The organism is Streptococcus oralis (assembly GCF_021497945.1).
GTDB classification, from domain to species: domain Bacteria; phylum Bacillota; class Bacilli; order Lactobacillales; family Streptococcaceae; genus Streptococcus; species Streptococcus oralis_BR.
In genome coordinates, this window is sequence record NZ_CP046524.1 from 319,808 (window position 1) to 405,000 (window position 85,193).

At 42.3% G+C, this 85,193-nt stretch carries 73 protein-coding genes, 2 tRNA genes, 2 rRNA genes and 2 pseudogenes (2 of these 79 running past the window's edge); 67 read left to right on the forward strand and 12 right to left on the reverse strand.

Annotated elements, in window-relative coordinates:
• Positions 1 to 4,775: the 5' portion of an SIALI-17 repeat-containing surface protein gene (locus GOM47_RS01675; protein WP_235080868.1), read on the reverse strand. The gene continues 349 nt to the left of window position 1, outside the view; only the first 4,775 of its 5,124 coding nucleotides appear in the window; it begins with the start codon at positions 4,773 to 4,775; its stop codon lies beyond the left edge, outside the window.
• A gap of 331 nt (positions 4,776 to 5,106) precedes the next feature.
• Here GOM47_RS01675 and GOM47_RS01680 point away from each other — a divergent pair, with 331 nt between their 5' ends.
• The 10 genes from GOM47_RS01680 to yidD all read left to right on the forward strand — a co-directional run bounded on the left by GOM47_RS01680 (position 5,107) and on the right by yidD (position 11,273).
• Positions 5,107 to 5,352 (forward strand): YneF family protein, encoded by a 246-nt coding sequence (locus GOM47_RS01680; protein WP_000364980.1) that lies wholly within the window; start codon positions 5,107 to 5,109, stop codon positions 5,350 to 5,352.
• 205 nt (positions 5,353 to 5,557) lie between these two features.
• The gene (gene racE, locus GOM47_RS01685; protein ID WP_000370363.1) at positions 5,558 to 6,352 is read left to right on the forward strand and encodes a glutamate racemase; all 795 of its coding nucleotides are present in this window, start codon (positions 5,558 to 5,560) and stop codon (positions 6,350 to 6,352) included.
• Positions 6,349 to 7,320, forward strand: a complete 972-nt coding sequence (locus GOM47_RS01690) for a nucleoside-triphosphate diphosphatase (protein ID WP_000182437.1) — start codon at positions 6,349 to 6,351, stop codon at positions 7,318 to 7,320. Before racE ends, GOM47_RS01690 begins: the two co-directional genes overlap by 4 nt.
• Positions 7,296 to 7,817, forward strand: coding sequence for a metallophosphoesterase (locus GOM47_RS01695; RefSeq protein WP_001118938.1), 522 nt, complete (start codon positions 7,296 to 7,298; stop codon positions 7,815 to 7,817). The genes GOM47_RS01690 and GOM47_RS01695 overlap by 25 nt, the downstream gene beginning before the upstream one ends.
• Positions 7,814 to 8,275, forward strand: a complete 462-nt coding sequence (cbpB, locus tag GOM47_RS01700; protein ID WP_000560696.1) for a cyclic-di-AMP-binding protein CbpB — start codon at positions 7,814 to 7,816, stop codon at positions 8,273 to 8,275. The genes GOM47_RS01695 and cbpB overlap by 4 nt, the downstream gene beginning before the upstream one ends.
• Positions 8,272 to 9,006, forward strand: coding sequence for a site-specific tyrosine recombinase XerD (gene xerD, locus GOM47_RS01705; protein WP_321159577.1), 735 nt, complete (start codon positions 8,272 to 8,274; stop codon positions 9,004 to 9,006). The genes cbpB and xerD overlap by 4 nt, the downstream gene beginning before the upstream one ends.
• Complete coding sequence (locus GOM47_RS01710; RefSeq protein ID WP_000351883.1) at positions 9,006 to 9,734, forward strand: segregation/condensation protein A; 729 nt, start codon at positions 9,006 to 9,008, stop codon at positions 9,732 to 9,734. Before xerD ends, GOM47_RS01710 begins: the two co-directional genes overlap by 1 nt.
• A gap of 18 nt (positions 9,735 to 9,752) precedes the next feature.
• Complete coding sequence (gene scpB, locus GOM47_RS01715) at positions 9,753 to 10,322, forward strand: SMC-Scp complex subunit ScpB (RefSeq protein ID WP_000105288.1); 570 nt, start codon at positions 9,753 to 9,755, stop codon at positions 10,320 to 10,322.
• Positions 10,309 to 11,031: a pseudouridine synthase gene (locus GOM47_RS01720; RefSeq protein WP_001222230.1), complete on the forward strand. Its 723-nt coding sequence runs from the start codon at positions 10,309 to 10,311 to the stop codon at positions 11,029 to 11,031. The genes scpB and GOM47_RS01720 overlap by 14 nt, the downstream gene beginning before the upstream one ends.
• Positions 11,031 to 11,273 carry a membrane protein insertion efficiency factor YidD gene (gene yidD, locus GOM47_RS01725; protein ID WP_050391058.1) on the forward strand — a complete coding sequence of 81 codons (243 nt, stop codon included), beginning with the start codon at positions 11,031 to 11,033 and terminating at the stop codon, positions 11,271 to 11,273. Before GOM47_RS01720 ends, yidD begins: the two co-directional genes overlap by 1 nt.
• A 30-nt stretch (positions 11,274 to 11,303) precedes the next feature.
• On the opposite strand, the gene GOM47_RS01730 is transcribed toward yidD, so the two are convergent.
• From GOM47_RS01730 to GOM47_RS01745, 4 genes are all read right to left on the reverse strand, one after another.
• Complete coding sequence (locus tag GOM47_RS01730; protein WP_235080870.1) at positions 11,304 to 12,275, reverse strand: siderophore ABC transporter substrate-binding protein; 972 nt, start codon at positions 12,273 to 12,275, stop codon at positions 11,304 to 11,306.
• A gap of 97 nt (positions 12,276 to 12,372) precedes the next feature.
• A complete protein-coding gene (locus tag GOM47_RS01735; protein WP_235080871.1) occupies positions 12,373 to 13,125 on the reverse strand; it encodes an ABC transporter ATP-binding protein in 753 nt (250 codons plus the stop codon).
• Complete coding sequence (locus tag GOM47_RS01740) at positions 13,122 to 14,078, reverse strand: iron chelate uptake ABC transporter family permease subunit (protein WP_235080872.1); 957 nt, start codon at positions 14,076 to 14,078, stop codon at positions 13,122 to 13,124. Before GOM47_RS01740 ends, GOM47_RS01735 begins: the two co-directional genes overlap by 4 nt.
• A complete protein-coding gene (locus GOM47_RS01745) occupies positions 14,068 to 15,027 on the reverse strand; it encodes an ABC transporter permease (RefSeq protein ID WP_235080873.1) in 960 nt (319 codons plus the stop codon). Before GOM47_RS01745 ends, GOM47_RS01740 begins: the two co-directional genes overlap by 11 nt.
• A 237-nt stretch (positions 15,028 to 15,264) precedes the next feature.
• Here GOM47_RS01745 and pepA point away from each other — a divergent pair, with 237 nt between their 5' ends.
• Both pepA and GOM47_RS01755 read left to right on the forward strand, forming a co-directional pair.
• Entirely contained in the window at positions 15,265 to 16,329 is a 1,065-nt protein-coding gene (pepA, locus tag GOM47_RS01750) for a glutamyl aminopeptidase (protein WP_235080874.1), read from the forward strand.
• 20 nt (positions 16,330 to 16,349) lie between these two features.
• A complete protein-coding gene (locus tag GOM47_RS01755) occupies positions 16,350 to 16,646 on the forward strand; it encodes a bacteriocin immunity protein (RefSeq protein WP_000840142.1) in 297 nt (98 codons plus the stop codon).
• A gap of 94 nt (positions 16,647 to 16,740) precedes the next feature.
• On the opposite strand, the gene GOM47_RS01760 is transcribed toward GOM47_RS01755, so the two are convergent.
• Positions 16,741 to 18,372 carry a Na/Pi cotransporter family protein gene (locus tag GOM47_RS01760; protein WP_235080875.1) on the reverse strand — a complete coding sequence of 544 codons (1,632 nt, stop codon included), beginning with the start codon at positions 18,370 to 18,372 and terminating at the stop codon, positions 16,741 to 16,743.
• A gap of 315 nt (positions 18,373 to 18,687) precedes the next feature.
• On the opposite strand from GOM47_RS01760, the gene GOM47_RS01765 reads away from it, so the two are divergent.
• The 6 genes from GOM47_RS01765 to GOM47_RS01790 all read left to right on the forward strand — a co-directional run bounded on the left by GOM47_RS01765 (position 18,688) and on the right by GOM47_RS01790 (position 32,685).
• Positions 18,688 to 23,412 (forward strand): endo-beta-N-acetylglucosaminidase, encoded by a 4,725-nt coding sequence (locus GOM47_RS01765; RefSeq protein ID WP_235080876.1) that lies wholly within the window; start codon positions 18,688 to 18,690, stop codon positions 23,410 to 23,412.
• A gap of 283 nt (positions 23,413 to 23,695) precedes the next feature.
• A complete protein-coding gene (locus GOM47_RS01770; protein ID WP_235080877.1) occupies positions 23,696 to 24,895 on the forward strand; it encodes a phosphoglycerate kinase in 1,200 nt (399 codons plus the stop codon).
• A 137-nt stretch (positions 24,896 to 25,032) separates the two neighbouring features.
• Entirely contained in the window at positions 25,033 to 25,560 is a 528-nt protein-coding gene (locus tag GOM47_RS01775) for an FUSC family protein (protein ID WP_235080878.1), read from the forward strand.
• Between the two features lie 76 nt (positions 25,561 to 25,636).
• Entirely contained in the window at positions 25,637 to 25,993 is a 357-nt protein-coding gene (gene glnR, locus GOM47_RS01780) for a transcriptional repressor GlnR (RefSeq protein ID WP_000664336.1), read from the forward strand.
• Positions 25,994 to 26,029: 36 nt separating this feature from the next.
• The gene (gene glnA / locus GOM47_RS01785; RefSeq protein WP_042902032.1) at positions 26,030 to 27,376 is read left to right on the forward strand and encodes a type I glutamate--ammonia ligase; all 1,347 of its coding nucleotides are present in this window, start codon (positions 26,030 to 26,032) and stop codon (positions 27,374 to 27,376) included.
• 590 nt (positions 27,377 to 27,966) lie between these two features.
• Positions 27,967 to 32,685: an LPXTG-anchored SHIRT domain periscope protein gene (locus tag GOM47_RS01790; protein WP_235080879.1), complete on the forward strand. Its 4,719-nt coding sequence runs from the start codon at positions 27,967 to 27,969 to the stop codon at positions 32,683 to 32,685.
• 4 nt (positions 32,686 to 32,689) lie between these two features.
• Here GOM47_RS01790 and GOM47_RS01795 read toward each other — a convergent pair.
• A pseudogene (locus GOM47_RS01795) lies at positions 32,690 to 34,210 on the reverse strand (IS1182 family transposase).
• A gap of 5 nt (positions 34,211 to 34,215) precedes the next feature.
• Here GOM47_RS01795 and GOM47_RS01800 point away from each other — a divergent pair.
• From GOM47_RS01800 to dnaJ, 12 genes and pseudogenes are all read left to right on the forward strand, one after another.
• Positions 34,216 to 34,418 (forward strand): annotated as a pseudogene (locus tag GOM47_RS01800) (hypothetical protein).
• 254 nt (positions 34,419 to 34,672) lie between these two features.
• On the forward strand, positions 34,673 to 35,284 hold the full coding sequence (locus tag GOM47_RS01805) for a TetR/AcrR family transcriptional regulator (RefSeq protein ID WP_235080880.1): 612 nt from the start codon (positions 34,673 to 34,675) through the stop codon (positions 35,282 to 35,284).
• Between the two features lie 18 nt (positions 35,285 to 35,302).
• The gene (locus tag GOM47_RS01810) at positions 35,303 to 37,069 is read left to right on the forward strand and encodes an ABC transporter ATP-binding protein (RefSeq protein ID WP_235080881.1); all 1,767 of its coding nucleotides are present in this window, start codon (positions 35,303 to 35,305) and stop codon (positions 37,067 to 37,069) included.
• Positions 37,062 to 38,807, forward strand: coding sequence for an ABC transporter ATP-binding protein (locus tag GOM47_RS01815; RefSeq protein WP_000932116.1), 1,746 nt, complete (start codon positions 37,062 to 37,064; stop codon positions 38,805 to 38,807). The genes GOM47_RS01810 and GOM47_RS01815 overlap by 8 nt, the downstream gene beginning before the upstream one ends.
• Positions 38,808 to 39,053: 246 nt before the next feature.
• Complete coding sequence (locus GOM47_RS01820; RefSeq protein WP_000422299.1) at positions 39,054 to 39,374, forward strand: PadR family transcriptional regulator; 321 nt, start codon at positions 39,054 to 39,056, stop codon at positions 39,372 to 39,374.
• Positions 39,374 to 39,949 (forward strand): DUF2812 domain-containing protein, encoded by a 576-nt coding sequence (locus GOM47_RS01825; protein WP_084874582.1) that lies wholly within the window; start codon positions 39,374 to 39,376, stop codon positions 39,947 to 39,949. The genes GOM47_RS01820 and GOM47_RS01825 overlap by 1 nt, the downstream gene beginning before the upstream one ends.
• Positions 39,950 to 39,983: 34 nt before the next feature.
• Positions 39,984 to 40,496 carry a DUF2812 domain-containing protein gene (locus GOM47_RS01830; RefSeq protein ID WP_235080882.1) on the forward strand — a complete coding sequence of 171 codons (513 nt, stop codon included), beginning with the start codon at positions 39,984 to 39,986 and terminating at the stop codon, positions 40,494 to 40,496.
• Between the two features lie 160 nt (positions 40,497 to 40,656).
• On the forward strand, positions 40,657 to 41,691 hold the full coding sequence (gene hrcA / locus GOM47_RS01835; protein ID WP_235080883.1) for a heat-inducible transcriptional repressor HrcA: 1,035 nt from the start codon (positions 40,657 to 40,659) through the stop codon (positions 41,689 to 41,691).
• A gap of 38 nt (positions 41,692 to 41,729) precedes the next feature.
• Positions 41,730 to 42,245, forward strand: coding sequence for a nucleotide exchange factor GrpE (gene grpE, locus GOM47_RS01840; protein WP_235080884.1), 516 nt, complete (start codon positions 41,730 to 41,732; stop codon positions 42,243 to 42,245).
• Between the two features lie 235 nt (positions 42,246 to 42,480).
• Positions 42,481 to 44,307, forward strand: a complete 1,827-nt coding sequence (gene dnaK, locus GOM47_RS01845; RefSeq protein ID WP_235080885.1) for a molecular chaperone DnaK — start codon at positions 42,481 to 42,483, stop codon at positions 44,305 to 44,307.
• A 215-nt stretch (positions 44,308 to 44,522) separates the two neighbouring features.
• Complete coding sequence (locus tag GOM47_RS01850) at positions 44,523 to 45,155, forward strand: DJ-1/PfpI family protein (protein WP_235080886.1); 633 nt, start codon at positions 44,523 to 44,525, stop codon at positions 45,153 to 45,155.
• Between the two features lie 159 nt (positions 45,156 to 45,314).
• A complete protein-coding gene (gene dnaJ / locus GOM47_RS01855) occupies positions 45,315 to 46,451 on the forward strand; it encodes a molecular chaperone DnaJ (protein WP_235080887.1) in 1,137 nt (378 codons plus the stop codon).
• An 81-nt stretch (positions 46,452 to 46,532) separates the two neighbouring features.
• Here the strand turns inward: dnaJ and GOM47_RS01860 are convergent, their stop codons facing one another.
• The 3 genes from GOM47_RS01860 to GOM47_RS01870 form a co-directional block, all read right to left on the reverse strand.
• Complete coding sequence (locus tag GOM47_RS01860) at positions 46,533 to 47,186, reverse strand: hypothetical protein (RefSeq protein ID WP_235080888.1); 654 nt, start codon at positions 47,184 to 47,186, stop codon at positions 46,533 to 46,535.
• Positions 47,187 to 47,255: 69 nt separating this feature from the next.
• Positions 47,256 to 47,534: a hypothetical protein gene (locus GOM47_RS01865; RefSeq protein WP_235080889.1), complete on the reverse strand. Its 279-nt coding sequence runs from the start codon at positions 47,532 to 47,534 to the stop codon at positions 47,256 to 47,258.
• Positions 47,535 to 47,543: 9 nt separating this feature from the next.
• A complete protein-coding gene (locus GOM47_RS01870; RefSeq protein WP_033679703.1) occupies positions 47,544 to 47,954 on the reverse strand; it encodes an HIT family protein in 411 nt (136 codons plus the stop codon).
• Positions 47,955 to 48,021: 67 nt separating this feature from the next.
• Here GOM47_RS01870 and GOM47_RS01875 point away from each other — a divergent pair, with 67 nt between their 5' ends.
• The 32 genes from GOM47_RS01875 to GOM47_RS02030 all read left to right on the forward strand — a co-directional run bounded on the left by GOM47_RS01875 (position 48,022) and on the right by GOM47_RS02030 (position 78,381).
• On the forward strand, positions 48,022 to 48,753 hold the full coding sequence (locus GOM47_RS01875) for an ABC transporter ATP-binding protein (RefSeq protein WP_235080890.1): 732 nt from the start codon (positions 48,022 to 48,024) through the stop codon (positions 48,751 to 48,753).
• The gene (locus tag GOM47_RS01880; RefSeq protein WP_235080891.1) at positions 48,750 to 49,799 is read left to right on the forward strand and encodes an ABC transporter permease; all 1,050 of its coding nucleotides are present in this window, start codon (positions 48,750 to 48,752) and stop codon (positions 49,797 to 49,799) included. Before GOM47_RS01875 ends, GOM47_RS01880 begins: the two co-directional genes overlap by 4 nt.
• A gap of 47 nt (positions 49,800 to 49,846) precedes the next feature.
• On the forward strand, positions 49,847 to 50,641 hold the full coding sequence (gene ccrZ / locus GOM47_RS01885; protein WP_235080892.1) for a cell cycle regulator CcrZ: 795 nt from the start codon (positions 49,847 to 49,849) through the stop codon (positions 50,639 to 50,641).
• Complete coding sequence (gene trmB, locus GOM47_RS01890; protein ID WP_235080893.1) at positions 50,638 to 51,273, forward strand: tRNA (guanosine(46)-N7)-methyltransferase TrmB; 636 nt, start codon at positions 50,638 to 50,640, stop codon at positions 51,271 to 51,273. The genes ccrZ and trmB overlap by 4 nt, the downstream gene beginning before the upstream one ends.
• Before the next feature lie 126 nt (positions 51,274 to 51,399).
• Entirely contained in the window at positions 51,400 to 51,879 is a 480-nt protein-coding gene (gene rimP, locus GOM47_RS01895; RefSeq protein WP_000338696.1) for a ribosome maturation factor RimP, read from the forward strand.
• 43 nt (positions 51,880 to 51,922) lie between these two features.
• Positions 51,923 to 53,059: a transcription termination factor NusA gene (gene nusA, locus GOM47_RS01900; protein WP_235080894.1), complete on the forward strand. Its 1,137-nt coding sequence runs from the start codon at positions 51,923 to 51,925 to the stop codon at positions 53,057 to 53,059.
• Between the two features lie 21 nt (positions 53,060 to 53,080).
• Positions 53,081 to 53,374, forward strand: a complete 294-nt coding sequence (gene rnpM, locus GOM47_RS01905; protein WP_000857553.1) for an RNase P modulator RnpM — start codon at positions 53,081 to 53,083, stop codon at positions 53,372 to 53,374.
• Positions 53,367 to 53,666, forward strand: a complete 300-nt coding sequence (locus GOM47_RS01910; protein ID WP_001041396.1) for a YlxQ-related RNA-binding protein — start codon at positions 53,367 to 53,369, stop codon at positions 53,664 to 53,666. The genes rnpM and GOM47_RS01910 overlap by 8 nt, the downstream gene beginning before the upstream one ends.
• A 16-nt stretch (positions 53,667 to 53,682) precedes the next feature.
• Positions 53,683 to 56,469 carry a translation initiation factor IF-2 gene (infB, locus tag GOM47_RS01915; RefSeq protein WP_235080895.1) on the forward strand — a complete coding sequence of 929 codons (2,787 nt, stop codon included), beginning with the start codon at positions 53,683 to 53,685 and terminating at the stop codon, positions 56,467 to 56,469.
• Positions 56,470 to 56,719: 250 nt separating this feature from the next.
• Positions 56,720 to 57,070, forward strand: a complete 351-nt coding sequence (gene rbfA, locus GOM47_RS01920) for a 30S ribosome-binding factor RbfA (RefSeq protein WP_001273601.1) — start codon at positions 56,720 to 56,722, stop codon at positions 57,068 to 57,070.
• A 215-nt stretch (positions 57,071 to 57,285) separates the two neighbouring features.
• A complete protein-coding gene (locus tag GOM47_RS01925) occupies positions 57,286 to 57,468 on the forward strand; it encodes a hypothetical protein (RefSeq protein WP_235080896.1) in 183 nt (60 codons plus the stop codon).
• A gap of 260 nt (positions 57,469 to 57,728) precedes the next feature.
• Complete coding sequence (locus GOM47_RS01930; protein ID WP_235080897.1) at positions 57,729 to 57,962, forward strand: DUF1858 domain-containing protein; 234 nt, start codon at positions 57,729 to 57,731, stop codon at positions 57,960 to 57,962.
• The gene (locus GOM47_RS01935; protein ID WP_235080898.1) at positions 57,962 to 59,296 is read left to right on the forward strand and encodes a DUF438 domain-containing protein; all 1,335 of its coding nucleotides are present in this window, start codon (positions 57,962 to 57,964) and stop codon (positions 59,294 to 59,296) included. Before GOM47_RS01930 ends, GOM47_RS01935 begins: the two co-directional genes overlap by 1 nt.
• A 9-nt stretch (positions 59,297 to 59,305) precedes the next feature.
• Entirely contained in the window at positions 59,306 to 59,560 is a 255-nt protein-coding gene (locus GOM47_RS01940) for a DUF1912 family protein (protein WP_000119707.1), read from the forward strand.
• 97 nt (positions 59,561 to 59,657) lie between these two features.
• A complete protein-coding gene (locus GOM47_RS01945; protein WP_000038709.1) occupies positions 59,658 to 60,053 on the forward strand; it encodes a helix-hairpin-helix domain-containing protein in 396 nt (131 codons plus the stop codon).
• Between the two features lie 278 nt (positions 60,054 to 60,331).
• Entirely contained in the window at positions 60,332 to 60,892 is a 561-nt protein-coding gene (locus GOM47_RS01950) for a GNAT family N-acetyltransferase (protein WP_235080899.1), read from the forward strand.
• Positions 60,892 to 62,217 carry an ABC transporter permease gene (locus tag GOM47_RS01955; protein ID WP_235080900.1) on the forward strand — a complete coding sequence of 442 codons (1,326 nt, stop codon included), beginning with the start codon at positions 60,892 to 60,894 and terminating at the stop codon, positions 62,215 to 62,217. Before GOM47_RS01950 ends, GOM47_RS01955 begins: the two co-directional genes overlap by 1 nt.
• Positions 62,218 to 62,243: 26 nt before the next feature.
• Positions 62,244 to 64,895 (forward strand): valine--tRNA ligase, encoded by a 2,652-nt coding sequence (locus tag GOM47_RS01960; protein ID WP_235080901.1) that lies wholly within the window; start codon positions 62,244 to 62,246, stop codon positions 64,893 to 64,895.
• Positions 64,896 to 65,036: 141 nt separating this feature from the next.
• Positions 65,037 to 66,275 (forward strand): hypothetical protein, encoded by a 1,239-nt coding sequence (locus GOM47_RS01965; protein ID WP_235080902.1) that lies wholly within the window; start codon positions 65,037 to 65,039, stop codon positions 66,273 to 66,275.
• Positions 66,276 to 66,285: 10 nt separating this feature from the next.
• Complete coding sequence (locus tag GOM47_RS01970) at positions 66,286 to 68,157, forward strand: AAA family ATPase (protein ID WP_235080903.1); 1,872 nt, start codon at positions 66,286 to 66,288, stop codon at positions 68,155 to 68,157.
• A gap of 4 nt (positions 68,158 to 68,161) precedes the next feature.
• A complete protein-coding gene (locus tag GOM47_RS01975) occupies positions 68,162 to 68,731 on the forward strand; it encodes a hypothetical protein (protein ID WP_235080904.1) in 570 nt (189 codons plus the stop codon).
• A 7-nt stretch (positions 68,732 to 68,738) separates the two neighbouring features.
• On the forward strand, positions 68,739 to 69,764 hold the full coding sequence (locus GOM47_RS01980) for a hypothetical protein (RefSeq protein ID WP_235080905.1): 1,026 nt from the start codon (positions 68,739 to 68,741) through the stop codon (positions 69,762 to 69,764).
• Positions 69,765 to 70,023: 259 nt separating this feature from the next.
• Complete coding sequence (gene rpoE, locus GOM47_RS01985; RefSeq protein ID WP_235080906.1) at positions 70,024 to 70,614, forward strand: DNA-directed RNA polymerase subunit delta; 591 nt, start codon at positions 70,024 to 70,026, stop codon at positions 70,612 to 70,614.
• A 328-nt stretch (positions 70,615 to 70,942) separates the two neighbouring features.
• On the forward strand, positions 70,943 to 72,550 hold the full coding sequence (locus GOM47_RS01990) for a CTP synthase (RefSeq protein WP_235080907.1): 1,608 nt from the start codon (positions 70,943 to 70,945) through the stop codon (positions 72,548 to 72,550).
• Between the two features lie 176 nt (positions 72,551 to 72,726).
• On the forward strand, positions 72,727 to 73,026 hold the full coding sequence (locus GOM47_RS01995) for a DUF4651 domain-containing protein (protein WP_084940480.1): 300 nt from the start codon (positions 72,727 to 72,729) through the stop codon (positions 73,024 to 73,026).
• A complete protein-coding gene (locus tag GOM47_RS02000; RefSeq protein WP_235080908.1) occupies positions 73,023 to 73,340 on the forward strand; it encodes a thioredoxin family protein in 318 nt (105 codons plus the stop codon). Before GOM47_RS01995 ends, GOM47_RS02000 begins: the two co-directional genes overlap by 4 nt.
• 15 nt (positions 73,341 to 73,355) lie before the next feature.
• On the forward strand, positions 73,356 to 73,982 hold the full coding sequence (gene ytpR / locus GOM47_RS02005; RefSeq protein WP_235080909.1) for a YtpR family tRNA-binding protein: 627 nt from the start codon (positions 73,356 to 73,358) through the stop codon (positions 73,980 to 73,982).
• Positions 73,983 to 74,024: 42 nt separating this feature from the next.
• Positions 74,025 to 74,786 (forward strand): SDR family NAD(P)-dependent oxidoreductase, encoded by a 762-nt coding sequence (locus GOM47_RS02010; protein ID WP_235080910.1) that lies wholly within the window; start codon positions 74,025 to 74,027, stop codon positions 74,784 to 74,786.
• Positions 74,787 to 74,862: 76 nt separating this feature from the next.
• A complete protein-coding gene (locus GOM47_RS02015; RefSeq protein WP_000282461.1) occupies positions 74,863 to 75,258 on the forward strand; it encodes a single-stranded DNA-binding protein in 396 nt (131 codons plus the stop codon).
• 308 nt (positions 75,259 to 75,566) lie between these two features.
• Positions 75,567 to 75,851, forward strand: coding sequence for a co-chaperone GroES (gene groES / locus GOM47_RS02020; protein ID WP_000917328.1), 285 nt, complete (start codon positions 75,567 to 75,569; stop codon positions 75,849 to 75,851).
• 15 nt (positions 75,852 to 75,866) lie between these two features.
• Complete coding sequence (gene groL, locus GOM47_RS02025; protein ID WP_235080911.1) at positions 75,867 to 77,489, forward strand: chaperonin GroEL; 1,623 nt, start codon at positions 75,867 to 75,869, stop codon at positions 77,487 to 77,489.
• A gap of 124 nt (positions 77,490 to 77,613) precedes the next feature.
• Positions 77,614 to 78,381 (forward strand): epoxyqueuosine reductase QueH, encoded by a 768-nt coding sequence (locus tag GOM47_RS02030; protein WP_007522745.1) that lies wholly within the window; start codon positions 77,614 to 77,616, stop codon positions 78,379 to 78,381.
• A gap of 70 nt (positions 78,382 to 78,451) precedes the next feature.
• Here the strand turns inward: GOM47_RS02030 and GOM47_RS02035 are convergent, their stop codons facing one another.
• Both GOM47_RS02035 and recX read right to left on the reverse strand, forming a co-directional pair.
• Complete coding sequence (locus tag GOM47_RS02035; RefSeq protein ID WP_000775318.1) at positions 78,452 to 78,985, reverse strand: DUF402 domain-containing protein; 534 nt, start codon at positions 78,983 to 78,985, stop codon at positions 78,452 to 78,454.
• 88 nt (positions 78,986 to 79,073) lie between these two features.
• Positions 79,074 to 79,850 (reverse strand): recombination regulator RecX, encoded by a 777-nt coding sequence (recX, locus tag GOM47_RS02040; RefSeq protein ID WP_235080912.1) that lies wholly within the window; start codon positions 79,848 to 79,850, stop codon positions 79,074 to 79,076.
• A 37-nt stretch (positions 79,851 to 79,887) separates the two neighbouring features.
• On the opposite strand from recX, the gene rlmD reads away from it, so the two are divergent.
• The 5 genes from rlmD to GOM47_RS02065 all read left to right on the forward strand — a co-directional run.
• The gene (gene rlmD, locus GOM47_RS02045) at positions 79,888 to 81,258 is read left to right on the forward strand and encodes a 23S rRNA (uracil(1939)-C(5))-methyltransferase RlmD (protein WP_235080913.1); all 1,371 of its coding nucleotides are present in this window, start codon (positions 79,888 to 79,890) and stop codon (positions 81,256 to 81,258) included.
• Between the two features lie 58 nt (positions 81,259 to 81,316).
• Positions 81,317 to 81,388 (forward strand) — tRNA-Glu (locus GOM47_RS02050).
• A 230-nt stretch (positions 81,389 to 81,618) separates the two neighbouring features.
• A 16S ribosomal RNA gene (locus tag GOM47_RS02055) occupies positions 81,619 to 83,167 on the forward strand.
• Between the two features lie 51 nt (positions 83,168 to 83,218).
• Positions 83,219 to 83,291 (forward strand) — tRNA-Ala (locus GOM47_RS02060).
• Between the two features lie 122 nt (positions 83,292 to 83,413).
• A 23S ribosomal RNA gene (locus tag GOM47_RS02065) occupies positions 83,414 to 85,193 on the forward strand; it runs 1,123 nt beyond the window's last position.
• The 16S and 23S rRNA genes sit together here with 2 tRNA genes alongside, the layout of an rRNA operon.

Consider the following 85,193-nt stretch of genomic DNA (forward strand, 5'->3'; position numbering starts at 1 on the left):
ATGTTTTCTACGCTAGCTGAAATAGGCAAGCGAACCAAGACAGAGCCTTTTGGCTGCAAGCTATGATTGGTTGGATTTTTCAGTTGTAGGTCGTAAGCATCATAGGTCTTGCCAAAGAGTTCCTGAGCTAGGACACGTCGGCTAGAAACGTGAGAAATTCCTTCTAAGTCGCTGGCTCCACCGATGAATTCTACTCCAGTCTCCTTATCTTTTAAGACTTGAACTGGATAGTCAGGAAGGCTAAGGCTTGGAGCGGCCTGATCTCCGCTAGTTCCGATAGGTTTAGTGTATTCAGGTTTTTCAACAGTAGGAGTTTCCTCTTGACCTGCTGTTCCGATAGGTTTGGTGTATTCAGGTTTTTCAACAGTAGGTGCTTCCTCTTGACCTGCTGTTCCGATAGGTTCGGTGTATTCAGGCTTTTCTACAGTAGGAGACTCTTCTTGCCCCGCCGTTCCGATAGGTTCGGTGTATTCAGGCTTTTCTACAGTGGGTGGCACTTCTTGCCCTGCAGTCCCGATAGGTTTAGTGTATTCAGGAATTTCAACAGTAGGAGCTGGTTCCTCTCCCTTGCTTGTAGTTGGCTGACTCTCGTCAACCTTTTTCTCATCCTTTTTAGTAAAGACGGCCACGATAGGGCTGCTTGTGGTATTTCCTTGAATGGTATAAGCTTCAATGGCATTTCCAGCTTTGCGATTGGTTTCGTCAGGGATTGGGATTTGAACTTGATTGTCTTGGATTGATAGGATAGTCTGATCCCCACTGGTAACCAGATGCGTTTCATCCACCTTACGCAAAACTAGAGGATCTTTGACTCCTGGGAAGGTCACTGCGATGGCTTCCCAATCTCCAGCTGGTAGGCTTAAGGAAATGGTTTTGTCATTTTCCTTAAGAGGCGCAATGCTCGGGCTATCTATACCAACAGCAGGAGCTTTGATGATATCAAAGGAGTCTAGAGAGATTTTCTTGCGACCTTCTGGCGAATCTGGATCAACTTGTAATGTCAGGGTATGCGGACCGTCAGTGAGATTTGTAAATTCGCCAATAAAAGCTCTCTTTTCAGTTGCACCTGAAGTGTAGAAGTCTAGACTTGGCATTTCTTTGCCATCTAGTGTAACACGTGCTCGTCCAAGAGCGAGGCTCTTTAAGCCAAAGATACGAATACCCGTCCCTGTAAAGGAAATAGTTGCCTGAGCTTCTGAAGCTGCACTAGAGTCGCTGTTGTTAATATCAGCGTATTTTTCCGTACCTCCGTAGAGTTCAGGGTCAGACCAGTCCTTAAACTGGGCACCATACTGGATGCGCGAATCGCGATCATCTATTTTTTCAATCGTATTGCCTGTTCCTGCTAGGATCTTGAAGTAGTCTAATGAAATTTTCGAGCGCTCACTACCACGTCCTTTGTGCTCACGTTTAACACTAAGAGTCAATGTGTGAGGTCCGTCAGATAGTCCTGCGAAGCGACCAATGAGACTACCTTTTTCAGTTGCTCCAGCAGTATGGAAGTCAAGCTCCCCGACTTCTTTGCCATCAATTTTAGCAGTGGCAAGACCTAGTTCAGACGATTTCAGTCCATAGATTTCGATACCAACGCCAGTGAAAGGAATGGTAGCAGTGAGATCTTCGTCTGTGTAGTCTCCTTTTGAAAGGTCAGCAAATTTCTCTGTTCCTCCAAATAATTCTGAGTCTGCCCAGTTTCCAAAGGCAGCTCCGTACTGGATGCGGCTATCTCGGTCGTCCATCAACTCGCTATAGGTTTCGACAGTGGCCTGTTCAGAAACTTGTGTGGAAACTTCGCCCAGCATAGCCTTGACAGTATAAGTATAGGCGAGTTGAGGATTTAGTGATCGGTCAATAAAGTGGGTTTGATTGGTTACAAATTCTCTGGTCGCAGAGGTTTGGCCAGTTTCGTCTTTCACTTGTCTTTGGATGACATAGTGGGTAGCGCCTTCTACTTGGTTGAAGGTAAGTTCGGCAGTGACTCCATTTTGTCGAACGGCTGTCAGACTGGTCACACGGCCAGGGAAATGTTCAAAGGTAATGACGTCACCTTTTTGCGTTGCAAGCTGGATACGATTATCTTTAAGGATCGTTGCCTTGACTGGTTTGCCATTGACCTTGATTTGGCTAGCTTCGATATTTGGATAATCTACAACCAGGTCTCCACCGACATTTGAAAGGAAGGACAAGCTTTGCAGGTTTTTATCTTTCCACTTCATGCTGACTTCAAAGTTACCACGGGCAACCAAGCCAGAAACTTGACCGTCTTTCCATGCATCTGGAAGGGCTGGCAATGGTGCAATATAGCCAGTGTGTGATTGGAGAAGCATTTCTGCCATCCCACTGGTCGCTCCAAAGTTTCCGTCGATTTGGAAAGGCGCGTGGGTATCCCAAAGGTTTTCTAGAGTTGAGTACTTGAGCTGTTCAGCGAGTAAGCGATGGGCACGGTTACCGTCCAGCAGACGAGCCCAGAGGTTGATTTTATTGGCCTTAGACCAACCAGTCCCCCCATCTCCACGGTGATTCAAGGTAGCACGCGCAGCCTCTAGGTATTCAGCCTGGTCCTTGCTAAAGAGCGTACCTGGGAAGAGACCAACTAGATGGGAAACGTGGCGGTGGTGATTTTCAATCCCTTCATTGGTGAATTGCGGACTGTCTTCTTCGTACCATTCTTTGATACGGCCCTCTTTATTGATGTGAAGTGGTTTAAGTTTGTCAAATTTAGCCTTGACCTCTGTGACTAAGTCTTTGTCGACATTCAGATGGTTGGCAACTTCCATGTAGTCGTGGAATAGCTGCCAGACTAGCGATTGGTCAAAGGTATTTCCGATGGTGATGGTACCGTGTTCTGGTGAGTAGGATGGAGAAGACACCCAACGGTCACTGGCCTGGTCATAGTGCAAGAAGGAGTTCCAGAACTTGGCAGTCTCTTTCAACATAGGATAGATCTTTTCTTTGAGATAGGTCTCATCCTTGGTGAATTTGTAGTAGTCATAGACATTCTGCATCATCCAAGCGTTGGCTGCTGGAGACCAACCCCAATAGTAATTCCAGCCTGGAGTAGTCCAGCCAAATGGTGTCGCCTGGGTGTGGACCAGCCAACCATTTTCTTGTCCGTCTTTGGATTCGATACCTGCGTATTCCTTGGCAGCGATACGGCCATAATAGCGCATGTCATCAATGTAATTGATCATTGGCTTGGCAGTTTCAGCAAGGTTGCTCATGTAAGCTGGCCAATAGTTCATTTGCAAATTGACATTGAGGTGGTAGTCAGCGTTCCAAGGTGGATTGTCTACAGCGTTCCAGACTCCTTGGAGGTTGGCAGGAAGAGCATCTGTCCGATCACGAGACGAACTGATGAGTAGATATCGGCCATATTGGAAGAAGAGTTCTTCCAATTTTTGCCCTTTTTCTGGGTTATAGCCTTGAAGGGCCTCTTTTGTCGTTTGAGTAGTCTTGGTTCCGCCTAGATTTAGTTTAACGCGGTTAAAGAGACTTTGATAGTCCTTGATATGGGCCTTTTTCAGTGTCTCGTAGTCTTTGGCCTTAGCTGCTTCGACAATCCCTTTAACTGTTTTTTCGAGGTCAATGTCTTTTCGATAGTTGGTTTTTGGATTCTGAGCAAAGTTAGTCTTGGCACTGAGATAGAGGGTCGCATAACTTGCGCCTGTAACGGTTAGAGTTTCGTCCTGAACAGTCACCTTTCCGTCCGTTTTAATTCCTAGATAGGATGCAAATTGAAGGCCGTTATCTTTGACAGTTCCCTTTAGAAGGATTCCGTTTGCATCTGTAGTGACATGACCATTCTTATAGTTAGAATATTCCCAAGAGTAGTTGCCATTAGCAAGCAAGTCTTCTGTCAAACTGTTCCAAAGGGTAAAGTCAAGTGTCTTGTTTCCTTTTTTGGTCAAGTAGGTCACAGTGATATCATCAGGATAACTGGAGAAGGTTTCGCGTTTGAAAGTCGTCCCATCTTGGGTGTAAGAAGTGGTCGTAGTGGCTTCAGTGATATCCAAACCACGATGATAATCTGTTACAGTATCTAACCCTTTCTTCTGGTTATTAAAGACCATGAAGATATCTCCAAAGGCTAGGTAACGTCCATACTGGGCGTTGTTTGGTCCAACTAGATTTTGTTCAGCGAGCTGTTTTGCTTTTTGGCGGTCGCCAGCTTCGAGGGCTTTACGTATCTCTGCTAAAACCTTGTAGCGATCCTTGTAGTTTCCTCCGTTATAGTCGGTGCTATCGGGTTGTGGCCCTCCTGACCAGAGGGTCTTTTCGTTGTACTGGATTCTCTCTTCCCCAATGAGTCCGAAAACCTTGGCTCCCATTTCTCCATTTCCGACAGGGAGGGCTTGTTTTTCCCATCCATCATAGGAGGGAGCTGTTGGTTGATCGTAGTTGAGTTGATAGTTTTCTTGTTTTGTCACAGGTTGGTCTGCTTTTTCAGGTTCCTTATTTTCTTTAGCTTCTACAATGGCTTCTTCACTAGCTTGACTATTTGTCGTCTGAGTCTCCTCAGCTGGCTTGTTTTCGGAAACTACTGGACTCTCGGCTAGAGACGGTTTTGTAGTTTCAGTAGCTTCAGCAGCTTTGGGTTCACTATCAGGCTTAGTGATAGCTTCGACAGAGGTTGGTTCAGTTTGCTTGACCTCAACACTGTCTGCAGCTACAGTATGGTTGACTAGAAAAACAGCCCCCAGTAAAACAGAAGCAGTCCCAACCGTCAGCTTGCGGATGCTATAGCGACAGGATTTCTCCCAAAAGTGTTTTTTCATAAAACCCTCCTTCGTTTATTAGAAACCGCTTACATTTTATAAAGCAGTTTCGTTTAATTTGTTTCTATTTATCTCCTCACCTCCCATTCTAATGGTCGTTTAGCATTTGTCAAGAGCTTTTTAGCAAGATACATATTTGTTGTTGTTTTTTCTTAAAATAGTAGAAGAAAGAGAGGAAAGGGTGGAATTATTCGTAATTTCATAGTTCAATCTGATTGTAAGACTAGCTTAGAATTGGCTTAACCCCCTCTTGAAAGCGTAAAACAAACTAGTCAGGAAAGTCACTTTATGGTATAATATAGAAGACTCAAAAAGAAACAGGAGAAAAAGAATGGATTTACTTTTAGCAATTATCTTGATTGTGCTAGCTTTTCTAGGAGGAGCTCTTGGAGGTATGTACTTGGTTCGTAAGCAAATTGAAAAAGAATTTGCGGACAACCCACGTTTGAATGCTGAGGCAGTTCGTGCTCTCTTGAGCGCAAATGGTCAAAAACCAAGCGAAGCCAAGGTACAACAAGTTTACCACCAAATCATCCGCCAACAAAAAGCAGCCCTTGCTAACAATAAAAAGAAATAAATAGGAAAAGTCTGGGATGAAAGTTCCAGACTTCTCACTATGTTCAATAGTTCTCAATGATAAGACTTTTTCCTTGCATTCTATTGATATTTGATTATGATTAAGAGAGAGGAAGTTGACATTTTATCAAGCTGTCTATCCGATCGTTCAGGACAAGGAATCATGATGAACTATCAATCAGAAAAAAGACTAGAAAGAAGACTGTATGGATAATCGACCAATTGGTTTTTTGGATTCGGGTGTCGGGGGCTTGACTGTTGTTCGTGAGCTCATGCGCCAGCTTCCCCATGAAGAAATCGTCTATATTGGAGATTCGGCACGGGCACCCTATGGTCCCCGCCCTGCTGAGCAAATTCGTGAATATACTTGGCAGTTGGTCAACTTTCTCTTGACCAAGGATGTCAAGATGATTGTCATTGCTTGTAATACTGCGACTGCGGTCGTCTGGGAAGAAATCAAGGCCAAACTAGACATTCCCGTTCTAGGTGTGATTTTGCCAGGAGCTTCGGCAGCTATCAAGTCCAGTCAAGGTGGGAAAATCGGGGTGATTGGAACTCCCATGACGGTACAATCAGACATCTACCGTCAGAAAATCCATGATTTGGATCCAGACTTACAGGTGGAAAGTTTGGCCTGTCCCAAGTTTGCCCCCTTGGTTGAATCTGGTGCCTTATCAACTAGTGTAACCAAGAAAGTGGTTTATGAAACCCTGCGTCCCTTGGTCGGCAAGGTGGATAGCTTGATTCTGGGTTGTACCCATTACCCGCTCCTTCGCCCCATCATCCAAAATGTCATGGGACCAGATGTAAAACTCATCGATAGTGGGGCAGAGTGTGTACGGGATATCTCGGTTTTACTGAACTATTTTGAAATCAATCGTAGCCGAGATGCGGGGCCTCTTCAACATCGTTTTTACACAACAGCCAGTAGCCAAAGTTTTGCCCAGATTGGGGAAGAATGGCTGGAAAAAGAGATTCATGTGGAGCATGTAACATTATGACAAATAAAATTTATGAATACAAGGATGACCAGGACTGGTATGTCGGTGTCTGGGATGTCTATGGAGGCATCTATAGCCTTATCAAAGATTCTCTCGAGCTTGATTTTATGGATTTAGCGCGGATTTTTCGTGACGAGGAAAATGGCTTTCCGATTACGATAACGGTGATGCGCTGGTCTTCTAACTTCCGTCTGCTCTCCTTTATCGTTGAGATTTTAAATGCTGAAGCAGGCCGCAATCTAGAAGTCATCCAACGTCAGGGTGCCCTGCTCTTGATTGAAAATGGACAGCTTTTGCATGTCGAATTGCCTAAAGAAGGAGTTGAAGTGGAAACCTTCTTTGAAACTAGCAAGGTCAGAGAAACTCTGCTCATTGCGACTCGTAACGAAGGAAAGACCAAGGAATTCCGAGCTATCTTTGACAAGTTAGGCTACGATGTGGAAAATCTCAATGACTATCCAGATTTGCCTGAAGTAGCTGAAACAGGTATGACCTTTGAAGAAAATGCCCGCCTCAAAGCAGAAACCATTTCCCAATTAACAGGCAAGATGGTGCTAGCAGATGACTCAGGTCTCAAAGTCGATGTCCTCGGCGGTTTGCCAGGAGTCTGGTCAGCCCGTTTTGCAGGTGTGGGAGCAACCGACCGTGAAAACAATGCCAAACTCTTGCACGAATTGGCCATGGTCTTTGAACTCAAGGACCGTTCGGCTCAATTCCACACAACCCTAGTCGTAGCTAGTCCAAACAAGGAAAGCTTGGTGGTTGAAGCTGACTGGCCAGGTTATATCAACTTTGAACCCAAGGGTGAAAATGGCTTTGGTTATGATCCGCTCTTCCTTGTGGGAGAGACAGGTAAGTCAGCAGCTGAATTAACCCTTGAAGAAAAAAATAGCCAATCCCACCGTGCCTTAGCCGTTAAGAAACTTTTGGAGGTATTTCCATCATGGCAAAGCAAACCATCATTGTAATGAGTGATTCCCATGGCGATAGCTTGATTGTGGAAGAAATTCGTGATCGTTATCTGGGGAAAGTTGATGCCATTTTTCACGATGGTGACTCAGAACTCCGTCCAGACTCTCCGCTCTGGGAAGGCATTCATGTCGTCAAAGGAAATATGGACTTTTATGCTGGCTACCCAGAACGGTTGGTGACTCAACTTGGTCCCACTAAGATCATCCAGACGCATGGACACTTGTTTGACATCAATTTCAACTTTCAAAAGTTGGACTACTGGGCTCAGGAAGAAGATGCCGATATCTGTCTCTATGGTCACTTGCATGTGCCTAATGCTTGGATGGAAGGCAAAACACTCTTTCTCAATCCAGGCTCCATCAGCCAGCCACGAGGAACCATCAGAGAATGCCTCTATGCTCGTGTGGAGATTGATGACAGCTATTTCAAAGTAGACTTTTTGACACGTGATCATGAGATTTATCCAGGCTTATCCAAGGAGTTTGCTCGATGATTGCCAAGGAATTTGAAGCATTTTTACTGGAGCAGGAAGAAACTTTTCTTACCCCTGCTGAGAATCTAGCAGCCTTGATTGATACCCATAACGCTGACCATGCAATTTTGGTGCTGAGCCAAATCACCTATACCCGTATCCCTGTTGTGACCTTTGACAAACGCTTTGTCGGAACCATTGGTCTGAGAGACATTTTGGCTTATCAAATGGAGCAAGGTTTGACAGATGAGCAGATGGCAACAACAGATATCGTCAATATGACCAAGACAGATGTGGCAGTCGTCGCTCCAGACTATAACATCACTGAAGTCCTCCATAAACTGGTAGATGAACCTTTCTTGCCAGTCGTAGATGATGAAGGAATTTTCCAAGGAATCATCACGCGCAAGTCCATCCTCAAGGCCGTCAATGCCCTTTTGCATGACTTTAGTAAGGAATATGAGATTCGATGCAAATGAGAGATAGGATTTCAGACTTTTTAGAGAAAAAGCAGGGATTGTCTGCCAATTCAAAGCAATCTTATAAGTATGATCTGGAGCAGTTTTTAGACATGGTAGGGGAACGGATCTCTGAGACCAGTCTCAAGATTTACCAAGCTCAGCTAGCCAATCTAAAAATCAGCGCTCAGAAGCGAAAACTTTCGGCCTGTAACCAATTTCTCTACTTTCTCTATCAAAAAGGAGAAGTGGACAGTTTTTACCGTCTGGAATTAGCCAAGCAAGCTGAAAAGAAGACTGAGAAACCAGAGATTCTAGACCTAGACTCTTTTTGGCAGGAAAGTAATTATCCAGAAGGACGCTTGCTGGCGCTTCTTATCTTGGAAATAGGGCTCTTACCAAGTGAGATTTTAGCTCTCAAGGTTACGGATATCAATCTGGATTTTCAAGTGTTGAGAATCAGCAAGGCTTCCCAACAGAGGATTGTAGCCATTCCTAGGACCTTGATTCCAGAGCTAGAACCCTTGATGGGGCAGACCTATCTCTTTGAAAGGGGTAGGAAAACTTATTCTCGTCAGTGGGCCTTTCGTCAGCTAGAGTCCTTTGTCAAGGAGAAAGGTTTCCCAACCTTATCAGCCCAAGCCTTGCGGGAACAGTTCATTCTAAGACAAATAGAAAACAAGGTCGATTTTTACGAAATTGCAAAAAAATTAGGATTAAAAACAGTCCTGACCTTAGAAAAATATAGATAATGGATATTAAATTAAAAGATTTTGAAGGGCCCCTGGACCTGCTCTTGCACCTAGTCTCAAAGTACCAGATGGATATCTACGATGTGCCTATCACAGAAGTCATCGAACAGTACCTAGCCTATGTCTCAACCCTGCAGGCCATGCGTCTGGAAGTGACGGGCGAGTATATGGTCATGGCTAGTCAGCTGATGCTGATCAAGAGTCGCAAGCTCTTGCCAAAGGTAGCAGAAGTGACAGACTTGGAGGATGACCTGGAGCAGGACCTTCTCTCTCAAATCGAAGAATACCGCAAGTTCAAGCTCTTGGGTGAGCACTTGGAGGCTAAGCACCAAGATCGGGCCCAGTACTATTCCAAAGCGCCAACAGAGTTGATTTACGAGGATGCGGAGCTTGTACATGACAAGACGACCATTGACCTCTTTTTGGCTTTTTCAAATATTCTAGCCAAGAAAAAAGAGGAATTCGCTCAGAATCACACGACCATCTTGCGGGATGAGTATAAGATTGAGGATATGATGGGCATTGTAAAAGAGTCCTTGACTGGACGAGACCAGTTGCGTTTGCAGGATTTGTTCAAGGAAGCCCAGAATGTTCAAGAGGTCATTACCCTCTTTTTGGCGACCTTAGAGTTAATCAAAACCCAGGAACTGATCCTCGTACAAGAGGAGAGTTTCGGAGATATCTATCTCATGGAAAAGAAGGAAGAAAGTCAAGAGGCACAAAGCTAGACTTGATAGAGAGGAAAGATGAGTACTTTAGCAGAAATAGAAGCGCTCTTGTTTGTAGCAGGTGAAGATGGGATTCGAGTCCGTCAGTTGGCTGAACTCCTATCGCTTCCCCCGACAGGCATCCAGCAGAGTTTAGAAAAATTAGCCCAAAAGTATGAAAAAGACCAAGAGTCGAGCTTGTCCCTGATTGAGACAGGGGGCGCTTACAGATTGGTGACCAAGCCTCAATTTGCAGCGATTTTGAAGGAATATTCCAAGGCCCCCATCAACCAGAGTTTATCTCGGGCTGCCCTTGAGACCTTGTCCATCATTGCCTACAAGCAGCCGATTACGCGGATAGAAATTGATGCTATCCGTGGGGTCAATTCGAGTGGGGCTTTGGCAAAGTTGCAGGCCTTTGACTTGATACGAGAAGACGGGAAAAAAGAAGTGTTGGGTCGCCCCAACCTCTATGTGACTACGGATTATTTCCTAGATTACATGGGAATTAACCATTTGGAAGAACTGCCAGTGATTGATGAGCTTGAGATTCAGGCTCAAGAAAGCCAATTATTTGGTGAAAGGATAGAAGAAGATGAGAATCAATAAGTATATTGCCCACGCAGGTGTGGCCAGTAGGAGAAAAGCAGAGGAGCTGATCAAGCAAGGCTTGGTGACGGTCAACGGCCAAGTGGTGCGTGAACTCGCAACGACTATTAAGTCAGGCGACAAAGTCGAAGTGGAAGGTCAACCCATCTACAACGAAGAAAAGGTCTACTATCTGCTTAACAAACCACGTGGAGTGATTTCCAGTGTGACAGATGATAAGGGCCGCAAGACTGTTGTTGACCTCTTGCCCAATGTCAAAGAGCGCATCTACCCTGTGGGACGTTTGGACTGGGATACATCAGGAGTCTTGATTTTGACCAATGATGGGGATTTTACGGATGAAATGATTCACCCCCGTAATGAGATAGACAAGGTCTATGTCGCGCGTGTTAAAGGTGTGGCCAATAAAGAAAATCTCCGTCCCTTAACCCGTGGTCTTGAGATTGATGGCAAGAAAACCAAGCCTGCTGTCTATGAGATTCTCAAAGTGGATCCAGTCAAAAATCGTTCAGTAGTGCAGTTGACCATCCATGAAGGACGCAACCATCAGGTTAAAAAGATGTTTGAAGCCGTCGGTCTTCAAGTGGATAAGTTGTCACGGACACGTTTTGGACACTTAGACTTGACAGGTCTTCGTCCAGGCGAATCGCGTCGCCTCAATAAAAAAGAAATCAGCCAACTACACACCATGGCTGTAACCAAGAAATAATGAAACGAATCTTAATAGCGCCAGTACGCTTTTACCAACGCTTTATCTCACCAGCCTTTCCACCCTCTTGTCGTTTTGAGCCGACTTGTTCCAACTACATGATTCAGGCTATTGAAAAGCATGGCTTTAAGGGGGTTCTGATGGGCTTGGCTCGGATTTTACGTTGCCATCCCTGGTCGAAAACAGGTAAGGATCCCGTACCAGATCACTTTTCCCTCAAACGGAATCGAGAAGAAAAATAACCCAACATCATTTGATGTTGGGTTTTCTTGTTATTTCAAAGCTTTTTGAGCGTCTTCAATCATGAGTTTAGTTGATTCAAGTCCGCCACCACTTAGATACCAGAGGTCTGGTGTTAGTTGGATAATTTTACCGTTTTTAGCGGCAGGGGTTTCAGCGATAAGGGCATTTTCTAGGACGCCGTCGTTGCTTGAGTTGTCACCGCCGATGGCAAGGGTACGGTTGATGACAAAGAGGATGTCGGGATTGATTTCTTTGACACTTTCAAAGCTGACTTCCTGTCCGTGGCGTGAGTCTTCAAATTGAGTATCAGTTGGCTTAAATTTCAAGGTTTGGTACAAGAAAGAGAAACGAGATTGGGCACCAAAGGCAGCCATTTTTCCTTCATTGAGGAGGATAGCAAGGGCTTTTTTGTCAGAACTTTCGTTTTTAGTTGCGACTTCTTGGATGCTCTTGTCTAGGTTGGCTAATTCTTCCTTGGCTTTCTGTGTACCAGTTTCGCCGAAGGCGCTTGCTAAGGATTCGATATTAGCCTTGGTAGAAGTCCAGTAGTCGTCCTTACTTGCTTGGAAGAGCACAGTTGGAGCAATTTCTTTGAACTTGTCTACGAATTTTTGGGTACGTGGAGAAGCAATAATTAGATCTGGTTCAAGAGCAGCAATAGCTTCTAGGTCTGGCTCAACCATGGAACCCACATTGTTGACATTTCCTGCAAGATCTTTTAGGTAAGTCGGAACAGTTTTTGTAGGCATTCCGACGATATTCTTTTCAAAACCTAAAGCGCGAATAGTATCCGCAGCACCGAGATCAAAGGTCACAATCTTTTCAGGAACCTTTGAAAGTTTGACCTCGTCTAGTGAACTTTTAATGGTTATCTCTGTTGGAGCAGAGCTACTTGTCTCTGTCTGGCTAGTGCTTGAGTTTGTATTTGTACTACATGCACCAAGTAGGAGCAAGAAGTTAGCCACTAGGGCAGTGAGATAAAGTTTAAGGGATGTTTTCATGATTTCTCCTTTTTAAAATGTGATAACGATGTAAGGGGCTCTTAGATAGGCTTGTTAGCTAAGAGACAGAGGGTTCTCTAACATGAGTTCAGAATGGCTAGCTATAGATACAGATCTTTTTGCCATTGATATCCGCCAGCGTAATGGGAATCTCATAGAGTTGACTGAGCAGGTCAGCCTGCATGATTTGAGTAGTCGTTCCCTTGCAAAAGACTTGGCCGTCTTTAAAGGCAACAATTTCATCTGCATACTGACTGGCCATGTTGATATCGTGGAGGACGATGATTATGGTCTTCCCTAGTTCCTCCACCAGTCGCTTGAGAATCTGCATCATGCTGACGCTTTGCTTGATATCGAGATTATTGAGCGGTTCGTCTAGCAAGATAAAGTCTGTATCCTGGGCTAGTACCATGGCGATAAAGACACGTTGGAGCTGTCCACCAGACAGGCTATCGATGTAGCGATCTTTTAGGTTGGTCAGATCTAGATAGTCCAGAGTTTCTCGGATTTTTTCCCAGTCTTCTACCTTCAGTCGACCACGGCTGTAGGGAAAACGTCCAAAGCTGACTAATTCTTCAACGGTCAATTTGGCTTGGTAATTAATCTTTTGCTTTAGGATGGTGAGTTCTTTTGCTAGTTCTTGCGAATTCCAACTCTCGATTTCACGACCTTTGATGCTGAGAATTCCCTGATCCTTCTTGGTTAGTCTGCTCATAATGGAGAGGAGAGTTGATTTTCCAGCACCATTTGGACCAATAAAGGCTGTCAGTTTATGAGGACTGACTTCAAGCGAAATGTCTTGCAAAATATCCTGTTTTTGAATGGATTTGTCAATGTTTTCCAGTTTCACCGACGCGCCCTCCTATATAGTAAGATAAAGAATAAGAAGCCACCCACACTCTCGATGATCATGCTGATGCGAATTTCCAAAGCAAAGACTCGTTCGATGAGGGCTTGCCCCAAGGTCAAACTAATAAATCCAATTAGAATGGCTACGATAAAGAGCAACTTGTGCCGATAATCTTTGACGATTAGGTAGGTGAGATTGGCTAGCATAAAGCCGAAGAAGGCCATAGGCCCTACCAAGGCAGTGGCTGTTGAGGTCAAGAGCACGATGCCCCAGAGGAGTTCTCTCTGTTCTTTTTCAACATCGAGTCCCAGTATCTGAGCCGTTTCTCTTTGCAGATGCAAGACATCCAGAACGACTGCTTTTCGAAAGAAAAAGATTGTCAAAGCGAGGATGATCAGAGAACCGATGGCTAGGATGGAAGTGTTGAGATGTTGAAAGGAAGCAAAAAGACTGTTCTGCAGTTTATCGTATTCGTTTGGATCCATCAGGACTTGGAGGAATGTACTGATATTTCGAAAGAGACTTCCGAGGGCTAGGCAGATTAGCAGAATGAAGACCAGATTTTGCTTCATCAGTGTCTTCAAGTAACCTTGTAAGGCAAGAAAGAAGAGAGATTGGACAAGAAGCAAGACTAGAAATTCTAAGATAGGAGACTTTCCAAGCTGTAGAAATTTGCTTTCAAATATCAGTAGCAGGGTTTGCAACAAAACATAGAAGGATTCGATTCCCAAAATACTTGGCGTCAGAAAGCGATTTTCCGTCAGGGTTTGAAAACTAATGGTCGAAATCCCTGTCGCGATGGCTACCAAGAGATAAACGATGATTTTTTGGGAACGCAGCTTCCAGGCAAAGGCAGACAGCTGGGTGATGGGCCAAAAGTAGAGAAGACAAGCTCCGATGGCCAGAATAATGAGAAGGCAGAAGAGCTTGGTATGTTTGCTTTTAAGATGCATCCTTTTGTCCCCCTCTCCATAGAAGTAGGATAAAGACGAGGCTGCCGATGATTCCTAGTAGGAGACTGACAGACAGTTCATAGGGCCGAATCAAGACTCGAGAGAGGATGTCGCAGGCCAGAACCAGATTGGCGCCGACCAGTGCGACGATGAGTTTGGTTTGACTCAAATTATCTCCATAGCGCTTGCGGACTAGATTGGGAACGATGACCCCGAGAAAGGGCAAGGCACCTACGGTAATCATGGTGACACTTGTCGTTAGCGCCACTAGAAAGAGGGCCAGCTTTTCAAGCAGGGAGTAGGAAATTCCCAAACTCTCACTGGTTTCCTTGCCCAGATTCATGATGGTAAAGGTTTGGGATAATTTCCAAACGGCTATCAGGATAATGAGGCCTAAGAAGAGCCACTCATACTGATGGGTCTGAATCATGGAGAAGGAGCCCTGGGTCCAGGCCGTCATACTCTGAACCAGATTGAAACGATAGGCGATAACTTCTGTGATAGAACCAATAATCCCACTATAGATGATCCCGATCAAGGGCAACATCCACCTTTCCTTTACAGAAAAAATAGTCATAAAGGCCAGGAAGAAGAGGGTAAATAAGATGGATGAGCCAAATGCAAAGAGCATCTTTTGGGTCAGACTCGCAGACGGAAAGACAAAGAGGCTTAACACCATTCCCAGTTTGGCGGCTTCTGTCGTTCCGACTGTACTCGGAGCAGCAAATTGATTTTGAGTAATGGTCTGCATGAGGAGTCCTGCCATGCTCATACTAGAGGCTGCAAGGAGAATGCTGATGGTTCTTGGAAGACGCGACTCTTGAAAGAGAAGCCAAGTCTGTTGGTCAAAAGCAAAGAATTTTTCCCAAGAAAAATCACTGGTTCCAATGGTGATGGAAAGAAAGACTAGGAGTAGAAGTAAGCCAGTTAAATAATGAGAGAGTTTCATACCCCGTCCTTTCGTGTAGATTTGGTATCGAAAGATACCTGCGGATATAAATGTAACACGATTTTTTTAATCTGTCAATAAATTTTCTGACAATTTAATGTAAAAAGAAAGAAAAATTCCTGAAATTACATCTGCCCCTCTCTTTTATTGGAAAAAATGAGTAAAAACCAATCCACCTTCCCACTATCCTTCTCCTATAAAAAGTGGTAAAATGGAGGACAGAAAGAAGGAACTGATATGACAACATTATTTTCAAAAATCAAAGAAGTAACAGAGCTTGCTGCGATCTCAGGTCATGAAGCGCCTGTCCGGACTTATCTTCGTGAAAAGTTGACACCGCACGTGGATGAAGTAGTGACAGATGGCTTGGGTGGTATTTTTGGTATCAAGCATTCAGAAGCTACGGATGCACCACGCGTCTTAGTCGCTTCTCACATGGACGAAGTTGGTTTTATGGTCAGTGAGATTAAGCCAGATGGTACCTTCCGTGTCGTTGAAATTGGTGGTTGGAATCCAATGGTAGTCAGCAGCCAACGTTTCAAACTCTTTACTCGTGACGGTCGTGAAATTCCTGTAATCTCAGGTTCTGTTCCTCCACATTTGACACGTGGAAAGGGCGGACCAACCATGCCTGCTATCTCGGATATCGTTTTTGATGGTGGTTTTGCAGACAAGGCTGAGGCAGAAAGTTTTGGCATCCGTCCTGGTGACACGATTGTCCCTGATAGTAGCGCAATTCTTACAGCCAATGAAAAGAATATCATCTCAAAAGCTTGGGACAACCGCTACGGGGTTCTCATGGTTAGCGAGCTAGCAGAAGCCCTTTCAGGTCAAAAACTCGGAAATGAACTCTATCTTGGTGCCAATGTCCAAGAAGAGGTTGGTCTGCGTGGTGCTCATACATCTACAACTAAGTTTGATCCAGAAGTTTTCCTAGCTGTTGACTGTTCACCTGCTGGTGATGTTTATGGTGGCCAAGGCAAGATTGGGGATGGAACCTTGATTCGCTTCTACGATCCAGGTCACTTGCTCCTCCCAGGTATGAAGGATTTCCTTTTGACAACGGCTGAAGAAGCTGGCATCAAGTACCAATACTACTGTGGAAAAGGCGGAACAGACGCTGGAGCAGCTCATCTGAAAAATGGTGGTGTCCCATCTACAACTATCGGTGTCTGCGCTCGTTATATCCATTCTCACCAAACCCTCTACGCTATGGATGACTTCCTAGAAGCTCAAGCTTTCTTGCAAGCCTTGGTGAAAAAATTGAATCGCTCAACGGTTGATTTGATTAAAAATTATTAAACATAAGGGAGGTGGTCAGGATGGCAGAACCAAATCTAGAAAGCCTTATAAAAGATCTCTATAACCATGCCCGTCAGGGCTTGAGTGAAGATTTAGTTGCTGCTCTCCTAGAGACTGCTAAAAAACTACCAACTACAAATGAGCAATTACTAGCAGTCCGTCTCTCAGGACTGGTCACCCGTGAATTGCTCACCAATCCCAAACACCCAGCACCTGAATTGATCAACTTGGCGCGTTTTATCAAAAGAGAAGAAGCCAAGTACAGAGGCACTGCAGTTTCTGCTATCATGTTTGGTGAACTCTTTAAGATGCTTTGATTACACTGTGAATCAAAGCATTTTTATATGTCAGAAAAAACATTCTTGATGAGGAGACGAAAAAGCCATCCCATTTAGGATAGCTTTTTGTTTATTAGATTTGTTCAGCGATAACCTTTTCAGCTAGATTCATAGCGTGGTCAGATACACGAGTATAGTGGGAAATGATATCGATGAAGTTGACCCCAGCTTGTGTTGAACATTCGCCCTTGTTAAGGCGTTTGATGTGGGTCTTTCTGAGAACGCGTTCCATATTGTTGATTTCTTTATGACGTTCAATCAGCCTTTGAGCTTTTTCAATATCATTGTTTTCCACACTATCAAGGGCATCTTTGATGAACTCAGTGGTAGCGTGATAAATCGTAGCTAGCTCTTCCAAAGCGGCCTCAGAGAACTGAACATTCTTGCGTTGGAGATAGTCTGTTAGGTTGATTAACCCTTCTGCGTGGTCTCCAATCCGTTCCAAATCACGAGATGAATCCAGAATGTTAGTCAACACTTCGCTTTCCTTTTGGCTCAAGGATTCGCTTGAGAGTCTGATGAGGTAACGAGTGAGTTTTTCATCGATGGTGTTGATGGCTTCCTCTGTCTTGTGCCCTTTTTCAGCTACCTTTTCATCCAAACCGATGATATAGCTATAAGAAAGGTCAAAAGCTTTTGCAGCATAGTTCCCCAAGTGAAGAAGTTCTTTTTTGGCATTTCCTAGAGCGATAGAAGGCGCCTGTTTGATGAGTTGTTCATCCAAGTAGAGAGCCTCGTATTTAACAACTTCATCTTCACCAGGAATGAGCTTGGTAACAATGTAAGCCAAGGCGCCGATGAATGGGAACTGGATAATGGTATTTGTAATATTAAAGGTTCCGTGGGCAAAGGCAATGGTCATTTCTGGAGCTAGATTGAGTGCAGATTCAAACCATTGAATCAAGCCAGTGAAAGGTACAAGGAAGACAATACAGATAACCGTACCAATCACATTAAAGGCAACGTGGGCACCGGCAACACGTTTGGCAGCGATATTGGCTCCAAGAGAAGCAATGATGGCTGTAATGGTCGTCCCGATATTATCACCAAACAAGACCGGTAGGGCACCTTGTAGGTCAATCAAACCACTTGCGTACAGGTTCTGTAAGATACCGATAGTTGCGGATGAAGCCTGAATGAGTAGGGTCAGTCCAGTTCCGACAAAGACACCTAGAATAGGACTCTTACTTAGTTCAACCATGTAGTCTCTAAAGACTTGCAGGTCTTTTAGGGGTTCCATTGCACCGCTCATAAGATTGAGAGCGAAGAAGATACCTCCTACACCAAAGATAATCCGTCCAATGTTATTGATGGAGCGATTCTTGGTGAAGAAGAGACAAACTGCTCCGATAAAGAGCATAGGTAAGGCGTAATCTCCTAGCTTAAAACCGATGATAAAGGATGTAACGGTGGTTCCAATATTGGCACCCATGACAATACCGATAGCCTGACGCAAGGTCAAAAGTCCTGCACTGACAAGTCCCACTGTAATGACTGTAACACCAGAACTTGATTGAATCAGCGCCGTCATACCGATACCAACCAGCACACCGAAGAAGGGATTGCTGGTGTACTTGTCAATGTAAAAACGAAGGCGATCTCCAGCAGCTTGTTGCAAACCGTCTCCCATGGTCTTGATACTATATAAAAACAGTCCTAGACCTCCTAAAAAGTGAAATAAAATTTCCTGCCAATTAATGGACATTTCTTTTTCCTCCGAAAAATAATAACGGAATTTCTCCTATTCTATTTTAAAGGATAATAGGAAATCCAACAAGTGTTTTCTTAATATTTTAGTAAGAAATCGCTAACTTTTTTAAATTTCTTCCTTAAATAGAGTTCTTACCTCAAGTATAAATGTCTGCAAGGATTATATCCAAATTTAACTGTTTTTTATCCTAGTTATAGTTTATGCGTAAAATAGATTGACATCGCTTTCATATAAGATAAAATGAAGATAATCCTGTTCTGGTGCTTGATTGTGGGAACAGTTACTTTTTTGTTCTATTAGGAGGATAAGATGAAAGATCTATTTTTTGAAAAACGTTGCCGTTACAGTATTCGTAAGCTGTCAATTGGGGCTTGCTCCTTGATGATTGGTTCAGCTCTATTTGCGAGCCCAGCTCTTGCGGAACAAGTCGCTGTCCCTGAAACAGCCGCAAACACGAGCGCTCAAGCTACAAGTACTAGTGAGACAACTAATCCAGATACTGCAGCTATCGAAAAACAATTATCGGAAATAGAGAACAAAGTAGCTGAGCAACCAATTTCAGAAAACACTCCAGCAATAACGGATTTGGTTAATGAAAAAGAAGAAGCAAAGCCAACTCCGACAGATAAAACTGAAAAACCTGCTCAACCAACTGAAAAAGAAGAAGTCAAACCAGAGGAAGCTCCTCAAGTGGCTGAGAAGAAAGCCGACAAACCGACTCTAGCAGACGTTCCTAAAAATGAAGAAAAGAGTCTCCGACCAAAAGAAATCAAATTTGATACTTGGGAGGATTTGTTGAAATGGGAACCGGGTGCGCGTGAGGATGATCCCATTAACCGTTCATCAGTTGAACTCGCCAAGCGCCATAGAGGCCAGTTGGTTAACGAAAAAGCAAGCAGAAGAGCCAAGGTTCAGGCGCTAGCAAACACCAACTCAAAGGGCAAAGACCACGCTTCTGTTGGTGGAGAAGAATTCAAGGCCTACGCTTTTGACTACTGGCAATACCTGGATTCAATGGTCTTCTGGGAAGGCCTAGTTCCAACTCCAGATGTCATTGATGCAGGCCACCGCAACGGAGTTCCCGTTTATGGAACACTTTTCTTCAACTGGTCAAACAGTATTGCTGACCAAGAGAAATTTGCCGCTGCCTTGAAACAAGATGCAGATGGTACCTTCCCGATTGCACGTAAACTCGTTGATCTCGCTAAGTACTATGGCTTTGATGGCTATTTCATCAACCAAGAAACAACGGGGGAATTGGTAGCACCTCTTGGTGAAAAAATGCGCCAATTCATGCTCTATACAAAGGAATATGCAGCTAAGGTCAACCACCCAATCAAGTATGCTTGGTACGATGCCATGACCTACAAATACGGTCGATACCACGAAGATGGCTTGGGAGACTACAACTACCAGTTTATGCAAAAAGAAGGTGACAAGGTCCCTGCAGATCAATTTTTTGCCAATTTTAACTGGAACAAGGAAAAGAATGACCACTCTGTAGAAATGGCAAAATGGCTGGAACGTAGCCAATATGATGTCTTTGCAGGCTTAGAATTGCAACAAGGTGGCTCTTATAAGACCAAGGTCAACTGGGATGCTCTTTTAGATGAAAAAGGTAAGTTGCGTTTGTCACTTGGACTCTTTGCACCAGATACGATTACCAGTCTAGGAAAAACAGGCGAAGACTACCATAAGAATGAAGATATCTTCTTCACAGGCTACCAAGGAGATCCAACGGCTCAAAAACCAGCGGATAAAGAGTGGTATGGAATTGCCAATTTGGTTGCTGACCGCACACCAGCAGTAGGACGCACCTTCACTACCTCTTTTAATACAGGTCATGGTAGAAAATGGTTTGTTGACGGTAAAGTTTCTAAGGATTCTGAGTGGAACTACCGTTCGGTTTCAGGTGTCTTGCCAACATGGCGCTGGTGGCAGACTTCAACGGGGGAAAAACTTCGTGCAGAATATGACTTTACAGATGCCTATAATGGTGGGAACTCCCTTAAATTCTCAGGTGAGGTAGCTGGCAAGACAGACCAGGATGTGAATTTGTATTCTACCAAACTAGAAGTGACCGAAAACACCAAATTTCGTGTTGCCCACAAGGGAGGAAAAGGTTCTAAAGTTTATATGGCTTTCTCTACAACACCAGACTACAAATTTGAGGATGCAGAGGCATGGAAAGAACTGACTCTTTCTGACAACTGGACAAATGAAGAATTTGACCTCAGCTCACTAGCTGGAAAAACCATCTATGCAGTTAAACTCTTCTTTGAGCATGAAGGAGCAGTAAAAGATTATCAGTTCAACCTAGGTCAATTAACAATTTCAGACAATCACCAAGCACCACAAGCGCCGACGGGACTTTCTGTGGTGAAACAATCTCTCAAGAATGCCCAAGAAGCTGAAGCGGTGGTCCAGTTTTCGGGTAACCAAGATGCGGATTTCTATGAAGTCTACGAAAAAGATGGGGATAACTGGCGTTTGTTGACAGGTTCATCTGCTTCAACCATCTACTTGCCAAAAGTTAGCCGTTCTGCTAATGCAACTGGTAGGACTCAGGAATTGAAAGTCGTTGCAGTAGGTAAAAATGGACTTCGTTCTGAAGCGGCGACGGCATCCTTTAACTGGGGGATGACAGTTCAGGATACGACTCTCCCAAGACATTTAGCTGAAAATATTGTTCCAGGGGCAACAGTTATCGGTAGCACTTTCCCAAATACTGAAGGTGGAGAAGGCATTGAAGGTATGTTGAACGGTACCATTACTAGCTTGTCAGATAAGTGGTCTTCGGCTCAGTTGAGCGGTAGTGTGGATATTCGCTTGACTCAACCACGCCGAGTTGCTAGATGGGTGATGGATCATGCGGGAGCTGGTGGTGAGTCTGTTAACGATGGTTTGATGAACACCAAGGACTTTGATCTTTACTACAAGGATACAGATGGTGAGTGGAAGCTAGCTAAGGAAGTTCGTGGCAATAAAGCGCACGTTACAGATGTCACTCTGGATAAACCAATCACTGCCCAAGACTGGCGTTTGCATGTCATTACATCTGATAATGGAACACCTTGGAAAGCCATTCGCATCTATAACTGGAAGATGTACGAAACACTAGATACAGAAAGTCAAAATATTCCAATGGCTAAGGTAGCTGCCCGTTCACTTGGAAATCATCAAGTTCAACTTGGCTTCTCTGATGTTCCAGCAGGTGCAACTATCACCGTTTACGACAAGGCAGATTCACAAACACCGATTGCAACTTTGAAGTCTGAAACTGGAGGCGACTTGGCAACAGCGCCATTGGCTTTTGACAAGCAACCAACTCTCCTCTACTATCGTACCCAACTACCTGACAAAGAAATCAGTAACACCTTGGCTGTAGCGATTCCACAGGATGAAAGAAAAATTAAATCTGTTAGCCTTGAAAAAGGACCTAAGAAGACAGTTTATAAAGAAGGAGAAAAACTGGACCTCAGAGGCGGAACCCTCCGTGTTCAATACGAAGGGGGGCAAGCCGACGAACTGATTAACCTTACTCACTCAGGTGTGACGGTATCTGGTTACGATGCTCATCAAAAAGGGGAACAGAAGCTCACAGTCAGCTACCTTGGACTTCCAGTTACTGGTGACTTGAAGGTACAAGTGACAGGTCAAGATGAAGGGAAGCCGAAAGAAGTAGCAGGATTGTACATTACTCAGAAACCGAAAACGGACTATTTAGTAGGAGAGCAACTGGATCTTGCAGAAGGTCGCTTTGGCGTTCTCTATGATGATGAGACGGAAGAAAGTCATGCCTTTACGGACCAAGGTGTTGAAATTACAGGCTACGATGCTCAAAAGACTGGCCGTCAGACCTTGACCTTGCATTACAAGGGGCACACCGCTGAGTTCGATGTCTTGGTTTCTCCAAAAGCAGCTGTCAACGATGAGTACCTCAAACAAGAAATCACTGCTGCCCAAGGCCGTCAGTCAACCCTTGCCTACTCCTTCTCAAGTGAGGACAAACAAGCAGCACTAGTAGAGAAGCTCAATGCAGCGAAAGCAGTAGCAGAAAACCACAATGCTAGCCAAGAAGAAGTCAACCAGGCTTTGAATGAGTTGAAACAAGCAGGAGCAGACCTGGATGGAAATCAACGTTATCAAACTGCTAGAGAAGAATTGGAAGGCTTGTTGACAAAAGTTCGTGAAAAAGATTCTCAAGCTGAGTTGATTGCCCAAGCAGAAGCTTTATTATCTTCACAAACATCAACTCCTCAAGCATTTGCGGACATGAAAGAAAAGCTAAATAAGAAACTAGCTCCTGCAGAAGAAAGCCACCATGTTGGTAGCATGGATCCAAATGAAGTAGCGCCGACAGTTGAAGCCCTTCCTGAACTAGTTGTTGAAACTGAAACAACAGCCTTTGAACGTCAAGAGCGACCAAACTCCGAACTTCTCAAAGGACAACGCCGTGTTGTGCAAGTTGGAGTTGAAGGTCAAGTCCGTCGCTTTGTAGAAGTCGATGGTCGGGGCAAACGCACCCTTCGTTCGACTGAGCTAGTCAAGGAATCAATCCCAGAAATCACCGAAGTTGGTACAAAAGTTCTATCGAGCAACCAACCAGCTGAAGGTGTGAAAGATTTAGTTCTAGAAATTCCGAAACTGGAAATTGAAGAGGGGACAGTTTCCTTCGAACATCAGGAACGACCAAATTCAGCCCTTCTCAAAGGACAACGCCGTGTTGTGCAAGCAGGAGTTGAAGGCCAAGTTCGTCACTTTGTAGAAGTTGATTCCCAAGGTAATCACACCCTTCGTTCAACTGAGGTTCTCAAGAAATCTATCCCAGAAATTGTTGAAGTAGGAAAGAAAGAAGAGCAAGTCTCACAAACAAGGGATCAAGCGCTTTTAGCAACACCAGCAAAAGTTGAAGAAACAAGCAGAGAGCTTCCAAATACGGGAGCGACAAGAGATGCTAGTCTAGTAGCGCTGGGACTCCTCGGAGTAATGAGTGGCTACGGCTTGCTTGCTAGGAAGAAGAGAGAAGATTAATCGAATTTACGAATCTTGAATTTTCTCATAAAAACTAAAAAACAAGGTTTGACGGCAAATCAGTCAGACCTTGTTTTAACTAGTAGAAATCAGTGAAAGAATGAGTAAATGAGCTAGTCTTTCTTTCAATAATCAGTTATTTAACAAGGTTTTTCTAGTTTTTATTTTAAAAAATGCTAGTTTCAATTATAAGAAAGAACAAGAAAAGTTTAGGGTTTTGCTATCTCTTTTGTTGATTTTGTGATATAATTAACACGTATAAAAAAAGAAGGAGTCATATCTAATGGCAAAATTGACTGTTAAAGACGTTGACTTGAAAGGGAAAAAAGTTCTCGTTCGTGTTGACTTCAACGTACCTGTTAAAGATGGCGTGATTACCAACGACAACCGTATCACTGCAGCTCTTCCAACTATCAAGTACATCCTTGAACAAGGTGGACGTGCTATCCTCTTCTCTCACCTTGGTCGTGTAAAAGAAGAAGCAGACAAAGCTGGTAAATCACTTGCTCCTGTAGCTGCTGACTTGGCTACTAAATTGGGACAAGAAGTTAAATTTATCCCAGGTGTAACTCGTGGTGCTGAATTGGAAGCAGCAATCAACGCTCTTGAAGATGGACAAGTTCTCTTGGTTGAAAACACTCGTTTCGAAGATGTTGACGGCAAGAAAGAGTCTAAAAACGATCCTGAACTTGGAAAATACTGGGCATCACTTGGAGATGGTATCTTCGTAAACGATGCATTCGGTACAGCTCACCGTGCACACGCATCTAACGTAGGTATCTCAGCAAACGTTGAAAAAGCAGTTGCTGGATTCCTTCTTGAAAACGAAATTGCCTACATCCAAGAAGCTGTTGAAGCTCCAGAACGTCCATTCGTGGCTATCCTTGGTGGTTCAAAAGTTTCAGACAAGATCGGTGTTATCGAAAACTTGCTTGAAAAAGCTGATAAGGTCCTTATCGGTGGTGGGATGACTTACACATTCTACAAAGCTCAAGGTATCGAAATCGGTAACTCACTTGTAGAAGAAGACAAATTGGATGTTGCCAAAGCTCTTCTTGAAAAGGCAAACGGCAAATTGATCTTGCCAGTTGACTCTAAAGAAGCAAATGCTTTTGCGGACTACACTGAAGTGAAAGATACTGAAGGTGAAGCAGTAGATCCAGGCTTCCTTGGTTTGGATATCGGTCCTAAATCTATCGCTAAATTCGACGAAGCCTTGACTGGTGCGAAAACAGTTGTATGGAACGGACCTATGGGTGTATTTGAAAACCCTGACTTCCAAGCTGGTACAATCGGTGTGATGGACGCTATCGTGAAACAACCAGGCGTGAAATCAATCATCGGTGGTGGTGACTCAGCTGCTGCAGCCATCAACCTTGGTCGCGCAGACAAGTTCTCATGGATCTCTACTGGTGGTGGAGCATCAATGGAACTCCTTGAAGGTAAAGTATTGCCAGGATTGGCTGCACTTACAGAAAAATAATCTTTCGTAAATGAAACGATGAAAAGAGGAACTTTGTTTCCTCTTTTTCTTGTAGCTTGAATTAAAAACGTTTCCGATTGATTTTGGCTCATAAAATCAACTAAATTATGATAAAATGGAAATAGAAAGTTGAGATTATGGGTTATTTTAAAAAATATAAATTTGATAAGTCACAGTTCAAGCTTGGTCTACGAACCTTTAAAACCGGAATTGCTGTTTTTTTAGTTCTCTTGATTTTTGGATTTTTTGGTTGGAAGGGGCTTCAAATTGGGGCTTTGACAGCAGTCTTCAGTCTACGAGAAAGTTTTGATAAGAGCGTCCATTTTGGAACTTCACGTATCTTAGGAAATAGCATCGGAGGTTTTTATGCTCTTGTCTTTTTCCTGTTAAATACCTTATTTCAAGAAGCCTTTTGGGTGACCTTGCTGATTGTGCCAATTTGCACCATGTTAACCATTATGACAAATGTCGCCATGAACAACAAGGCGGGAGTTATCGGCGGAGTTTCGGCGATGTTGATTATTACCCTATCGATACCGAGCGGAGAGACGATTTTGTACGTGTTTGCTCGTGTATTTGAAACTTTTATGGGTGTTTTTGTGGCAATACTCGTAAATTATGATATTGATCGCTTCAGAAATCTTTTAGAGAAAAAAGAAAAATAATGTTACATTTTATAACATTATCGATTGACGTATGTATTTTTTTAGACTATAATAGACAGAAAGAAGGAAATTGTAAATGAAGGAAAGAGAATTTCGCCGAAATATGGCTGTTTTTCCTATCGGTAGTGTGATGAAGTTGACCGATCTATCAGCGCGTCAGATTCGTTATTATGAAGATCAAGAGTTGATTAAACCTGATCGAAACGAAGGAAACCGTCGCATGTATTCGTTGAATGACATGGATCGTTTGCTTGAGATCAAAGATTATATCTCTGAAGGCTACAATATCGCTGCCATTAAGAAAAAATATGCTGAACGTGAGGCGAAGTCCAAGAAAGTGGTGAGTCAGACGGAGGTGCGTCGCGCACTTCATAATGAACTCCTCCAACAAGGTCGCTTTGCTTCAGTACGGTCACCTTTTGGTCGCGGTTAGGCAACCGCAAGTAGTCATATATTAAGGAGAAAAACCATGCCAATCACAGCTGCAGATATTCGTCGTGAAGTCAAGGAAAAAAATGTTACCTTTATTCGTCTCATGTTTTCAGATATCCTGGGAACCATGAAAAACGTCGAAATTCCTGCTACAGATGAACAGTTAGACAAGGTCTTGTCAAATAAAGCTATGTTTGATGGATCTTCTATTGAAGGTTTTGTACGTATTAATGAATCAGATATGTACTTGTACCCAGACTTGGATACATGGACAGTCTTCCCTTGGGGAGATGAAAACGGAAGTGTTGCAGGTTTGATCTGTGATGTTTATACAACAGAAGGTGAACCATTTGCAGGTGACCCTCGTGGCAACCTCAAACGTGCTCTTCGTCACATGGAGGAAGTAGGATTCAAATCTTTCAACCTTGGTCCAGAGCCAGAATTCTTCCTATTTAAACTTGATGAAAATGGAGACCCGACACTTGAAGTGAATGACAAGGGTGGCTATTTTGATTTGGCGCCTACTGACCTTGCGGACAATACGCGTCGTGAGATTGTGAATGTCTTGACTAAAATGGGATTTGAAGTAGAAGCAAGTCACCACGAGGTTGCGGTTGGTCAACATGAAATTGACTTCAAGTATGATGAAGTCCTCCGTGCCTGTGATAAGATTCAAATCTTTAAGCTTGTAGTAAAAACCATTGCTCGTAAACACGGTCTTTATGCAACTTTTATGGCGAAACCAAAATTTGGTATTGCTGGATCAGGTATGCACTGTAATATGTCCTTGTTTGATGAGAATGGGAATAACGCCTTCTTTGATCCAAACGATCCAAAGGGAATGCAGTTGTCTGAAACAGCCTACCATTTCCTTGGTGGTTTGATCAAGCATGCTTACAACTATACTGCTATCATGAACCCAACAGTTAACTCATACAAACGTTTGGTTCCAGGTTATGAAGCGCCTGTTTACATTGCTTGGGCTGGTCGTAACCGTTCGCCACTTGTGCGTGTACCAGCTTCACGTGGTATGGGAACTCGTCTTGAGTTGCGTTCAGTGGACCCAATGGCAAACCCATACATCGCTATGGCTGTTCTTTTGGAAGTTGGTTTGCATGGTATTGAAAACAAAATCGAAGCACCAGCTCCTATCGAAGAAAATATCTACATCATGACAGCAGAAGAGCGTAAGGAAGCTGGAATCACAGACCTTCCATCAACGCTTCATAACGCTTTGAAAGCTTTGACTGAGGACGAAGTAGTCAAGGCTGCCCTAGGTGAGCACATCTATACGAGCTTCCTTGAAGCCAAACGTATCGAGTGGGCTAGCTATGCAACCTTTGTGTCGCAATGGGAAGTTGATAATTATCTAGATTTGTATTAAATAGTAGAAAAGAGGTTGTCCGAATGGGCAATCTTTTTTTGTTTGCAAAGTTATAAATGTATTTTGATACAGATTTTAGTATAGAAAATATAGGTAATTCATATTTTTTATCTAGCTTACAATTATGCATCAGAATGGGAATATTCTGACAAATATCAGAAAGCGATATCAAGTTTATGTTTAGATTTTCTTTATAACGATGGTATTTAATGGCGATTTTCTACTTTGTCTCACATCTATTGTAACACTACAAAAAAAGTAAATATTTTTTATATCTGCTTTTAATTGACCTTTTTTTGTTTAAGAAAAATTTAATGAAGTGCTTGCCCAAAATGCTTGATTAATGATATAATTGAGTGTGGGTTACTAGTCTCTCTGAGAGCTATAACTCTTGTCTTTAACTTTTACTTTGAGTGCTAAACTAAAAAGCATTTATTGACAAGCTCTTTTGATAAGAATTGGTAGGTTAGCTGGGAAAACTACTAATTTGGGTACTAATAACGGAGTTCTTACCATATGGAGAATGGCAATAAATTTCTTTTTATGTGTAATCATAAAAAGTAAAAAGAAATTTAATAAGGAGAAAAAGAATGATAAAGTCGAAAAACAGGCTTAAAAAGACAATCGTTGGAATGATAACCTTTGTTTTAGCGTTTTTCTTACTGCCGTTTCAAGGCCTTTTTGCGGCACCGCAAGAAATAAAGGATGACACAGATCTTTCTGCACTAAGTCTTTACCAGTTTCAGTTAACTACGGATAACATGAGTGTTGTATCTAAGTCATCTGCCGTGCAGCAATACCATATGGATGCTCCAGGTTTTGGAGATCTACAACATAAATATCCTGGTTATCCAATGGAAAATTTCACCCTCAAGGTAGATAAAACCAAAAAGGAAGATCAAACCTTTGATAAACCTTTGTCTTTGAAATTTGCCAATGCTGGAACAGTCAATGGTAAGCAAGTAGATGCTTATTTAACGATTAATAAAGTTACTCTTCATTATATCAACAACTCAGAAGCTCCGGCTCAAATGGCTGATGTTAATAAGAAAACAGTTAACTTTTTCAACGTTTCTAATTTATGGGGAGCAAACCAATTTGAAATTGGGAATATCGCATATGTTGATGAGGCACATGACGATGTCATGAAAAATACCTTTACGGTTGATGCAGATATAACAGCAGAACTTAAGTATTCAGATGGTTCAGAACCTGACATGAAATTGGTGATGAAACCAACTGATATTGATGCAAATGGTCTATGGAATACCAAGGAAGCTTTCTATGTTACCAATTACAACACTAGCGTTGACAAGCGAGTGATGAACAACCGCAATAATTTGGAAGCGGTTCAAGAAGGTGATAAAACTGTTTGGAATGCAGGCCCAGGTGGTGGTACAAGTGGTGCGGAGGCCGAAAATAATATTTCCGGTTTAGCCCTACGCTCAGTTAACAACACCATGAACTTTGGTTACCGTTCAGCGAACTATGCCTCTGCAACTTTCTCTCTTTACATGGAACAAGTACAGTTTGCCCCAGAAAAGGAGGTAGATCCAGCTCAAATCCCAGCACAAGCAGGAGAGGCAGTTACTTATAAAACTCTTTTCAAGATTCCAAAACCAGGTAAAGAAATCATTGCAGCTTTATCAAGCCTTGATTTCGTTGATACCTTTGATGATCGTTTAGATTTCAAAGATCTTACAGTTGATGCAGATGGTGTTGTGTTGGCAAAGGATACAGACTATACTGTTGAGAAGTCAGGTCAAAAAGTAACTGTCAAGATGGCTGCTGCCTACTTGAACAAAGATAAGGCCGGAACACCTATTCGTATTACTTATAATACAGTAACAAATAATAAGGTTGGTGACAAAGCTTCAGGACCTATCGAAAACATTGTAGCTATGCAACCAGATAACCTTTATTTCGCATCAAACAAGGTAACAACGACCTTACTTTACAACAAGATTCATGAATTTGAGAGCGGTACACCTGGTAAGACCCTTCCACAAGAAGTTACAAACTTGTTACCAGCTAAAGTATCAGGTCTTGCAAATGGAACGACTGTAAATCCTACTCAACCAACAACTACTAAAGTATCTGTTCCAGAAGGAAACTGGGTATTCAAAGGTTACGATAAGGTTTCAGAAGTTGTTGAAAATGGAGATGTGAAGTTCATCGGTAAATGGGAATTCACTCCAGCGCCAACTTACAAGGCAACACATGAATTTGTAAGCGGAACGTCAGGAAAAGAACTTCCGCAAGAAGTGAAATCCTTGCTTCCAGCAGACCAAACAGACTTGAAAGATGGTAGTCAAGCGACTCCGACTCAACCAAGTCAAACAGAAGTGAAGACAGCAGAAGGTACATGGAGCTTTAAGTCCTATGACAAGGCATCAGAAACCATCAATGGAGCGGATGCCCACTTCGTCGGTACTTGGGAATTCACCCCAGCGCCAACTTACAAGGCAACACATGAATTTGTAAGCGGAACTCCAGGAAAAGAACTTCCGCAAGAAGTGAAATCCTTGCTTCCAGCAGACCAAACAGACTTGAAAGACGGTAGTCAAGCGACTCCAACTCAACCAAGTAAAACGGAAGTGAAGACTACAGAAGGCACTTGGAGCTTCAAGTCCTATGACAAGGCATCAGAAACCATCAATGGAGCGGATGCCCACTTCATCGGTACATGGGAATTTACCCCAGCACCAACTTACAAGGCAACACATGAATTTGTCAGCGGAACTCCAGGCAAAGAGCTTCCACAAGAAGTAAAAGACTTGCTTCCAGTAGACCAAACAGATTTGAAAGACGGTAGTCAAGCGACTCCAACACAACCAAGTAAAACGGAAGTGAAGACAGCAGAAGGCACTTGGAGCTTCAAGTCCTATGACAAGGCATCAGAAACCATCAATGGAGCGGATGCCCACTTCATCGGTACATGGGAATTTACCCCAGCACCAACTTACAAGGCAACACATGAATTTGTAAGCGGAACTCCAGGCAAAGAGCTTCCACAAGAAGTAAAAGACTTGCTTCCAGTAGACCAAACAGATTTGAAAGACGGTAGTCAAGCGACTCCAACACAACCAAGTAAAACGGAAGTGAAGACAGCAGAAGGCACTTGGAGCTTCAAGTCCTATGACAAGGCATCAGAAACTATCAATGGAGCAGATGCCCACTTCGTCGGTACTTGGGAATTTACCCCAGCACCAACAGTGACTCATAAAGCAGTTCACGAGTTTGTCAGCGGAACTCCAGGAAAAGAACTTCCACAAGAAGTGAAAACTCTACTTCCAGCAGACCAAACAGACTTGAAAGATGGCAGCAAAGTGACTCCAACACAACCAAGTCAAACAGAAGTGAAGACAGCAGAAGGCACATGGAGCTTCAAGTCATACGACAAGACTTCAGAGACTGTCAACGGTTCAGATGTTAAGTTTGTAGGAACATGGGAATTTACAGCGAGCCCAGCACCAACAGTGACTCATAAAGCAGTTCACGAGTTTGTCAGCGGAACTCCAGGAAAAGAACTTCCACAAGAAGTGAAAACTCTACTTCCAGCAGACCAAACAGACTTGAAAGATGGCAGCAAAGTGACTCCAACACAACCAAGTCAAACAGAAGTGAAGACAGCAGAAGGCACATGGAGCTTCAAGTCATACGACAAGACTTCAGAGACTGTCAACGGTTCAGATGTTAAGTTTGTAGGAACATGGGAATTTACAGCGAGCCCAGCACCAACAGTGACTCATAAAGCAGTTCACGAGTTTGTCAGCGGAACTCCAGGAAAAGAACTTCCACAAGAAGTGAAAACTCTACTTCCAGCAGACCAAACAGACTTGAAAGATGGCAGCAAAGTGACTCCAACACAACCAAGTCAAACAGAAGTGAAGACAGCAGAAGGCACATGGAGCTTCAAGTCATACGACAAGACTTCAGAGACTGTCAACGGTTCAGATGTTAAGTTTGTAGGAACATGGGAATTTACAGCGAGCCCAGCACCAACAGTGACTCATAAAGCAGTTCACGAGTTTGTCAGCGGAACTCCAGGAAAAGAACTTCCACAAGAAGTGAAAACTCTACTTCCAGCAGACCAAACAGACTTGAAAGATGGCAGCAAAGTGACTCCAACACAACCAAGTCAAACAGAAGTGAAGACAGCAGAAGGTACTTGGAGCTTCAAGTCCTATGACAAGGCATCAGAAACCATCAATGGAGCGGACGTTAAATTTACAGGAACTTGGGAATTTACCCCAGCTCCAACTGTACGTCCAATTACTTCTTTTGTAGATACTAAGGGGAATACATTAATTCCAAGTGAAGATGGGGAACAACCTAAGAAAGACATCCCAGGTTACCGCTTCGTAGAGACTAAGAAACTTCCAAACGGCGACACTGAACATGTCTACGAAAAAGTGAAGACCAGTCACAAGGATAAGGAAGGCAACGACATTCCAGGATATCCAAGTGAAGATGGGGAACAACCTAAGAAAGACATCCCAGGTTATCGCTTCGTAGAGACTAAGAAACTTCCAAACGGCGACACTGAACATGTCTACGAAAAAGTGAAGACCAGTCACAAGGATAAGGAAGGCAACGACATTCCAGGATATCCAAGTGAAGATGGGGAACAACCTAAGAAAGACATCCCAGGTTACCGCTTCGTAGAGACTAAGAAACTTCCAAACGGCGACACTGAACATGTCTACGAAAAAGTGAAGACCAGTCACAAGGATAAGGAAGGCAACGACATTCCAGGATATCCAAGTGAAGATGGGGAACAACCTAAGAAAGACATCCCAGGTTATCGCTTCGTAGAGACTAAGAAACTTCCAAACGGCGACACTGAACATGTCTACGAAAAAGTGAAGACCAGTCACAAGGATAAGGAAGGCAACGACATTCCAGGATATCCAAGTGAAGATGGGGAACAACCTAAGAAAGACATCCCAGGTTATCGCTTCGTAGAGACTAAGAAACTTCCAAACGGCGACACTGAACATGTCTACGAAAAAGTGAAGACCAGTCACAAGGATAAGGAAGGCAACGACATTCCAGGATATCCAAGTGAAGATGGCGAACAACCTAAGAAAGACATCCCAGGCTACCGCTTCGTAGAGACTAAGAAACTTCCAAATGGCGACACAGTTCATGTTTATGAAAAAATTATTCCTTCTGTGAAACCATCACAACCAGCTAAGGAATTGCCTAATACTGGTACAGAAGATCACTCTAGCCTAGCAGCTCTTGGACTTCTTGGAGTATTGAGCGGATTTGGTCTTGTGGCACGCAAGAAAAAAGAAGACTAATGTTTTAATCATTAAAGATTAAACAGAGGAATTCAATTTCATAAATGAAAACCCAACTAATCAAGCGATTAGTTGGGTTTTTTAGGAGGTTATTAGTCATAAGTACCAATCCCATGTCAATTCTCACTTGACGCTTCCCTCTTAGATTACATCTCTTGTAACCCAAACAAGCCTTTATCTGCCCAAAGACAGGTTCACATCAATCTTGCGTTGAGCGAAAATCTGTCTACCTTGGGGAGATAAAAGCGCCTGACATTCTTTAGTTTTTAAGTGCTGATAGCGTTCGTTCATATACAGTCCCTTTTGAGGGGCTGCTTCAGGTTCATCAGCGTAGTAAACCTTGATTTCCTGTTGAAAGTCCGCCTGTGTTTTCTGATGTTTGATATGATGAAAACGATAGCACCAGCCATCAGGATGTGTATAGCTATCCTCCTTGTCATCATAGTGCCAATTCGCTAAGTTTCTAACCGACTGTTTATACCTTTTCTTCTGTTCCTTATCAAACATGGCATATTTAATCAGATGGTTCACCTCCTTTTCATCTAAACGAAGGAGGTTCTCTTCGCTTCCATATCCAGCATCTGCGACAACTGTTTTCAATTCATGCGGATAGGTTTCAAGTAAGGGGAGAAGAGTCTGGGTGTCTGTCGGATTTGAGAAGACATCATAGTGAAGAACAAATTGGTTTTCAGTAGCGATTTGAAGATTGTAGCCAGGTTTGAGTTGTCCATTTCTCATGTGATCCTCCTTCATCCGCATAAAAGTGGCATCTGGATCGGTTTTGGAAAAGCTGTTACGCCCTTCAAATGTCTCCTGATAGTTCTCATATTTTTCAGCACGTACTGAAAAATCCTCCTTGACTTTACGCAAGACTTTCTTGAGTTTACGACGCTGGGTTTTACGTTCATCCTTCCCTTTAACGGGTGTCTCCTCAATGTCTTGGTTCAATTTTTCCAATTCTTCTTCAAGGACTTGAGCGAATGCAAGCAACTGCTCTGAGGAGATAGGCTCTTGTGTATCCAGTTCGATAGCTTGATGGATCAGGGGAGTGATTTCTTCTTGAAAATAGACCTGTATCTGTTCTTGAAGTTTGGCGGAGAATTTCTCTGTCGCTTTCTTCCACACGAAACTATACTTGTTGGCATTGGCTTCAATCTTAGTCCCGTCAATAAACAGACAATCTAAGGCCACTAACTCTTCCATTTTTAAACGAAGATTGAGGTCGATGAACAGACCACGGATGAGTTCTTCCATCCCTTCAGTGACTCGAAATCGATTGATGGTGCGATAGCTGACAACCAACTTTCCTGTTAAATACTGCATAGCCAGATTTTCAATCATCATTTTTTCGACCAGAGAAAATCCCTTGTGAATAGGCAAATAGTAGAGTAGCTACAAGCATTTTAGGGTGATAAGACGGGCGACCGAAGGTATGATAGAAAGCCTGGAAGTGACGATCCTCCAAGGCATTCACCACTTTTTCAATGGTAAAGACAAGATGATCTTGTGGCAAGAAAGAATGGATTTCTAGTGGTAAAGTCGTTTGATTTGTGTTATAGTGAATATGCGTGGGATAGCCTTTCTAAATGGTTTATTGAGCAATTCTATTTTAGCAAGACTGTCGCAATCATGCAAAAAGCAACGGCAAATCCGTTGCTTTTTTTGTAGCAAAGGGACTATTGTCCCAGACTCCTCAATTGTTTTTGGATCGTCGAGCAAGACGCAGTGGTTGAGTGGGCTCTACTACGCTGATTTCATCAGCTTTTACAGCCCTACTCAACTGTGCGGAGGCGGGACGACGAAATCGAATTCTAACGAATTACCGATTTCTGTCCCACTCTCTTTTGTCATGTTTACAAGAGGATAAGGTATAGAACTAGACCGATGAAAATATTTTTCGGCCTTTTTTTGTTTTTCCTTGACAGTTAAATTGTCAGAATTTATAATAAAAGAAGAAAGGCGATAACGGTGTTATCGAATTAAAATCATGAAAAAAGAAACAGATGAGTTAAACGAAAAAATCTTGGAAAGCGCAAGGAGTGAGTTCTTGGTTTATGGCTATCAGGATGCTTCACTGCGGAGAATTTGTCGCGCTGCTGGCTTGACGACTGGGGCTCTTTATAAGCGCTATGAGAGTAAGGACAGTCTCTTTACTGCTCTGCTTGAGCCTACTCTGACAGCCTTAGACCAGTATGGACAAGATCAGAAGCGACGTGACTATGCTTTTCTAGAAGAGGGACACCTGTCTGACATGTGGGCACATCGCTTAGAGGATCTCCAGTCCCTGATGCGGATTCTCTATAAGTATAAGGATATTATGCAGCTCTTGCTCTTTAAATCTCAGGGTTCTTCGCAAGCGGACTTCAGGATGCGTCTGCCTCATTTGGCTGCTAACGAGACTTATCGCTATTTGGATCTGGCTTACAAAGAGGGGAAAATCAATCATTTGGTCAAACACGAGTTTCTGCGATCGTGCATGACAGCTTATTACACAGCTGTATTTGAGCCCTTGGCTCAAGACTGGCCCCAAGAGCAGGCGCTGGAATTTTGCCATTCCATCATGGACTTGTTTGACTGGGGAGGTTTGCTTGGTTTTTGATAGAAAGAAGGAAATTCTATGAAGAAAAAATCTGTTCTTGCTTGGATCTGGGACTTTGTTTCCCTTCATAAGATATATTTTGTGCTCAGTCTAATCTTTGCCTTTGCCTCTGTGATTTCAGGATTTCTGCCTTATTTCTTTATTGGCGGAATGATTAATCAGCTCTTGGCTGGCAATAAAAACTGGGATTTCTACCTGCAAGAGTCGGCTTGGGTGGCTCTGGCTTGGATTGGCTACTGGGGATTTCACGGTATTTCCACCATGCTGTCACATACGGCAACTTTTAAGATTCTAGCAGAAATGCGGCACCGCTTGACAGATAAGCTAGCAAGGTTGCCTTTAGGTATAGTGCTTAGTCAGTCATCAGGCAGCTATAAAAACATTATCGTTGAGAGGGTGGATGCGACCGAAACGACCTTGGCTCACCTAATTCCAGAGTTTACTGCTGGGATTTTTGGTCCGATTATTGTTCTCATTGCCATGCTGGTTATCGATTGGCGGCTGACCTTGCTGTCTCTCCTGACTATTCCCGTCGTGGCGCTGGCATATATACGAATGGTTGCTAATAGCGAAACTGACTATCAAAATACTCTGGTCAAGACCAAAAAACTCAATGATACAGCGGTGGAATACATCAATGGGATTGAGGTTATCAAGGTTTTTGGCAAGGAAAAATTTTCTTACGATAAGTTTGTGACAGCTGCTAGAGAAGGAGCAGATTGCTTTATTGAGTGGATGCGCAAGTTCAATCTGGAGATGGGTATTGTGACTGCATTTCTGCCATCAGGCTTGCTCTTTCTGCTGCCCGCTGGCTGTTATTTCTATCTGCAAGGTAGCTTGACTGCCAGCAATTTCATTCTGATGATTATTCTTTCGCTCAGTCTTCTGACTCCTCTGATTTTAGTGGCTAGTTACATGGACGATTTACGGAAAATCGGGACTATTTTTGGCCAAGTCATTGATATTTTGGAAAAGCCTGATTTGAAAAGACCTCAGGATTTGCGAGAACTTCCAAAAGGAAGGGATCTGGTCATGACGAATGTCAGCTTTGGTTATACAAATGAAGAGGAGGTGCTACATGGAATTTCGTTAGATATTAAGACTGGTAGCATCAATGCTTTAGTTGGGCCATCTGGCTCAGGTAAGTCTACAATTGCCAAGCTTCTAGCTTCTTTCTGGGATGTCACTTCTGGCCAGATTACTTATGGTGGCTTGGACATTCGCCAGCTTCCGCTAGACTATTACAGCCGGCAGATTGCTTACGTGACCCAGGATAATTACCTCTTTGATGAGACTATTATGGAAAATATCCGGATGGGAAATCCAGCAGCTTCTGATGAAGATGTCATCGAGATTGCCCGTCGCTGTGGCTGTTATGACTTTATCATGAACTTGGAAAATGGCTTTGAGACTCAGGTAGGCTCTGGCGGTGGTCATCTATCTGGTGGGGAGCGTCAGCGGATTGCCATCGCCCGTGCCATGCTTAAGGATGCGCCGATTCTTATCTTGGATGAAGCGACTGCTTATACAGATCCGGAAAATGAAGCACGGATTCAGTCCAGTCTAGCTCGTCTGATTGAGGGACGGACCTTGATTGTCATTGCCCACAGGCTGTCTACGATTATGAGTGCAGACCAGATAGTCCTGGTCAATGATGGTCGGATTGAAGCTAGGGGTCGGCATGAAGAGTTGCTGGTAGCTAGTCCGCTTTATGCTTCCATGTGGCGGACCCATATTGCTACCAGGGATAGTGGTGAGATGGAAGGAGGGCTGACCCATGCTTAATATACTGAAGAAATTCTTTGATTTTTGTACGGCAGAGGACCGTAAGAAATTTTATCAGTCCATTTATCTGGGCATCATCAAGTCCTTTATCATCGCTCTGCGTATCCCAGCAATCGGCCTAGTTCTTATGGGACTGATTGAGAAGAATCTCTCTATGCAGACCTTCTGGCTGGCTCTAGGAATCATGCTGGTATCCACTGTGCTAAACGTTTGGATTACCCTGAAAATCACCATGCTGCAGACGGAAGCGGGCTATCACACTTGTGCTCAGAAGCGGATTGAAATTGCCGAGCACATGCGCTATCTACCCATGGGTTACTTTAATCAAAATAGCTTGGGCAAGATTACCAGTGTTACAACTAATACGCTGGAAGGACTGTCTGATGTAGCTACCAGAGTGGTTATGATGACTGTGCAGGGCTTTCTGACGACTGGTCTCATCACTATTTTGGTCTTTCTATATGATTGGCGGGTTGGTCTGGTTCTCTTGGTGGGTCTCATTCTCTTTCTCCTGCCTAATACCCTCATGCGTTGGCAAGTTGGTAAGGTTTCTGATGACAAGTATCAGGCAGATACGGACCTAGTAGCTGTTGTTTTGGAGTATAGCCAAGGGATTGCTGAAGTTAAGAACTACAATCTGGTCAACCGTTCTGCTAAGAAGCTGTCCAAGGCTATTGAAGGCAAGAGTCAGCTAGATACCAAAATGACACTCGTGACCTCACCTTACATTGCCCTCCAGGGCATAGTGACCAAGCTGACCGGTCTCTTTATGGGGCTTTTCTCTATCTATTTTTATCTCAATGGCAGTATGGAACTGCTGGTAACCATTATGATGATTGTCAGTGGTTTTATGATTTATGAAAATCTAGACGGCGTTGGCTCTTTCTCTTCTCTCCTGCGCATTGTTGATCTGTCGGTTGATATGGTCAATCAAGTCTTGGCTATCCAGCCGATGGACATCAGTGGTCAGGACATTGAACCTAAGAGCAGCCAGATTGAGCTGAGAGATGTTGGCTTCTCTTATGGAAATAAGAAAATTATTGACCAGGTTTCCCTCACCATTCCCGAAAAAACAACAACTGCCTTGGTCGGACCTTCTGGCTCTGGCAAAACAACGCTCTGCTACCTCATCGCCCGCTTCTGGGATGTGGATCAAGGCAGTATCAGTCTGGACGGACATGATGTTAGAGATTACAGCTATGACAGCCTGATTCGTAATTTCAGCTTTGTCTTCCAAAGCGTCTATCTCTTTGAGGATACCATTGCCAATAACATTCGTTTTGGGAAGCCAGAGGCCAGTCAGGAAGAAGTGATAGAGGCTGCTAAGAAAGCTGCCTGTCATGACTTTATCCTCTCACTGCCTGATGGCTATGATACCAAGATCGGTGAAGGAGGTGCTAGTCTTTCTGGAGGTGAGCGTCAGCGCATTTCCATCGCACGGGCTATTATCAAGGATGCGCCTATTATCATTCTGGATGAAGCAACAGCCAATGTTGACCCAGAAAACGAAGAAGCCCTCATGCAGGCTATTCGGGCTCTGACTCGAGATAAGACCATTATCATGATTGCCCACCGACTCAAGACGGTTGAGCATGCAGACCAGATTCTAGTGCTGGATCAAGGCCGCATTGTCGAGCAAGGAAAACATCAAGACTTACTAGCCAAACAAGGTATCTATAGTAAGTTTATCCAAGAAAGAAAAACAGCTACCAGCTGGAGGATAGATACGGAAAGTTAAAGAAATATCTTTGCTAACAGGAGATTTGCGTCGTCCCACCTCCGCACAGTTGAGTAGGGCTGTAAAAGCTGATGAAATCAGCGTAGTAGAGCCCACTCAACCACTGCGTCTTGCTCGACGATCCAAAAACAATTGAGGAGGCTGGGACTATTGTCCCAGATCTTTTTTCTTGTGTTTTATATCGAGCTGTGATATATTCTATATAACGAAGTGCGATATATCGAATTGAATAGGAGGTGCCTATAAATGGAATTAATGGATAAGGTTCGTCGAGTTTATCTTCCGATGACGGAAACTGGCTTTTATATCTTGTTTTGTCTACAGAAGGAGAACCATGGGTATAGTATTACGCAAAAGGTCAAGGAGATGACAGATTCGCAAGTTTCGATTAGTCCTGGAACTATGTATGGTACCTTGTCAAAGATGGAAAAGGATGGTTTGATTTCCTTTGTCCGCGAAGAGGAAAAACGGAAAATCTATCAGATAACAGATTTGGGACGAAAGGTTTTGGAGATTGAATTGAAACGTATTGAGCGGCTCTACAGAAACAGTCGGGAGGAAGGTTGATGGAAAAGAAAAGTGTTTATCGACTTGTTACCATTGCGGATTATGAGAGGGAGGCGATTTTCCTAGGGAGAATGCATGCGGAGGGTTGGAAGCTTAGTAAAGTGAGTTATTCTTACTTATTAGTTGCAGTTAAGTATAGTTTTGAAAAATGTCAACCGGAGCAAGTCTCTTATCAGTTGGATTTTTATCCTATGAAAAAGTCAGAGAGAGCTTCCTATTTACAACTGTTTAAAGATTGTGGATGGGAGCATATTACAGATTTTAATGGTTTTTCCTACTTTAGAAAGTTTCTTGCTGGAATTGAGTCGGATGCAGAGTTTGAAATTTATAATGACTCGACCGGGAAGTTAGCTATGGTCAAGCGGATTTTAATAATGCGAGTGTTCCCTATTTTTCTTCTATTTTCAGCTCTGCTATTGGTTTTCTCAAAGTTACTCACTGGAAAAGGTTATTTCAGTTGGGAAGTGTGTTTGATTGTCATAATAGATTGTGTTTTATTGATCGTTTTTGTGATTCAGATTTCTTATGTTTTTTGGAGATTGTTTCAAAAGTGGAAAGAATTATCTGATAAATAAAACAATGCCTGTTTTCGAATTTGGAGGTAAGACAATGAATAGCAAAGTAAAATTTCGAATGTTTACCATTTTAGACTTTGACAAGGAAGAAGAATATTTACATGAGATGCATCTGAAAGGCTGGAGATATAGAACGAGTCGTTTTGGTTTTTTCTATTTTTGCCAATGCCAACCTGACGATGTCATCTACCGTATCTATGATTCTAGATTTCTTAAAAAGTATAAGCATGAACTGCAAGATTTTAGAAATAGCGGTTGGGAATTGATAGAAACAGGTTTTTGTTCAATTCTTCGTAAACCAACTTCTGATATACTTTCAGAGGAGAAAGTCTATATGAGTAAGGGTCTCAGATGGGAAGTTATGCGGTCTAGACTTCGTTCATGTACAGCTACTTTCTTAGGTGGTTTTGTTGTCTGTATGAGTTTATTTAGAGAAGATCTTTCTATATCTTTCTTCATTATTTTTGTTCTATACGCTTTCCTGATTTCTTATCTGATCTATGGATATTACAGACCTAAAAGGAAATACCAAGTAGATGAAAGATAAGTTTCTAGGTCCTCAGACTGATTTTTAGCACTCTTGGTAAAAGAGTGCTAATTTTTTGAGTTTTTGTCTTGACATTCTCTTCTAAGGGTGTATAATAGAATCATGAGTTAGCACTTGAGTGTATTGAGTGCTAATCGATCAGACAGAGAGGAGTGATGAGATGGTTACAGAGCGTCAGCAGGATATTTTAAATCTGATTATTGACATCTTTACCAAAACGCACGAACCTGTCGGATCCAAAGCTTTGCAAGAGTCTATCAACTCTAGCAGTGCAACCATTCGTAATGATATGGCGGCTCTAGAAAAGCAAGGTTTGCTTGAGAAGGCGCATACTTCAAGCGGTCGGATGCCAAGTGTTGCTGGTTTTCAGTACTATGTGAAACACTCACTGGATTTTGACCGACTGGCTGAAAATGAGGTCTATGAGATTGTCAAAGCCTTTGATCAGGAATTCTTCAAACTGGAAGATATTCTACAAGAGGCTGCTAATGTTTTGACAGACTTAAGTGGTTGCACAGTTGTAGCGCTAGATGTTGAGCCGAGCAGGCAACGGTTGACAGCCTTTGATATCGTTGTTTTGGGACAACATACTGCTCTTGCAGTTTTTACACTTGATGAGTCTCGAACGGTTACCAGTCAGTTTTTGATTCCAAGGAACTTCTTGCAGGAGGATTTGCTGAAACTGAAGAGCATCATTCAGGAACGCTTCCTGGGGTACACCGTTCTAGATATTCACTACAAGATTCGGACGGAAATTCCGCAGATTATCCAGCGCTACTTTACAACAACGGACAATGTCATGGATCTCTTTGAACATATTTTTAAAGAAATGTTCAACGAAAACATTGTAGTGGCGGGCAAGGTTAATCTCTTGAATTTTGCCAATCTCGCAGCCTATCAGTTCTTTGACCAACCACAGAAAGTGGCTCTGGAGATTCGTGAAGGTCTGCATGAAGATCAGATGCAAAATGTCCGTGTTGCGGACAGTCAAGAATCCTGTCTAGCTGATTTAGCGGTGATTAGCAGTAAATTCCTCATTCCTTATCGAGGTTTTGGAATTCTGGCGATTATCGGTCCGGTTAATCTGGATTACCAGCAATTGGTCAATCAACTCAATGTGGTCAATCGAGTCTTAACTATGAAACTCACAGATTTCTATCGATATTTGAGTAGTAATCATTATGAGGTGAGTTGAACATGAAATTACATAAATTCCTAAAAAGGAGGCGAAAAATGTCTGAGGAAATAAAAAACGAAGAAGTAAAAGAAGAGGAAGTTGTTGAAACGACAGAAGAAACAACTCCTGAAAAGTCAGAGTTAGACTTGGCAAATGAACGTGCGGATGAGTTTGAAAATAAATACCTTCGCGCTCATGCGGAAATGCAAAATATCCAACGTCGTGCCAACGAAGAACGCCAACTCTTGCAACGTTATCGCAGTCAAGACTTAGGAAAGGCTATCCTCCCTTCTTTGGACAACCTTGAGCGTGCGCTTGCCGTTGAAGGTTTGACAGACGATGTCAAAAAGGGACTGGAGATGGTGCAAGAAAGCTTGATTCACGCTTTGAAAGAAGAAGGAATCGAAGAAATCGCAGCTGACGGAGAATTTGACCATAACTATCATATGGCTATCCAGACTCTCCCGGCAGACGATGAACACCCAGCAGATACCATCGCCCAAGTTTTTCAAAAAGGCTATAAACTCCATGACCGCATCCTACGCCCAGCCATGGTGGTAGTATACAACTAGGCAATAGAGCTTAAAAATCTTGTCCGAAACGACAATAAACTATGAAGAAGGATAAAAAGCAAGCCGGAGGCTTGCAAGGAAGATATTTCCCGCCGTGGTGAAACAGGGGATTTTTGAGACAATAGGCTCAAAAATAAGTGATGAAATCCCGTAGGGAGTTGCTCACGTCCCCACCACTTAAGGGGAATATCAAGAAAAATCAAAAACAGAATATAAAATTTAAGGAGAAAAACACATGTCTAAAATTATCGGTATTGACTTAGGTACAACCAACTCAGCAGTTGCAGTTCTTGAAGGAACTGAAAGTAAAATCATCGCAAACCCAGAAGGAAACCGCACAACGCCATCTGTAGTATCATTCAAAAACGGCGAAATCATCGTTGGTGATGCCGCAAAACGTCAAGCAGTTACAAACCCAGATACAGTTATCTCAATCAAATCTAAGATGGGAACTTCTGAAAAAGTTTCTGCTAACGGTAAGGAATACACTCCACAAGAAATCTCAGCTATGATCCTTCAATACTTGAAAGGTTACGCTGAAGAGTACCTTGGTGAAAAAGTAACCAAAGCAGTTATCACAGTACCTGCTTACTTCAACGACGCGCAACGTCAAGCGACAAAAGACGCTGGTAAAATTGCTGGTCTTGAAGTAGAACGTATCGTCAACGAACCAACTGCAGCAGCTCTTGCATACGGTTTGGACAAGACTGACAAAGAAGAAAAAATCTTGGTATTCGACCTTGGTGGTGGTACATTTGACGTATCTATCCTTGAATTGGGTGATGGTGTCTTCGATGTATTGTCAACTGCAGGGGACAACAAACTTGGTGGTGACGACTTTGACCAAAAAATCATCGACCACTTGGTAGCAGAATTCAAGAAAGAAAACGGTATTGACTTGTCTAATGACAAGATGGCAATGCAACGTTTGAAAGATGCAGCTGAAAAAGCGAAGAAAGACCTTTCTGGTGTAACTTCAACTCAAATCAGCTTGCCATTTATCACTGCGGGTGAAGCTGGACCTCTTCACTTGGAAATGACTTTGACTCGTGCGAAATTTGACGATTTGACTCGTGACCTTGTTGAACGTACAAAAGTTCCAGTTCGTCAAGCTCTTTCAGATGCAGGTTTGAGCTTGTCAGAAATCGACGAAGTCATCCTTGTTGGTGGTTCAACTCGTATCCCTGCTGTTGTAGAAGCTGTTAAGGCTGAAACTGGTAAAGAACCAAACAAATCAGTGAACCCTGACGAAGTGGTTGCTATGGGTGCTGCGATCCAAGGTGGTGTCATCACTGGTGACGTTAAGGACGTTGTCCTTCTTGACGTAACACCATTGTCACTTGGTATTGAAACAATGGGTGGAGTATTTACAAAACTCATTGACCGTAACACAACGATTCCAACATCTAAATCACAAGTCTTCTCAACAGCAGCAGACAACCAACCAGCCGTTGATATCCACGTTCTTCAAGGTGAACGCCCTATGGCAGCAGATAACAAGACTCTTGGACGCTTCCAATTGACAGACATCCCAGCTGCACCTCGTGGTATCCCACAAATCGAAGTAACATTTGACATTGACAAGAACGGTATCGTGTCTGTTAAGGCAAAAGACCTTGGAACTCAAAAAGAACAAACGATTGTCATCCAATCTAACTCAGGTTTGACTGATGAAGAAATCGACCGCATGATGAAAGATGCTGAAGCAAACGCTGAAGCAGATAAGAAACGTAAAGAAGAAGTTGACCTTCGTAACGAAGTAGACCAAGCCATCTTTGCGACTGAAAAGACTATCAAGGAAACTGAAGGCAAAGGCTTCGATGCAGAACGTGATGCTGCCCAAGCTGCCCTTGATGACCTTAAGAAAGCGCAAGAAGACAACAACTTGGATGAAATGAAAGCAAAACTCGAAACATTGAACGAAAAAGCTCAAGCCCTCGCAGTGAAACTCTATGAACAAGCTGCATCACAACATGCACACACAGAAAGTCAAGGCGCTGAAAATGCAAGCTCAAGCAAGGCTGACGATGACGTCGTAGATGGAGAGTTTACGGAAAAATAAGATGCAAAGCCCGTTAAAACCTCACAGTGAAAATAGGAAATCTGACGCAGAAACTTTAGTTTCTAGGAAGATTTATCTTTTTCACCAAGAGGTTAGGGCGCGCTCGATTTAGCATTACTAGTTTGATTTTTAAAACTCGAACGTCGTGATGATAAGAAGAAATCCAGAGGTTGCAACCCAGCCTCTGTTTTTCGGTAAAATAGAGGATGTTGCGTATGAAAAAAGTACTTTGTATAATTTATCCTAATTTTTCTCTTTATGAGATAACCACTTTAACGAGTACTTTAGCTCTGTCTTTTGATATCACGATTGATTATGTAGCTTCAGAGCATTCGATGGTGTTCTCTGAGGATGGTTTGCCTTGCCAACCTACAACAACATTCGAACAAATAAATTTAGACGATTACTCTTGTGTTATTTTGCCAGGAATGGTAAATATAGGGCCTGCTCTACAGGATGAAAAATTAAATTCGTTTTTGAGAGAACTCGGTGAGCAGGATATCTTAATTACAGCAATTTCTTCTGTGCCCATTTTGTTAGCGAAAGCTGGCTTGTTGAATGACACGAAATTTACTGGTGGGATTTGGCAAAACTTCTTTGACTATTTTGAATTTCTTCCTCAGGAAAATTTCAAAGCAAAAGCTGTCCTGCAAGATAAAAATATCATTACTGCTATTGGCTTTGCACATCAAGAGTTTGCAAGAAAAGTGATACTTGGTCTAGGTTTGGCAGAAAATACTGACAACTATTTTAAAGAACAGAACGAATATTCAGAAGAGGACTTGATTTTTACTCTATCGGACAAAGAGTTTGATGAAGTGAAGCAGAGTATAGAAAATACCCTCTAATGATTTACTTATAAACTATAGAAAGGAATAAGGGTGTTCGAGTAACTGAACACGGGCTACGGACTGTGTCAAAAAGATAGTTTTTTCTAGGACGTAAGCGTCCGTCGTCAAAACTCCTATTTTGACTGTGTCCGTTTGACGCCCTTTGTATCTTGAATTATGAACAATACTGAATTTTATGATCGTCTGGGGGTGTCAAAAAACGCTTCGGCAGACGAGATCAAAAAGGCTTATCGTAAGCTTTCAAAAAAATATCACCCAGATATCAACAAGGAGCCTGGTGCTGAGGAAAAATACAAGGAAGTTCAAGAAGCCTATGAGACTTTGAGTGACGACCAAAAACGTGCAACCTACGACCAATATGGGGCTGCGGGTGCCAACGGTGGCTTTGGTGGTGCTGGCGGTTTCGGTGGCTTTGACGGAGCAAATGGCTTCGGTGGTTTTGAGGATATTTTCTCAAGTTTCTTTGGTGGAGGCGGAGCTTCGCGCAACCCAAACGCTCCTCGTCAAGGAGACGACCTCCAGTATCGTGTGAATTTGACTTTTGAAGAAGCTATCTTTGGAACGGAAAAAGAAGTTAAATACAATCGTGAAGCCAGCTGTCGTACATGTAATGGCTCTGGTGCTAAGCCAGGGACAAGTCCAGTCACTTGTGGACGCTGTCATGGCGCTGGTGTCATTAACGTTGATACGCAAACTCCGCTTGGTATGATGCGCCGCCAAGTAACCTGTGATGTCTGTCATGGTCGCGGAAAGGAAATCAAAGATCCATGTACAACTTGTCACGGAACAGGTCATGAAAAACAAGCTCATAGCGTACATGTGAAGATTCCTGCTGGTGTGGAAACAGGCCAACAAATCCGCCTAGCGGGTCAAGGTGAAGCAGGCTTTAACGGTGGACCTTACGGAGACTTGTACGTGGTGGTTTCAGTTGAAGCTAGTGATAAGTTTGAACGTGAAGGAACGACTATCTTCTACAATCTGAACCTCAACTTTGTCCAAGCAGCCCTCGGAGATACTGTGGAAATTCCAACTGTACATGGTGATGTTGAATTGGTCATCCCAGAAGGAACTCAGACAGGTAAGAAATTCCGTCTACGTGGCAAGGGAGCACCGAGCCTTCGTGGCGGTGCCGTTGGTGACCAATACGTTACAGTCAATGTCGTGACTCCGACTGGCTTGAACGACCGCCAAAAAGCAGCCTTGAAGGAATTCGCAGCTGCAGGTGACTTGAAAGTCAATCCAAAGAAAAAAGGCTTCTTTGACCATATAAAAGATGCCTTTGAAGGAGAATAAAGTAAAAAGAGCCGATGGGCTCTTTTTTTGTGTAGTCTTTGGAAATTTAACATCGGAGAAAATCATTTTCCAGCTGGTTTACTATTTATACTTTTGAGTGAGCAAGCCAGCCGCATCCATCTCCTGGATGAGTTGCTTGATTTCTGTTTCTTTACCAGATTTCACGGTGATGGTATCAATGTGGTTGATTGCCGAATTATCCTGAATATCCACCAAGGTTAAAGCTTTTTCATAGAATGCAATTCCCTTTTTTAGACTTTCCTGATCATTCCAAAAGAGAAGTGAGTAATTAGGGTTAAATTTCTTTCCTTTTTCTTGGAAATACTTTTCACTTTCCTTCTCTAAAAATTGGAATAAGCCATGGTTGAACAAGTTATCTCCTACTTTATAGTATGAAATATCCCCTGCCTGTAGGACATAGACTTCCAGTCGGTTTTTGGTGAGTTTTGGACTTTCTTTTAGGACGGGGTGACTATTGATAACCTCATCTGAGAAAGTAACATAGAAATTTAAGCCTCCACCCTCGAATTGATACCTTCCATTTGATTCTACTTTCTCAGGAGGCATGTCAAGAGAGATAAATATTTGTTTTAAGGATTCATTTCCTTTTTGGATGTCACTCGGTGAGGCCTTGAAAAGATTCATCAGTAGTAGAAATGCTAGAGCCGTCAGAAGACAGAGACAGCCGCAAATAATCGCGATGACCTTCGCTAGAACTTTTACAAACTGTTTCATTTTCATTCCCTCCCTTTTCTGTTCGAATCTAGTAACCTAAAATGGATTTAAGGAAAGTTGGAGGCTTTCTTATACTTGTTTTTCTTCTTGGAGGACCGCCATTCTGGTTTGGAAATCTTTTTCCAAGACTTTGAATTTATAGGTTAAGTCTTTTTGGTATTCCTTGATAAGGGCTTTTTGTTGGTCGATGATTTGCAGGCTATTTTGAATGACATCCAAATCCTCCTTCATAGCTTCGACACGGTCGCTAGTATCCATAAATTCCTCTGTGATGACTTGGCGATTTTTCACGACAAAATAACTTCCGGCTGCAGCTCCTGCAAATAGTAGTAGGTTGGATAATTTCATGGCAACTCCTTAGGCGTTTTTGATAGTTTCAGCGACTTGAGCAAGTTTGTCAAAGTCTGGTTCGTGGGCGATAAAATCAATCTTGAGGTCATCGTCCGCACTGTAGCGAGGCACGAGGTGAACGTGGGTATGAAAGACGGTTTGCCCTGCGATTTCTTCACAGTTGGCAATAATATTCATACCAGCGGCCTTAGTAGCTTTCATGACTTTTTGAGCCACTGTTGGTACTTGGGCAAAGAGTTGGCTGGCGCTAGTAGCGTCCATTTCTAAAAGATTGCGATAGTGTTCCTTTGGCACGACCAAGGTGTGTCCTGGTGTCACTTGAGAGATATCAAGAAAGGCAAGAACCTGCTCATCTTCATATACTTTTGAAGCAGGAATTTCCCCTGCGATGATTTTACAAAAAATGCAATCTGACATAAAATCTACCTCTACTGTATTGAATTTTGATATAATATAGCTACATTATACCAGATTTGGAGAAAATATGTTAGAAATTAAAAACCTGACAGGAGGCTATGTTCACGTCCCTGTCTTGAAAGATGTGTCCTTTACAGTTGAAAGTGGGCAGTTGGTTGGTTTGATTGGTCTTAACGGTGCTGGGAAATCAACGACAATCAATGAGATTATTGGTCTGTTGACACCTTACAGTGGGGAAATCAAGATTAACGGTCTCACCCAGCGAGAAGATGCGACCAACTACCGCAAACAGATTGGCTACATCCCAGAAACGCCTAGCTTGTATGAGGAATTGACTCTTAGAGAGCATATTGAAACGGTGGCTATGGCTTACGGTATTGAGCAGAATATAGCTTTTGAGCGAGTAGAACCTTTGTTAAAAATGTTCCGTCTGGACCAGAAATTGGACTGGTTCCCTGTTCATTTTTCAAAAGGGATGAAGCAGAAGGTCATGATTATCTGTGCTTTTGTGGTGGATCCAAGTTTTTTCATCGTGGACGAGCCTTTCCTTGGTCTCGATCCGCTTGCGATTGCGGACCTGATTCAGCTTCTAGAAGTAGAAAAGCAAAAGGGCAAATCCATTCTCATGAGTACCCACGTGCTGGACTCGGCGGAGAAGATGTGTGATGCCTTTGTTATTCTCCACAAGGGGGAGGTGAGGGCTCAGGGGAACCTCCAGCAACTGCGCGAAGCCTTTGACATGCCTGAAGCGAGTTTGAATGATATTTACTTGGCTCTGACCAAAGAGGAGGAGCTATGAAAGACTTGTTTTTAAAGCGAAAGCAGGCTTTTCGTAAGAAGTGTGTGGGTTATCTGCGTTATGTTCTCAATGACCACTTTGTCTTGTTCCTGCTGGTTCTCATCGGTTTTCTAGCCTACCAGTACAGTCAACTCTTGCAAGATTTTCCTGAAAATCATTGGTCCATCCTCTTGTTTTTGGGAATTGTATCTGCCTTGCTTTTGGCTTGGGGAGGAATCGCGACCTACATGGAAGGACCTGACAAACTCTTTCTCTTAGTCAGTGAAGAGGAGGTTAAGTCTCACCTCAAAAGGCAGACAGTGCGCTCACTGGTCTTTTGGCTCTTTGTCCAAACCCTTTTCTTGCTTTTATTTGTGCCCTTATTTTTAGCCATGGGTTATGGCTTGCCAGTCTTTCTCATCTATGTGCTTTTATTGGGGATTGGGAAATACCTGGTCTTTCGTCAAAAGGCCAGCAAATTTCTTACTGAAACAGGACTTGACTGGGACTATGTGATTGCTCAAGAAAGCAATCGCAAGCAACTTTTGCTTCGTTTCTTTGCCCTCTTTACTCAGGTCAAGGGCGTTTCAAATAGTGTCAAACGTCGTGCTTATCTGGATTTCATCCTTAAAGTAGTTCAGAAAGTGCCTGGCAAGATCTGGCAAAACCTCTATCTTCGTTCTTATCTGCGAAATGGAGACCTCTTTGCCCTCAGTCTCCGTCTCTTGCTCCTATCCTTGTTAGCTTTGATCTTTATCGAGCAGTCTTGGATTGCGACAGCAGTGGTTGTCCTGTTTAATTACCTCATGCTCTTCCAGTTGTTAGCTCTCTATCGTGCTTTTGACTACCAGTACTTGACCCATCTCTTTCCTTTGGAAAAGGGTGAAAAAGAGAAGGGCTTGAAACAGATAGTGCTCGGTGTTGGAAGTGTCGTTCTTTTGTTGGAATTGCTTGTCGGAGCAGTGGTTTTTCAAGAAAAAATAGCCCTGTTGGCTCTTGTAGGAGCTAGTCTCTTCCTACAATTGTTTTATTTGCCTTACCAACTGAAAAGACTGGTTGACGAATAGACCAAAAACTAGTAGAATAGTAAGGAAACTTTATACGGAGGAAAAAAATGGACTTGGGTGATAATGAGCTAACGCTGACCCCTATCCCTGGGAAGAGCGGCAAAGCTTATATGGGAAGCTACCCTGATGGGAAACGCGTCTTTGTAAAAATGAACACCTCTCCAATCCTACCTGGCCTAGCCAGAGAACAAATCGCTCCTCAATTACTATGGACTCGTCGTTTGCCAGATGGTCGTGATATGTGTGCCCAGGAATGGTTGACGGGCAAAATCTTGACACCACACGATATGAATCGCAAGCAGATCATCAATATCTTGACACGTCTTCACCGCTCACGTCCCTTGATGAAGCAGTTGAGCCGTTTGGGATATACCATGGAGACGCCAGTAGACCTGTTGCAGTCTTGGAGGCAAGAAGCACCAGAAGTCTTGAAACGACATCAGTACTTAAATTCGGTGATTGATGATTTGCGTAGAACGGTTCCAGGTTTTAGGGAAGACTATGCAACGATTGTACATGGGGATCTTCGCCATAGTAATTGGATTGAAACAGAGAGCGGACTCGTTTATCTAGTGGATTGGGATTCGGTTCGTCTGACGGATCGTATGTTTGATGTGGCGCATATGTTGTGTCATTATATTCCAGAGCAACATTGGCATGATTGGCTAACTTATTACGGTTATAAGTACAATCAGACAGTTTTAGATAAATTGTATTGGTATGGTCAGTATTCTTACTTGAGCCAGATTGCCAAATACTTTGTAAATCAAGATTTAGATAATGTAAACCGGGAGATTTACGCCTTGCGTGTCTTTCGTGATAAGTATGGAAAGAAGAGATGAGAGTTAGAAATCGTAAAGGGGCGACAGAATTGCTGGAAGCTAATCCACACTATGTCGTCCTAAATCCCTTGGAAGCCAAAGGGAAATGGCGAGACTTGTTTGGAAATGATCATCCTATTCATGTTGAAGTTGGAAGTGGGAAAGGGGCCTTCGTATCTGGAATGGCCAAGCAAAACCCTGACATTAACTACATCGGGATTGACATTCAAAAGTCGGTATTGAGTTATGCCCTGGATAAGGTGCTTGAAGTTGGAGTGCCCAATATCAAATTGCTGTGGGTAGATGGCTCGGATTTGACCGACTACTTTGAAGATGGTGAGATTGATCGTCTCTACCTAAACTTTTCAGATCCCTGGCCTAAAAAACGCCATGAAAAACGTCGTTTGACTTACAAGAGTTTCTTGGATACCTTCAAGCGCATCTTGCCTGAGAATGGGGAAATCCATTTCAAGACGGATAACCGTGGCTTATTTGAGTACAGCCTGGTGAGCTTTTCTCAGTATGGGATGAAACTCAACGGAGTTTGGCTTGACTTGCATGCCAGTGACTTTGAAGATAATGTCATGACAGAATATGAGCAAAAATTCTCCAGCAAAGGTCAAGTGATCTACCGAGTTGAGGCAGAATTTTAAGACTAAGCTTGAAAACAAGCCCTTTGAATGCTTTTGCTTTACAAAAAGAATCAAGAGTGTTATACTAATAGCAAGAATATGAAAAAGTGAGGCGGGGAAATATCTTCGCCTCTTGCTTATGAGGAGGTGGACGCAATCGCAACAATCGTAGAATTAGTCAGAGAAGTTGTAGAACCTGTCATCCAAGCACCTTTTGAACTCGTGGATATTGAGTATGGAAAGATTGGCAGTGACATGATTCTCAGTATTTTTGTAGATAAACCTGAAGGAATTACCTTGAACGACACGGCAGACCTGACAGAAATTATCAGTCCTGTCCTAGACACCATCAAGCCCGATCCCTTCCCAGAACAATATTTCCTAGAAATTACCAGTCCAGGATTGGAACGTCCTTTGAAAACCAAGGATGCCGTCGCTGGAGCAGTTGGAAAATACATCCATGTCGGGCTCTACCAAGCCATCGATAAACAAAAAGTCTTTGAAGGAACCTTGGTATCCTTTGAAGGGGATGAGTTGACCATGGAATATATGGACAAGACACGTAAGAAAACTGTCCAAATTCCATACAGTTTAGTATCAAAAGCACGTTTAGCAGTAAAATTATAGAAAAAGAAAGGATAGCTTTTGAGGATTCAAAAGTGAATAAAACATGAGTAAAGAAATGCTAGAGGCCTTCCGCATTTTGGAAGAAGACAAGGGAATCAAAAAAGAAGACATCATCGACGCAGTAGTAGAGTCGCTTCGTTCTGCTTATCGTAGACGCTATGGTCAAGCGGATAGCGTAGCCATTGACTTTAACGAAAAAACAGGTGATTTCACAGTTTATACTGTCCGTGAAGTGGTCGATGAAGTGTTTGATAGCCGCTTGGAAATCAGCTTGAAAGATGCTCTTGCCATTAATTCAGCCTATGAGCTTGGTGACAAAATCAAGTTTGAAGAAGCACCAGCTGAGTTTGGTCGTGTAGCAGCCCAATCTGCTAAACAAACCATCATGGAAAAAATGCGCAAGCAAACACGTGCCATCACCTACAATACTTACAAGGAACATGAACAAGAAATCATGTCTGGTACAGTAGAACGCTTTGACAATCGCTTTATCTATGTCAACCTTGGCAGCATCGAAGCCCAATTGTCAAAACAAGACCAAATCCCTGGAGAAGTCTTTGCTTCCCACGATCGTATCGAAGTCTATGTCTACAAAGTTGAAGACAACCCTCGTGGTGTCAACGTATTTGTTAGCCGTAGCCATCCAGAAATGATTAAACGTTTGATGGAGCAAGAAATTCCTGAAGTCTATGATGGAACTGTTGAAATCATGAGCGTAGCTCGTGAAGCAGGTGATCGTACTAAGGTTGCTGTTCGTAGCCACAATCCAAACGTGGATGCTATCGGTACAATCGTTGGACGTGGTGGTGCTAATATCAAGAAGATTACGAGCAAATTCCACCCAGCTCGCTACGATGCTAAGAGCGATCGTATGGTGCCAATCGAAGAAAATATCGACGTTATTGAGTGGGTAGCAGATCCAGCTGAGTTTATCTACAATGCCATCGCTCCTGCTGAGGTTGACCAAGTTATCTTTGATGAAAATGACAGCAAACGTGCCTTGGTCGTAGTTCCTGATAACAAGCTTTCTCTTGCCATCGGTCGTCGTGGACAAAACGTTCGCTTGGCTGCTCACTTGACGGGTTACCGTATCGATATCAAGTCTGCCAGTGAGTTTGAAGCTATGGAAGAAGCAGGTCAAGTGGATTACGCAGCTGCGGACGAATTGACGGAAGAATAAAAGCTGCTAGAGGAGGGAAAGATGAAAACAAGAAAAATCCCTTTGCGCAAGTCTGTTGTATCTAACGAAGTGATTGATAAGCGTGATTTGCTCCGTATTGTCAAGAACAAAGACGGTCAGGTCTTTATCGATCCGACAGGCAAGGCCAATGGCCGTGGCGCTTATATCAAGCTAGACAATGCAGAAGCCCTAGAGGCAAAAAAGAAGAAAGTCTTTAACCGTAGCTTTAACATGGAAGTGGAAGAAAGCTTTTATGACGAGTTGATCGCTTATGTTGATCACAAAGTAAAAAGAAGAGAGTTAGGACTTGAATAAGCAAAAGATAAGCAATCTCTTGGGACTTGCTCAGCGAGCAGGCCGGATCATATCGGGTGAGGAATTGGTGGTCAAGGCTATCCAAGACCAGAAAGCCAAGCTAGTCTTTCTAGCTCATGATGCTGGCCCCAATCTAACCAAGAAGATTCAAGATAAAAGTGACTATTATCAAGTAGAAGTTATAACCGTGTTTTCAACACTGGAATTAAGCATAGCAGTCGGAAAATCAAGAAAAGTCCTGGCTGTGACAGATGCTGGATTTACAAAGAAAATGAGGTCTCTTATGGAATAGAAGAGGAGGACATGATTTGTCTAAGAAAAGATTGTACGAAATCGCAAAAGAACTTGGGAAAGAAAGTAAGGAAGTTGTAGCGCGTGCAAAAGAGTTGGGCTTGGATGTGAAAAGCCACTCATCGAGCGTGGAAGTTGCTGCTGCTGAGCAAATCGCAGCTAGCTTCAAACCTGCACCTGCTCCTAAGGCAGAAGTCAAACAAGAGGCACCAAAAGCAAGTGTAGAAAAGAAAGCAGAAAAGCCTGCACCAGCTAAATCAGCTGTCGCTAAGGAAGAAAGCAAACCAGCTACACCTGTAGCGCCTAAGGAAGAAAAAGTGGTGGCTGCAAGACCACAGAGTCGAAACTTCAAGGCGGAGCGTGAGGCGCGTGCCAAAGAGCAGGCAGAGCGACGCAAACAAAACAAGGGCAACAACCGTGACCAACAACAAAACGGTAACCGTCAGAAAAACGACGGCCGTAATGGTGGCAAACCTAGTCAAGGAAACCGCGACAATCGCCGATTTAACGACCAAGGGAAAAAACCACAAGGTCAAGGGAATCGTGGCAATGATCGCCGTCAGCAACAAGACTTCCAGCCCAAGCAAGCTGGACCACGTGTTGACTTTAAAGCCCGTGCAGCAGCCCTAAAAGCAGAGCAAAATGCAGAGTACGCACGCTCAAGTGAGGAGCGCTTCAAACAATCGCAAGCTGCCAAAGAAGCCTTGGCTCAAGCTAATAAACGCAAGGAACCAGAGGAAATCTTTGAAGAAGCTGCTAAGCTAGCTGAACAAACGCAGCCAGCCGTAACAGTAGCTCCTGTAGCAAAAGAAGCGCCAGTGGATACACGTCGTAAAAAACAAGCTCGACCAGACAAAGAACGTGACGATTACGATCACGAAGAAGATGGTCCTAGAAAACAACAAAAGAATCGAAGTAGTCAAAATCAAGTGAGAAATCAAAGAAATAGTAACTGGAATAACAACAAGAAAAATAAAAAAGGGAACAAGCAAAACAACCGTAACCAAACTCCAAAACCTGTTACAGAGCGTAAGTTCCACGAATTGCCAACAGAATTTGAGTATACAGATGGTATGACTGTTGCGGAAATCGCAAAACGTATCAAACGTGAACCAGCTGAAATCGTTAAGAAACTCTTTATGATGGGTGTGATGGCCACACAAAACCAATCCTTAGATGGGGAAACCATCGAACTCCTCATGGTGGATTACGGTATCGAAGCAAAACAAAAGGTTGAAGTGGATAATGCCGACATCGAACGTTTCTTTGTCGAAGATGGTTATCTCAATGAAGATGAATTGGTTGAGCGTCCACCAGTTGTAACCATCATGGGACACGTTGACCATGGTAAAACAACTCTCTTGGATACCCTTCGTAACTCTCGTGTTGCGACAGGTGAAGCAGGTGGTATCACTCAGCATATCGGTGCCTACCAAATCGTGGAAAATGGCAAGAAGATTACCTTCCTTGATACACCAGGACACGCGGCCTTTACCTCTATGCGTGCGCGTGGTGCATCTGTTACCGATATTACCATCTTGGTTGTAGCGGCCGACGACGGGGTTATGCCTCAGACTATCGAAGCCATCAACCACTCAAAAGCGGCGAACGTTCCAATCATCGTAGCTATCAACAAGATTGATAAACCAGGTGCCAATCCAGAACGTGTTATCGGTGAATTGGCTGAGCATGGGGTTATGTCAACAGCTTGGGGTGGAGATTCTGAATTTGTTGAAATTTCAGCTAAATTCAACCAAAATATCGATGAACTCTTGGAAACAGTCCTTCTTGTGGCTGAAATCCAAGAACTCAAGGCAGATCCAACAGTGCGTGCTATCGGTACGGTTATCGAAGCTCGTTTGGATAAAGGAAAAGGTGCGGTCGCAACCCTTCTTGTGCAACAAGGTACCTTGAATGTCCAAGACCCAATCGTTGTCGGAAATACCTTCGGTCGTGTCCGTGCTATGACCAATGACCTTGGTCGTCGTGTCAAGGTCGCAGGCCCATCAACGCCGGTTTCTATCACAGGTCTAAACGAAGCGCCAATGGCTGGTGACCACTTTGCCGTTTACGAAGATGAAAAATCTGCGCGTGCAGCAGGTGAAGAGCGTGCGAAACGTGCCCTCATGAAACAACGCCAAGCTACCCAACGTGTCAGCCTTGAAAACCTCTTTGATACACTCAAAGCTGGTGAGCTTAAGTCTGTTAACGTTATCATCAAGGCCGACGTACAAGGTTCTGTTGAAGCCCTTTCTGCCTCACTTCAAAAGATTGACGTAGAAGGTGTCAAAGTTACCATCGTTCACTCAGCGGTCGGTGCCATCAATGAATCTGACGTGACCCTTGCGGAAGCTTCAAATGCCTTTATCGTTGGTTTCAACGTACGCCCTACACCACAAGCTCGTCAACAAGCAGAAGAAGATGATGTAGAAATCCGTCTCCACAGCATTATCTACAAGGTTATCGAAGAGATGGAAGAAGCCATGAAAGGGATGCTTGATCCAGAATTTGAAGAAAAAGTTATCGGTGAAGCTCTTATCCGTGAAACCTTCAAGGTATCTAAAGTGGGAACCATCGGTGGATTTATGGTTATGAGTGGTAAGGTTACCCGTGATTCTAAAGTCCGTGTCATCCGTGACGGTGTCGTTATCTATGACGGTGAACTTGCAAGCTTGAAACACTACAAAGACGACGTGAAAGAAGTTACTAACGGTCGTGAAGGTGGATTGATGATTGAGGGCTACAATGATCTCAAGATGGATGATGTGATTGAGGCTTATGTCATGGAAGAAATCAAGAGATAAGTTTTTTGCTCCTTTCTTAGGTGGTGAGGGACGCAAGCAAACCTATGGTTTCATTGCTTATTTTTGAGCCTAGAGTCTCAAAAATCCCCTGTGATTGAACTGAATTATCAGTCCAATCACTTTCACCACGGCGAAAGAAGCAGATGAGTTCAAATTGAACTTCGTTTCAATTTGAATTGAAAATCAAAAAGTTTAAAAATAGCTAGGTCTGCTGGCCTAGCTTTTGGTTCAAAGTAGAGAAAGGAATATCATGGCAAATCATTTCCGTACGGATCGTGTGGGCATGGAAATCAAGCGTGAAGTCAATGAGATTTTGCAAAAGAAAGTCCGTGATCCGCGTGTCCAAGGTGTGACTATTACAGATGTTCAGATGCTAGGTGACTTGTCTGTTGCTAAGGTTTACTACACCATTTTGAGTAACCTTGCTTCGGATAACCAAAAAGCTCAAATTGGGCTTGAAAAAGCAACTGGTACCATCAAACGTGAACTTGGTCGCAATTTGAAATTGTATAAAATTCCAGATTTGACCTTCGTCAAAGACGAATCCATCGAATATGGAAACAAGATTGACGAGATGCTACGCAATCTGGATAAGAATTAAGAAAGAGGGGGAGCCCTCTTTTTTGGTGGAGAAATGGCAATAAAAAATACTGGAGAATCTCTCTAGAGTAAAAAATTGTTAAAACGCTTTATAAAACTCAGCTTGTATGATAGTATAGAAATTGGAAAGAGTGAGATGAAATGATTTCTTATCAATAACTAGCTAGTCTGGTATAGCAATCAGCTAGAAACTGCAGCTAGACGAGGGAAGGTAATATGGGGTTCATTAAAATTCTAGCCAAGACCTTCGGGAATTACTTTTTTGTGATGCAAAGCATCAAAGTCCTGAAGAACATGAAAAAAGATGACAATGCTCTAGTAGGTTTCGGGAAAGTACTGATTGCTGACAAGCTGATGGATGTAGCTCAGTGGCTCGCAAAACCAGATGATAAGGAATAACTTGAAATGAAAGAAACTAGCAGGAATTCCACTGCTAGTTTTTTAATCTCTTCCTATATGGTATAATATAAGCAGAAAAATCGTTTTATACTCAATGAAAATCAAAGAGCAAACTAGGAAGCTAGCCACAGGTTGCTCAAAACAGTGTTTTGAGGTTGTGGAAAGAACTGACGAAGTCAGTAACCATACCCACGGTAAGGCGACGCTGACGTGGTTTGAAGAGATTTTTGAAGAGTATTAGAACATACATGGAGGTCGTCATGGATAATATCATCGATGTGTCAATACCCGTTGCGGAAGTGGTAGACAAGCATCCAGAAGTTTTGGATATTTTAGTGGAGCTCGGTTTTAAACCACTTGCTAATCCCTTGATGCGCAATACAGTTGGTCGCAAAGTATCGCTCAAACAGGGTTCTAAGCTTGAAGGAACTCCTATGGATAAGATTGTCCGCAAACTGGAAGCGAATGGCTACGAAGTGATTGGATTAGACTAATGGCAGATGAACGGATTCATATCCTACGGGATATTTTATTAGAATTGCACAATGGCGCCTCTCCTGAGTCGGTTCAGGAGCGTTTTGATGCGACCTTTACGGGTGTCTCAGCTATCGAGATTTCTCTCATGGAGCACGAGCTGATGAACTCAGATTCAGGAGTCACCTTTGAAGATGTCATGGAGCTCTGTGATGTCCATGCTAATCTTTTTAAAAATGCTGTTAAGGGTGTCGAAGTTGCAGATACCGAACACCCTGGCCACCCCGTTCGCGTCTTCAAGGATGAAAATCTGGCCCTCCGTGCTGCCTTGATTCGCATTCGGAGATTGTTAGATACCTATGAGTCTATGGAAGATGAGGAAATGCTGGCAGAGATGCGCAAGGGTTTGGTCCGTCAAATGGGACTTTTGGGGCAATTTGACATCCACTACCAGCGCAAGGAAGAGCTCTTTTTCCCCATCATGGAGCGCTATGGACACGATTCCCCTCCAAAAGTTATGTGGGGAGTGGATGACCAGATCAGAGAACTCTTTCAGACAGCTCTAGCGACAGCCAAGTCACTACCAGAAGTAGCGATTTCCACTGTAAAGGAAGCTTTCGAAGCTTTTGCGACAGAGTTTGAAAGTATGATTTTCAAGGAAGAGTCCATCCTCCTCATGATTCTCCTCGAGTCTTTCACCCAGGATGACTGGCTTCAGATTGCGGAGGAGAGCGACGCCTATGGCTATGCCATCATCCGTCCGTCTGAGAAATGGGTGCCAGAGCGCCAAAGTTTTGTTGAGGAAAAGAGTGCAGAGGAGCCCGTGCAGCTAGACACGGCTGAAGGCCAAGTTCAGCAAGTTATCGATACACCAGAAGGCCAGTTTACCATTACCTTTACCCCTAAGGAAAAGGAAGCGGTGCTGGACCGCCATAGTCAACAGGCTTTTGGGAATGGCTATCTCTCGGTCGAGCAGGCCAACCTCATCCTCAATCACCTTCCCATGGAGATCACCTTTGTCAATAAAGACGATATTTTCCAGTATTACAATGACAATACACCAGCTGATGAGATGATTTTCAAACGGACGCCGTCCCAAGTTGGGCGCAATGTTGAACTCTGTCATCCGCCCAAGTATCTAGACAAGGTGAAGGCTGTTATGAAAGGTCTTCGTGAAGGGGTCAAGGACAAGTATGAGATGTGGTTCAAGTCTGAGTCGCGAGGCAAGTTTGTCCACATTACCTATGCCGCAGTCCATGATGAGAACGGAGAATTTCAAGGAGTGTTGGAGTATGTTCAAGATATTCAGCCCTACCGAGAGATTGATACGGACTATTTCCGTGGATTAGAATAAGGAGAATCAATGAGTTACGAACAGGAATTTATGAAGGAATTTGAAGCATGGGTTAATACCCAGATTATGATCAACGATATGGCGCACAAGGAAAGTCAAAAGGTCTACGAAGAAGACCAAGACGAGCGTGCCAAAGATGCCATGATTCGCTACGAAAGCCGCTTGGATGCCTACCAGTTCTTGCTTGGTAAGTTTGAAAATTTCAAAGCAGGCAAGGGATTTCATGATTTGCCAGAGGGCTTGTTTGGTGAGCGAAACTATTAAAATTCAGATACTTTCTTGATTTTTTGCCAAAATCTTGATAGAATATCTTTATTAAATCCTTGTCAGAGCAGGGATTTTTTATTGAAAGGATTTTATCATGTCAAAGAAACTCCAACGTAAAAAACAATTGCGAAATAGCCTTCGTCGTTCAGGTGCATTTTCAACTACAGTGACCAAGGTTGTAGAAGAGACCAAAAAAGTCGTGAAACATGCAGAACAATCTGCCAGCCAAGCAGGAAAAGTTGTCTCTAAAAAAGTGGAACAAGCAGTAGAAGCGACCAAGGAACAAGCTCAAAAAGTGGCGAATTCAGTAGAAGATTTTGCAGCTACTTTGGGTGGCCTCTCAGTAGATCGCGCTAAGACTTTCTATGATGAAGGCATCAAGTCAGCTGCTGACTTCAAAAACTGGACAGAAAAAGAACTCCTTGCCTTGAAGGGAATCGGCCCAGCTACGATCAAGAAATTAAAAGAACACGGAATCAGCTTCAAGTAATTTTTCTTGTCCCTTGCATTTCCGTCAAAAACTTGCTACAATAAAGCCATCAGAGGTGTTTTGAATCCCACATTTTACAGAAAGTGGCGGTGCTGAGAAGTCCACAAATGTGTCAAAGCTGGTTTCTGATGGATAAAAAATGAAATAATATTGTCTTTTTATTATAAAGACGAGAGTTGCGGGCATCTGCCCGAAATTGGGTGGTACCGCGGATAAACACATTCGTCCCTGTCATGGATATGGCAGGGGCATTTTTTTATGGAAAGTGAGGGCTGAAGATGGAGCAAGCACAATTACCAGAACGATTAGAAACCGAACGGCTAGTGTTACGAGTCCGTACAGTGGCGGATGCAGTGGATATCTTTGACTATGCCAGTAGGCCAGAAGTTTCCTACCCAGCAGGCTTTCCGCCCGTCAAGACCTTGGAGGATGAGATTTATTATCTGGAGCATATCCTTCCCGAGCGCAATCAAAAGGAAAATCTCCCAGTTGGCTACGGAATTGTCGTCAAAGGAACCGATAAAGTCATCGGCTCTGTTGATTTTAATCATCGCCACGAAGATGATGTGTTGGAACTCGGCTACACCTTGCATCCAGACTATTGGGGTCTAGGTTATGTTCCAGAAGCAGCGTGTGCTTTGATTGACCTAGGTTTTATAAATTTGGGTCTTCACAAGATAGAATTGTCTTGTTTTGGATACAATGTCCAAAGTCAACGAGTCGCAGAGAAACTTGGCTTTACCTTAGAAGCTCGCATCCGGGACAGAAAGGATGTTCAAGGAAATCGCTGTGACAGTCTGATATATGGATTGTTGAAGAGTGAGTGGGAGAGGAAATAATGAATATAATGAACAAAATACTTTCATACGTCATAGCTTTAGTTCCAATCTTATTATTAATTTCTTTATTATTTTTACTACCTATTGTTTTTTTAATATCTTTAGTTCCAAATAATTATTTACCTACATCCCCGATTTGGATAATAGAAGGCTTGATAGGAATCTTAATATTAGGGTATGGCGCTAGGTTAAATAAATTGCCAATTAATTTAAAACCTAAAATAGTTTATTGGGCTTTGTTCATATTATCAATCATTATAGCTACTATATTAGCTCTATATTTCAAGAATTTACTAATTATTTCTATTTTTTGCCAGTTATTCTTGCTTATAACCTATGTTTTGATATTTGAACAAAGATTTACAGGCTTTAAAACTTATCTTCAAAGAAGTAGGAGTGCACTTGTAGTCTTCAATCTATTTGATACTTTTTTTGTTCTTTTATATTATTTTTTAAAATATATTATACGAAACAATAAGGATAAGGTTGATAATTTTTTAAATGAGTTACCAATAACTTATGTTACCATAGAGTGGATTTTTATTATTTTATCTATGTCTGTATTATTCATACTGTTGCCTGCCTTTAGAGGATATTTATCAGTTTGGTTTTATAAAAAACAAAATGGAATTCACAAACAATCAGGAAGAGTATTTTGGAATTCGAATATTACAGCATATGGTGTATCAATTATGTCGTTATGCCTATACATATCTATGTTTTTCCGAATCAGCTCTCTTAATGATAGTAGAGCCTTAGTTTACTTAATGCTTATGTCTTTTACTGTTTATTTTTGGACAATTGTTTGTGAAGGGATTGATAGAGGGGGAGAAGATAAAGAAAAAGTCTTATCGAATTGGGCTTTGATTGGTTTGTTGTCGATTTTTTTGATTCTTTTAGATCAGATTGAAAGTGATTTAATTGGCATTTTAACATGGTTTTTACCCATGCTATTGCCAACTTTTATAGGGGAAGTGAATAGCATAATACCAAAAGGTTATTCAAAGTCTCCTACCCCTTTTATGAAGAAACATCTTTACTGGCTACAAATGATGAGTTTTAATACATTGTTTATATTTAACATAATATCCTCTATATCAACGAAACAATTAATAAAAAATGAAAAAATAGAACAAATAAATGAATTGAAAATTTTTCTTATCTCTTTATTTGATAGCGAATCGTCTTCAAATTTTGCATCAGGAGTTTTGGTTTCATCTACTATGTTGTTAATTTCTATAGCTGTTGCTTATGGGCTAAGTAAATTAATTGTATATTTAATACGGAGATATTATATAGAGGCTTCAAATAGATATTTTAATTAGATTATATTTATAGAAAGGACAAACACATGTCTAAAGAACTTTCACCTAAATACAATCCAGCCGAGGTTGAGGCTGGTCGTTACCAAAAATGGCTTGACGCGGATGTTTTCAAGCCTTCAGGAGATCAAAAGGCTAAACCTTATTCGATCGTGATTCCACCACCAAATGTAACTGGGAAACTCCACCTTGGTCACGCTTGGGATACGACTTTGCAGGATATTATCATCCGTCAAAAACGTATGCAAGGATTTGATACGCTTTGGCTGCCAGGGATGGACCACGCGGGGATTGCGACTCAGGCTAAGGTTGAGGAGCGCTTGCGTGGTGAAGGCATTTCCCGCTATGACCTCGGTCGTGAAAAATTCCTAGATAAAGTCTGGGAATGGAAAGACGAATATGCCACTACTATCAAGGAACAATGGGGCAAGATGGGGCTCTCTGTAGACTACTCTCGTGAGCGTTTCACTCTTGATGAAGGTTTGTCAAAAGCTGTCCGCAAGGTCTTTGTCGAACTTTACAAGAAAGGCTGGATCTACCGTGGTGAGTTTATCATCAACTGGGACCCAGCAGCTCGCACAGCTCTTTCTGATATCGAGGTGATTCACAAGGATGTGGAAGGTGCCTTCTACCACATGAATTACATGCTAGAAGACGGCTCACGCGCCCTTGAAGTTGCGACAACTCGTCCTGAGACTATGTTTGGGGATGTTGCGGTTGCAGTCAATCCAGAAGACCCACGCTACAAGGACTTGATTGGTAAAAACGTCATCCTTCCAATCGCTAATAAATTGATTCCAATCGTTGGAGACGAGCACGCAGATCCTGAGTTTGGTACTGGTGTCGTGAAAATCACGCCTGCCCATGATCCAAACGACTTCTTGGTTGGTCAACGCCATAACTTACCACAAGTCAACGTCATGAACGACGACGGAACCATGAACGACTTGGCCTTTGAATTTGCAGGTATGGACCGTTTTGAAGCTCGTAAGGCCGTCGTTGCTAAGTTGGAAGAAATCGGTGCCCTCGTCAAAATCGAAAAACGAGTCCACAGTGTTGGTCACTCAGAGCGTACAGGTGTTGTGGTTGAACCACGCTTGTCTACACAATGGTTCGTCAAGATGGACCAATTAGCCAAGAATGCCATTGCCAACCAAGACACAGAGGACAAGGTCGAATTCTACCCACCTCGTTTCAACGATACCTTCCTCCAATGGATGGAAAATGTCCACGACTGGGTAATCTCCCGTCAGCTCTGGTGGGGTCACCAAATCCCTGCTTGGTACAATGCTGAGGGTGAAATATATGTCGGCGAAGAAGCTCCAGAAGGTGACGGTTGGACTCAGGACGAAGACGTTTTAGATACTTGGTTCAGCTCTGCCCTTTGGCCATTCTCTACCATGGGCTGGCCTGATGTCGACTCAGAAGACTTCAAACGCTACTTCCCAACATCAACTTTGGTGACTGGTTATGATATTATTCCGTTCTGGGTGTCTCGGATGATTTTCCAAGGTTTGGAATTTACTGGCAAGTCGCCATTCAAAAATGCCTTGATTCATGGTCTCATTCGTGATGAGCAAGGACGCAAGATGTCGAAATCTCTTGGTAACGGGATTGATCCAATGGATGTTATTGATAAGTACGGAACAGATAGCCTTCGTTGGTTCCTTTCAAACGGTTCTGCACCAGGGCAAGATGTGCGCTTCTCTTACGAGAAAATGGATGCGTCATGGAACTTCATTAACAAGATCTGGAACATCTCTCGTTATATTCTCATGAACAATGAAGGCTTGACCCTTGAACAAGCAACAGCCAATGTCGAAAAAGTTGTCAACAAGGAAGCTGGAAATGTCACAGATCGCTGGATTCTCCACAACCTCAATGAAACGATCGGAAAAGTCACTGAAAACTTTGATAAGTTTGAGTTTGGTGTGGCTGGACACATCCTCTACAACTTCATCTGGGATGAGTTTGCGGACTGGTATGTTGAGTTGACCAAAGAAGTCCTTTATAGCGACAATGAAGAAGAGAAAGTCATCACACGTTCTGTTCTCCTTTACACTTTAGACAAGATCCTTCGTCTCCTTCACCCAATCATGCCATTCGTGACAGAGGAAATCTTTGGCCAAATCTCAGAAGGATCTATCGTTACAGCGGAATACCCAACTGTCAACCCAGCCTTTGAAGACCTTGCGGCTCACACTGGTGTAGAAAGCCTCAAAGACTTGATCCGTGCTGTTCGGAATGCGCGTGCGGAAGTAAACGTAGCGCCAAGCAAGCCAATCACTATCCTTGTTAAGACAAGCGATAGCGACTTGGAAGCCTTCTTTAACAGCAATGTCAATTACATCAAACGCTTCACAAATCCAGAACACTTGGAAATTGCCTCAACCATCCCTGCACCTGAACTCGCAATGTCAAGCGTCATCACAGGAGCAGAAATCTACTTGCCACTCGCAGACCTCCTCAACGTCGAAGAAGAACTGGCTCGCCTCGACAAGGAACTTGCTAAATGGCAAAAAGAACTGGACATGGTTGGTAAAAAACTCTCTAACGAACGCTTCGTAGCCAACGCCAAACCAGAAGTCGTCCAAAAAGAACGCGACAAACAAGCTGACTACCAAGCCAAATACGACGCAACCGTCGCTCGTATTGATGAGATGAAGAAGTTGGTGAAATGAACATAGAAACACGGTGGAATGCCGTGTTTTTTTGTGGTATAATTAAAACAACTCTAATTGTTAATAAAGAAATACGAATTGAATAAAGTGAGAGCTATAATGTATAGATATGTGAACTATGTTAAAGAATACGGAAGAATTATGCAATTCAATAAAAATAAAGATATTTGTATACATAGATGGTATCCTTTTGTTGAGGGATACTCAAAGGAGTTTATTGAGGCTATAGTAAACGAACAGACCCAAAAGGTAGAATTCTGTTTAGAACCATTTTCAGGTAGTGGCACAACTGCTTTGGAATTATCTCTAAAGGGAATAAGCTGTATATCGTTTGAGGTAAACCCTTTTATGTTTACCTTGTCTAAAGCTAAACTAAAAGTTTCTCAATATAAAAGACGTACAATTAAGTCTCATATTTTAAAAATGAAGAAACACATAGCTTCTTTAAATGATAACGAGATTGATTTATATAGTGGATTTTCTACTTTAATTGAGGGAAAGGAAAAAAAGAAGTGGAATATAGATCGTGAAGTCTTTATTGCAATTGAAAAACTTAAGAGAGCTATTAATAGTCTATCGACAACATTATATAAAGAAGTTTACATTATTTGTTTGGCCAATATATTACTAGAATACAGTAATTTGTATCGAAACGGCAAGTGTTTATCTTACAAAAAAGATTGGAAAGAAAATTTATACTCACAGGAACAAGTAATAACAAGTTTTTTTAATTTTATTAATAATGTTATCATTGAGGATCTTGAGAGGCTGGAGACCAACAACTTTTCTAATCATGATTTATTATATTTAGGTGACACACGGAAACTAATTTTTGAGAATGTGGATGATAATTCTGTGGATTTAATTATTACTTCTCCTCCGTATCTGAATTCAAGGGATTATACAGATTCATATATGCTAGAATTAAAAGCGCTAGATTTTTTAACAAATTATAATGATATTAAAAAATTACGAGAGCAGACCATACGCTCACATGTCCAGTTAAAAATACGAAATCTAAAGGGGGTACAAAGTGAGATTCTTAAGTCTACTATATCTGAAATGGAGTTTCTTAGCAAAGATTCAGTAGCGTGGAATACGGAAATTCAAAGTATGATTATTGCTTATTTTGAAGATATGGAGACCATTTTTAATGGAATGTATCAAAAGTTAAAAAAAGGGCGGCGGGTCTATTTTAATGTTTCAAATTCTGCTTATTTTGGAGTGTTGATTAATACTTTAGAGATTTGCTCTGAAATTGCTGAAAATATAGGGTTTGAAGTTATTGAAATAAGAGAAGCACGTTACTTAAATTCAAGTCCTCAGCAAAAAGAAAAAATTGGCAAGTTACTTGAAGGTGTAATAGTATTAGAAAAATAGGAGAATATACATGGAAACATTTGCTTTACCTATTATTAAAAAAATGATTATAAAAAATTATGATTTATATTCTATGCCGTTCGAGATTAATTTTTCTAGAACACTGAATATTATTAAAGGTACAAATGGGACAGGAAAAAGTACATTGTTACAGATGATTTTGTATGGTGTTATTGGCCCATATACTTATGGAATAAAGTTTAAAAATTATCAGGGTAGAAAAAAGGGGACACGACCGATTTTATCAGAATCTTTTTTTAAAGATCGAATGAAAAATCAGTCTAAGGAAGCAGAGTTAATTATCGAATTTGAAGTTGCGAATAAAAATTTTAAAGTAGTAAGAAGTCTTTTTAACACAACACTTAAAGAATTTTCTGTGGATAATGAATTGTTTTCAGGAGAGAACTATAAATCCATTACCTATTTAACTTATGAAAAAAAATATGTTGATAAAGAAAATCCTGATTTACAAGAAATCACCACATATTTAATTGGTCAGTATAATAAAAGATTAGCAGAAGTAACCGGAGTACCTGGGGGATTTAATACTTTGGTGGAAATGTTTACTGATACAATTTTTTTTAGTGAAGATAGAGAGTATTCTTTTTGGAAAGAAGGAATGCAAGAATTATTAGTTAGTAAATATATACTAAGTTCAGAAGTTTATGAAAGCTATCTAAATGCACGTTCCGAAACTCAATATAAAGAGAGTAAGTATAAACAGGCGAGTGAGGCAATAAATTACGCGAGAAAATTTTTAAAACAAGAAAAAGAATCTCTACAAAAATTAGATGATGTTCAGGAGAACATAGTAGAGTTAGAAGAGCAAATCAAGGAAGTAGAGAAGAAAAATACTCAAAATTATAAAGAGTTACAGCAGAAACGAGACCAATTACTTAGTTATAGAAAAGATTACGAAAAATTGTTAGAAGAACAAAAATTGGTTTCTAACAATTTCTATAGGATGTTGTACTCTCCAAATTATGAGAGTTATTACCACAAATACTATAATATAATGGCGAATGATGAATGCCCATTTTGTGGTAAAAATCATAAATTTAATTTATCTTCCGATAGCTGTATTTTATGTCATGAAAAATTAGATAACAATAATGAGGAAGATGTTATAGAATTAGACATTAAAAGAAAACGGATAAATCAGGAAATTAAATCTAATAAAACAAAAATAGATGAAGTCACTGCTGAAATAGCTAGACTTGAGAAAGATGATTCTGAACTGTTAATAGAAAAAATTAATATTCAAAAAAAATTAGCTAAATTGGAGAAAACAAACTACGAAATTTCTGATAAAGATGAAGAGAGAATTGCTATTTTACAAAAAGACAAACAAATAGCTAAACGAGAACAAGTACAGGCTCTTGAAAACGAAAGAAAACTAAAGTTTAAAATTGACAATAGATTGGCTGAAAATTTCAAAACGTTTTCTGAACAGTTTCAGTTATATGGGAAAAAATTTTTTGGTGAAAAGAGGTCTATATATTTGCAACTTCCAACAAAAACTGCAGATAATATAGGGGGGAAAATGATAGAGGTTTATTTGGATGATGTGATAAGAGATGATTATTATTCATTATCTGAATCTCAAAGGATCTTTGTAGATTTATCTTTTAGGTTCTCAATTTTGAGTATTTTCCATGATCAGGCTTTGTTTTTATGTGAAACCCCAGATAGTTCATTAGACAAATATCATGAAAATAATGCTGTTTTTACCTTTATTAATTTTATTAATCAAGGAAACACATTATTTATTTCAGCGAATGAACGTGAAAGTCCTCTAATCAACGAGTTGACAATTTATTATAATGAATCGATAAATATAATTGATCTAACTAAAATTTCTAGATACAGTATTATGGAGTGATAAGATGGAATCTTTTCAAGAGACAGTTATGTTATTTATGTATGCAATCGGTAATTTAGATACCTATATAAATAAATTTACTTTGCAACGTTACGTATATCTATATTATGTAACAAGAAGTTTTTTACAAGACAATTCAGAAGAAGCGGTGGACATTGTTTTTGACAAACATCTAGGGGTTCGAATATTATACTTCTTTGAAGTATTAGATAGATTGGAAGCAAATAACGAGATTGAGATAAAGGGGAATAACATTTCTGCAACAAAGGATTTGATGGAAAAAATCAATCAATTTCCGAAAGAAGGCGCATTAAGTGATAAAAAAGAAGAAACGATTTCTTTTGTAAACTTATTGACATCTTATAATGATGATTTAATCTTTTCGTTAATTTTTAAAGAACCTAGTGCTACTGAAGCAGAAAGTAGAAATGAGAAAATAATAGTTTCTAAAAGTAAGTTATCTCAATTATTGACAGAGTTCTATGAACAAATTGACAATGGACAAATCGATAAGTATAACGTTCTGAGTCATTGGATGAATTTTATAATTCAAAAAACAGTAAGTGAGGGCTAGGAGAATTATGACTGATTTAATGAAAGATTTTTTGTCTTCGACAGATACATTTTCTTCGCATGAGGCAGAGTATACTATTCTTAGTGGATTGTTTTTTAGCTCTCAATTTTATACAAAATCATTTTTATTGGTAATGGATAAAATTTCAGATGTATCTAAGTATAAAAGTGAGATACAAAATACCATTTCAAGTCATTTTCGCGTAGATTCGATGAATATTTTTATACTAAAAGAGGGAAGAGTCACTTGTGAATATGAGGAAAGTGGGTGTGATAGTTCTGAGTTTAAAAACAAAGCCGCGCAGAATTATAAAAAAAAGTATGTATATTGTCAAACTGACAATGGTGTTGATTTATATAATGATGGGAAAATTGATAGTGAATTTTCAGAATTTTTTGGTGAAAAAAAGAGAATTGCAAAAGAAAACTCCACAAAATCAGATTTAAATGAATTGCCAGAAGTCTTAAAAAGATACCAGGTACTTAGAAAGATAGATAGGAAGGCTACTTTTTTTAGTGGAGATAAAATTGATAGCTCTCTTTTTGAACAAGATTTCAGAAATGATTTGTGGGATTTCTTAGATAAAAATATGAAAGGTCGTGTTACTTTTGAAGAAAATACATCTAAAAAAGCTGACGAACAGTCTGTAGATTTAGCTATAGCGGATAAAAATAATAGTATAAGTATAATTGAGGTTAAATTTATTGTTAAACCATGTTATTTTGACGGAATAGTACCTGAGAAAAAAGGTTATAGTTTTGTTAGGTTTAGAGATGGATATGAACAGTTAAATAGATATTGCCAAACTTTAGCAGCTGATAGTAGAAAAATTTATCAGTCATATCTTTATATGTTCTATGCACACGATAAAGTTGATAAAATAAAGGAGAAGTCCAAAAATTATTTAGAGGAACTATCAGATGTATGTCCTGCTTTTAGAAATTCCTATGCAGGAACAGTTTTAGATAATTTGTTAGAAAATTTTGATTATATAATTCAAAAACATAAAATTAGTCAGTGTTTAGAGAAATGAGGGAAATGGGATAGATTCAAGCTATTAGGCTAACTGACTTGAAGCGTAGCTAAGCTATAATTTTGAATAATGATTTTTGGGAAATAAGATATTATAACAATTGTACGTTTAGATAGAAGATTAAATATAAAGCTTTTCTCCTCCCTCCCATTTAACCTTTGACTATTCCGCAAAATTATCGTACAATAAAGAGTACATGATAAAATGAGGTCAGAGTCTGTTTGCTCTGGCGATAGTAGTAAAAATGAGGAGAAACGCTTTGGAATTAGAAGTATTTGCTGGGCAAGAAAAAAGTGAACTATCTATGATTGAGGTAGCGCGTGCTATCTTGGAACTTCGTGGTCGCGATAATGAGATGCATTTTAGCGATCTTGTAAATGAAATTCAAAACTACCTTGGAACATCAAACAGCGATATTCGTGAAGCCTTGCCTTTGTTCTACACAGAGTTGAACTTTGACGGTAGCTTCATCTCTCTTGGAGACAACAAATGGGGTCTTCGTTCATGGTATGGTGTGGACGAAATCGACGAAGAAATCATCGCTCTTGAAGAAAGTGACGACGATGAAGTAGCACCAAAAGCTAAGAAAAAACGTGTCAATGCCTTTATGGATGGTGATTCAGATGCCATTGACTACAATGCGGATGATCCAGAAGACGAAGACGCATATGAAGCAGATCCAGCTCTTTCATACGATGATGAAAATCCAGATGATGAGAAAAATGAAGTGGAAGCTTACGATGCGGAAATAAACGAAATCGCCCCTGATGACTTGGGTGAAGACGTGGATCTCAACGAAGAAGACGACGAGTTTTCAGACGATGACGCTGAAACAAGTGAAGAAGAGTAAAATGCCTTAAGAAGGAGATCGCTGGATCTCCTTTTTTCTTGCTTGGGTAGAGTGTTTAAGCGAGTCATCCGTTTGGATGCTGTCCTTTTTGATTTTCTGAAAACATTCTTCTTTTTTCAGGTTTTACCAATTCGGGTTGACAAATGTTCTGCTTTAAGGTATCATATTGTTCGGGCACCTCTTTTAGAGGTCGGGGCTCCCTAGTTACTAGGGAGCTATTTTTGTTTTTTCAGGAAGTTTTCCTTGAAATATCGTTATCCATAAGGGTCTTGTTTTCTATCTCCCCTCGTAGTTAACAAGACCTTGAGCATTTTAGAAAGAGGAATCTATGTCTACGAAATATATTTTTGTAACTGGTGGTGTGGTATCGTCTATTGGGAAAGGGATTGTCGCAGCAAGTCTGGGTCGTCTCTTGAAAAATCGTGGTCTAAAAGTAACCATTCAAAAGTTTGACCCTTATATCAATATCGATCCGGGAACTATGAGTCCTTACCAGCACGGGGAAGTCTTTGTGACAGATGATGGGGCTGAGACCGATTTGGACTTGGGTCACTATGAACGGTTCATCGATATCAATCTCAACAAATATTCCAACGTGACAACTGGTAAAATTTACAGTGAAGTTCTTCGTAAGGAACGACATGGAGAATACCTTGGGGCAACTGTCCAAGTCATTCCTCATATCACAGATGCTTTGAAGGAAAAAATCAAGCGTGCTGCTGTAACGACAGACTCGGATGTCATTATCACAGAGGTTGGTGGAACCGTTGGAGATATCGAGTCCTTGCCATTCTTAGAGGCGCTTCGTCAGATGAAGGCAGATGTGGGTGCAGATAATGTTATGTATATCCACACAACCTTACTTCCTTATCTAAAGGCTGCTGGTGAGATGAAGACCAAGCCAACTCAACATTCTGTAAAAGAATTGCGTGGTTTGGGAATCCAGCCAAATATGTTGGTCATTCGTACCGAGAAACCAGCTGGTCAGGGCATTAAAAATAAACTAGCTCAGTTTTGTGACGTAGCTCCAGAAGCTGTTATTGAATCTTTGGATGTTGAACACCTTTACCAAATTCCATTGAACTTGCAGGCACAAGGCATGGACCAAATTGTTTGTGACCATTTGAAGCTAGACGCGCCAGCAGCGGATATGACAGAGTGGTCAGCCATGGTGGATAAGGTCATGAACCTGAAAAAACAAGTCAAGATCTCCCTCGTTGGTAAGTATGTGGAGTTGCAAGATGCCTACATCTCAGTGGTCGAAGCCTTAAAACACTCTGGTTATGCCAACGACGCAGAAGTGAAGATTAATTGGATCAATGCCAATGATGTGACAGCAGAGAATGTAGCAGAACTCTTGTCTGATGCGGACGGAATCATCGTGCCAGGTGGTTTTGGTCAACGTGGCACGGAAGGGAAAATCCAAGCCATCCGTTATGCGCGTGAGAATGACGTTCCAATGTTGGGAGTCTGCTTGGGAATGCAGTTGACTTGTATCGAGTTTGCTCGTCACGTTTTAGGGCTTGAAGGCGCCAATTCTGCAGAGCTTGATTCTGATACAAAATACCCTATCATTGATATCATGCGTGACCAGGTTGATGTTGAAGATATGGGTGGAACCCTTCGCTTGGGACTCTATCCGTCTAAGTTGAAACGTGGTTCTAAGGCAGCAGCTGCTTATCACAATCAAGAAGTGGTACAACGCCGTCACCGTCACCGTTATGAGTTTAACAATGCCTTCCGTGAACAATTTGAGGCAGCAGGTTTTGTCTTTTCAGGAGTTTCACCTGATAATCGTTTGGTAGAAATCGTGGAAATCCCTGAAAATAAATTCTTTGTGGCTTGTCAGTATCACCCTGAACTTTCCAGCCGTCCAAACCGTCCAGAAGAACTCTACACTGCCTTTGTTACTGCAGCAGTTGAGAACAGCAATTAGTAAAATCAGAACCTTTGAGAACAATCTCAGAGGTTTTTTGATCCCTTCAAAAAATTCTTGTTAACTCAGGCGCTTGGCAATAAGGATAAGCTGTCCTCTCTCCTCATTGAGGGAAAGGAATTTTCCCTGTCTAGATACTGCTTCCCCATTTGTCCTAGAGCCCTTTTTGTGTTACAATGAATGGTATGAAAGCTAAGAAATTATGGATGACTGGCTTGACAGTGGCTGGTCTAAGTGCCCTCGCTTTGGGTGCCAAAAAAGCAGCAGATAACCACAAACTCATGAAGACTCAAGAAGAGTTGACCGCTATCGTGCGCGAACTTTTCTCAGATATGGGTGAGATTGCGACTCTCTATGTTCAGGTCTACGAAAGTGGCCTAGAGCGACTTGTCGGTGGCGTCATTTTTGAAGATGGCCGGCACTATACCTTTGTCTATGAAAATGAAGATCTGGTCTACGAGGAGGAAGTCTTATGATACAACCAGCAAGTTTAGAAGAATTGGCATCTTTAGTAGAAAAAGATGGCAAGAAAGTTTTTCTTTTTGTGGCAGACTGGTGTGGCGATTGTCGTTATATCTATCCATCCTTGCCAGAGATTGAGGAGACTAATCCAGAGTTCACCTTTATTCGAGTGGACCGAGACCAGTATCTGGATCTGGCCAAACTCTGGGATGTTTACGGAATTCCTAGCCTTGTTGTGCTAGAAAAGGACAAGGAAATCGGCCGTTTTGTCAACCGTGACCGTAAAAGCAAGGAAGAAATTAACGACTTTTTAGCAGTACTGAAATAGGAGAAAAAGGAAACAATGATTTTTACATATAATAAAGAACATGTCGGCGATGTCCTTATGGTCATCGTGAAAAATAGCTGCGATGCCAAACTGGACGTGGAGCGCAAAGGCAAGGTAGCCCGTGTTTTCCTCAAAGAAAATGGGGAAACAGTGGCTTGGAATATTTTCGACCTTTCAAGTTTGTTTGAAATTGCAGAGCGTGGTCAAGTTTTTTTATCAGATGAGCAAGTAGCACGTTTAAACCAAGAGTTGCAGGCGGAAGATTTTACAGAAGAAATTGTTAATGATAAGGAGCCTAAGTTTGTTGTTGGGGAAATTGTCGAGATGGTAGCTCACCCAGATAGTGACCACCTCAATATCTGCCAAGTTGCCGTCGCGAGTGATAAGACTGTGCAAATCGTTGCAGGTGCTCCTAATGCGCGTGTCGGTTTGAAAACCATTGTAGCTCTTCCGGGAGCTATGATGCCAAAAGGAAATCTCATTTTCCCAGGCGAACTTCGTGGCGAAAAGAGTTTTGGAATGATGTGCAGCCCTCGTGAATTGCATCTGCCAAACGCTCCGCAAAAACGTGGGGTTATTGAATTATCAGAAGACCAAGTTGTTGGAACTCCATTTGACCCAGCAAAACATTGGACTGCCTAGGAAGTTGTCAGTATCTGTCTCGCTAGTATAGAAGGAAATAAGATGGCAAAAAATGTGGTGATTACAGGAGCGACTTCAGGAATCGGTGAAGCGATTGCGCGTGCTTATCTGGATCAGGGTGAGAATGTCGTTCTAACAGGGCGACGGACAGACAGACTAGTGGCCCTCAAGTCAGAGTTTGCAGAAACTTTTCCAAATCAAACAGTTTGGACCTTTTCGCTGGATGTGACGGATATGACCATGGTAAAGACTGTTTGTTCCGATATTCTAGAAACGATAGGTCAGATTGATATCTTGGTCAATAACGCCGGGCTGGCTCTTGGCTTAGCTCCCTATCAAGACTATGAAGAGCTGGATATGCTGACCATGTTGGATACCAATGTCAAGGGGTTGATGGCAGTCACTCGTTCTTTCTTGCCAGCAATGGTAAAAGCCAATCAAGGGCATATCATCAACATGGGGTCAACCGCAGGAATCTACGCCTATGCGGGTGCAGCGGTTTATTCAGCCACCAAGGCTGCTGTCAAGACTTTTTCAGATGGGCTACGGATTGATACGATTGCAACGGACATTAAGGTGACAACCATTCAACCGGGGATCGTTGAAACAGATTTCTCAACCGTACGTTTTCATGGAGACAAAGAGCGAGCTGAGGCGGTCTATCAGGGAATCGAAGCCTTGCAAGCTCAGGATATTGCAGACACAGTGGTCTATGTGACCAGTCAGCCTCGTCGTGTGCAGATTACAGATATGACCATTATGGCCAATCAACAGGCGACTGGATTTATGGTTCATAAAAAGTAAAAAATTTCATCGAAAAGTTACAAATTTCTGTAACTTTTTTTGATTTCCTGCGAATAGATAAGTAGGAGGATGAAAAATGTATAATAAAGTTATCATGATTGGGCGTTTGACGTCTACACCAGAATTGCACAAAACCAACAATGACAAGTCAGTAGCGCGCGCAACAATCGCTGTGAACCGTCGTTACAAAGACCAGAATGGGGAACGCGAAGCTGATTTTGTCAATCTTGTTCTTTGGGGAAAATTGGCTGAAACCTTGGCAAGTTACGCAACTAAAGGTAGTCTTATCTCTGTGGATGGAGAACTTCGTACCCGTCGCTTTGAGAAAAATGGCCAGATGAACTATGTGACTGAAGTTCTTGTGACAGGATTCCAACTTTTGGAAAGTCGTGCCCAACGAGCCATGCGTGAAAATAATGCCGGACAGGATTTGGCAGATTTGGTTTTGGAAGAGGAGGAATTGCCATTTTAATACTCTTCGAAAATCTCTTCAAACAACGTCAGCTTCACCTTGCCGTAGGTATAGGTAACTGACTTCGTCAGTCCTATCTACAACCTAAAAACTGTATTTTTAGCAGCCTGCGTCTAGCTTCCTAGTTTGCACTTTGATTTTCATTGAGTATAAACATTAAAAAGTCTGAGTTGGTCTCAGGCTTTTTATCTTGAGAAAGTCAGACTTTTTTCTTGACTATTTCTGACCAAGTGATACAATAGAATTATGAATTAGCACTCATATACAAAGAGTGCTAATAATATGTATCTCATCATGGAGGAAAACAGATGTTGAAACCATTAGGAGACCGTGTGGTCTTGAAAATCGAAGAAAAAGAACAAACTGTTGGAGGCTTTGTCCTTGCAGGCTCAGCCCAAGAAAAAACAAAAACAGCCCAAGTTGTAGCTACTGGACAAGGTGTTCGTACCTTGAACGGTGACTTGGTAGCTCCAAGCGTTAAGCCTGGAGACCGTGTCTTAGTTGAAGCACATGCAGGTCTTGATGTAAAAGATGGCGATGAAAAGTACATCATCGTTGGCGAAGCCAACATCTTGGCAATCATTGAAGAATAGAAGGAGAAAGTAAGTATGTCAAAAGAAATTAAATTTTCATCTGATGCTCGTTCAGCTATGGTTCGTGGTGTCGATATCCTTGCAGACACTGTTAAAGTAACCTTAGGACCAAAAGGTCGTAACGTTGTGTTGGAAAAATCATTCGGTTCACCGCTCATCACCAACGACGGGGTGACCATTGCCAAAGAAATCGAGTTGGAAGACCATTTTGAAAATATGGGTGCCAAGTTGGTATCAGAAGTGGCTTCAAAGACCAACGATATCGCAGGTGACGGAACGACAACTGCAACTGTCTTGACCCAAGCTATCGTCCGTGAAGGAATCAAGAACGTCACAGCAGGTGCCAACCCAATAGGTATCCGTCGGGGGATTGAAGCAGCGGTTGCCGCAGCTGTAGAAACCTTGAAAAACAATGCCATCCCTGTTGCCAATAAAGAAGCCATCGCTCAGGTTGCTGCCGTATCTTCTCGTTCTGAAAAAGTCGGTGAATACATTTCTGAAGCTATGGAAAAAGTTGGTAAAGACGGTGTCATTACTATCGAAGAGTCACGTGGTATGGAAACAGAGCTCGAAGTCGTGGAAGGAATGCAGTTTGACCGCGGTTATCTATCACAGTACATGGTGACAGATAGCGAAAAAATGGTGGCGGACCTTGAAAATCCATACATTTTGATTACCGACAAGAAAATTTCAAATATCCAAGAAATCTTGCCACTCCTAGAAAGCATTCTCCAAAGCAACCGTCCGCTCTTGATTATTGCGGATGATGTAGATGGCGAAGCTCTTCCAACTCTTGTATTGAACAAGATTCGTGGAACCTTCAACGTAGTAGCAGTTAAGGCCCCTGGCTTTGGTGACCGTCGTAAGGCTATGTTAGAAGACATCGCTATCTTGACAGGCGGAACAGTCATCACAGAGGATCTTGGTCTTGAGTTGAAAGACGCGACAATTGAAGCTCTTGGTCAAGCAGCGAGAGTAACTGTGGACAAAGATAGCACTGTTATCGTAGAAGGTGCTGGAAATCCTGAAGCGATTTCTCACCGTGTTGCGGTTATCAAGTCTCAAATCGAAACCACAACTTCAGAGTTTGACCGCGAAAAATTGCAAGAACGCTTGGCAAAATTGTCAGGTGGTGTCGCAGTGATCAAGGTCGGTGCTGCAACTGAAACTGAGTTGAAAGAAATGAAACTCCGCATTGAAGATGCCCTTAACGCTACTCGTGCAGCTGTTGAAGAAGGAATTGTTGCAGGTGGTGGAACTGCTCTTGTAAATGTTATTCCAGCCGTAGCTGATTTGGAATTGACAGGAGATGAAGCGACAGGGCGCAATATTGTTCTCCGTGCCTTGGAAGAACCTGTTCGCCAAATCGCCCACAATGCGGGATTCGAAGGTTCTATTGTTATTGACCGCTTGAAGAATGCTGAAGTTGGTACAGGCTTCAACGCAGCAACTGGCGAATGGGTCAACATGATTGAAGAAGGAATCATTGACCCAGTGAAAGTGAGCCGTTCAGCCCTTCAAAATGCAGCATCTGTAGCCAGCTTGATTTTGACTACGGAAGCAGTCGTAGCCAATAAACCGGAACCAGCAGCCCCAGCTCCAGCAATGGATCCAAGCATGATGGGCGGCATGATGTAAAAGCAACTTATAAAAAACACAAAAGGAGGGAACATGCATCCCTCCTTTTAAGGTTTTCTATTCTAAACAGATTTGAGCTCTCCTAACTTATATGATAAAATAAGACTAGAAGAAGGAGAAGAACATGATCGATGTAGAAGAAATTCTGAGCAAGATGAATCCCAATCAGAAGATTAATTATGACCGTGTTATGCAGAAAATGGTTCAGGTTTGGGAAAAAAATGAGGAACGTCCAACTATTCTCATGCACGTTTGCTGTGCCCCTTGCAGTACCTATACCCTCGAATATTTGACCAAGTATGCAGATGTGACCATCTATTTTGCCAATTCCAATATCCATCCCAAGGCAGAATACCACAAGCGAGCTTACGTCACCAAGAAATTTGTCAGTGATTTCAATGAGCGAACAGGAAATACGGTCCAATACCTAGAAGCTCCCTATGAACCCAATGAATACCGGAAGTTAGTCAGAGGACTGGAAGAAGAGCCAGAAGGTGGCGACCGTTGCAAGGTTTGTTTTGACTACCGTCTGGATAAAACAGCGCAAGTGGCCATGGATTTAGGCTTTGACTACTTTGGCTCAGCCTTGACCATCAGTCCCCATAAGAATTCTCAAACCATCAATAGCATCGGAATCGATGTGCAAAAGATTTATACCACCCACTATCTTCCAAGTGATTTCAAGAAAAATCAAGGCTATAAACGATCAGTGGAGATGTGTGAAGAGTATGATATCTACCGTCAATGTTATTGTGGATGCGTCTATGCAGCCCAGGCTCAAAATATTGATTTGGTTCAGGTTAAGAAGGACGCCACGGCTTTCTTGTTGGATAAGGATGTTGAAAAAGATTATTCTCATATCAAGTTTACTGTTACTAAATTAGATATATAGCAATTAACCCAGCTGTAAAGCTGGGTTGTTAAAATAAAAAAACCAGGGCTCTCACCCCGGCTTGACAACTTTACCGATTCTTTAGTTCTATGTAGCGTTTGTACCAAATGTTGACATAGGCCTCTGAGAAAGGACCGCGTCCATTGTTGATCCAATCAACAAGGATTTTAACATGTTCTTTCAAAATATAGTCTAAATCATCAGAATACTTCATTTTGCGTTTATGGCGCTCATACTCTTCAACGTCCAAGAGACGCTTTTCACCATCAGTGAAAACCTTGACATCCAAATCATAATCAATGTATTTCAGGGCTTCCTCATCTAGATAGTAGGGGCTGGCCATATTGCAATAGTAGGAAATCCCATTGTCACGAATCATGGCAATGATATTAAACCAATATTTTTTGTGAAAGTAAACAATAGCGGGTTCTCGAGTCACCCAACGACGACCGTCACTTTCGGTAACAAGTGTGTGGTCGTTGACGCCGATAATGGCGTTCTCTGTTGTTTTTAGTACCATGGTGTCTCGCCAAGTACGGTGAAGACTCCCATCATGCTTATAACTTTGAATTGTAATAAAGTCGCCTTCTTTTGGAAGTTTCATAACTAACCAACTTTCTACAATTTATAAGTTTATCGTTTACTATTATATCATAAATCGGTCTAATTTTTTTGAATTTTACACGAAAATATTAAAGATATTCTCTGAGAGCGCTGGCTATATCCGAAAAATCATAGCCTTTTCGAGCTAAAACTTGGGTTAAACGCTGTTTAAGTTCGTATCCTTCATACTTTCGAGCATACTTAGCATATTGTTTGTCTAGCTCTTTAAAAATGAGTTCTTGAGTCGTTTCTTGGTCGACTTGACTGTCCAAATCGTCAAAGGCATTCTTAGCATCAGAATAGGAGAAGCCTTTGTTGGTCAAGTTTTGAATAATCTTATCCTGCAAGGCACGAGCGGGAAGTTTTCCAGCGTATTTTTTAAGCAGTTTCTCTGCAATACGTTGAGCAACCTCTGAAAAATCAAAATCCTTTAAAACCTCTTCAATAGTTGATTTGGCAATCCCTTTTTGAGATAGTTTTTGAGCTAGCACATAAGGTCCCTTATCTCCAGAAAGTTGATTTGCATTGATGATAGAGTAGGCATACTGACGATCATTAATCCAGTTGTCTTCTTTAAGGTTAGCGATAACTTGACTAGTTATTTTTTCATCAATATCATACTTTTTCAGATACTCTCGCACTTCCTTTTCAGTACGGGCCTTGAAGGATAAATGGTAGAGAGCGAGATTCTTACCATAAGAAAACTGAGCAAAGTCCTGAATCTCGGTCAGTTCCTCTTTACTAATGACCCTATCTCGAGATAGCATAAAACGGACAATGGTATCTTCCGTGATATAAGAGGTTTGCTGTCCATCTAGTTCCATCAAGTAGAGGCGTTTTTTCTTTTCAAGTTTTGTGATTTTCATAGTTCTATTATACCCTAAAATGTGATAAGATAGGGGTATGAATCTGAAAGTCAAACAAAAAATACCTTTAAAAATCAAGCGTATGGGCATTAATGGTGAGGGAATCGGTTTTTACCAGAAAACCCTCGTTTTTGTGCCTGGCGCCCTCAAGGGAGAAGATATCTATTGTCAGATTACTTCTATTAAACGTAACTTTGTTGAAGCCAAATTACTAAAGGTTAATAAGAAGTCTAAATTTCGAGTCGTACCAGCTTGTACGATTTATAATGAATGTGGTGGTTGCCAAATCATGCACCTCCACTATGATAAGCAGCTAGAGTTCAAAACGAATCTGCTCTACCAAGCTCTGAAAAAATTTGCCCCTGCAGGATATGAAAACTATGAAATTCGTCCAACTATTGGAATGCAGGAACCAAAGTACTACCGTGCTAAGCTTCAATTCCAGACTCGGAAATTTAAAAATCAGGTCAAAGCAGGTTTGTATGCGCAAAACTCTCATTATCTCGTAGAATTGAAAGACTGCTTAGTGCAAGATAAGGAAACCCAAGTGATTGCGAATCGCCTAGCTGAACTTCTTACTTACCACCAAATCCCTATTACCGATGAGAGAAAAACGCTAGGTGTTCGCACTATCATGGTACGCAGAGCAAGAAAAACGGGGCAAGTTCAGATTATTGTTGTCACGAATCGCCAGCTTAATTTGAATCAACTAGTCAAAGACCTAGTTAATGATTTTCCAGAAGTTGTCACGGTTGCTGTCAATACAAATACAGCAAAATCAAGTGAAATCTATGGTGAGAAGACAGAAATTATCTGGGGCCAAGAGAGCATTCAAGAAGGAGTACTCGACTATGAGTTTTCTCTCTCACCCCGTGCCTTCTATCAGCTCAATCCGGAGCAAACAGAAATACTCTATAGTGAAGCAGTTAAGGCCCTGGATATTAGTGAAGAAGACCATCTGATTGATGCCTATTGTGGTGTCGGGACGATCGGATTTGCCTTCGCAAATAAGGTCAAGAGTCTCAGAGGAATGGATATTATTCCAGAAGCCATTGAAGATGCTAAGCGAAATGCTAAAAAAATGGGATTTGACAATACCCATTACGAAGCGGGAACAGCAGAAGAGATTATTCCACGCTGGTATCAAGATGGCTACCGAGCAGATGCCTTGATAGTCGATCCTCCTCGTACAGGCTTAGATGATAAGCTGTTGGATACCATTCTGAGCTATGTTCCAGAAAAAATGGTCTATGTATCCTGCAATGTTTCGACCTTGGCACGAGATTTGGTTAAACTAGTAAAAGTCTATGATCTCCAGTATATCCAGTCGGTCGATATGTTTCCCCACACTGCACGGACAGAAGCAGTTGTTAAGTTAGTGAAGAAAATAAAAAATCAACTTCATTGAAAAAAGTTCTTGACAAAGGTAAAAAAGTAGGTATAATAGAAAGAGTTGAAAAGCTCAAGGTCCGTTGGTCAAGGGGTTAAGACACCGCCTTTTCACGGCGGTAACACGGGTTCGAATCCCGTACGGACTATGGTGTATTGTGGTTAGAAAAAACTTGAAAAAAGTTTAAAAAAACTGTTGACAGAGACAGGGAGCTGTGATATACTAATATAGTTGTCGCTTGAGAGAGATTGAGTGACAAAGACCTTTGAAAACTGAACAAGACGAACCAATGTGCAGGGCACTATAACTAAGGTTATAGTACTGAACAATGAAAAACAATAAATCTGTCAGTGACAGAAATGAGTGAGAACTCAAACTTTTAATGAGAGTTTGATCCTGGCTCAGGACGAACGCTGGCGGCGTGCCTAATACATGCAAGTAGAACGCTGAAGAGAGGAGCTTGCTCTTCTTGGATGAGTTGCGAACGGGTGAGTAACGCGTAGGTAACCTGCCTGGTAGCGGGGGATAACTATTGGAAACGATAGCTAATACCGCATAAAATTAATTATCGCATGATAATTAATTGAAAGGTGCAAATGCATCACTACCAGATGGACCTGCGTTGTATTAGCTAGTTGGTGGGGTAACGGCTCACCAAGGCGACGATACATAGCCGACCTGAGAGGGTGATCGGCCACACTGGGACTGAGACACGGCCCAGACTCCTACGGGAGGCAGCAGTAGGGAATCTTCGGCAATGGACGGAAGTCTGACCGAGCAACGCCGCGTGAGTGAAGAAGGTTTTCGGATCGTAAAGCTCTGTTGTAAGAGAAGAACGAGTGTGAGAGTGGAAAGTTCACACTGTGACGGTATCTTACCAGAAAGGGACGGCTAACTACGTGCCAGCAGCCGCGGTAATACGTAGGTCCCGAGCGTTGTCCGGATTTATTGGGCGTAAAGCGAGCGCAGGCGGTTAGATAAGTCTGAAGTTAAAGGCTGTGGCTTAACCATAGTACGCTTTGGAAACTGTTTAACTTGAGTGCAAGAGGGGAGAGTGGAATTCCATGTGTAGCGGTGAAATGCGTAGATATATGGAGGAACACCGGTGGCGAAAGCGGCTCTCTGGCTTGTAACTGACGCTGAGGCTCGAAAGCGTGGGGAGCAAACAGGATTAGATACCCTGGTAGTCCACGCCGTAAACGATGAGTGCTAGGTGTTAGACCCTTTCCGGGGTTTAGTGCCGCAGCTAACGCATTAAGCACTCCGCCTGGGGAGTACGACCGCAAGGTTGAAACTCAAAGGAATTGACGGGGGCCCGCACAAGCGGTGGAGCATGTGGTTTAATTCGAAGCAACGCGAAGAACCTTACCAGGTCTTGACATCCCTCTGATCGCTCTAGAGATAGAGTTTTCCTTCGGGACAGAGGTGACAGGTGGTGCATGGTTGTCGTCAGCTCGTGTCGTGAGATGTTGGGTTAAGTCCCGCAACGAGCGCAACCCCTATTGTTAGTTGCCATCATTCAGTTGGGCACTCTAGCGAGACTGCCGGTAATAAACCGGAGGAAGGTGGGGATGACGTCAAATCATCATGCCCCTTATGACCTGGGCTACACACGTGCTACAATGGCTGGTACAACGAGTCGCAAGCCGGTGACGGCAAGCTAATCTCTTAAAGCCAGTCTCAGTTCGGATTGTAGGCTGCAACTCGCCTACATGAAGTCGGAATCGCTAGTAATCGCGGATCAGCACGCCGCGGTGAATACGTTCCCGGGCCTTGTACACACCGCCCGTCACACCACGAGAGTTTGTAACACCCGAAGTCGGTGAGGTAACCTTTTAGGAGCCAGCCGCCTAAGGTGGGATAGATGATTGGGGTGAAGTCGTAACAAGGTAGCCGTATCGGAAGGTGCGGCTGGATCACCTCCTTTCTAAGGATAAGGAACTGCACATTGGTCTTGTTTAGTCTTGAGAGGTCTTGTGGGGCCTTAGCTCAGCTGGGAGAGCGCCTGCTTTGCACGCAGGAGGTCAGCGGTTCGATCCCGCTAGGCTCCATTGGTGAGAGATCACCAAGTAATGCACATTGAAAATTGAATATCTATATCAAATAGTAACAAGAAAATAAACCGAAACGCTGTAGTATTAAAAGAGTTTATGACTGAAAGGTCAAAAAATAAGGTTAAGTTAATAAGGGCGCACGGTGGATGCCTTGGCACTAGGAGCCGAAGAAGGACGTGACAAACGACGATATGCCTTGGGTAGCTGTAAGTAAGCGATGATCCAGGGATTTCCGAATGGGGGAACCCAACAGGTACTACCTGTTACCCGCATCTGTTAAGGATGTGAGGAGGAAGACGCAGTGAACTGAAACATCTAAGTAGCTGCAGGAAGAGAAAGCAAAAGCGATTGCCTTAGTAGCGGCGAGCGAAACGGCAGGAGGGCAAACCGAAGAGTTTACTCTTCGGGGTTGTAGGACTGCAATGTGGACTCAAAGATTATAGAAGAATGATTTGGGAAGATCAGCCAAAGAGAGTAATAGCCTCGTATTTAAAATAGTCTTTGTACCTAGCAGTATCCTGAGTACGGCGGGACACGAGAAATCCCGTCGGAATCTGGGAGGACCATCTCCCAACCCTAAATACTCCCTAGTGACCGATAGTGAACCAGTACCGTGAGGGAAAGGTGAAAAGCACCCCGGGAGGGGAGTGAAATAGAACCTGAAACCGTGTGCCTACAACAAGTTCGAGCCCGTTAATGGGTGAGAGCGTGCCTTTTGTAGAATGAACCGGCGAGTTACGATATGATGCGAGGTTAAGTTGAAGAGACGGAGCCGCAGGGAAACCGAGTCTGAATAGGGCGTATTAGTATCATGTCGTAGACCCGAAACCATGTGACCTACCCATGAGCAGGTTGAAGGTGCGGTAAGACGCACTGGAGGACCGAACCAGGGCACGTTGAAAAGTGCTTGGATGACTTGTGGGTAGCGGAGAAATTCCAAACGAACTTGGAGATAGCTGGTTCTCTCCGAAATAGCTTTAGGGCTAGCGTCGACATTAGAGATTCTTGGAGGTAGAGCACTGTTTGGGTGAGGGGTCCATCCCGGATTACCAATCTCAGATAAACTCCGAATGCCAAAGAATTATGGTCGGCAGTCAGACTGCGAGTGCTAAGATCCGTAGTCGAAAGGGAAACAGCCCAGACCACCAGCTAAGGTCCCAAAATAATTGTTAAGTGGAAAAGGATGTGGGGTTGCACAGACAACTAGGATGTTAGCTTAGAAGCAGCTATTCATTCAAAGAGTGCGTAATAGCTCACTAGTCGAGTGACCCTGCGCCGAAAATGTACCGGGGCTAAAACAATTTACCGAAGCTGTGGATACCTTTATAGGTATGGTAGGAGAGCGTTCTATGTGTGATGAAGGTATACCGTGAGGAGTGCTGGAACGCATAGAAGTGAGAATGCCGGTATGAGTAGCGAAAGACAGGTGAGAATCCTGTCCACCGTAAGACTAAGGTTTCCAGGGGAAGGCTCGTCCGCCCTGGGTTAGTCGGGACCTAAGGAGAGACCGAAAGGTGTATCCGATGGACAACAGGTTGATATTCCTGTACTAGAGTATGTAGTGATGGAGGGACGCAGTAGGCTAACTAAAGCAGACGAATGGAAGTGTCTGTCTAAGCAGTGAGGTGTGAATTGAGTCAAATGCTTAATTCTATAACATTGAGCTGTGATGGGGAGCGAAGTTTAGTAGCGAAGTTAGTGACGTCACACTGCCAAGAAAAGCTTCTAGCGTTTAAACATACTCTACCCGTACCGCAAACCGACACAGGTAGTCGAGGCGAGTAGCCTCAGGTGAGCGAGAGAACTCTCGTTAAGGAACTCGGCAAAATGACCCCGTAACTTCGGGAGAAGGGGTGCTGACTTCGGTCAGCCGCAGTGAATAGGCCCAAGCAACTGTTT

What these genes read in the sequence shown, in the direction of transcription:
- nusA (WP_235080894.1), top strand. Translation starts at nt 51,923, where the DNA reads ATGAGTAAAGAAATGCTAGAGGCCTTCCGCATTTTGGAAGAAGACAAG.
- GOM47_RS01790 (WP_235080879.1), top strand. Translation starts at nt 27,967, where the DNA reads ATGATAAAGTCGAAAAACAGGCTTAAAAAGACAATCGTTGGAATGATA.
- GOM47_RS01970 (WP_235080903.1), top strand. Translation starts at nt 66,286, where the DNA reads ATGGAAACATTTGCTTTACCTATTATTAAAAAAATGATTATAAAAAAT.
- GOM47_RS01955 (WP_235080900.1), top strand. Translation starts at nt 60,892, where the DNA reads ATGAATATAATGAACAAAATACTTTCATACGTCATAGCTTTAGTTCCA.
- GOM47_RS01880 (WP_235080891.1), top strand. Translation starts at nt 48,750, where the DNA reads ATGAAAGACTTGTTTTTAAAGCGAAAGCAGGCTTTTCGTAAGAAGTGT.
- GOM47_RS01805 (WP_235080880.1), top strand. Translation starts at nt 34,673, where the DNA reads ATGAAAAAAGAAACAGATGAGTTAAACGAAAAAATCTTGGAAAGCGCA.
- GOM47_RS01990 (WP_235080907.1), top strand. Translation starts at nt 70,943, where the DNA reads ATGTCTACGAAATATATTTTTGTAACTGGTGGTGTGGTATCGTCTATT.
- GOM47_RS02015 (WP_000282461.1), top strand. Translation starts at nt 74,863, where the DNA reads ATGTATAATAAAGTTATCATGATTGGGCGTTTGACGTCTACACCAGAA.
- GOM47_RS01945 (WP_000038709.1), top strand. Translation starts at nt 59,658, where the DNA reads ATGTCAAAGAAACTCCAACGTAAAAAACAATTGCGAAATAGCCTTCGT.
- GOM47_RS01690 (WP_000182437.1), top strand. Translation starts at nt 6,349, where the DNA reads ATGACAAATAAAATTTATGAATACAAGGATGACCAGGACTGGTATGTC.
- GOM47_RS01975 (WP_235080904.1), top strand. Translation starts at nt 68,162, where the DNA reads ATGGAATCTTTTCAAGAGACAGTTATGTTATTTATGTATGCAATCGGT.
- glnR (WP_000664336.1), top strand. Translation starts at nt 25,637, where the DNA reads ATGAAGGAAAGAGAATTTCGCCGAAATATGGCTGTTTTTCCTATCGGT.
- GOM47_RS01680 (WP_000364980.1), top strand. Translation starts at nt 5,107, where the DNA reads ATGGATTTACTTTTAGCAATTATCTTGATTGTGCTAGCTTTTCTAGGA.
- pepA (WP_235080874.1), top strand. Translation starts at nt 15,265, where the DNA reads ATGACAACATTATTTTCAAAAATCAAAGAAGTAACAGAGCTTGCTGCG.
- GOM47_RS01850 (WP_235080886.1), top strand. Translation starts at nt 44,523, where the DNA reads ATGAAAAAAGTACTTTGTATAATTTATCCTAATTTTTCTCTTTATGAG.
- GOM47_RS01770 (WP_235080877.1), top strand. Translation starts at nt 23,696, where the DNA reads ATGGCAAAATTGACTGTTAAAGACGTTGACTTGAAAGGGAAAAAAGTT.
- GOM47_RS01710 (WP_000351883.1), top strand. Translation starts at nt 9,006, where the DNA reads ATGGATATTAAATTAAAAGATTTTGAAGGGCCCCTGGACCTGCTCTTG.
- rbfA (WP_001273601.1), top strand. Translation starts at nt 56,720, where the DNA reads ATGGCAAATCATTTCCGTACGGATCGTGTGGGCATGGAAATCAAGCGT.
- GOM47_RS01965 (WP_235080902.1), top strand. Translation starts at nt 65,037, where the DNA reads ATGCAATTCAATAAAAATAAAGATATTTGTATACATAGATGGTATCCT.
- GOM47_RS01995 (WP_084940480.1), top strand. Translation starts at nt 72,727, where the DNA reads ATGAATGGTATGAAAGCTAAGAAATTATGGATGACTGGCTTGACAGTG.
- GOM47_RS01760 (WP_235080875.1), bottom strand. Translation starts at nt 18,372, where the DNA reads ATGTCCATTAATTGGCAGGAAATTTTATTTCACTTTTTAGGAGGTCTA.
- GOM47_RS01870 (WP_033679703.1), bottom strand. Translation starts at nt 47,954, where the DNA reads ATGTCAGATTGCATTTTTTGTAAAATCATCGCAGGGGAAATTCCTGCT.
- rnpM (WP_000857553.1), top strand. Translation starts at nt 53,081, where the DNA reads ATGAAAACAAGAAAAATCCCTTTGCGCAAGTCTGTTGTATCTAACGAA.
- dnaJ (WP_235080887.1), top strand. Translation starts at nt 45,315, where the DNA reads ATGAACAATACTGAATTTTATGATCGTCTGGGGGTGTCAAAAAACGCT.
- GOM47_RS01830 (WP_235080882.1), top strand. Translation starts at nt 39,984, where the DNA reads ATGAATAGCAAAGTAAAATTTCGAATGTTTACCATTTTAGACTTTGAC.
- GOM47_RS01960 (WP_235080901.1), top strand. Translation starts at nt 62,244, where the DNA reads ATGTCTAAAGAACTTTCACCTAAATACAATCCAGCCGAGGTTGAGGCT.
- GOM47_RS01810 (WP_235080881.1), top strand. Translation starts at nt 35,303, where the DNA reads ATGAAGAAAAAATCTGTTCTTGCTTGGATCTGGGACTTTGTTTCCCTT.
- yidD (WP_050391058.1), top strand. Translation starts at nt 11,031, where the DNA reads ATGAAACGAATCTTAATAGCGCCAGTACGCTTTTACCAACGCTTTATC.
- GOM47_RS01950 (WP_235080899.1), top strand. Translation starts at nt 60,332, where the DNA reads ATGGAGCAAGCACAATTACCAGAACGATTAGAAACCGAACGGCTAGTG.
- GOM47_RS01820 (WP_000422299.1), top strand. Translation starts at nt 39,054, where the DNA reads ATGGAATTAATGGATAAGGTTCGTCGAGTTTATCTTCCGATGACGGAA.
- GOM47_RS01730 (WP_235080870.1), bottom strand. Translation starts at nt 12,275, where the DNA reads ATGAAAACATCCCTTAAACTTTATCTCACTGCCCTAGTGGCTAACTTC.
- GOM47_RS01695 (WP_001118938.1), top strand. Translation starts at nt 7,296, where the DNA reads ATGGCAAAGCAAACCATCATTGTAATGAGTGATTCCCATGGCGATAGC.
- GOM47_RS02010 (WP_235080910.1), top strand. Translation starts at nt 74,025, where the DNA reads ATGGCAAAAAATGTGGTGATTACAGGAGCGACTTCAGGAATCGGTGAA.
- GOM47_RS02000 (WP_235080908.1), top strand. Translation starts at nt 73,023, where the DNA reads ATGATACAACCAGCAAGTTTAGAAGAATTGGCATCTTTAGTAGAAAAA.
- GOM47_RS01925 (WP_235080896.1), top strand. Translation starts at nt 57,286, where the DNA reads ATGGGGTTCATTAAAATTCTAGCCAAGACCTTCGGGAATTACTTTTTT.
- dnaK (WP_235080885.1), top strand. Translation starts at nt 42,481, where the DNA reads ATGTCTAAAATTATCGGTATTGACTTAGGTACAACCAACTCAGCAGTT.
- GOM47_RS02035 (WP_000775318.1), bottom strand. Translation starts at nt 78,985, where the DNA reads ATGAAACTTCCAAAAGAAGGCGACTTTATTACAATTCAAAGTTATAAG.
- GOM47_RS01740 (WP_235080872.1), bottom strand. Translation starts at nt 14,078, where the DNA reads ATGCATCTTAAAAGCAAACATACCAAGCTCTTCTGCCTTCTCATTATT.
- GOM47_RS01940 (WP_000119707.1), top strand. Translation starts at nt 59,306, where the DNA reads ATGAGTTACGAACAGGAATTTATGAAGGAATTTGAAGCATGGGTTAAT.
- GOM47_RS01860 (WP_235080888.1), bottom strand. Translation starts at nt 47,186, where the DNA reads ATGAAACAGTTTGTAAAAGTTCTAGCGAAGGTCATCGCGATTATTTGC.
- GOM47_RS01875 (WP_235080890.1), top strand. Translation starts at nt 48,022, where the DNA reads ATGTTAGAAATTAAAAACCTGACAGGAGGCTATGTTCACGTCCCTGTC.
- recX (WP_235080912.1), bottom strand. Translation starts at nt 79,850, where the DNA reads ATGAAAATCACAAAACTTGAAAAGAAAAAACGCCTCTACTTGATGGAA.
- rlmD (WP_235080913.1), top strand. Translation starts at nt 79,888, where the DNA reads ATGAATCTGAAAGTCAAACAAAAAATACCTTTAAAAATCAAGCGTATG.
- GOM47_RS01865 (WP_235080889.1), bottom strand. Translation starts at nt 47,534, where the DNA reads ATGAAATTATCCAACCTACTACTATTTGCAGGAGCTGCAGCCGGAAGT.
- groES (WP_000917328.1), top strand. Translation starts at nt 75,567, where the DNA reads ATGTTGAAACCATTAGGAGACCGTGTGGTCTTGAAAATCGAAGAAAAA.
- racE (WP_000370363.1), top strand. Translation starts at nt 5,558, where the DNA reads ATGGATAATCGACCAATTGGTTTTTTGGATTCGGGTGTCGGGGGCTTG.
- cbpB (WP_000560696.1), top strand. Translation starts at nt 7,814, where the DNA reads ATGATTGCCAAGGAATTTGAAGCATTTTTACTGGAGCAGGAAGAAACT.
- GOM47_RS01825 (WP_084874582.1), top strand. Translation starts at nt 39,374, where the DNA reads ATGGAAAAGAAAAGTGTTTATCGACTTGTTACCATTGCGGATTATGAG.
- trmB (WP_235080893.1), top strand. Translation starts at nt 50,638, where the DNA reads ATGAGAGTTAGAAATCGTAAAGGGGCGACAGAATTGCTGGAAGCTAAT.
- GOM47_RS01765 (WP_235080876.1), top strand. Translation starts at nt 18,688, where the DNA reads ATGAAAGATCTATTTTTTGAAAAACGTTGCCGTTACAGTATTCGTAAG.
- glnA (WP_042902032.1), top strand. Translation starts at nt 26,030, where the DNA reads ATGCCAATCACAGCTGCAGATATTCGTCGTGAAGTCAAGGAAAAAAAT.
- ytpR (WP_235080909.1), top strand. Translation starts at nt 73,356, where the DNA reads ATGATTTTTACATATAATAAAGAACATGTCGGCGATGTCCTTATGGTC.
- groL (WP_235080911.1), top strand. Translation starts at nt 75,867, where the DNA reads ATGTCAAAAGAAATTAAATTTTCATCTGATGCTCGTTCAGCTATGGTT.
- GOM47_RS01930 (WP_235080897.1), top strand. Translation starts at nt 57,729, where the DNA reads ATGGATAATATCATCGATGTGTCAATACCCGTTGCGGAAGTGGTAGAC.
- grpE (WP_235080884.1), top strand. Translation starts at nt 41,730, where the DNA reads ATGTCTGAGGAAATAAAAAACGAAGAAGTAAAAGAAGAGGAAGTTGTT.
- GOM47_RS01980 (WP_235080905.1), top strand. Translation starts at nt 68,739, where the DNA reads ATGACTGATTTAATGAAAGATTTTTTGTCTTCGACAGATACATTTTCT.
- GOM47_RS01720 (WP_001222230.1), top strand. Translation starts at nt 10,309, where the DNA reads ATGAGAATCAATAAGTATATTGCCCACGCAGGTGTGGCCAGTAGGAGA.
- GOM47_RS01815 (WP_000932116.1), top strand. Translation starts at nt 37,062, where the DNA reads ATGCTTAATATACTGAAGAAATTCTTTGATTTTTGTACGGCAGAGGAC.
- GOM47_RS01935 (WP_235080898.1), top strand. Translation starts at nt 57,962, where the DNA reads ATGGCAGATGAACGGATTCATATCCTACGGGATATTTTATTAGAATTG.
- GOM47_RS02030 (WP_007522745.1), top strand. Translation starts at nt 77,614, where the DNA reads ATGATCGATGTAGAAGAAATTCTGAGCAAGATGAATCCCAATCAGAAG.
- GOM47_RS01775 (WP_235080878.1), top strand. Translation starts at nt 25,033, where the DNA reads ATGGGTTATTTTAAAAAATATAAATTTGATAAGTCACAGTTCAAGCTT.
- GOM47_RS01745 (WP_235080873.1), bottom strand. Translation starts at nt 15,027, where the DNA reads ATGAAACTCTCTCATTATTTAACTGGCTTACTTCTACTCCTAGTCTTT.
- ccrZ (WP_235080892.1), top strand. Translation starts at nt 49,847, where the DNA reads ATGGACTTGGGTGATAATGAGCTAACGCTGACCCCTATCCCTGGGAAG.
- GOM47_RS01755 (WP_000840142.1), top strand. Translation starts at nt 16,350, where the DNA reads ATGGCAGAACCAAATCTAGAAAGCCTTATAAAAGATCTCTATAACCAT.
- scpB (WP_000105288.1), top strand. Translation starts at nt 9,753, where the DNA reads ATGAGTACTTTAGCAGAAATAGAAGCGCTCTTGTTTGTAGCAGGTGAA.
- hrcA (WP_235080883.1), top strand. Translation starts at nt 40,657, where the DNA reads ATGGTTACAGAGCGTCAGCAGGATATTTTAAATCTGATTATTGACATC.
- xerD (WP_321159577.1), top strand. Translation starts at nt 8,272, where the DNA reads ATGAGAGATAGGATTTCAGACTTTTTAGAGAAAAAGCAGGGATTGTCT.